The sequence below is a fragment of the Citrobacter sp. KTE151 genome (assembly GCF_000398845.1).
Taxonomy (GTDB): Bacteria; Pseudomonadota; Gammaproteobacteria; order Enterobacterales; family Enterobacteriaceae; genus Citrobacter; species Citrobacter braakii.
This window is the reverse complement of sequence record NZ_KB976065.1, coordinates 729,796-844,767: the sequence shown is the minus strand read 5'-3', so window position 1 is coordinate 844,767 and position 114,972 is coordinate 729,796. Positions and strand designations below refer to the sequence as shown.

Annotated in this window: 114 protein-coding genes, 2 tRNA genes, 1 other RNA gene and 1 pseudogene (1 of these 118 only partly in view); 62 read left to right on the top strand and 56 right to left on the bottom strand. The window is 52.3% G+C overall.

What is annotated here, in order from left to right:
- The 4 genes from WC7_RS04680 to mtgA all read left to right on the top strand — a co-directional run.
- Positions 1-564: the 3' portion of a tRNA modification radical SAM protein MnmL/YtqA gene (locus WC7_RS04680; protein WP_049040958.1), read on the top strand. Its footprint begins 366 nt before the window's first position; 564 of the gene's 930 nt are visible here — the last part of the coding sequence; its start codon lies off the left edge, out of view; the stop codon is at positions 562-564.
- 167 nt (positions 565-731) lie between these two features.
- Positions 732-3,068, top strand: coding sequence for an aerobic respiration two-component sensor histidine kinase ArcB (arcB, locus tag WC7_RS04685; RefSeq protein WP_016154693.1), 2,337 nt, complete (start codon positions 732-734; stop codon positions 3,066-3,068).
- Positions 3,069-3,297: 229 nt separating this feature from the next.
- A complete protein-coding gene (gene elbB, locus WC7_RS04690; protein ID WP_016154692.1) occupies positions 3,298-3,951 on the top strand; it encodes an isoprenoid biosynthesis glyoxalase ElbB in 654 nt (217 codons plus the stop codon).
- Positions 3,948-4,667, top strand: coding sequence for a monofunctional biosynthetic peptidoglycan transglycosylase (gene mtgA / locus WC7_RS04695; RefSeq protein ID WP_016154691.1), 720 nt, complete (start codon positions 3,948-3,950; stop codon positions 4,665-4,667). Before elbB ends, mtgA begins: the two co-directional genes overlap by 4 nt.
- A gap of 86 nt (positions 4,668-4,753) precedes the next feature.
- On the opposite strand, the gene npr is transcribed toward mtgA, so the two are convergent.
- The 11 genes from npr to WC7_RS04750 all read right to left on the bottom strand — a co-directional run bounded on the left by npr (position 4,754) and on the right by WC7_RS04750 (position 12,673).
- Positions 4,754-5,026 carry a PTS phosphocarrier protein NPr gene (npr, locus tag WC7_RS04700; protein ID WP_003828770.1) on the bottom strand — a complete coding sequence of 91 codons (273 nt, stop codon included), beginning with the start codon at positions 5,024-5,026 and terminating at the stop codon, positions 4,754-4,756.
- The gene (rapZ, locus tag WC7_RS04705) at positions 5,023-5,877 is read right to left on the bottom strand and encodes an RNase adapter RapZ (protein ID WP_003025085.1); all 855 of its coding nucleotides are present in this window, start codon (positions 5,875-5,877) and stop codon (positions 5,023-5,025) included. The genes npr and rapZ overlap by 4 nt, the downstream gene beginning before the upstream one ends.
- A 45-nt stretch (positions 5,878-5,922) precedes the next feature.
- The gene (gene ptsN / locus WC7_RS04710; RefSeq protein WP_016154690.1) at positions 5,923-6,414 is read right to left on the bottom strand and encodes a PTS IIA-like nitrogen regulatory protein PtsN; all 492 of its coding nucleotides are present in this window, start codon (positions 6,412-6,414) and stop codon (positions 5,923-5,925) included.
- Between the two features lie 83 nt (positions 6,415-6,497).
- Positions 6,498-6,785 (bottom strand): ribosome hibernation promoting factor, encoded by a 288-nt coding sequence (hpf, locus tag WC7_RS04715; RefSeq protein ID WP_003025078.1) that lies wholly within the window; start codon positions 6,783-6,785, stop codon positions 6,498-6,500.
- A 22-nt stretch (positions 6,786-6,807) separates the two neighbouring features.
- The gene (gene rpoN / locus WC7_RS04720; RefSeq protein ID WP_016154689.1) at positions 6,808-8,241 is read right to left on the bottom strand and encodes an RNA polymerase factor sigma-54; all 1,434 of its coding nucleotides are present in this window, start codon (positions 8,239-8,241) and stop codon (positions 6,808-6,810) included.
- 46 nt (positions 8,242-8,287) lie between these two features.
- On the bottom strand, positions 8,288-9,013 hold the full coding sequence (lptB, locus tag WC7_RS04725) for an LPS export ABC transporter ATP-binding protein (protein WP_003025073.1): 726 nt from the start codon (positions 9,011-9,013) through the stop codon (positions 8,288-8,290).
- 6 nt (positions 9,014-9,019) lie between these two features.
- Positions 9,020-9,568, bottom strand: a complete 549-nt coding sequence (gene lptA, locus WC7_RS04730; RefSeq protein WP_016154688.1) for a lipopolysaccharide ABC transporter substrate-binding protein LptA — start codon at positions 9,566-9,568, stop codon at positions 9,020-9,022.
- Entirely contained in the window at positions 9,537-10,112 is a 576-nt protein-coding gene (gene lptC / locus WC7_RS04735) for an LPS export ABC transporter periplasmic protein LptC (RefSeq protein WP_016154687.1), read from the bottom strand. The genes lptA and lptC overlap by 32 nt, the downstream gene beginning before the upstream one ends.
- Positions 10,109-10,675, bottom strand: coding sequence for a 3-deoxy-manno-octulosonate-8-phosphatase KdsC (gene kdsC / locus WC7_RS04740; RefSeq protein WP_016154686.1), 567 nt, complete (start codon positions 10,673-10,675; stop codon positions 10,109-10,111). Before kdsC ends, lptC begins: the two co-directional genes overlap by 4 nt.
- Before the next feature lie 20 nt (positions 10,676-10,695).
- A complete protein-coding gene (kdsD, locus tag WC7_RS04745) occupies positions 10,696-11,682 on the bottom strand; it encodes an arabinose-5-phosphate isomerase KdsD (RefSeq protein WP_016154685.1) in 987 nt (328 codons plus the stop codon).
- Between the two features lie 13 nt (positions 11,683-11,695).
- Positions 11,696-12,673: a calcium/sodium antiporter gene (locus WC7_RS04750; RefSeq protein WP_016154684.1), complete on the bottom strand. Its 978-nt coding sequence runs from the start codon at positions 12,671-12,673 to the stop codon at positions 11,696-11,698.
- Positions 12,674-12,887: 214 nt separating this feature from the next.
- On the opposite strand from WC7_RS04750, the gene mlaF reads away from it, so the two are divergent.
- The 7 genes from mlaF (at position 12,888) to murA (ending at position 17,736) form a co-directional block, all read left to right on the top strand.
- Positions 12,888-13,700 (top strand): phospholipid ABC transporter ATP-binding protein MlaF, encoded by an 813-nt coding sequence (gene mlaF, locus WC7_RS04755; RefSeq protein ID WP_016154683.1) that lies wholly within the window; start codon positions 12,888-12,890, stop codon positions 13,698-13,700.
- 7 nt (positions 13,701-13,707) lie between these two features.
- A complete protein-coding gene (mlaE, locus tag WC7_RS04760; RefSeq protein WP_003025053.1) occupies positions 13,708-14,490 on the top strand; it encodes a lipid asymmetry maintenance ABC transporter permease subunit MlaE in 783 nt (260 codons plus the stop codon).
- 4 nt (positions 14,491-14,494) lie between these two features.
- Positions 14,495-15,052: an outer membrane lipid asymmetry maintenance protein MlaD gene (mlaD, locus tag WC7_RS04765; RefSeq protein WP_016154682.1), complete on the top strand. Its 558-nt coding sequence runs from the start codon at positions 14,495-14,497 to the stop codon at positions 15,050-15,052.
- 18 nt (positions 15,053-15,070) lie between these two features.
- A complete protein-coding gene (gene mlaC / locus WC7_RS04770) occupies positions 15,071-15,706 on the top strand; it encodes a phospholipid-binding protein MlaC (protein ID WP_016154681.1) in 636 nt (211 codons plus the stop codon).
- Positions 15,706-15,999: a lipid asymmetry maintenance protein MlaB gene (mlaB, locus tag WC7_RS04775; protein ID WP_016154680.1), complete on the top strand. Its 294-nt coding sequence runs from the start codon at positions 15,706-15,708 to the stop codon at positions 15,997-15,999. Before mlaC ends, mlaB begins: the two co-directional genes overlap by 1 nt.
- A 169-nt stretch (positions 16,000-16,168) precedes the next feature.
- Positions 16,169-16,423, top strand: coding sequence for a BolA family iron metabolism protein IbaG (ibaG, locus tag WC7_RS04780; RefSeq protein ID WP_003025040.1), 255 nt, complete (start codon positions 16,169-16,171; stop codon positions 16,421-16,423).
- Positions 16,424-16,476: 53 nt separating this feature from the next.
- Positions 16,477-17,736 carry a UDP-N-acetylglucosamine 1-carboxyvinyltransferase gene (murA, locus tag WC7_RS04785; protein ID WP_003839949.1) on the top strand — a complete coding sequence of 420 codons (1,260 nt, stop codon included), beginning with the start codon at positions 16,477-16,479 and terminating at the stop codon, positions 17,734-17,736.
- 59 nt (positions 17,737-17,795) lie between these two features.
- On the opposite strand, the gene sfsB is transcribed toward murA, so the two are convergent.
- Entirely contained in the window at positions 17,796-18,080 is a 285-nt protein-coding gene (gene sfsB / locus WC7_RS04790) for a DNA-binding transcriptional regulator SfsB (RefSeq protein WP_016154679.1), read from the bottom strand.
- 221 nt (positions 18,081-18,301) lie between these two features.
- Positions 18,302-19,273 carry an octaprenyl diphosphate synthase gene (gene ispB / locus WC7_RS04795; protein WP_019077785.1) on the bottom strand — a complete coding sequence of 324 codons (972 nt, stop codon included), beginning with the start codon at positions 19,271-19,273 and terminating at the stop codon, positions 18,302-18,304.
- A 257-nt stretch (positions 19,274-19,530) separates the two neighbouring features.
- On the opposite strand from ispB, the gene rplU reads away from it, so the two are divergent.
- From rplU to cgtA, 4 genes are all read left to right on the top strand, one after another.
- On the top strand, positions 19,531-19,842 hold the full coding sequence (rplU, locus tag WC7_RS04800) for a 50S ribosomal protein L21 (RefSeq protein ID WP_003025032.1): 312 nt from the start codon (positions 19,531-19,533) through the stop codon (positions 19,840-19,842).
- 19 nt (positions 19,843-19,861) lie between these two features.
- Positions 19,862-20,119, top strand: a complete 258-nt coding sequence (gene rpmA / locus WC7_RS04805; protein WP_003025030.1) for a 50S ribosomal protein L27 — start codon at positions 19,862-19,864, stop codon at positions 20,117-20,119.
- A 127-nt stretch (positions 20,120-20,246) separates the two neighbouring features.
- Positions 20,247-21,212 carry a DMT family transporter gene (locus WC7_RS04810; RefSeq protein WP_016154677.1) on the top strand — a complete coding sequence of 322 codons (966 nt, stop codon included), beginning with the start codon at positions 20,247-20,249 and terminating at the stop codon, positions 21,210-21,212.
- A 15-nt stretch (positions 21,213-21,227) separates the two neighbouring features.
- The gene (gene cgtA, locus WC7_RS04815; protein WP_016154676.1) at positions 21,228-22,400 is read left to right on the top strand and encodes an Obg family GTPase CgtA; all 1,173 of its coding nucleotides are present in this window, start codon (positions 21,228-21,230) and stop codon (positions 22,398-22,400) included.
- Between the two features lie 95 nt (positions 22,401-22,495).
- Here the strand turns inward: cgtA and dacB are convergent, their stop codons facing one another.
- Positions 22,496-23,929 carry a serine-type D-Ala-D-Ala carboxypeptidase gene (dacB, locus tag WC7_RS04820; protein WP_016154675.1) on the bottom strand — a complete coding sequence of 478 codons (1,434 nt, stop codon included), beginning with the start codon at positions 23,927-23,929 and terminating at the stop codon, positions 22,496-22,498.
- A 248-nt stretch (positions 23,930-24,177) separates the two neighbouring features.
- Between dacB and greA the strand changes: the two genes are divergently transcribed.
- The gene (gene greA, locus WC7_RS04825; RefSeq protein ID WP_016154674.1) at positions 24,178-24,654 is read left to right on the top strand and encodes a transcription elongation factor GreA; all 477 of its coding nucleotides are present in this window, start codon (positions 24,178-24,180) and stop codon (positions 24,652-24,654) included.
- A 153-nt stretch (positions 24,655-24,807) separates the two neighbouring features.
- Here the strand turns inward: greA and yhbY are convergent, their stop codons facing one another.
- Entirely contained in the window at positions 24,808-25,101 is a 294-nt protein-coding gene (yhbY, locus tag WC7_RS04830) for a ribosome assembly RNA-binding protein YhbY (RefSeq protein ID WP_003025016.1), read from the bottom strand.
- A 125-nt stretch (positions 25,102-25,226) separates the two neighbouring features.
- Between yhbY and rlmE the strand changes: the two genes are divergently transcribed.
- The 4 genes from rlmE to glmM all read left to right on the top strand — a co-directional run bounded on the left by rlmE (position 25,227) and on the right by glmM (position 30,167).
- Positions 25,227-25,856: a 23S rRNA (uridine(2552)-2'-O)-methyltransferase RlmE gene (gene rlmE / locus WC7_RS04835; protein ID WP_003025015.1), complete on the top strand. Its 630-nt coding sequence runs from the start codon at positions 25,227-25,229 to the stop codon at positions 25,854-25,856.
- Positions 25,857-25,955: 99 nt separating this feature from the next.
- Positions 25,956-27,890, top strand: a complete 1,935-nt coding sequence (gene ftsH / locus WC7_RS04840) for an ATP-dependent zinc metalloprotease FtsH (protein ID WP_019077783.1) — start codon at positions 25,956-25,958, stop codon at positions 27,888-27,890.
- 98 nt (positions 27,891-27,988) lie between these two features.
- Entirely contained in the window at positions 27,989-28,837 is an 849-nt protein-coding gene (gene folP / locus WC7_RS04845) for a dihydropteroate synthase (protein WP_016154672.1), read from the top strand.
- Complete coding sequence (gene glmM / locus WC7_RS04850) at positions 28,830-30,167, top strand: phosphoglucosamine mutase (RefSeq protein ID WP_016154671.1); 1,338 nt, start codon at positions 28,830-28,832, stop codon at positions 30,165-30,167. Before folP ends, glmM begins: the two co-directional genes overlap by 8 nt.
- Before the next feature lie 45 nt (positions 30,168-30,212).
- Here the strand turns inward: glmM and dcuC are convergent, their stop codons facing one another.
- Positions 30,213-31,679 (bottom strand): C4-dicarboxylate transporter DcuC, encoded by a 1,467-nt coding sequence (dcuC, locus tag WC7_RS04855; RefSeq protein WP_016154670.1) that lies wholly within the window; start codon positions 31,677-31,679, stop codon positions 30,213-30,215.
- A gap of 10 nt (positions 31,680-31,689) precedes the next feature.
- The gene (gene iadA / locus WC7_RS04860; protein WP_016154669.1) at positions 31,690-32,823 is read right to left on the bottom strand and encodes a beta-aspartyl-peptidase; all 1,134 of its coding nucleotides are present in this window, start codon (positions 32,821-32,823) and stop codon (positions 31,690-31,692) included.
- A 148-nt stretch (positions 32,824-32,971) separates the two neighbouring features.
- On the opposite strand from iadA, the gene WC7_RS04865 reads away from it, so the two are divergent.
- The 3 genes from WC7_RS04865 to WC7_RS04875 all read left to right on the top strand — a co-directional run bounded on the left by WC7_RS04865 (position 32,972) and on the right by WC7_RS04875 (position 34,461).
- Positions 32,972-33,865: a LysR family transcriptional regulator gene (locus WC7_RS04865; RefSeq protein WP_016154668.1), complete on the top strand. Its 894-nt coding sequence runs from the start codon at positions 32,972-32,974 to the stop codon at positions 33,863-33,865.
- Positions 33,866-34,032: 167 nt separating this feature from the next.
- Positions 34,033-34,365 carry a preprotein translocase subunit SecG gene (gene secG, locus WC7_RS04870; RefSeq protein WP_003025000.1) on the top strand — a complete coding sequence of 111 codons (333 nt, stop codon included), beginning with the start codon at positions 34,033-34,035 and terminating at the stop codon, positions 34,363-34,365.
- A 9-nt stretch (positions 34,366-34,374) separates the two neighbouring features.
- Positions 34,375-34,461 (top strand) — tRNA-Leu (locus tag WC7_RS04875).
- Between the two features lie 203 nt (positions 34,462-34,664).
- Here the strand turns inward: WC7_RS04875 and argG are convergent.
- Entirely contained in the window at positions 34,665-36,008 is a 1,344-nt protein-coding gene (gene argG / locus WC7_RS04880) for an argininosuccinate synthase (protein WP_003024998.1), read from the bottom strand.
- 334 nt (positions 36,009-36,342) lie between these two features.
- On the opposite strand from argG, the gene WC7_RS04885 reads away from it, so the two are divergent.
- From WC7_RS04885 to mtr, 12 genes are all read left to right on the top strand, one after another.
- A tRNA-Met gene (locus WC7_RS04885) sits at positions 36,343-36,419 on the top strand.
- Between the two features lie 207 nt (positions 36,420-36,626).
- Positions 36,627-37,079, top strand: a complete 453-nt coding sequence (rimP, locus tag WC7_RS04890) for a ribosome maturation factor RimP (RefSeq protein ID WP_003024996.1) — start codon at positions 36,627-36,629, stop codon at positions 37,077-37,079.
- A gap of 28 nt (positions 37,080-37,107) precedes the next feature.
- Positions 37,108-38,595 carry a transcription termination factor NusA gene (nusA, locus tag WC7_RS04895; protein ID WP_003024992.1) on the top strand — a complete coding sequence of 496 codons (1,488 nt, stop codon included), beginning with the start codon at positions 37,108-37,110 and terminating at the stop codon, positions 38,593-38,595.
- A 24-nt stretch (positions 38,596-38,619) separates the two neighbouring features.
- Positions 38,620-41,310 (top strand): translation initiation factor IF-2, encoded by a 2,691-nt coding sequence (gene infB, locus WC7_RS04900; protein ID WP_016154667.1) that lies wholly within the window; start codon positions 38,620-38,622, stop codon positions 41,308-41,310.
- Positions 41,311-41,530: 220 nt separating this feature from the next.
- Positions 41,531-41,935, top strand: a complete 405-nt coding sequence (gene rbfA / locus WC7_RS04905; protein WP_003024988.1) for a 30S ribosome-binding factor RbfA — start codon at positions 41,531-41,533, stop codon at positions 41,933-41,935.
- Positions 41,935-42,879: a tRNA pseudouridine(55) synthase TruB gene (truB, locus tag WC7_RS04910; RefSeq protein WP_016154666.1), complete on the top strand. Its 945-nt coding sequence runs from the start codon at positions 41,935-41,937 to the stop codon at positions 42,877-42,879. The genes rbfA and truB overlap by 1 nt, the downstream gene beginning before the upstream one ends.
- 272 nt (positions 42,880-43,151) lie before the next feature.
- Positions 43,152-43,421 (top strand): 30S ribosomal protein S15, encoded by a 270-nt coding sequence (gene rpsO / locus WC7_RS04915; RefSeq protein ID WP_000059465.1) that lies wholly within the window; start codon positions 43,152-43,154, stop codon positions 43,419-43,421.
- Between the two features lie 246 nt (positions 43,422-43,667).
- Complete coding sequence (pnp, locus tag WC7_RS04920; RefSeq protein WP_008785911.1) at positions 43,668-45,800, top strand: polyribonucleotide nucleotidyltransferase; 2,133 nt, start codon at positions 43,668-43,670, stop codon at positions 45,798-45,800.
- 109 nt (positions 45,801-45,909) lie between these two features.
- A complete protein-coding gene (gene nlpI / locus WC7_RS04925; protein ID WP_003024982.1) occupies positions 45,910-46,794 on the top strand; it encodes a lipoprotein NlpI in 885 nt (294 codons plus the stop codon).
- 106 nt (positions 46,795-46,900) lie between these two features.
- A complete protein-coding gene (yrbN, locus tag WC7_RS26855; protein ID WP_010723222.1) occupies positions 46,901-46,981 on the top strand; it encodes a protein YrbN in 81 nt (26 codons plus the stop codon).
- Positions 46,974-48,905 (top strand): DEAD/DEAH family ATP-dependent RNA helicase, encoded by a 1,932-nt coding sequence (locus tag WC7_RS04930; RefSeq protein WP_016154665.1) that lies wholly within the window; start codon positions 46,974-46,976, stop codon positions 48,903-48,905. Before yrbN ends, WC7_RS04930 begins: the two co-directional genes overlap by 8 nt.
- 153 nt (positions 48,906-49,058) lie before the next feature.
- The gene (gene mtr, locus WC7_RS04935; RefSeq protein WP_016154664.1) at positions 49,059-50,303 is read left to right on the top strand and encodes a tryptophan permease; all 1,245 of its coding nucleotides are present in this window, start codon (positions 49,059-49,061) and stop codon (positions 50,301-50,303) included.
- Between the two features lie 89 nt (positions 50,304-50,392).
- On the opposite strand, the gene WC7_RS04940 is transcribed toward mtr, so the two are convergent.
- The 3 genes from WC7_RS04940 to WC7_RS04950 all read right to left on the bottom strand — a co-directional run bounded on the left by WC7_RS04940 (position 50,393) and on the right by WC7_RS04950 (position 53,363).
- The gene (locus WC7_RS04940; RefSeq protein WP_016154663.1) at positions 50,393-51,400 is read right to left on the bottom strand and encodes a luciferase-like monooxygenase; all 1,008 of its coding nucleotides are present in this window, start codon (positions 51,398-51,400) and stop codon (positions 50,393-50,395) included.
- Between the two features lie 80 nt (positions 51,401-51,480).
- Positions 51,481-52,359, bottom strand: coding sequence for a U32 family peptidase (locus WC7_RS04945; protein ID WP_016154662.1), 879 nt, complete (start codon positions 52,357-52,359; stop codon positions 51,481-51,483).
- 8 nt (positions 52,360-52,367) lie between these two features.
- A complete protein-coding gene (locus WC7_RS04950; protein ID WP_016154661.1) occupies positions 52,368-53,363 on the bottom strand; it encodes a ubiquinone anaerobic biosynthesis protein UbiU in 996 nt (331 codons plus the stop codon).
- A gap of 219 nt (positions 53,364-53,582) precedes the next feature.
- On the opposite strand from WC7_RS04950, the gene WC7_RS04955 reads away from it, so the two are divergent.
- Together WC7_RS04955 and WC7_RS04960 are read left to right on the top strand one after the other, a co-directional pair.
- Entirely contained in the window at positions 53,583-54,107 is a 525-nt protein-coding gene (locus WC7_RS04955) for a ubiquinone anaerobic biosynthesis accessory factor UbiT (RefSeq protein ID WP_016154660.1), read from the top strand.
- Positions 54,101-54,604, top strand: a complete 504-nt coding sequence (locus WC7_RS04960) for a GNAT family N-acetyltransferase (RefSeq protein WP_016154659.1) — start codon at positions 54,101-54,103, stop codon at positions 54,602-54,604. Before WC7_RS04955 ends, WC7_RS04960 begins: the two co-directional genes overlap by 7 nt.
- Here the strand turns inward: WC7_RS04960 and WC7_RS04965 are convergent.
- Positions 54,591-54,900: pseudogene (locus WC7_RS04965) on the bottom strand (GIY-YIG nuclease family protein). The gene WC7_RS04960 and the pseudogene WC7_RS04965 overlap by 14 nt on opposite strands.
- Before the next feature lie 43 nt (positions 54,901-54,943).
- Here WC7_RS04965 and WC7_RS04970 point away from each other — a divergent pair.
- Together WC7_RS04970 and WC7_RS04975 are read left to right on the top strand one after the other, a co-directional pair.
- A complete protein-coding gene (locus WC7_RS04970) occupies positions 54,944-55,372 on the top strand; it encodes a YhbP family protein (RefSeq protein ID WP_016154657.1) in 429 nt (142 codons plus the stop codon).
- A 37-nt stretch (positions 55,373-55,409) separates the two neighbouring features.
- On the top strand, positions 55,410-56,045 hold the full coding sequence (locus tag WC7_RS04975; protein ID WP_016154656.1) for an NAD(P)H-binding protein: 636 nt from the start codon (positions 55,410-55,412) through the stop codon (positions 56,043-56,045).
- Between the two features lie 49 nt (positions 56,046-56,094).
- Here WC7_RS04975 and dolP read toward each other — a convergent pair whose 3' ends face one another.
- The 4 genes from dolP to WC7_RS04995 are packed head-to-tail and all read right to left on the bottom strand — an operon-like array spanning position 56,095 to position 59,709.
- Positions 56,095-56,670: a division/outer membrane stress-associated lipid-binding lipoprotein gene (dolP, locus tag WC7_RS04980; protein ID WP_016154655.1), complete on the bottom strand. Its 576-nt coding sequence runs from the start codon at positions 56,668-56,670 to the stop codon at positions 56,095-56,097.
- 9 nt (positions 56,671-56,679) lie between these two features.
- Positions 56,680-57,270 carry a DnaA initiator-associating protein DiaA gene (gene diaA, locus WC7_RS04985; protein WP_003024948.1) on the bottom strand — a complete coding sequence of 197 codons (591 nt, stop codon included), beginning with the start codon at positions 57,268-57,270 and terminating at the stop codon, positions 56,680-56,682.
- Between the two features lie 34 nt (positions 57,271-57,304).
- Positions 57,305-57,700, bottom strand: coding sequence for a YraN family protein (locus WC7_RS04990; protein WP_016154654.1), 396 nt, complete (start codon positions 57,698-57,700; stop codon positions 57,305-57,307).
- Positions 57,658-59,709, bottom strand: a complete 2,052-nt coding sequence (locus tag WC7_RS04995; protein WP_016154653.1) for a penicillin-binding protein activator — start codon at positions 59,707-59,709, stop codon at positions 57,658-57,660. The genes WC7_RS04990 and WC7_RS04995 overlap by 43 nt, the downstream gene beginning before the upstream one ends.
- A gap of 63 nt (positions 59,710-59,772) precedes the next feature.
- Here WC7_RS04995 and rsmI point away from each other — a divergent pair, with 63 nt between their 5' ends.
- Together rsmI and WC7_RS05005 are read left to right on the top strand one after the other, a co-directional pair.
- The gene (gene rsmI / locus WC7_RS05000; protein WP_016154652.1) at positions 59,773-60,636 is read left to right on the top strand and encodes a 16S rRNA (cytidine(1402)-2'-O)-methyltransferase; all 864 of its coding nucleotides are present in this window, start codon (positions 59,773-59,775) and stop codon (positions 60,634-60,636) included.
- Positions 60,637-60,638: 2 nt separating this feature from the next.
- A complete protein-coding gene (locus WC7_RS05005; protein ID WP_016154651.1) occupies positions 60,639-61,640 on the top strand; it encodes a Fic family protein in 1,002 nt (333 codons plus the stop codon).
- Here WC7_RS05005 and WC7_RS05010 read toward each other — a convergent pair.
- From WC7_RS05010 to WC7_RS05060, 11 genes are all read right to left on the bottom strand, one after another.
- The gene (locus tag WC7_RS05010; RefSeq protein WP_016154650.1) at positions 61,637-62,410 is read right to left on the bottom strand and encodes a DeoR/GlpR family DNA-binding transcription regulator; all 774 of its coding nucleotides are present in this window, start codon (positions 62,408-62,410) and stop codon (positions 61,637-61,639) included. The two genes, WC7_RS05005 and WC7_RS05010, sit on opposite strands and share 4 nt — an antisense overlap.
- Before the next feature lie 111 nt (positions 62,411-62,521).
- A complete protein-coding gene (gene gatD / locus WC7_RS05015; protein WP_016154649.1) occupies positions 62,522-63,565 on the bottom strand; it encodes a galactitol-1-phosphate 5-dehydrogenase in 1,044 nt (347 codons plus the stop codon).
- A 44-nt stretch (positions 63,566-63,609) separates the two neighbouring features.
- Positions 63,610-64,983: a galactitol-specific PTS transporter subunit IIC gene (locus WC7_RS05020; RefSeq protein ID WP_016154648.1), complete on the bottom strand. Its 1,374-nt coding sequence runs from the start codon at positions 64,981-64,983 to the stop codon at positions 63,610-63,612.
- Between the two features lie 4 nt (positions 64,984-64,987).
- Positions 64,988-65,272 (bottom strand): PTS galactitol transporter subunit IIB, encoded by a 285-nt coding sequence (gatB, locus tag WC7_RS05025; RefSeq protein WP_003828616.1) that lies wholly within the window; start codon positions 65,270-65,272, stop codon positions 64,988-64,990.
- Positions 65,273-65,301: 29 nt separating this feature from the next.
- The gene (gene gatA, locus WC7_RS05030; protein WP_016154647.1) at positions 65,302-65,766 is read right to left on the bottom strand and encodes a PTS galactitol transporter subunit IIA; all 465 of its coding nucleotides are present in this window, start codon (positions 65,764-65,766) and stop codon (positions 65,302-65,304) included.
- A 14-nt stretch (positions 65,767-65,780) separates the two neighbouring features.
- Positions 65,781-67,052 (bottom strand): tagatose-bisphosphate aldolase subunit GatZ, encoded by a 1,272-nt coding sequence (gatZ, locus tag WC7_RS05035; RefSeq protein WP_016154646.1) that lies wholly within the window; start codon positions 67,050-67,052, stop codon positions 65,781-65,783.
- Between the two features lie 132 nt (positions 67,053-67,184).
- Positions 67,185-68,039: a tagatose bisphosphate family class II aldolase gene (locus WC7_RS05040; RefSeq protein ID WP_016154645.1), complete on the bottom strand. Its 855-nt coding sequence runs from the start codon at positions 68,037-68,039 to the stop codon at positions 67,185-67,187.
- Between the two features lie 196 nt (positions 68,040-68,235).
- Entirely contained in the window at positions 68,236-69,042 is an 807-nt protein-coding gene (locus WC7_RS05045) for an HPr family phosphocarrier protein (protein WP_016154643.1), read from the bottom strand.
- The gene (locus WC7_RS05050; RefSeq protein WP_016154642.1) at positions 69,029-70,459 is read right to left on the bottom strand and encodes a PTS fructose transporter subunit IIC; all 1,431 of its coding nucleotides are present in this window, start codon (positions 70,457-70,459) and stop codon (positions 69,029-69,031) included. The genes WC7_RS05045 and WC7_RS05050 overlap by 14 nt, the downstream gene beginning before the upstream one ends.
- 25 nt (positions 70,460-70,484) lie before the next feature.
- Positions 70,485-71,399, bottom strand: coding sequence for a 1-phosphofructokinase (pfkB, locus tag WC7_RS05055; RefSeq protein ID WP_016154641.1), 915 nt, complete (start codon positions 71,397-71,399; stop codon positions 70,485-70,487).
- A 10-nt stretch (positions 71,400-71,409) separates the two neighbouring features.
- Complete coding sequence (locus WC7_RS05060) at positions 71,410-72,264, bottom strand: tagatose bisphosphate family class II aldolase (RefSeq protein ID WP_016154640.1); 855 nt, start codon at positions 72,262-72,264, stop codon at positions 71,410-71,412.
- Positions 72,265-72,603: 339 nt separating this feature from the next.
- On the opposite strand from WC7_RS05060, the gene WC7_RS05065 reads away from it, so the two are divergent.
- Together WC7_RS05065 and WC7_RS05070 are read left to right on the top strand one after the other, a co-directional pair.
- On the top strand, positions 72,604-73,437 hold the full coding sequence (locus WC7_RS05065; protein WP_016154639.1) for a DeoR/GlpR family DNA-binding transcription regulator: 834 nt from the start codon (positions 72,604-72,606) through the stop codon (positions 73,435-73,437).
- 10 nt (positions 73,438-73,447) lie between these two features.
- Positions 73,448-74,386: a sugar kinase gene (locus WC7_RS05070; protein WP_016154638.1), complete on the top strand. Its 939-nt coding sequence runs from the start codon at positions 73,448-73,450 to the stop codon at positions 74,384-74,386.
- A 48-nt stretch (positions 74,387-74,434) separates the two neighbouring features.
- Here WC7_RS05070 and garD read toward each other — a convergent pair whose 3' ends face one another.
- Complete coding sequence (gene garD, locus WC7_RS05075; RefSeq protein WP_016154637.1) at positions 74,435-76,006, bottom strand: galactarate dehydratase; 1,572 nt, start codon at positions 76,004-76,006, stop codon at positions 74,435-74,437.
- A gap of 403 nt (positions 76,007-76,409) precedes the next feature.
- Here garD and garP point away from each other — a divergent pair, with 403 nt between their 5' ends.
- From garP to WC7_RS05140, 14 genes are all read left to right on the top strand, one after another.
- The gene (gene garP, locus WC7_RS05080; protein ID WP_016154636.1) at positions 76,410-77,744 is read left to right on the top strand and encodes a galactarate/glucarate/glycerate transporter GarP; all 1,335 of its coding nucleotides are present in this window, start codon (positions 76,410-76,412) and stop codon (positions 77,742-77,744) included.
- Positions 77,745-77,759: 15 nt separating this feature from the next.
- The gene (gene garL, locus WC7_RS05085) at positions 77,760-78,530 is read left to right on the top strand and encodes a 2-dehydro-3-deoxyglucarate aldolase (protein ID WP_005131731.1); all 771 of its coding nucleotides are present in this window, start codon (positions 77,760-77,762) and stop codon (positions 78,528-78,530) included.
- Positions 78,531-78,560: 30 nt separating this feature from the next.
- A complete protein-coding gene (garR, locus tag WC7_RS05090) occupies positions 78,561-79,451 on the top strand; it encodes a 2-hydroxy-3-oxopropionate reductase (RefSeq protein ID WP_016154635.1) in 891 nt (296 codons plus the stop codon).
- Between the two features lie 65 nt (positions 79,452-79,516).
- Positions 79,517-80,662, top strand: a complete 1,146-nt coding sequence (gene garK / locus WC7_RS05095) for a glycerate 2-kinase (RefSeq protein WP_032947182.1) — start codon at positions 79,517-79,519, stop codon at positions 80,660-80,662.
- Between the two features lie 32 nt (positions 80,663-80,694).
- An RNA gene (gene rnpB, locus WC7_RS24895) (RNase P RNA component class A) lies at positions 80,695-81,071 on the top strand.
- A gap of 990 nt (positions 81,072-82,061) precedes the next feature.
- Positions 82,062-83,000: a transcriptional regulator TdcA gene (tdcA, locus tag WC7_RS05100; RefSeq protein ID WP_003828596.1), complete on the top strand. Its 939-nt coding sequence runs from the start codon at positions 82,062-82,064 to the stop codon at positions 82,998-83,000.
- Positions 83,001-83,098: 98 nt separating this feature from the next.
- The gene (gene tdcB / locus WC7_RS05105) at positions 83,099-84,088 is read left to right on the top strand and encodes a bifunctional threonine ammonia-lyase/L-serine ammonia-lyase TdcB (RefSeq protein ID WP_003828594.1); all 990 of its coding nucleotides are present in this window, start codon (positions 83,099-83,101) and stop codon (positions 84,086-84,088) included.
- Between the two features lie 22 nt (positions 84,089-84,110).
- On the top strand, positions 84,111-85,442 hold the full coding sequence (gene tdcC / locus WC7_RS05110) for a threonine/serine transporter TdcC (RefSeq protein ID WP_016154633.1): 1,332 nt from the start codon (positions 84,111-84,113) through the stop codon (positions 85,440-85,442).
- 31 nt (positions 85,443-85,473) lie between these two features.
- A complete protein-coding gene (gene tdcD / locus WC7_RS05115; protein WP_016154632.1) occupies positions 85,474-86,682 on the top strand; it encodes a propionate kinase in 1,209 nt (402 codons plus the stop codon).
- A 28-nt stretch (positions 86,683-86,710) separates the two neighbouring features.
- Positions 86,711-89,005, top strand: a complete 2,295-nt coding sequence (gene pflB / locus WC7_RS05120; protein ID WP_016154631.1) for a formate C-acetyltransferase — start codon at positions 86,711-86,713, stop codon at positions 89,003-89,005.
- Between the two features lie 13 nt (positions 89,006-89,018).
- Complete coding sequence (locus tag WC7_RS05125; RefSeq protein ID WP_016154630.1) at positions 89,019-89,414, top strand: enamine/imine deaminase; 396 nt, start codon at positions 89,019-89,021, stop codon at positions 89,412-89,414.
- 87 nt (positions 89,415-89,501) lie between these two features.
- The gene (gene tdcG / locus WC7_RS05130; protein ID WP_016154629.1) at positions 89,502-90,866 is read left to right on the top strand and encodes an L-serine ammonia-lyase; all 1,365 of its coding nucleotides are present in this window, start codon (positions 89,502-89,504) and stop codon (positions 90,864-90,866) included.
- A 326-nt stretch (positions 90,867-91,192) separates the two neighbouring features.
- A complete protein-coding gene (locus tag WC7_RS05135; RefSeq protein ID WP_016154628.1) occupies positions 91,193-92,524 on the top strand; it encodes an SLC5/6 family protein in 1,332 nt (443 codons plus the stop codon).
- 24 nt (positions 92,525-92,548) lie between these two features.
- Complete coding sequence (locus WC7_RS05140) at positions 92,549-93,859, top strand: L-cysteine desulfidase family protein (RefSeq protein WP_016154627.1); 1,311 nt, start codon at positions 92,549-92,551, stop codon at positions 93,857-93,859.
- A 53-nt stretch (positions 93,860-93,912) separates the two neighbouring features.
- On the opposite strand, the gene WC7_RS26850 is transcribed toward WC7_RS05140, so the two are convergent.
- Positions 93,913-94,062: a hypothetical protein gene (locus tag WC7_RS26850; protein WP_016154626.1), complete on the bottom strand. Its 150-nt coding sequence runs from the start codon at positions 94,060-94,062 to the stop codon at positions 93,913-93,915.
- A 26-nt stretch (positions 94,063-94,088) separates the two neighbouring features.
- Positions 94,089-94,790 carry a pirin family protein gene (locus WC7_RS05145; RefSeq protein WP_016154625.1) on the bottom strand — a complete coding sequence of 234 codons (702 nt, stop codon included), beginning with the start codon at positions 94,788-94,790 and terminating at the stop codon, positions 94,089-94,091.
- Between the two features lie 104 nt (positions 94,791-94,894).
- On the opposite strand from WC7_RS05145, the gene yhaJ reads away from it, so the two are divergent.
- Positions 94,895-95,791, top strand: a complete 897-nt coding sequence (gene yhaJ / locus WC7_RS05150) for a DNA-binding transcriptional regulator YhaJ (RefSeq protein WP_016154624.1) — start codon at positions 94,895-94,897, stop codon at positions 95,789-95,791.
- Between the two features lie 64 nt (positions 95,792-95,855).
- On the opposite strand, the gene WC7_RS05155 is transcribed toward yhaJ, so the two are convergent.
- From WC7_RS05155 to WC7_RS05205, 11 genes are all read right to left on the bottom strand, one after another.
- Complete coding sequence (locus WC7_RS05155; RefSeq protein WP_016154623.1) at positions 95,856-96,221, bottom strand: DUF805 domain-containing protein; 366 nt, start codon at positions 96,219-96,221, stop codon at positions 95,856-95,858.
- 123 nt (positions 96,222-96,344) lie between these two features.
- Complete coding sequence (gene yqjG, locus WC7_RS05160; protein ID WP_016154622.1) at positions 96,345-97,331, bottom strand: glutathionyl-hydroquinone reductase YqjG; 987 nt, start codon at positions 97,329-97,331, stop codon at positions 96,345-96,347.
- Between the two features lie 71 nt (positions 97,332-97,402).
- Entirely contained in the window at positions 97,403-97,795 is a 393-nt protein-coding gene (locus WC7_RS05165) for a DoxX family protein (RefSeq protein ID WP_003024847.1), read from the bottom strand.
- 173 nt (positions 97,796-97,968) lie between these two features.
- Positions 97,969-98,268, bottom strand: coding sequence for a YqjK-like family protein (locus WC7_RS05170; RefSeq protein WP_003024845.1), 300 nt, complete (start codon positions 98,266-98,268; stop codon positions 97,969-97,971).
- Positions 98,268-98,663: a phage holin family protein gene (locus WC7_RS05175; protein ID WP_016154620.1), complete on the bottom strand. Its 396-nt coding sequence runs from the start codon at positions 98,661-98,663 to the stop codon at positions 98,268-98,270. Before WC7_RS05175 ends, WC7_RS05170 begins: the two co-directional genes overlap by 1 nt.
- Positions 98,664-98,665: 2 nt before the next feature.
- The gene (locus tag WC7_RS05180; protein WP_003024832.1) at positions 98,666-98,971 is read right to left on the bottom strand and encodes an ElaB/YgaM/YqjD family protein; all 306 of its coding nucleotides are present in this window, start codon (positions 98,969-98,971) and stop codon (positions 98,666-98,668) included.
- A 33-nt stretch (positions 98,972-99,004) separates the two neighbouring features.
- A complete protein-coding gene (locus WC7_RS05185; protein ID WP_016154619.1) occupies positions 99,005-99,373 on the bottom strand; it encodes a DUF1090 domain-containing protein in 369 nt (122 codons plus the stop codon).
- 147 nt (positions 99,374-99,520) lie between these two features.
- Positions 99,521-99,889 carry an EnvZ/OmpR regulon moderator MzrA gene (mzrA, locus tag WC7_RS05190; RefSeq protein ID WP_029139667.1) on the bottom strand — a complete coding sequence of 123 codons (369 nt, stop codon included), beginning with the start codon at positions 99,887-99,889 and terminating at the stop codon, positions 99,521-99,523.
- A gap of 18 nt (positions 99,890-99,907) precedes the next feature.
- On the bottom strand, positions 99,908-100,570 hold the full coding sequence (gene yqjA / locus WC7_RS05195) for a DedA family general envelope maintenance protein YqjA (protein ID WP_003024820.1): 663 nt from the start codon (positions 100,568-100,570) through the stop codon (positions 99,908-99,910).
- A 348-nt stretch (positions 100,571-100,918) separates the two neighbouring features.
- Positions 100,919-101,695 carry a transcriptional regulator ExuR gene (gene exuR, locus WC7_RS05200; RefSeq protein WP_016154617.1) on the bottom strand — a complete coding sequence of 259 codons (777 nt, stop codon included), beginning with the start codon at positions 101,693-101,695 and terminating at the stop codon, positions 100,919-100,921.
- A 134-nt stretch (positions 101,696-101,829) separates the two neighbouring features.
- Positions 101,830-103,131 carry an MFS transporter gene (locus tag WC7_RS05205; protein WP_016154616.1) on the bottom strand — a complete coding sequence of 434 codons (1,302 nt, stop codon included), beginning with the start codon at positions 103,129-103,131 and terminating at the stop codon, positions 101,830-101,832.
- A gap of 472 nt (positions 103,132-103,603) precedes the next feature.
- Here WC7_RS05205 and uxaC point away from each other — a divergent pair, with 472 nt between their 5' ends.
- The 3 genes from uxaC (at position 103,604) to WC7_RS05220 (ending at position 107,280) form a co-directional block, all read left to right on the top strand.
- Positions 103,604-105,016 carry a glucuronate isomerase gene (uxaC, locus tag WC7_RS05210; RefSeq protein WP_016154615.1) on the top strand — a complete coding sequence of 471 codons (1,413 nt, stop codon included), beginning with the start codon at positions 103,604-103,606 and terminating at the stop codon, positions 105,014-105,016.
- A gap of 15 nt (positions 105,017-105,031) precedes the next feature.
- Positions 105,032-106,519, top strand: a complete 1,488-nt coding sequence (locus tag WC7_RS05215; protein ID WP_016154614.1) for a UxaA family hydrolase — start codon at positions 105,032-105,034, stop codon at positions 106,517-106,519.
- Between the two features lie 206 nt (positions 106,520-106,725).
- Complete coding sequence (locus WC7_RS05220; RefSeq protein ID WP_016154613.1) at positions 106,726-107,280, top strand: YgjV family protein; 555 nt, start codon at positions 106,726-106,728, stop codon at positions 107,278-107,280.
- A gap of 14 nt (positions 107,281-107,294) precedes the next feature.
- Here WC7_RS05220 and sstT read toward each other — a convergent pair whose 3' ends face one another.
- From sstT to WC7_RS05240, 4 genes are all read right to left on the bottom strand, one after another.
- Positions 107,295-108,539: a serine/threonine transporter SstT gene (gene sstT / locus WC7_RS05225; RefSeq protein ID WP_016154612.1), complete on the bottom strand. Its 1,245-nt coding sequence runs from the start codon at positions 108,537-108,539 to the stop codon at positions 107,295-107,297.
- Positions 108,540-108,781: 242 nt separating this feature from the next.
- Positions 108,782-109,750, bottom strand: coding sequence for a TerC family protein (locus WC7_RS05230; RefSeq protein WP_016154611.1), 969 nt, complete (start codon positions 109,748-109,750; stop codon positions 108,782-108,784).
- Between the two features lie 271 nt (positions 109,751-110,021).
- The gene (locus tag WC7_RS05235) at positions 110,022-111,020 is read right to left on the bottom strand and encodes a Gfo/Idh/MocA family protein (RefSeq protein ID WP_016154610.1); all 999 of its coding nucleotides are present in this window, start codon (positions 111,018-111,020) and stop codon (positions 110,022-110,024) included.
- 72 nt (positions 111,021-111,092) lie between these two features.
- The gene (locus WC7_RS05240) at positions 111,093-111,593 is read right to left on the bottom strand and encodes a M48 metallopeptidase family protein (RefSeq protein ID WP_016154609.1); all 501 of its coding nucleotides are present in this window, start codon (positions 111,591-111,593) and stop codon (positions 111,093-111,095) included.
- Between the two features lie 83 nt (positions 111,594-111,676).
- Here WC7_RS05240 and rlmG point away from each other — a divergent pair, with 83 nt between their 5' ends.
- Entirely contained in the window at positions 111,677-112,813 is a 1,137-nt protein-coding gene (gene rlmG, locus WC7_RS05245) for a 23S rRNA (guanine(1835)-N(2))-methyltransferase RlmG (RefSeq protein ID WP_016154608.1), read from the top strand.
- 56 nt (positions 112,814-112,869) lie between these two features.
- Here rlmG and WC7_RS05250 read toward each other — a convergent pair whose 3' ends face one another.
- Entirely contained in the window at positions 112,870-114,888 is a 2,019-nt protein-coding gene (locus tag WC7_RS05250; protein ID WP_016154607.1) for an oxidoreductase, read from the bottom strand.
- Between the last annotated feature and the right edge of the window lie 84 nt (positions 114,889-114,972).

Genomic DNA, 114,972 nt, shown 5'->3' with positions numbered 1-114,972 from the left:
CCGGATGCGGTACTCGATCTGCTTTGTGAGTATAAAGACCTCGGCTATGAGGTATGGCTGGAGCTCGGTCTGCAAACCGCGCATGACAAAACTCTGCACCGGATTAACCGCGGCCATGATTTTGCCTGCTATCAGAACACTACGCGGCTGGCGCGCGAGCGCGGGCTGAAAGTGTGCTCACACCTGATTGTTGGCCTGCCGGGCGAAGGACAGGCAGACTGTCTGCAAACCATGGAACGAGTGGTGGAGACGGGCGTTGACGGTATTAAGCTGCATCCGCTGCATATTGTGAAAGGCAGTACGATGGCAAAGGCCTGGGAAGCCGGACGGCTGAACGGAATTGAACTGGACGACTACACGGTTACCGCCGGGGAGATGATCCGCCATACGCCGCCAGAGGTGATTTATCATCGAATCTCTGCCAGCGCGCGTCGCCCAATGCTGTTGGCTCCGCTATGGTGTGAAAACCGCTGGACCGGGATGGTCGAACTGGATCGCTATCTCAATGCTCATGGTGTTCAAGGCTCTGCGCTTGGCACTCCGTGGATTCAGCCGGGGAGCTAACCATCAGGCAATCTGCGCCTGCTTGCCTGATGACGCTACGCTTATCAGGCCCACGTTGAATCTCTCCTCGGCCATTTCACCGATAACCTCCGCATTTCTTGCACAATCTTCAACGTCACGCTGAGAATTGAGTATTATTGTGCCAAGTTGTCGTGAAGGAACCCTCTATGAAGCAAATCCGTATGCTGGCGCAATATTACGTCGACCTGATGATGAAATTGGGTCTGGTGCGCTTTTCGCTGTTATTGGCGCTGGCGCTGGTCGTGTTGGCGATTGTGGTGCAGATGGCTGTCACCATGGTGCTGCATGGCCAGGTAGAAAGCATTGATGTTATCCGCTCTATCTTTTTTGGTCTGTTAATTACCCCCTGGGCCGTCTATTTTCTGTCAGTGGTGGTGGAGCAACTGGAAGAGTCCCGGCAACGCTTGTCACGACTGGTACAAAAGCTGGAAGAGATGCGCGAGCGCGATCTCAAGCTCAATGTGCAGTTAAAAGATAATATTGCCCAGCTTAATCAGGAAATTGTTGAGCGCGAAAAAGCCGAAGCGGAGCGCCAGGATACGTTCGAGCAGTTGAAGGTTGAAATCAAAGAGCGCGAAGAAGCGCAGATTCAGCTTGAGCAGCAGTCTTCCTTTTTACGCTCTTTCCTTGATGCCTCGCCGGATCTGGTTTTTTATCGTAATGAAGATAAAGAATTTTCCGGCTGTAACCGTGCCATGGAACTGCTGACCGGCAAGAGCGAAAAGCAGTTGGTGAATTTAAAACCGGCTGATGTTTACTCCCCTGAGGCGGCAGAAAAGGTCATTGAAACCGACGAGAAGGTGTTCCGTCATAACGTCTCGCTCACCTACGAACAGTGGCTGGACTATCCGGACGGGCGCAAAGCCTGCTTTGAAATTCGCAAAGTGCCTTACTATGACCGCGTAGGTAAGCGGCATGGTCTGATGGGCTTTGGGCGCGATATTACCGAGCGTAAGCGTTATCAGGACGCGTTAGAGCGCGCCAGCCGCGATAAGACCACCTTCATTTCTACCATCAGCCACGAACTGCGCACCCCGCTTAACGGCATTGTCGGCTTAAGCCGGATCCTGCTGGATACGGATCTGACCGCTGAGCAGGAAAAATACCTGAAAACAATCCACGTCTCTGCCGTGACGCTGGGGAATATTTTCAACGATATTATTGACATGGATAAGATGGAGCGACGTAAAGTTCAGCTCGATAACCAGCCGATCGATTTCACCAGCTTTATGGCGGATCTGGAAAACCTCTCTGGCCTGCAGGCGCAGCAAAAAGGGCTGCGTTTTGTGCTCGAGCCGACGTTACCACTGCCGCATAAGGTCATTACCGACGGCACGCGTTTGCGCCAGATTCTGTGGAATCTGATCAGCAACGCCGTGAAGTTTACCCAGCAGGGGCAGGTAACCGTGCGGGCGCGCTATGACCAGGGGAATATACTGCATTTCGAGGTTGAAGATTCCGGGATCGGTATTCCGCAGGATGAGCAAGATAAAATCTTCGCCATGTATTATCAGGTGAAGGACAGCAATGGCGGCAAACCGGCAACGGGAACCGGGATTGGACTGGCCGTATCGAAGCGTCTGGCGAAAAACATGGGCGGTGATATTACGGTCTCCAGCCAGGCTGGCAAAGGCTCCATCTTTACGCTGACCGTGCATGCGCCTGCGGTAGCGGAAGAGATTGAAGACGCCTTTGAAGACGACGACATGCCGCTGCCAGCCCTGAATGTGCTGCTGGTGGAAGATATCGAACTGAACGTTATTGTCGCGCGTTCAGTGCTGGAAAAACTGGGCAACAGCGTGGATGTCGCCATGACCGGGAAAGCCGCGCTGGAAATGTTCACGCCGGGCGAATATGACCTGGTGCTGCTGGATATTCAGCTACCGGATATGACCGGTCTGGATATCTCGCGCGAGCTGACGCAAAAATACGCCCGTGAGGACCTGCCGCCGCTGGTTGCGCTTACCGCCAACGTTCTGAAAGATAAAAAAGAGTATCTGGACGCGGGAATGGACGACGTGCTGAGTAAGCCGCTGTCGGTTCCGGCGTTAACCGCCATGATCAAAAAATACTGGGATACCCGAAACAAAGAGGAGAGCACTGTGACATCTGAAGAGAGCAGTAAATCGCAAGCGCTGTTAGATATTCCTATGTTGGAACAATACCTCGAGCTGGTGGGACCGAAGTTAATAACCGACGGACTGGCGGTGTTTGAGAAGATGATGCCGGGATATTTGAGCGTGCTGGAGTCCAATCTGACCGCACGGGATAAAAAAGGCGTTGTTGAGGAAGGCCATAAAATTAAAGGCGCGGCAGGTTCAGTGGGGCTGCGCCACCTGCAACAGTTAGGTCAGCAAATCCAATCGCCAGACCTTCCAGCCTGGGAAGATAATGTTGCTGAATGGATTGAAGAGATGAAGCAGGAGTGGCAGCACGACGTGGCGGTATTGAAGGCCTGGGTGGCGAGCGTGGAAAAAAAATGACCCCGGCTTGACCGGGGTGCGCGAATACTGCGCCAACACCAGGGAAATCGTGGCTGCGCCGTAAATTATTATCATTGTTTACAAGGGCGCAGCCCTAATTTTCAGGCCGCACGCAGTTAAGATAGCAAATCTTAAATAATTTGTTACATGAATCAGTTAAATGTGTGAAGCGTAGCATTTAAATCATAATAACTAATATGTTTCAGCCAGTTGAGAAAGGAGTATCACGATGAAAAAAGTGGGTGTAGTGCTCAGCGGATGCGGCGTGTATGACGGCGCAGAGATCCATGAAACTGTTCTCACGCTTCTGGCGATTGCCCGCAACGGCGCTCAGGCCGTCTGTTTCGCACCGGATAAACAACAAGCGGATGTGATTAATCATCTGACCGGCGAGCCGATGCAGGAAACGCGTAATGTGCTGATTGAAGCCGCCCGTATAACACGCGGTGATATTCGCCCACTTGCTCAGGCAGTCTCAACGGAACTGGATGCGTTGATCGTGCCAGGCGGGTTTGGCGCGGCCAAAAATCTGAGCAATTTTGCCAGCCAGGGCAGTGAGTGCCGGGTTGATAGCGACTTAGCTGCGCTGGCGGTGGCTATGCATCAGGCGGGTAAGCCGCTGGGATTTATGTGCATTGCGCCTGCCATGTTACCTAAAATTTTTGACTTTCCGCTGCGTCTGACCATCGGTACTGATATTGATACGGCAGAGGTGCTGGAAGAGATGGGCGCAGAACATGTGCCTTGTCCGGTTGATGACATTGTCGTTGATGAAGACAACAAAATCGTCACCACTCCCGCCTATATGCTGGCGCAGGACATCGCTCAGGCCGCGAGTGGTATCGATAAACTGGTATCACGTGTGCTGGTGCTGGCTGAATGAGAAAAGGAGTTACCGCCTTTCTGCGACGTATCTTTCTGCGGGCGGTCGTTGTCCTCGCCGTATTCTGGGGCGGGGGCATCGCACTTTTCAGCGTGATGCCAGTCCCTTTCTCTGCCGTGATGGTCGAGCGGCAACTGAGCGCATGGCTGTCCGGTGATTTCGGTTATGTGGCGCACTCAGACTGGGTGAGCATGGATGAGATCTCACCGTGGATGGGACTGGCGGTGATCGCCGCGGAGGACCAGAAGTTTCCCGAGCACTGGGGATTCGATGTTTCCGCCATAGAGAAAGCGCTGGCGCACAACGAACGTAATGAAAACCGTATTCGCGGGGCGTCGACGTTATCGCAACAGACGGCAAAAAACCTCTTTCTGTGGGATGGACGTAGCTGGGTGCGTAAAGGTCTTGAAGCCGGGCTGACGCTGGGTATGGAAACCGTCTGGAGCAAGAAGCGTATTCTGACCGTTTACCTGAATATTGCTGAGTTTGGTGATGGGGTTTTCGGCGTGGAGGCAGCGGCGCAGCGCTATTTCCATAAGCCAGCCAGTCGGCTGAGTCTGTCTGAAGCGGCCTTGCTGGCGGCGGTATTACCCAATCCTTTGCGTTTTAAAGCGAATGCGCCTTCTGGTTATGTACGTAGCCGTCAGGCGTGGATTATGCGCCAAATGCGCCAGCTAGGCGGTGGGTCGTTTATGCGGGAAAATAAGCTGTATTAATGGGTTTATTGCCGTATACGGATCCGGCCTACGGGAGTGTGACGTTGCCGTGTAGGCCTGATGAGCGCAGCGCTTCAGGTACTCGGCTAATCTTCATCAAACCCTGAATTAAACAGGGCAATCACCGCTGCCAGGGCTTCCACTTCCTGTGGACCCGTGGCTTCAACTTCTATCTGACGCCCTTTGGCGGAATCCAGCATCAGCAGAGCGATAACACTGTTTGCCTCGGCTTCCGTTCCTTCATCATTACGCAGCAAAACTTCTGCTTCAAAACCCTGCATCAATTCAAACAGTTTCATGGCTGGGCGAGCATGCATACCCAGCTTATTCGTGATTTCAACAGTTTGCTTCACGGTCATGATTTACGTTTTTCCAGCGTACGATGGCGTGACTGTACGTTTTTACCGCGTGAGCGGAAGTAGTCTGCCAGCTGCTCTGCAATATACACCGAACGGTGTTTCCCGCCGGTACAGCCAATAGCTACGGTGAGGTAGCTGCGGTTGTTGGTCTCCAGCATGGGTAACCATAGCTCAAGATAGCTGCGAGTCTGGTAGATAAAATTGTGTACTTCTGTGTGCCTGTCAAGGAAGGCGGCAACGGGGCGGTCAAGGCCGGTCATCGGGCGCAGCTTCGGATCCCAGTGCGGGTTAGGCAGGAAGCGCACGTCAAAGACGTAATCCGCGTCAATTGGGATACCGTGTTTGAAACCAAAGGATTCGAATACCATCGTCAACTCGCGTTCACGCTTGCCCAGCAGGCGGGTACGCAACATTTCCGCCAGTTCGTGCACGGACATTTCGGAGGTATCCACGATCAGGTCAGCACGAGAGCGCAGCGGCTCCAGCAAATCGCTTTCCTTATCGATAGCGCTCTCCAGAGATAAGTTCTTGCTGGAAAGAGGATGCAGGCGACGCGTGTCGCTGTAGCGGCGAATCAGGGTGTTACGATCGGCGTCAAGGAACAGCAACTGTGGTGAGAAGCCTTCAGGCAGATTGTTCATTGCCTGCTCGAAAATCTCTGGGGACTCAGGCATGTTGCGCACATCAATGCTGACGGCCGCAGAAATCTGGCGATCGGCCAGAGTACGAGCCAGATCGGGCAACAGCACTACGGGAAGGTTATCCACGCAGTAAAAACCCATATCTTCCAGCGCTCGCAGGGCGACAGATTTTCCTGACCCCGAACGACCGCTGACGATCATCAGTACCATGTACTGTTTCTCCTCACAACGACAAAAAAGGATGCCATTGGGTTGTTATGCTTCATCCAGTCCACCTTCGGTGTCCGTGATGATTTGATACAACTCTTGGTCACTCTGTGCTGCGCGCAGGCGGCGGCAGATGGTTTTATCGGCCAGACGTTTAGCGACCAGCGACAACGTATGCAAATGCGTCTTGGTTTGGTCTGCCGGAACCAGCAGGGCGAAAAGCAGATCGACGGGTTGATTATCAATGGCGTCGAAAGCAATTGGCGTTTCAAGTTGCACAAACACGCCAACTGCGCGCATCGTGTCTTCTTCCAGCTTTCCGTGCGGGATAGCAATTCCATTACCGATGCCGGTACTGCCCATTTTTTCACGCGTCAGAATGGCTTCAAATACCACCTGAGAGGGCAAGCTGAGCTGTTTTGCCGCCAGTTCGCTGATGATTTCCAGCGCGCGTTTCTTGCTTTGGCAGTGAACGCCAGCGCGTGTACATTCCTGGTTAAGAACATTGCTCAGTTGTAGAGTCGTATCGTTATTTGTCATAATTTCACCTAAGCGCTAACTGTACAAATGGCCCGTTGTGCGACACAACAGGCCGTCCTGCACCCGCTAACTGCCCGGACAAGTTAGTGCTGTTTCAGTTTATCTTTATGTTTTGTTAACTGCCGAGCCAGTTTATCAATTAAACCGTCAATGGCGGCGTACATATCCTGACCTTCCGCGCTGGCATGAATTTCGCCACCGTTCACATGCAGTGTTGCGTCCGAGATATGTGTCACCTTCTCCACTTTCAACACAATATAGACCTGATTAATCCGGTCGAAATATTGTTCTAGCTTGGCGAATTTTGTATTAACAAAATCGCGTAAGGCTTCAGTGATTTCGACGTTGTTTCCAGTGATGTTGAGCTGCATAGTGTCTTCCTTATCGGTTGGGTCAGACCAGCTGTTTGCGCTGGTTCGACGGCGGAATGGATAAAGACTCTCGGTACTTCGCAACAGTGCGGCGTGCCACCATGATACCCTGTTCTGACAGCATAGAGGTTAACTTGCTGTCACTCAGCGGTTTCGCGGGGTTTTCCGCAGCAATTAATTTCTTCACCAGTGCACGTATAGCTGTGGATGAGGCTTCGCCTCCGCCTTCAGTGTTAACGTGACTGGAAAAGAAATACTTCAATTCAAAAATGCCGCGCGGACTGTGCAGATACTTTTGCGTGGTCACTCGGGAAATGGTCGATTCGTGCATCTCGACGGCCTGGGCGATATCCGCCAGCACCATCGGTTTCATAAACTCTTCGCCTTGATCAAAGAAGGCTTGCTGCTGTTCAACGATACAGCGACTGACGCGCAGCAGCGTATCATTGCGACTTTCCAGGCTTTTAATCAGCCACTTTGCATCCTGCAGATTGCTACGAATAAACTGGCTGTCAGCATCGTTGCGCGCGCTGTTGCACATGGCGGCGTAGTGCTGGTTAATCTGCAACCGTGGAATGCTGTCGCCGTTGAGTTCGACCACCCAGCGATCGTTATGCTTACGCACCAGTACATCCGGAATAACGTATTCTGGCTCCCCGGTCTGGATAGACTGCCCAGGTCTGGGGTCCAGGGACTGAATAAGATTGACGGCTTCTTTCAGCACATCTTCTTTCAGCCGGGTTACGCGCATCAGCGTGCGGAAGTCATGGTTGGCTAACAGATCGAGGTGATCGCTGATGATCAGGCGCGCTTCTTCCAGCCACGGCGTGGCTTTATCAAACTGTGAAAGTTGGATCAATAAGCAGTCGCGGAGATCTTTGGCCGCCACGCCCACGGGATCAAAACGCTGAATGCGTTTAAGCACGGCTTCGATTTCGTCCATGCCGACGTCGTCATCGCCCATGCTTTCGAGAATATCGTCCAGGGTTACGGTGAGATAACCGGTTTCGTCTACCGCATCAACAATGGATGTCGCAATTGCGCGATCGGTATCCGAGAACGGGGTCAGCTCCACTTGCCACATCAGGTAATCCTGCAGCGATTGCGTGGTCTCACCCTGATACACAGGCAGTTCGTCGTCGATGTAATCCCCGCTGGTGCCAGAAGGCGTACCGGCGGTGTAAATTTCATCCCAACTGGCGTCAAGCGGCAGCTCCTCTGGCATCTCTTTTTGTTCGAGAGCATCTGCGGTGTCGAGGGATTCGCTGTCCTGTTTTTCCTGGGTATCAATTTCGTCGTGAAGATCGGTTTGCTCGAGCAGTGGGTTACTTTCCAGCGCTTGCTGAAGTTCTTGCTGAAGTTCCAGCGTGGACAGCTGCAACAGACGGATAGCCTGTTGTAGCTGAGGCGTCATCGCCAGTTGTTGGCTAAGCCTGAGTTGCAAACCTTGCTTCATGTTCAGAGTTGTTCTCTCCTGCGGTGACGTGAAGTCTTCTACCCTATCAGAGTCTGAAGTCTTCCCCAAGGTATACGCGTTTAACGTGCTCATCCTGCAGTATTTCTGTTGGCGTGCCATGCGCGATCAGGTGGCCCTGACTCACGATGTAGGCGCGCTCACACACTGCCAGCGTTTCGCGAACGTTATGGTCGGTAATCAGCACCCCAAGCCCGCTGTCGCGCAGGTGTTCGATGATCCGTTTGATATCAATAACGGAAATCGGGTCAACACCGGCAAACGGTTCATCCAGCAGGATAAATTTCGGATTCGCGGCCAGTGCGCGGGCGATCTCCACGCGGCGTCGTTCACCACCGGAGAGCGACTGTCCCATGCTGTCACGCAGGTGTTCGATGTGGAACTCTTCCATCAGCTCGTTGGCGCGATCTTCCCGCTGCTCGCTGGTAAGATCGTCACGAATTTGCAGCACCGCCATCAGGTTATCAAACACGCTCAGGCGACGGAAAATAGACGCTTCCTGCGGCAAGTAGCCGATGCCGCGACGCGCGCGCGCATGCAGAGGCAGCAGGCTGATGTCTTCGTCATCAATGATAATGTTGCCCGCATCACGCGGAACAATGCCGACCACCATGTAAAAGGTCGTTGTCTTGCCCGCACCGTTAGGACCGAGCAGACCGACGATCTCCCCGGAGTTGACGGTCAGACTGACATCTTCCACCACACGGCGGCCCTTATAGGCTTTTGCAAGGTTCTTTGCAGTTAATGTTGCCATAACGAATCAGTTACCTTTTTTCTCTGCCGGAGCCTTGTTTTTGTCCTGCAACTGCGACGGTACCAGAACGGTGGTGACGCGTTTGCCTTTATCGCTGAAGGCCTGCATTTTCTGCTCTTTCACCAGATAGGTGATCTTATCGCCTGTGATGTTGCTATCGAGCTGTTCCAGGTAAGCCTTACCGGTGAGAACGACGAAGTCTTTCGCCAGTTCATAATGCATGTGTGAGGCGTGGCCTTTAACCGGTTTACCGTTGTCCTGCATCTGGTAAAAGGTTGCAGGATTACCGTAGCCATCAATGACTTCTTTACCGTCTTCACCGCCAGGGCGGGTCACGACGACTTTATCGGCGTTAATTTTGATGGTGCCCTGAGTCACAATCACGTTGCCAGTAAAGGTCACCACATTGCCTTGCATATCAAGGGACTGCTGGTCCGACTCAATGTGAATCGGCTGCTCGGTATCGCCGGTGACGGCGAATGCCGGGATGCTGGCGGCCAGAAGTGCGCTGGCAAGCACAAGATTAAGGCTGAGTTTGTTTGTTTTGGATTTCATATGAGGTTCTAACCTTTTCAATCAGCTCGGCGTTCTTGCTGCGTAAGTTGCCGCGCATCTTCAGTCCGCTGGAGTTAAATGTTGTGCCATATAACGTGACGAGATCATCGGAAGTGACGTCTTGTGTCACCAGGTTAATCTGTGCGTTATCGGTCGTAATTCTGCGTAGTTGAGAGTCGGGCACCAGGGCGTTGACCTCAACATGGCCGTACAGATATAGCATCCGATCGTTGGTCAATTTGGCTTTATCAGCCTTGATCGTCCAGGTCGGTACTTTATCCTTATCAAATGTGGTTAATACCGGTTGAGTAAACCACGAAACCGCTTGTTCCGAATAATATTCAACGTTTTGCGCGATCAAGTGATAGCTCAGTGCGCCTTCGGGACTATACACAACGGTATCAGTATGTTCGCTCTTATAGGTTGGCTCGTTGTTATTTACGACGACCTCAGCGGTGTCGTCTTTGTCTGCCAGATTAATACCAATCATCACAAGGACAGCCAGCGACAGTAGAATGATAACCCAACGTCTGGTTTTGCTCATATCGATTGCCCTTTGGCCTCGTCCAGTTTGCCCTGCGCCAGGAGTAATAAATCGCAGACTTCACGTACCGCGCCGCGTCCCCCATCGATGCGGGTGACATAATCGGCCCGCGGGATCAGCAAAGGATGAGCATCCGCCACCGCCACGCTTAATCCCACTTGTGCCATCACCGGCCAGTCGATCAGATCATCGCCAACGTACGCAACATTTTCAGGAGCGATCGCCAGTTTGCTAAGGAGATCGTTAAAGGCGACCAGTTTGTCTGACTGCCCCTGATACAAATGCGTGATCCCCAATGTGGCACAGCGATCTTCTACAAGTTTAGCCTTTCGTCCGGTAATAATGGCAACCTCGATACCGGAAGTGAGCGCACAGCGAATTCCGTAACCATCGCGGACGTTAAAAGCCTTCAGCTCTTCACCGTTGTTGCCCATATAAATCAGACCATCAGACAGTACGCCATCCACATCCAGGATCAGCAAACAGATGTTCTCTGCCCGGGTGATAACGTCTGTGCTGACGGGTCCATAACAGGTCGCAAGCGACGCACCTGCTTTACTCATTTTCTTTATCCTTGAGTTTCTTACACTACACCTGCACGCAGCAGATCATGCATATGTAACACACCAAGTAACCGGTCGCCATCAGCAACCATAACCGAGGTGATATGGCGGGACTGCATTAAGTTCAGGGCATCGACGGCAAGAATGCCCGGACGCACGCGAATGCCGCCAGGGGTCATCACATCGGCAATGCCTAACTGGCGAACATCAACGCCCATATCGAAGACGCGACGTAAATCGCCATCGGTGAAAATACCGTCAATCTTCATGTCATCATCGCAAATGACGGTCATGCCGAGATTTTTACGCGTGATCTCAAGTAAGGCGTCACGCAGGCTGGCGCTTTTAGTCACATGCGGGATCTCATCGCCCGTATGCATAATATCGTTAACGCGCAGTAAAAGCTTACGGCCTAGTGCGCCACCGGGATGAGATAACGCAAAATCTTCCGCGGTAAAGCCACGCGCTTTTAATAATGCTACGGCTAGCGCATCGCCCATCACCAGCGTTGCGGTCGTGCTGCTGGTCGGCGCCAGGCCTAACGGGCAAGCTTCCTTGGGCACTTTAACACACAGATGCACATCTGCCGCACGCGCCATGCTGCTTTCCGGACGACCGGTCATGCAGATAAGCGGTACATGAAGACGTTTTAACACCGGGATTAACGCCGCTATCTCATTGGATTCACCGGAGTTAGAGATGGCGATGACTACATCCTGCGGCGAGACCATGCCCAGATCGCCATGTGCGGCTTCGCCTGGATGCACGAAAAATGAGGGGGTGCCGGTGCTGGCAAATGTGGCCGCCATTTTCCGCCCGATATGTCCAGATTTCCCCATCCCCATCACTACAACTTTGCCCGGGCAACTGAATATTTTCTCGCAGGCGAGAGTAAAATTTTGGTTGATGTACTGATCAAGCTCTGCCAGGCCTTCACGTTCAATTGCCAGGACTTCCTTGCCTGCTTGCTGAAAGTCAAAACCCGGTTGCAACTCTAAGTGCGACATAATGCGTTTCCAGTTATCCAACGAGAAGTGGCGATAACCAATACAGCATCGCCAGCCATATGATAAAACCGCCGGTCAGCAGCGCACCCGCGCCGCGACCAATCTGGCGCGGACGTCGCCAGCAGAGTAGTGCAAAAATTACGCTCACCAGCAGCATGACGCTATAGTCACGGGTGAAGGCCATCGGATTGACTTCACCCGGCGTAATCAGCGCCGGCAGTCCGAGGACGATAACAATATTAAAAATGTTCGCACCGATGATGTTGCCGACGGCAATATCGTTTTCACCTTTACGCAGACCCGCAATTGCCGTTGCCAGCTCCGGCAGGCTGGTACCAATGGCGACAACCGTCAGCCCGATGGTGAGTTCGCTCATGGCGAAGTAGTTCGCCAGTACGGTTGCGTTATCTACCACCATACGCGTTGCCATTGGCATAATAATTAGCGCAATACCCAACCACAAAAATGCGACCGGTAACCCGCCTTCGCGCGGCAGTTCCGCGATCTGCTCGCGGGTCAGGCTGTCGTTACCTTGTCGCTCAGCCAGACGGGCGATTTTAACAATGAATAACAGCCATAGCACGGCCAGAAGCAGAAGAAAGAAACCATCGCTGCGACTCAATTGCCCGTCATACAGGACCGATGCGGCTAAGATGCTTACCAGCAACATTAGCGGTAATTCACGACGCAGAACATCAGAATGCACGGTAAAAGGATGAATCAGCGCCGACAGGCCTAAAATAAGCAGAATGTTGGTAATGTTAGAGCCGATGGCGGTACCGACGGCTAAATCAAGCTGCCCGTTCATCGATGCGGCAACGGAGACAATTATCTCGGGTAACGATGTACCAATGCTGACCACGGTCATCCCGATGATAATGGGGGGAATACCGAAGTTTCGACATAAAATGGATGCGGCAAATACCAGTCGGTCGGCACCGTAGACCACCAGAAGTAAACCAATTATTAACAGCGCCGTCGCTAAAAGCATCTAAAGTCCTTTCTTCAGGTATACTCGCCGGTCCACTTGAAGGATTTCTGGAAGCCGTCACGAATTCTTAATTTTGACTTTATGCAGCTAAAAAGTAAAACAAATGCCAGCTTTCGCTAACCAGGACAGGTAATAATCTGTAAATATGTTGGGTTCAGGGCTAAATTGAGCGCCAAGCTCTTCGATCAACGAGGCAATAGTAAAGGATGAATCAATGGGTCAGTCTGTGGCGAATCTAATCGATATGCGCGATGTCAGCTTTTCCCGAGGCGACCGCTGCATCTTTGATAATATTTCCCTGACGGTGCCGCGTGGTAAGGTGACGGCGATCATGGGGCCATCAGGCATCGGCAAAACGACGCTGTTGCGTCTGATCGGCGGACAAATTTCCCCCGATAAGGGCGAGATCCTGTTTGACGGCGAAAATGTCCCGGCCATGTCCCGTTCGCGTTTATTTACCGTGCGTAAGCGCATGAGCATGCTATTCCAGTCTGGTGCGCTGTTTACTGATATGAATGTGTTTGACAACGTTGCATACCCGTTGCGCGAGCATACAACGCTGCCTGCGCCGCTGCTGAAAAGCACGGTAATGATGAAGCTCGAGGCCGTTGGCCTGCGGGGCGCGGCAAAATTAATGCCTTCTGAATTATCTGGTGGGATGGCGCGTCGTGCTGCGTTAGCACGTGCTATCGCGCTGGAGCCAGACCTTATTATGTTTGATGAGCCGTTCGTCGGCCAGGATCCCATCACCATGGGCGTGCTGGTGAAGCTGATTTCTGAACTGAACAGCGCGCTGGGCGTCACCTGCGTGGTGGTTTCCCATGATGTGCCAGAAGTGCTGAGTATTGCGGATTACGCCTATATTATGGCGGACAAAAAAATAGTGGCCTACGGTAGTGCTCAGGCGCTGCAAGAAAATGCCGATCCGCGTGTGCGTCAGTTCCTCGATGGCATTGCCGATGGACCGGTTCCGTTCCGTTACCCGGCGGGCGACTACCACATCGATTTACTCAAAACAGGGAGTTAAGCCACCCATGTTGTTAAATGCGCTGGCATCACTCGGACATCGGGGAATAAAAACCCTCAGGACGTTCGGGCGAGCCGGATTAATGTTGTTCAATGCAGTTGTCGGCAAGCCGGAGTTTCGCAAACATGCGCCGCTGCTGATACGCCAGCTCTATAATGTCGGTGTCTTATCGATGCTGATCATTATTGTTTCTGGCGTGTTCATCGGCATGGTGCTGGGGTTGCAGGGATACCTGGTGCTGACGACCTACAGTGCGGAAACCAGCCTCGGTATGCTGGTGGCGCTGTCATTGCTACGTGAGCTGGGGCCGGTGGTTGCGGCGCTATTGTTTGCCGGGCGGGCCGGATCGGCCTTAACCGCAGAGATTGGCCTGATGCGGGCGACCGAGCAGCTTTCCAGCCTGGAAATGATGGCCGTCGATCCACTGCGCCGAGTGATCTCCCCGCGTTTTTGGGCCGGTGTCATTTCATTGCCGCTGCTGACGATTATATTTGTCGCGGTGGGGATCTGGGGTGGGTCGTTGGTTGGCGTAAGCTGGAAAGGTATTGATGCAGGCTTTTTCTGGTCGGCTATGCAAAATGCCGTCGACTGGCGTCTGGATCTGGTCAACTGCCTGATTAAGAGCGTGGTTTTTGCCATTACGGTCACCTGGATTGCATTGTTCAATGGTTATGATGCTATCCCGACCTCTGCCGGGATTAGCCGGGCAACGACACGCACCGTAGTGCACGCCTCTCTTGCCGTTCTGGGGCTGGATTTTGTGCTGACCGCACTGATGTTTGGGAATTGAGTTCATGCAAACGAAAAAAAATGAAATTTGGGTCGGGTTATTCCTGCTGGTTGCGCTGCTGGCCGCGCTGTTTGTCTGCCTAAAGGCGGCGAACGTCACCTCAATGCGTACTGAACCGACTTATACGATTTATGCGACCTTTGATAATATCGGCGGTCTGAGAGAGCGCTCTCCGGTGCGGATTGGCGGGGTCGTGGTAGGACGCGTATCGGACATCTCGTTAGATCAGAAAACGTACCTGCCGCGCGTGACGCTGGAAATTGAATCGCGTTTTAACCATATTCCTGACACCAGTTCTCTGAGCATCCGTACTTCCGGTCTGTTGGGCGAACAGTATCTGGCATTGAACGTAGGTTTTGAAGATCCTGAGCTGGGAACGTCTATCCTCAAAGATGGCGGTACGATTCAGGACACGAAATCTGCGATGGTGCTGGAAGATATGATTGGTCAGTTCCTTTACAACAGCAACAGTAAAGGTGATGACAATAAGAATTCTGGCGATGCGCCAGCCGCAACTGAAGGCAATAATGAAGCCACTACGCCTGCGGGCGCAACGAAATAATCTCAGGAGAATCGACGTATGTTTAAACGATTGATGATGGTGGCTATGCTGGTAATTGCTCCACTTAGCGCGGCAACCGCAGCGGACCAGACGAACCCGTACAAACTGATGGATGAGGCGGCGCAGAAGACGTTTGACCGTCTGAAGAACGAGCAACCTAAAATCCGTTCCAACCCGGATTACCTGCGTCAGGTGGTCGATCAGGAACTGCTGCCTTACGTGCAGGTTAAGTATGCAGGCGCACTGGTACTGGGCCGCTACTACAAAGATGCGACACCGGCTCAGCGTGACGCCTATTTCGCCGCATTCCGTGAATATCTGAAGCAGGCTTACGGTCAGGCGCTGGCGATGTACCACGGCCAGACCTATCAGATTGCCCCTGAGCAGCCGCTGGGTGATGCGACCATCGTGCCTATCCGCGTAACCATCATCGATCCAAACGGTCGTCCTCCGGTACGTCTGGATTTCCAGTGGCGTAAAAATTCCCAGACGGGTAACTGGCAGGCGTATGACATGATTGCTGAAGGCGTAAGTATGATCACCACCAAACAGAATGAGTGGAGCGACCTGCTGCGTACGAAAGGTATTGATGGCCTGACGGCACAGCTGAAATCTATTTCTCAGCAGAAAATCACGCTGGAAGAGAAAAAATAATGACGCAGTCACTCACCTGGATGCGTGAAGGCGACAAGCTGGTGCTGGTGGGAGAGCTGGATCAGGACGTGTTAAACCCATTATGGGATGCGCGAGTTGAGGCGATGAAAGGGGTATCCTGCATCGACCTGAACCAGATTTCCCGGGTGGATACCGGTGGTCTGGCATTACTGCTGCACCTGATTAATGAGGGCAAGCAGCAGGGGAACAGCGTTTCGCTCGCTGGCGTTAACGATAAAGTGTACACGCTGGCGCAGCTTTACAATTTGCCTGACGACGTTCTTCCGCGTTAATTTTTGTAAGCCGGATAAGGTCTTGTGCCGCCATCCGGCAACTCCTCTGCGGGGGATCTGCCACTAAAGCCTTGTCTGATTTATCAGCGGGGCTTTTTGCTTATTTATGACAGCGCCACTTTGCTCTAAGATGTTGGGCTGTTTTCACTATCTGACGAATGAAGAGCCCATGGAAAATAATGAAATTCAGAGCGTGCTGATGAATGCACTCTCCCTCCAGGAAGTCCACGTTTCTGGCGACGGCAGTCACTTTCAGGTTATTGCCGTGGGTGAGATGTTTGAAGGCATGAGCCGGGTCAAGAAACAGCAATCGGTCTATGGCCCGTTGATGGAGTACATTGCGGACAACCGCATTCATGCCGTGTCGATTAAGGCGTTTACTCCAGCGGAATGGGCGCGCGATCGCAAACTTAACGGTTTTTGAGCTACGGGTGATATGCCGGTAGCGAAGATAAATTCTTAACAGAGAACAGAATAATGGATAAATTTCGTGTTCAGGGGCCAACCAAGCTCCAGGGCGAAGTCACAATTTCAGGCGCTAAAAACGCCGCGCTGCCGATCCTGTTTGCGGCGCTGCTGGCTGAAGAACCTGTAGAGATCCAGAACGTCCCGAAACTGAAGGATGTTGACACCTCAATGAAGCTGCTGAGCCAGTTGGGGGCGAAAGTTGAGCGTAATGGTTCTGTGCACATTGATGCACGTGACGTGAACGTCTTCTGTGCGCCGTACGATCTGGTCAAAACCATGCGTGCATCCATCTGGGCGCTTGGGCCGCTGGTTGCCCGCTTTGGCCAGGGCCAGGTTTCACTGCCGGGCGGCTGCACCATCGGCGCGCGTCCGGTTGACCTGCACATTACCGGTCTGGAGCAGTTAGGCGCGACTATTAAGCTTGAAGAAGGCTATGTGAAAGCGTCCGTTGATGGCCGCCTGAAAGGCGCGCATATCGTCATGGACAAAGTGAGCGTCGGCGCGACGGTCACTATCATGTGCGCAGCAACGCTTGCCGAAGGCACTACCATCATCGAAAACGCCGCGCGTGAGCCGGAGATCGTGGATACCGCGAACTTCCTGATTGCGCTGGGCGCAAAAATCACAGGCCAGGGTACCGATCGTATTACTATCGAAGGCGTTGAGCGCCTCGGCGGCGGTGTGTATCGCGTTCTGCCTGACCGCATCGAAACCGGTACTTTCCTGGTCGCAGCGGCAATTTCTCGCGGCAAAATTATCTGCCGCAATGCACAACCTGACACGCTGGATGCCGTTCTGGCGAAGCTGCGTGATGCGGGAGCGGATATCGAAGTCGGTGACGACTGGATCAGCCTGGACATGCACGGTAAACGTCCGAAAGCGGTCAATGTGCGCACAGCGCCGCACCCGGCGTTCCCTACCGATATGCAGGCCCAGTTCACGTTGCTGAACCTGGTGGCAGAAGGGACGGGTTTCATCACGGAAACCGTGTTTGAGAACCGCTTTATGCACGTGCCTGAGCTGAGCCGTATGGGCGCTCACGCAGAAATCGAAAGCAATACCGTGATTTGCCACGGTGTGGAAACGCTCTCCGGCGCACAGGTTATGGCGACCGATCTGCGCGCATCTGCAAGCCTCGTGCTGGCAGGGTGTATTGCTGAAGGTACGACGGTAGTCGATCGTATTTATCACATCGATCGCGGCTATGAGCGCATCGAAGATAAACTGCGCGCGCTGGGCGCAAACATTGAGCGCGTGAAAGGCGAGTAATCGTCTACGTCTCTTGTAACCCCCAGTTCTGTGAACCGGGGGTTACTACTCATCAGTGTTCATTCAGGATTCTGTTTCTCTTTGCGTCCCCTCATCATCCGCGTTCTGTCGATAAATTCATGTGTTTTTGCATCGTGATAGCGTGACGGCCAAATCACCCACGGGTCGGTTCCCAACGATCGGGCGATAATCAACTCACCTTTTGGCCATGGGCGTGTTAACGCATTGGCCAGCGTTGATGAGCTTAATCCATTTTTACGTGATTCAGCGGCCATTGAGGTCCCTTTCTTGCGCAGTCCGGCGATGATATCGGCCGGATGCCAGTCAATCAGCTTGTTTTCCATAAACTCATCTCTCCTTTGGTTATCGACTTATGGTTCCACGATCGGTTGTGGAGACACTATAACGCCCGGAGAACTAATGTTCTAAAATGTTCATGTAAAGTGTGAGTATATTCAGAATATGCCAAATTTATGCGAAGGTTGCTGGAGAGGGGGACGTGTTTATTGGAATTTATAAAAGCATCCCGTGCAGGGCACGGGATGATGAAAGATGCCGCAGGGTATTAACGGTCGCGCTGTACGGCGATATGCGCCAGACCAATCAGCGCTTCTCTCCACGGCGTATCAGGCAGTACCTGCAGCGCAGCGATGGCCTTATCAGCCTCTTCTTCTGCACGTTGGCGAGTCCACTCCAGGGAACCACAGGCGTTCATCGCTTCCAGAACAGGTTCCAGAAGGTGACGGCCATTACCCTGCTCAATAGCCTGGCGGATCATTTGTGCTTGTTCAGGGGTGCCGTGGCGCATGGCATGCAGCAGCGGCAGCGTTGGTTTGCCCTCGTTGAGGTCATCACCGACGTTTTTACCCAGTTGCTCACCATCCGCGTTGTAATCCAGCAAATCGTCAATTAACTGGAAAGCGGTACCGAGATAACGGCCATAATCCTGCAACCCTTTCTCTTGTTCTTCGCTGCAACCAGCCAGAATGCCAGAGCATTGGGCAGCCGCTTCAAACAAACGCGCGGTCTTACTGTAGATAACGCGCATATAGTTTTCTTCAGTGATGTCCGGGTCGTTGACGTTCATCAACTGCAAGACTTCACCTTCGGCGATGACGTTGACCGCTTTCGACATGACTTCCAGCACTTTCAGCGAACCGAGGCTGGTCATCATCTGAAAAGCGCGGGTATAGATAAAATCGCCGACCAGCACGCTGGCCGCATTGCCAAACGCCGCATTCGCCGTGGCTTTTCCGCGGCGCATGTCGGACTCATCCACAACATCGTCGTGCAACAGGGTCGCGGTGTGGATAAACTCGATGAGGGCTGCAATCGTAACGTGCGCATTTTCCTGGTAGCCAACTGCACGCGCGGCGAGTACGGCGATCATTGGGCGAATGCGTTTTCCGCCGCCGCTAACGATGTAGTACCCCAGTTGATTGATCAGCTGCACGTCGGAATTGAGCTGTTCAAGGATTGTCGCATTGACCCCCGCCATATCTTGCGCGGTTAACTCATTGATTTTTTCTAAATTCATCGCAAAAGCCGGGCTTCTCGCCCCGATTACCTCACTGTATCGGAAGGTAACGTCGGGTTTAGGGTTATAAATATATGCTGATTGTACTGAAAAAACGCCATAGATAAACGTTACCGTACGTGTTGTGTTTTTTTTCTTCATGTATTGACGTAGCACTTGTCAAAGGCTCGCGTTTTGCGTAATATTCGCGCCCTATTGTGAATATTTATAGCGCACTCTGAATCATCAAAAAGGTGTGCGCGGAAGCGGAGTTTTTTATGTACGCGGTTTTCCAAAGTGGTGGTAAACAACACCGAGTAAGCGAAGGTCAGACCGTTCGCCTGGAAAAGCTGGACATCGCAACTGGCGAATCTGTTGAATTCGCAGAAGTTCTGATGATCGCAAACGGTGAAGAAGTCAAAATCGGCGTTCCTTTCGTTGATGGCGGCGTTATCAAAGCTGAAGTTGTTGCTCACGGTCGTGGCGAGAAAGTTAAAATTGTTAAGTTTCGTCGTCGTAAACACTACCGTAAGCAGCAGGGCCATCGTCAGTGGTTCACTGATGTAAAAATCACTGGCATCAGCGCTTAAGTTAAGGGGAGCAGATTAAATGGCACATAAAAAGGCTGGCGGCTCGACTCGTAACGGTCGCGATTCAGAAGCTAAACGTCTGGGCGTAAAACGCTTCGGCGGTGAAACAGTTCTGGCTGGTAGCATCATCGTTCGTCAACGTGGTACTAAATTCCACGCTGGTTCCAACGTTGGTTGCGGCAAAGACCACACTCTGTTTGCTAAAGCAGACGGTAAAGTGAAATTTGAAGTGAAAGGCCCGAAAAACCGTAAATTCATCAGCATCGTTGCTGAATAAGTTTTTCGCGTCCCGGTAACGGATAAAAGCCCCGCAACACGTTGCGGGGCTTTTTACATTCGACGGCCGGTAAATACGCTCGTCGCGCCGTGATAACCCGGAAACGAGCCCTTGCAGGGAATACGGCATGAAGCAGCAGGCAGGTATTGGTATTCTGTTAGCACTCACAACGGCAGTATGTTGGGGCGCTTTGCCAATAGCGATGAAGCAAGTGCTGGAGGTGATGGAGCCTCCTACCGTGGTGTTCTACCGTTTTTTAATGGCAAGCATTGGCCTTGGCGCTATTCTTGCGGTTAAAAAAAAGCTCCCTCCGTTGCGTATTTTTCGCAAAGCGCGTTGGCTGATCCTGTTGGCTATCGCTACCGGTGGGTTGTTCGGTAACTTCATTCTGTTTAGTTCATCCTTGCAATATTTGAGCCCAACGGCTTCGCAGGTTATCGGTCAGCTGTCACCGGTTGGTATGATGATTGCCAGCGTCTTTATCCTGAAAGAAAAGATGCGCGGTACGCAGGTGATTGGCGCCATTATGCTTCTGAGCGGTCTGGTTCTGTTTTTTAATACCAGTCTGATCGAAATTTTTACCCGACTCACCGATTACACCTGGGGCGTTATCTTTGGTGTTGGTGCGGCGATGGTCTGGGTGAGCTATGGGGTCGCGCAAAAGGTGTTATTGCGCCGCCTGGCATCACCGCAGATCCTGTTTTTACTGTACACTTTATGTACTATTGCGTTGTTGCCGTTGGCTAAACCCGGTGTCATCACGCAGCTCAGTGACTGGCAGCTGGCATGCCTTGTATTCTGCGGCCTGAATACGCTGGTAGGATACGGTGCTCTCGCGGAAGCGATGGCGCGTTGGCAGGCGGCACAGGTGAGCGCCATTATTACGCTCACTCCGCTGTTTACGTTGTTATTTTCAGATTTATTATCACTGGCCTGGCCCGATTTCTTCGCCAGACCGATGCTAAACCTATTAGGTTATCTCGGTGCGTTTATCGTGGTTGCGGGCGCGATGTATTCCGCCATTGGTCATCGAATTTGGGGCGGTTTACGTAAGCATGAAACGGTGGTTTCGCAGCCCCGCTCAGGCGAATGATTTACGGAGAGTAAAATGAAGTTTGTTGATGAAGCATCGATTCTGGTCGTTGCAGGTGATGGCGGTAATGGTTGCGTCAGCTTCCGCCGCGAAAAGTACATCCCAAAAGGCGGTCCGGACGGTGGAGACGGTGGTGACGGTGGTGACGTTTGGCTGGAAGCCGACGAAAACCTGAACACGCTGATCGATTACCGTTTTGAAAAATCATTCCGCGCGGAACGTGGACAGAATGGCGCGAGCCGTGATTGCACCGGCAAGCGTGGTAAAGATGTCACGATTAAAGTGCCTGTAGGTACGCGTGTAATCGATCAGGGCACGGGCGAAACCATGGGCGACATGACCAAACACGGTCAGCGTCTGATGGTCGCTAAAGGCGGCTGGCACGGTCTGGGCAACACCCGTTTCAAATCCTCGGTCAACCGTACTCCGCGTCAGAAAACGATGGGTACACCGGGCGATAAACGCGATCTGATGCTGGAGCTGATGCTGCTGGCGGACGTCGGGATGCTGGGCATGCCAAACGCCGGTAAATCGACGTTTATCCGTGCGGTGTCCGCGGCGAAGCCGAAAGTCGCTGACTATCCGTTCACCACTCTGGTTCCGAGCCTGGGTGTGGTGCGTATGGACAACGAAAAGAGCTTTGTGGTTGCCGACATTCCGGGTCTGATTGAAGGCGCGGCTGAAGGCGCAGGCTTGGGTATCCGCTTCCTGAAACACCTGGAACGCTGCCGCGTACTGCTACACCTCATTGATATCGATCCGATTGACGGTTCCGATCCGGTTGAAAATGCCCGTATCATTATTGGCGAGCTTGAAAAATACAGCCAGGATCTGGCGTCTAAACCGCGTTGGTTAGTGTTCAACAAAATTGATTTGCTGGACAAGGCTGAAGCGGAAGAGAAAGCGAAAGCGATCGCCGAAGCGTTAGGCTGGGAAGGTAAATATTACCTGATCTCCGCCGCCAGCCAGTTGGGCGTGAAGGATCTCTGCTGGGATGTGATGACCTTTATCATCGAGAACCCGATTGTTCAGGCTGAAGAAGCGAAACAGCCAGAGAAAGTCGAGTTCATGTGGGATGATTATCACCGCCAGCAGCTCGCTGAAGTCGAAGACGAAGCAGAAGATGACTGGGATGACGATTGGGACGAAGACGACGAAGAAGGCGTTGAGTTCATCTACAAGCGTTAATCACATTAAAAACCCCGGCCATGTTGCCGGGGTTTTGTTTCCAGGTTTCAGAAGGCCGGATTAGGTGCGTTAGCGCTGCCATCCGGCAAACATACTCAGTTATTCTGATAAATATCCTTGTATAACCGGCTCTCGAAGCGGACCAGTGGAATACGGCGATTACGCTGATCGGCTGGCTCTACCGCATAACCAGACAGATACTGCACAAATGCCATGCGCTGACCGCTTGCCGTGGTGATGAAGCCTGCAAGGTTATAGACCCCCTGCAGTGAGCCTGTCTTCGCCGATACTTTGCCATCTACGCCAGCCTGATGCAGACCCGCACGGTATTGCAAAGAGCCGTCATGGCCTGCCAGCGGGAGCATGGTGATAAAGTTCAGCTCGTTATCGCGCTGAGCGATATATTGCAGCACTTGCATCATGGTCGCCGGGGCAATCAGGTTATGGCGCGAGAGCCCAGAACCGTCGGCAATAATGGTGTTGCCGATATCAATACCCGCTTGCTGACGCAGAATCTGGCGTACGGCATCAGAACCTGCTCTCCAGGTGCCAGGCACGTTAAATCGTGCATGGCCAATCATACGGAAAACGGTATCAGCAATCATGTTGTCCGATTTTTTCAGCATAATCTTAAGCAGGTCGTGCAGCGGCGCCGACTGCTTACTGGCTACCACGGTCCCCGGCTCGTTGACCAGCGTCTGGCGCAGCAGAGTCCCGCTGTAAGTGATACCGGCTTGTTTTAGCTCATCTTTGATAATCGCCCCGGCATAGCTGGCGCCGTCCTGAATAGCGAATGCCAGCGGCAGCGGATCGGCTCGTTGGGGCAGGCATCCGGTCAACGTAAAGCGGTTGAGATCGCCTGGAACCACGTCCAGTTCACAATATTGCGCTTCGGCAGAGCCACGAGCGAGAGTACGCACTTGGCTGAACATGGTGACCGGGTAGTAAGATGCCACGCGGATAAAGGCGAGATCGTTAGGTTTTTGCGCGCTATAGAGTGAAACCGAGAAACAGTTACGATCGACAATAGCCGCCGCAGGCGGTGCGCTAAAACATTGCGTCATGTCGTTCCAGGGCCAGCCAGGCGCTTTATCATGGCTGGCGAAAATGGAGGTGTCGATCATGACATTTCCGGCAATTTGCGTCACGCCTGATTTTTTCAGGGTTGCCACCATATTGCGAATATCCTGACGTTTTAGCGTCGGATCGGCACCAAATCGCGCCACTAAGTCACCTTTCAAAACGCCGCCTTCCACGTTGCCTTTAGTCTCAAGCGTGGTGGTAAAACGAAAGTCTGGCCCGAGCTGAATCAATGCCGCCAGCGCGGTGATCACTTTCTGGGTACTGGCCGGCAGCGCCATCTGCTGGCTATGGTAATCAATAGCAGGAGCAGGTGCGCCAACCTTCTGTACCATAAGGGCGAGGTTGGCCCCGGCAGGGAGCTGATTGATATACTCGTCGACGTTCGCAGCCTGAACGCTGAACGCTATACTGGTAGTCAATCCAATGGTAAATCTGGAAAATCGCATAATCTCGCGCTAACAACCTGGAAACAGGCCGTCATACTACGGCGCAACGCCCCAAAAAGTAAACGATGACCCATAGGGAACTCCAGGGTAAAATGATCATCAAATAGAGAATTGTAGCTGACCTGGGACCCTGAGCCCCGGGTCGGTATTTTTTTGCTTCTGACTCTGGCATGGCGTATGCCAGAGTGGGCTTAGCAGCCGGGGTGAGAGCAGCCGCCCCCTACAGGAATGTTCAAGAGGTATAACAAATGCAAGCTATCCCAATGACCTTACGTGGTGCTGAAAAACTGCGCGAAGAGCTGGATTTTCTGAAATCGGTGCGCCGTCCTGAAATCATTGCCGCTATCGCAGATGCGCGCGAGCATGGCGACCTGAAAGAAAATGCAGAGTATCACGCGGCGCGCGAACAGCAGGGTTTCTGCGAAGGGCGCATTAAAGATATCGAAGCTAAACTGTCCAACGCGCAGGTTATCGACGTCACAAAAATGCCGAACAATGGTCGCGTAGTTTTCGGCGCGACGGTTACCGTGCTGAATCTCGATAACGACGAAGAGCAGACCTGGCGTATTGTCGGCGATGATGAAGCCGATTTTAAACAGAACCTGATTTCGGTGAACTCGCCTATTGCTCGTGGCCTGATCGGTAAAGAGCAGGATGACGTGGTGGTTATCAAAACGCCGGGCGGTGAAGTGGAATATGAAGTAACGAAGGTAGAATACCTGTAATTCGCATCTTGGTTAAGATGTTGATACATTGTAAAGAAAGGAAAAAGGCCGCATAGCGGCCTTTTATCAACGAAGAGAGCGTGGCATTTTGCTCTCCTGCTAGCGGAAAATCCCGCGTTTTACACAAACTTCGTGTGCAACTTTGGGATATTCTTAGCGTGGCAGCGAGATTTTACGTTCTTTAGTCGGGCGATACAGTACCAGCGTTTTACCGATGACCTGTACATTGCAGGCGCCGGTTTCGCGTACGATAGCTTCCACGATCAAGGTTTTAGTATCGCGATCTTCCGAGGCGATTTTCACCTTGATAAGTTCATGGTGCTCTAACGCTTGTTCAATCTCGGCCAGTACCCCTTCGGTCAAACCATTGTTGCCAAGCATAACTACAGGCTTGAGCGGATGTGCCAGACCTTTCAGGTGCTGTTTTTGTTTAGTACTCAGATTCATCGTATATTTTTGCTTACGTTGGGATTGAAAACGGGTCATTCTACCGCCATCTCCCATATATCGCCAAATAGCTGTGTAGAAATTTACACCATTGGTTACGATGAACTGCCCTTTGGGAATGTGAAATGACAGGTAAAAAGCGTTCTGCCAGCTCGAGTCGCTGGCTTCAGGAACACTTTAGCGATAAATATGTTCAGCAGGCGCAGAAAAAGGGGTTACGTTCCCGTGCCTGGTTTAAACTTGATGAAATACAGCAAAGTGACAAAATTTTTAAACCGGGGATGACGATTGTTGATCTCGGTGCTGCACCCGGTGGCTGGTCGCAATATGCGGTTACGCAGATCGGCAACACTGGCCGCATTATCGCTTGCGATCTTTTACCTATGGATCCAATCGTTGGTGTGGACTTCCTTCAGGGCGACTTTCGTGATGAATTAGTCCTGAAAGCGTTACTTGAGCGCGTAGGTGACAGTAAAGTACAAGTTGTCATGTCTGATATGGCGCCAAATATGTGTGGAACACCGGCGGTGGATATTCCCCGGGCCATGTATCTGGTAGAGCTGGCGCTTGGAATGGCTCGTGATGTATTAGCGCCAGGTGGTAGTTTTGTAGTGAAGGTGTTCCAGGGCGAAGGCTTCGATGAGTATCTAAGAGAGATTCGCTCCCTGTTTACGAAGGTCAAAGTTCGTAAGCCGGACTCTTCTCGCGCCCGTTCGCGTGAAGTGTATATTGTAGCGACCGGGCGTAAACCATAACCGGTAGATTTCAAACGAAAGTTTGAAAGAAACTGGATATAGAGTATCCTGACGCTGTTTTTAACACAGTTGTAATATGAGGTTAATCCCTTGAGTGACATGGCGAAAAACCTAATTCTCTGGCTGGTCATTGCCGTTGTGCTGATGTCAGTATTCCAGAGCTTTGGGCCCAGCGAGTCTAATGGCCGTAAGGTTGATTACTCTACCTTCCTGCAAGAGGTCAATCAGGACCAGGTTCGTGAAGCGAAGATCAACGGACGTGAGATTAACGTTACCAAGAAAGATAGTAACCGTTACACGACCTACATTCCGGTTAACGATCCGAAGCTGCTTGATAACCTGCTGACCAAAAACGTCAAGGTTGTTGGTGAACCGCCTGAAGAGCCGAGCCTGCTGGCTTCTATCTTCATTTCCTGGTTCCCAATGCTGCTGCTGATTGGTGTCTGGATCTTCTTCATGCGTCAAATGCAGGGCGGTGGTGGCAAAGGTGCCATGTCGTTCGGTAAGAGCAAAGCGCGCATGCTGACGGAAGATCAGATCAAAACGACTTTTGCGGACGTTGCTGGTTGCGACGAAGCAAAAGAAGAAGTTGCTGAGCTGGTTGAGTATCTGCGCGAACCGAGCCGTTTCCAGAAGCTGGGCGGTAAAATCCCGAAAGGCGTCCTGATGGTCGGTCCTCCGGGTACGGGTAAAACCCTGCTGGCGAAAGCTATCGCAGGTGAAGCGAAGGTTCCTTTCTTCACCATTTCCGGTTCTGATTTCGTGGAAATGTTCGTGGGTGTCGGTGCATCTCGTGTGCGTGACATGTTCGAACAAGCCAAGAAAGCGGCACCGTGCATCATCTTCATCGATGAAATCGACGCCGTAGGCCGCCAGCGTGGTGCGGGTCTGGGCGGTGGTCACGATGAACGTGAGCAGACACTGAACCAGATGCTGGTTGAGATGGACGGCTTCGAAGGTAACGAAGGCATTATCGTTATCGCGGCAACTAACCGTCCGGACGTTCTTGACCCTGCGCTGCTGCGTCCAGGCCGTTTCGACCGTCAGGTTGTGGTTGGTCTGCCGGATGTCCGCGGTCGTGAACAGATCCTGAAAGTGCATATGCGTCGCGTACCGCTGTCTCCGGATATCGATGCGGCAATCATTGCACGTGGTACGCCTGGCTTCTCCGGTGCAGATCTCGCGAACCTGGTCAACGAAGCGGCGCTGTTTGCAGCTCGTGGCAACAAGCGTGTTGTATCGATGGTTGAATTCGAGAAAGCGAAAGACAAAATCATGATGGGTGCGGAACGTCGCTCCATGGTGATGACGGAAGCGCAGAAAGAATCTACCGCGTATCACGAAGCAGGCCACGCGATTATCGGTCGCCTGGTACCGGAACACGATCCGGTGCACAAAGTGACGATTATCCCGCGCGGTCGTGCGCTGGGTGTGACTTTCTTCCTGCCTGAAGGCGACGCTATCAGTGCCAGCCGTCAGAAACTGGAAAGTCAGATCTCCACGCTGTACGGCGGTCGTCTGGCCGAAGAGATCATCTACGGTGTTGAACATGTTTCTACCGGTGCGTCGAACGACATTAAAGTCGCGACTAACCTGGCGCGTAACATGGTTACTCAGTGGGGCTTCTCCGAGAAACTCGGTCCGTTGCTGTACGCTGAAGAAGAAGGCGAAGTGTTCCTGGGACGTTCTGTGGCGAAAGCTAAACATATGTCCGATGAAACGGCTCGTATTATCGATCAGGAAGTTAAACTGCTGATTGAGCGTAACTATGACCGTGCGCGTCGTCTGCTGAACGAAAACATGGACATTCTGCACTCGATGAAAGATGCGCTCATGAAATATGAGACCATCGATGCGCCGCAGATTGATGATCTGATGGCTCGCCGCGAGGTACGCCCGCCAGCGGGTTGGGAAGAACCGGGTTCTTCTAACAACAACTCTGGCAGCACCGGCAAGCCGAGCGCGCCGCGTCCGGTTGATGAACCGCGTGCGCCGGACTCTGGCACCATGTCAGAGCAACTGGGCGACAAATAAGTTATCGTTGATGATGACCGTGTTTTAATTTAAAACCCTGGGGCTTGCCCCGGGGTTTTTCTTATTTGTATATTCAAGATGTTATCAGGGATAAAACTATGAAACTCTTTGCTCAGGGGTCTTCACTGGATCTCAGCCATCCACACGTCATGGGGATTTTGAACGTCACGCCAGATTCCTTTTCCGATGGTGGTGCGCACAACTCTCTGGTTGAGGCGGTAAAACACGCAAACCTGATGATTAACGCTGGGGCGACTATCATTGATGTGGGTGGTGAATCCACGCGTCCAGGCGCGGCCGATGTGAGCGTGGAAGAAGAGTTGCAGCGAGTGATCCCGGTGGTGGAGGCGATTGCTCAACGTTTTGAAGTGTGGATTTCGGTCGATACTTCAAAAGCAGAAGTGATTCGCGAGTGCGCCAGAGTCGGCGCACATATCATTAATGACATTCGCTCACTCTCGGAGCCTGGGGCGCTGGAAGCCGCAGCAGAAACCGGATTACCGGTTTGTCTGATGCATATGCAGGGTCAGCCGAAAACCATGCAGGAAGCACCAAAGTACGAGGATGTTTTTGCTGATGTAAATCGTTACTTTGTTGAACAAATAGCACGCTGCGAGCGGGCTGGAATCACAAAAGATAAATTGTTGCTCGACCCCGGGTTCGGATTCGGTAAAAATCTCACTCACAACTACACATTACTGGCACGTTTGGCTGAGTTTCATCATTTTAATCTGCCATTGCTGGTTGGGATGTCACGAAAATCAATGGTTGGCCAGTTGCTGAATGTGGGGCCATCCGAACGCCTGAGCGGTAGCCTTGCGTGTGCGGTCATTGCCGCAATGCAAGGGGCGCATATCATTCGTGTCCATGACGTCAAAGAAACCGTAGAAGCGATGCGTGTGGTGGAAGCCACATTGTCTGCAAAGGAAAATAAACGCTATGAGTAATCGTAAATATTTTGGCACCGATGGCATCCGTGGTCGGGTAGGCGACGCCCCAATTACCCCTGACTTTGTGCTCAAACTGGGTTGGGCTGCAGGAAAAGTGCTGGCACGTCATGGTTCACGTAAAATTATTATCGGCAAAGATACGCGTATTTCTGGCTATATGCTGGAGTCCGCACTGGAAGCGGGTCTGGCTGCCGCCGGACTGTCGGCTTCTTTCACGGGCCCAATGCCAACACCCGCCATTGCGTATCTGACGCGCGCCTTCCGTGCTGAAGCCGGGATTGTTATCTCCGCTTCACACAACCCGTACTATGACAACGGGATTAAATTCTTCTCCATCGATGGGACCAAACTGCCGGATGCGGTTGAAGAAGCTATCGAAGCTGAAATGGAAAAAACGATCACCTGCGTGGACTCGGCTGACCTGGGTAAAGCTACCCGTATCGTTGATGCTGCCGGTCGTTATATCGAGTTTTGCAAAGGCACCTTCCCGAATGAATTGAGTCTGAGTGAGCTTAAAATTGTGGTGGATTGCGCTAATGGTGCGACGTACCACATTGCGCCAAATGTACTGCGTGAGCTGGGCGCAAACGTGATTGCTATTGGCTGTGAGCCAAACGGCGTTAACATCAATGAAGAAGTCGGTGCCACCGACGTCCGCGCCCTGCAGGCGCGCGTGATGGCGGAAAAAGCCGATCTGGGTATTGCGCTGGATGGTGACGGCGACCGCGTCATTATGGTTGACCACGAAGGCAATAAGGTCGATGGCGATCAGATCATGTACATCATTGCCCGTGAAGCCCTGCGTCAGGGGCAGCTGCGCGGTGGCGCGGTAGGCACGCTGATGAGCAATATGGGCCTCGAGCTGGCGCTGAAACAGTTGGGTATTCCGTTTGCCCGTGCGAAAGTCGGCGACCGCTATGTACTGGAAAAAATGCAGGAAAAAGGCTGGCGTATCGGTGCTGAAAACTCAGGCCATGTGATCCTGCTGGACAAAACCACCACCGGTGACGGTATTGTTGCAGGTCTGCAGGTACTGGCGGCGATGGTGCGCAACCATATGAGTTTGCACGACCTGTGCAGCGGCATGAAAATGTTCCCGCAACTGCTGGTTAACGTACGTTACACCGCAGGTAGCGGCGATCCGCTGGAACATGAAAACGTGAAAGCGGTGATGGCTGAAGTTGAAGCTGCACTGGGTAATCGCGGACGTGTTCTGCTGCGTAAGTCAGGTACAGAACCGTTAATTCGCGTGATGGTTGAAGGTGAAGATGAAGCGCAGGTGACTGAATTCGCTCACCGTATTGCCGATGCCGTCAAAGCGGTGTAATCACTAAAGACAGTGAAAACCGGAGTCTGGGACTCCGGTTTTTTTTTACTGTACGGGAAGTGACTGTTTATGTCGGCGCTGCCAGAAGTAACCACCGATCATTAATATTACAAGGACTGCCAGCCACGGCAGAACCGCCAGCAAATGCCCTGACCGGGCAAAGGTCAGCACAATCATCAGTAACCAACCGCCCAGCATCGGAATCGCGGTGCGCTTAACAATGTCCACAGGTGAGACGCCTGCAATTCCCGCGATAGCAATGATGACGCCGGCAATGGGGGATAACGTACGACCAATCCCCGCCGATATCTGGATAGGCAACATCATGACTGCGATGTCGCTACCGATATGACGGCTGATGTCCGGTACCATCGGGGCGAAGGAGAAAAACGCCGCATTTCCGGAGCCCATTAGCGCTGAAATTGCAAAGGTGATAAGGGTCATCAGCAGGATAATAGAGGCGGCGCTGAGGCCAAATTCACCGGAAAGCGACAGCAGCGCATCGACGGCGCCAATAGCTTTCAGTCCGGCTGAAAAGACTTCACCGGCGATAATCAGCGTGACGACGGTGGCAAAAACGCTGCCCATGCTGTCAAAGACTTTTTGTACGCCTGCCATCACCTCGCGCGCCTTACGATGACGGCAATACTCACAAACCAGGGTAATGGCGAGGCTTATCAGTACGGCGGTATCCAGCGTAATTTTGAGCGAACTGAATACTAAATCACTGCACACCAGCATCAACACCAGCGGCAGCATGGGCAGAAAAAGCCAGGCGATCGGTGCTTCAGTTTCATCGGTCGACGTTAATGTCTGCATCTGCTGAGCCACACCGTCACCGCTTTCCCGATGGTCGAAAAAGCGTTGCACAACAATATGTAACAGGGCGATGAAAAGAATAACGGGGACGACGATCGGCAACTGATCCTGCACGAAATAGTTCACCACCTCGATGCCTGCGGTTTTGGCGGCGAGAACCGAGTTGCCGGAACCTGGACCAAATTCAACCGCACAGGTACTGGCGATAACGGCGGCAACGGCAGCGCGGCTACAGCCAAGACGGGTCAGCAGCGGGTAGAGCGTCGCCATCAACAGCAGACCCAGCCCGGTGGCGCTGCTGATAAACAGCGACAGGAATTGACCCAGCAACAGCGCCAGTCCCAACAGCAGATACGGTGAGTTCAGGCGTTGCAAAGGGCGAGACGTCACCCGAACCAGCACCTGGCTTGCGCCAATGGCCGACATATATGTAGCGAAACCACCAATCAGCATAATTTGCAGCCCAAGGCCGCCGAGGCGCACGCTCAGGGTATCGCGAATAAACTCAAAGGCATCAAAGGGGCCGAATCCGGTGCTTTTTTTCACCAGGTCACTGAGCGTGGTCATCCCGCTAAAATGCGCGATAAGCAGCAGCACAATCCCGGTCAACAGCAACACTGACTGGGGGTGATATTTTTTGAGGATCAGACGTCCGGCAAAAATGATGGCAATTAGCGCCAGTAATAATGACATTCTTGCCCCCTTACTCGAAGTTGCCAGTAACCAGGCACTCGCCATCCCGCAGCAACGGCTTACCCGCAGCGAACAGATGGGCCAGCGAGAGGTCATCATTGAGTACACAGATATCGGCACGTTCCCCGGCGCAGAGCACGCCGCCGGAAATACCCAACGAGCGCGCAACGTTTGCCGTCAACATCGCGATCGCTTGTGGCACAGGGATCCCCACATCAATCAAGCGAGGAAGAAGATTAAGGTTACCTGCGACCGGTGCCGCGCTTAAGCCTTCCACAATACCCTGGGCGTTGAAGCGCGGAACGCTGCCATTACCATCAGAGCTGATCGTGATGCGATCGGCTGGAACCTGGGCTTCCAGAGCGTGGAGGATTGCCTGCTCCTGAGGCATAAAGCGACTACCGCCAGACGTAACGTCGATATGGCCGCCACGATGAGCGAACGCAATCGCCTGTTCGAACAAGGGCGCTGTTCTCGCAACATGGGTCGGTGAAATGTGGTGAATCGGAATGCCTGCATCACACAGCTCAATAAGCTGCGACATCCCTTCCGGCAGATTTCCAAGATGTACATGCAGTAACCCTTTTTTGCCTGCCAGCAGGGAAGCCACGCGGATATCGCTTACTATTCTCAGCAATTCCTGGAAAGAGGGGTAAGAACCACGGTGATCGGCGAGGGCGATTTTGACGCCAAGAATCGCTGGAATAAAGGTCATGTCATCGCGGATGGATCGCGTAATGGTTGGGCTGGGTACCGCGTAGGCTCCGGTATGCATAAATGCGCGTAATCCCTCAAGGTTGAGAGACTGCATTTTGGCGTAGAGGTCTTTGGGTGAACGAGAAATGGCATCGGTACCTAACACGCCGACAACCGTGGTAATACCTGCCTGAATCAGATCGCGTAGCTTGACGGCTGGCGTTCGGCTGGCAAATCCAGCCTCGCCACCGCCACCGGTAAGATGGACATGCTGATCGATTATGCCTGGGATAACCCATTTGCCATGACAATCGATGACCTCGTCGACACCATCAAACAGGGAAATATCTTTTTCTACCGCCACAATTCGGTCGGCATGAATGAGCAGGGAGCAGAGGCCTAAATCCTCGGGAGAAAAAACACGGGCATTGGTCAATAAAGTAAACATATCGGTCCTGTCAAACGTCGTGGGTGAGAGTCGGCAGGTGAAAAGGAATATTGTTGTTATGATGCCCACCATAAAGCCATTACTATAACTATGACTATTACCGATTTGGTATTGGAGGATGCGGTTATGGCATGGTGGAGAGTTCAACGTGGATTGTAAGTGGCTGGAAGATTTTCTGGCATTGAGTCAGCATGGAAACTACTCTCAGGCCGCGGCGCAGCGGCATATTACTCAACCCGCACTCAGTCGGCGTATAAAGGCGCTGGAAGAGGTGTTAGGGGTGCCGTTGTTTGACCGGACCACGACCCCCGTTACGCTGACACGCTATGGTGAACGCTTTGAACCCTATGCCCGGCACGTCCTCAGTACACTAACAGAGGCGCGCCACGAGCTATCGGCGATGACGCCAGCAACGGACAATACGCTGGTGATGGTTAGCCTGCATACGCTGTCGGTGAATATCCTGCCGGATATGATCAACTATCTGCGACAGAGCGAACCGCAGTTAAATTTTACGGTTAATGCCAGTATTCAGGGGATAGACAACCACTTTAACGCCTTGATAGATCGGCAAATCGATCTTCTGGTGACCTACGATTTACCATCTTCGCAGCCGGGGCTGGAGATTGCCGGAGGGTTAAAACGTTCACTATGGCGGTATGAGCGATTTATACCGGTTATTTCTGCGCAGTTGGCTAATGCGCTTAACGATCCGCATGTGCCGATCCCATGGCTATGCTATAGCGACTACACCTTTGTCAGACGCATTATTGAGCCAGCTGAACAACGCGTCCGCCCACGTCTGAAAAAAGTGTTTGAGAGTGGTTTAAGCGAAACGATACGAGAAATGGTGCTGCGGCATATGGGAATGGCATGGTTACCCGAATCGATGGTGGCGGAAGAGTTGGTGAACCAGCAAATTATTCACTGCTGGCCAGAAAACGCTGACCTGATTTGTGAAATCCCCGTTGTGGTATGGGCGAATCTTGACGATCAACGCGCCGTCATGCAGAGATGCTGGGAGAAGTTGCTGCGTTTTTGATTGATATGGCGATTTTTTCCGCAGTTGATACAATGCCAACAAATTGCCCTTGCGAAGGTTATTCGCTTTGGTTAGTATTCACACCCGCTTCAGTGGGAAACAGTAAACATTCCCGCTTTAATGGTCGAAGCATTGTACGCGGCAACTCCGCAAGGAACAGGTTGATTATGCACGAAGCTCTTTTAGTAGTTTTCCTTATTGTGGCAATTGGCCTGGTAGGCTTGATCATGCTGCAGCAAGGCAAAGGCGCTGATATGGGAGCCTCTTTTGGCGCAGGCGCTTCTGGTACTCTGTTTGGTTCAAGTGGTTCTGGTAACTTCATGACCCGCATGACAGCTGTATTGGGAACCTTGTTCTTCATCATCAGTCTGGTGCTGGGTAACATGAACAGCAATAAGACCAATAAAGGAAGTGAGTGGGAAAATCTGAGTGCACCGGCGAAAACCGAGCAAACTCAGCCAGCTGCTCCGGCTCAGCCGACCAGCGATATCCCACGCTAAGTATTCTGTACCGAGGTGGTGGAATTGGTAGACACGCTACCTTGAGGTGGTAGTGCCCTAACGGGCTTGTGGGTTCGAGTCCCATCCTCGGTACCAAATTCCAAAAAAAGACGCTGCAAAGCGTCTTTTTTTTCGTCTGTCATTTGTGGTAGTTCTGTAGGTCGGATAAGACATTTAGGACGCCATCCGACTATTACAATACCTGATGATGCCAGGCTTATCAGGCCTCAGGGTAACAGAACATCCCTATTTTCTGCGCATAAAAAAGGCCGCTTTCGCGGCCTGAAGATGATGAATATTTACTTCGCCTTGTTTTCCAGATTCTCAACCTGCGGCAGGCCGGTTGTGGAAGAGGCGGTCAGCAGGCCAGACTGCGCATAACCGAACAGCTTCTCGCGGGTATCAGTGATATCCAGATTACGCATGGTCAACTGACCGATACGATCATCCGGAGAGAATACTGAGTCGCCTTTTTCCATCGTCAGACGTTCTGGTTTGTAAGTCAGATTGTCAGACACGGTGTTGAGGATTGAGTAATCATTACCGCGACGCAGTTCCAGCGTCACTTCACCCGTAATCTGGCTGGCAACCCAACGCTGCAGACCGTCACGCAGCATCAGCGCCTGAGAGTCAAACCAGCGGCCCTGATACAACAGACGACCAAGCTGGCGACCGTGCGCGTGATACTGCTCGATGGTGTCTTCGTTGTGAATCCCGGTCAGCAGACGCTCATAGGCGATGTGCAGCAATGCCATCCCCGGAGCTTCGTAGATGCCCCGGCTTTTTGCTTCAATGATACGGTTTTCAATCTGATCGCTCATACCCAGACCGTGACGACCGCCGATGCGGTTGGCTTCCAGCATCATCTCAACGTCGTCGCTGAAGGTTTTACCGTTCAGCGCAACCGGATGACCCTGCTCAAAACGCACGGTGACTTCTTCTGCCGGGATCTTCACGCTCTCATCCCAGAATTTCACGCCCATAATCGGGTTGACGATTTTGACGCTGGAGTTCAGAAATTCGAGGTCTTTTGCTTCGTGGGTCGCCCCGAGCATATTGGAGTCCGTGGAGTACGCTTTCTCAACGGACATCTTGTAGTCAAAACCACAGGCAATCATAAATTCGGACATCTCATGGCGACCGCCGAGTTCATCGATAAAATCGGTATCCAGCCATGGTTTGTAAATCTGCAGTTCGGCGTTGGTCAGCAGACCGTAACGATAGAAACGTTCAATATCGTTACCTTTATAGGTGCTACCGTCACCCCAGATATTTACGCCATCTTCTTTCATGGCCGCAACCAGCATGGTGCCGGTGACAGCACGGCCCAGCGGAGTGGTATTGAAATAGGTCAGTCCGCCGGTGGTGTTGTGGAATGCACCGCACTGAATCGCAGCGATCCCTTCGGCAACCAGCTGCTTACGGCAATCTACCAGGCGAGCATTCTCAGCACCATATTCCATTGCACGGCGAGGAATGGCGTCATAGTCATCCTCATCCGGCTGGCCCAAATTCGCAGTATATGCATATGGGACAGCCCCTTTTTGTCGCATCCACAGCAGTGCTGCACTGGTGTCCAGGCCGCCGGAAAAAGCGATACCAATACGTTGACCTACCGGGAGATGCTTGAGAATCGTCGTCATAAAATAAAACCCTGCTTGATAGACTGGTGAAGAGGTCGGCTTATTATACTAATTGCATTTTTATGCAAAATAAGTGAGTTTTCATTTAATCATCTTTTCTGGATGACAGGAAGAGTTTAGTGATAATTTCGTTAAATAACGGCGCGGGTGACACATTTATCTGGTCGAATATTCGCTGGGCAGCATTCATTGATTTGCATAGTCGTAACAAGGTTGACATACCGCATAGTGAATCAATATACTGTGCGCAGATTTTACGTCCCGTCCTCGGTACCAAATCCCAGCAGTATTTGCATTTTTTACCCAAAACGAGTAAAATTTGCCACGTTTCAGGCGCGGGGTGGAGCAGCCTGGTAGCTCGTCGGGCTCATAACCCGAAGGTCGTCGGTTCAAATCCGGCCCCCGCAACCACTTTCCCTTAGAGTTCTTTTTCAAATATACTGTGAAGACTTAGGCCTTCGTAGCTGGATTTGAAAAAAATTCTTTCGGAAGGTTTTCCGAACCGCAGGTGCGGTTATAGGGTTCAGTTATATAAAGCCCCGATTTATCGGGGTTTTTTGTTATCTGACTACAGAATAACTGGGCTTTAGGCCCTTTTTTTATGTCTTGGGGGTGGGCTTGTCCACATTAGAGCAAAAATTAACAGAGATGATTACAGCGCCAGTTGAAGCCCTGGGCTACGAGTTGGTCGGCATCGAATTTATTCGTGGTCGCACATCCACACTGCGCATCTATATTGATAGTGAAGATGGCATCAATGTTGATGATTGTGCTGATGTGAGCCATCAGGTAAGCGCCGTGATGGATGTCGAAGACCCAATCACCGTTGCCTACAACCTGGAAGTCTCCTCTCCGGGTCTCGACCGTCCTCTGTTCACAGCTGAACACTACGTGCGTTTCCTGGGTGAAGAAGTGACGCTGGTTCTTCGTATGGCGGTACAAAACCGTCGTAAATGGCAGGGCGTTATCAAAGCGGTGGATGGTGAGATGATCACGGTCACAGTCGAAGGTAAAGATGAAGTGTTCGCGCTGAGTAATATCCAGAAGGCGAACCTGGTTCCCCACTTTTAACAGTCTGGATTGAGGTGAAAAGCCCGCGATGAACAAAGAAATTTTGGCTGTTGTTGAAGCCGTATCCAACGAAAAAGCGCTGCCACGCGAGAAAATTTTTGAAGCGCTGGAAAGTGCGCTGGCTACAGCAACAAAGAAAAAATATGAGCAAGAGATCGACGTTCGCGTAGAAATCGATCGTAAAAGCGGTGATTTCGATACCTTCCGTCGTTGGGTAATCGTAGAAGAAGTTACTCAGCCGACCAAAGAAATTACGCTGGAAGCGGCACGCTTCGAAGACGAAAGCCTGAACGTGGGCGAATATGTTGAAGATCAGATTGAATCTGTCACCTTTGACCGTATCACCACCCAGACCGCGAAACAGGTTATCGTACAGAAAGTACGTGAAGCCGAACGCGCAATGGTTGTCGATCAGTTCCGCGAACACGAAGGCGAAATCGTCACCGGTGTTGTGAAGAAAGTTAACCGCGACAACATTTCTCTGGATCTGGGCAGCAATGCTGAAGCCGTGATCCTGCGTGAAGACATGCTGCCGCGTGAAAACTTCCGCCCAGGTGACCGTATTCGTGGCGTTCTTTACTCTGTACGCCCGGAAGCGCGCGGTGCCCAGCTGTTCGTAACCCGTTCCAAACCGGAAATGCTGATAGAGCTGTTCCGCATTGAAGTGCCGGAAATTGGCGAAGAAGTGATCGAAATTAAAGCGGCTGCTCGCGATCCGGGCTCACGTGCGAAAATCGCCGTTAAGACCAACGACAAGCGTATTGATCCGGTCGGCGCCTGTGTGGGTATGCGCGGTGCGCGCGTTCAGGCGGTTTCTACCGAACTGGGCGGCGAGCGTATCGATATCGTCCTGTGGGATGATAACCCGGCGCAGTTCGTGATTAACGCAATGGCGCCAGCAGACGTCGCTTCTATCGTGGTGGATGAAGACAAACACACCATGGATATCGCGGTTGAAGCCGGTAACCTGGCTCAGGCGATTGGACGTAATGGTCAGAACGTCCGCCTGGCTTCACAACTGAGCGGTTGGGAACTCAACGTGATGACCGTTGATGACCTGCAGGCGAAGCATCAGGCTGAAGCACATGCAGCCATTGATACCTTCACCAAATATCTCGATATCGATGAAGATTTCGCGACAGTTCTGGTAGAAGAAGGTTTTGCGACGCTGGAAGAACTGGCCTACGTGCCAATGAAAGAGCTGCTGGAAATTGACGGCCTGGATGAACAGACCGTTGAAGCGCTGCGCGAGCGTGCTAAAAACGCACTGACCACTCTGGCACTGGCCCAGGAAGAAAGTCTCGGTGATAACAAACCGGCTGACGATCTGCTGAATCTGGAAGGATTGGATCGTGAGATGGCCTTCAAACTGGCTGCCCGTGGTGTTTGTACGCTGGAAGATCTCGCTGAACAGGGCATTGATGATCTGGCTGATATCGAAGGGTTGACCGACGAAAAAGCCGGTGAGCTGATTATGGCTGCCCGTAATATTTGCTGGTTCGGCGACGAAGCGTAATAAACTGTAGCAGGAAGGAACAGTATGACAGATGTAACCGTAAAAACGCTGGCTGCAGAGATACAGACCTCCGTGGATCGCCTGGTACAGCAATTTGCTGATGCAGGTATCCCGAAGTCTGCTGACGACTCTGTGTCCGCACAAGAGAAACAAACCTTACTGGCGCATCTGAACCGTGAAAACGGCTCAGCGCCCGATAAGTTGACATTGCAGCGTAAAACGCGCAGTACTCTCAATATTCCAGGTACCGGTGGAAAAAGCAAATCGGTACAAATCGAAGTCCGCAAGACACGCACCTTTGTGAAACGCGATCCGCAAGAGGCTGAACGCCTTGCCGCGGAAGAGCAGGCGCAGCGTGAAGCGGAAGAGCAAGCCCGTCGTGAGGCAGAAGAAGCTGCCAAACGCGAGGCGCAACAAAAAGCCGAACGTGAGGCCGCAGAACAAGCTAAGCGTGAAGCCGCTGATAAAGCGAAACGTGAAGCTGCGGAAAAAGACAAAGTGAGCAATCAACAGACCGACGATATGACTAAAACCGCCCAGGCCGAAAAAGCCCGCCGTGAAAATGAAGCCGCAGAACTGAAGCGTAAAGCGGAAGAAGAAGCACGTCGCAAGCTTGAAGAAGAAGCGCGCCGCGTAGCGGAAGAAGCTCGCCGTATGGCGGAAGAAAACGAGAAGAATGGTGTGAATAACGCTGAACCTGTTGAAGATACCAGCGATTATCACGTCACCACCTCTCAGCATGCTCGCCAGGCAGAAGACGAGAACGATCGTGAAGTAGAAGGCGGCCGTGGTCGTACTCGCAGCACGAAAGCAGCGCGTCCGGCGAAGAAAGGTAACAAACACGCTGAATCTAAAGCTGACCGTGAAGAAGCGCGTGCAGCGGTTCGCGGCGGTAAAGGCGGTAAGCAGCGTAAAGGTTCCGCTCTGCAGCAGGGCTTCCAGAAGCCGGCTCAGGCCGTTAACCGTGACGTTGTGATCGGCGAAACCATCACCGTTGGCGATCTGGCGAACAAGATGGCAGTCAAAGGTTCTCAGGTCATCAAAGCGATGATGAAGCTGGGTGCAATGGCGACCATTAACCAGGTCATCGACCAGGAAACCGCACAGCTGGTTGCCGAAGAGATGGGCCACAAAGTTATCCTGCGTCGTGAAAACGAGCTGGAAGAAGCAGTAATGAGCGACCGTGACACCGGCGCTGCGGCAGAACCGCGCGCACCGGTAGTGACCATCATGGGTCACGTTGACCACGGTAAAACGTCTCTGCTGGACTACATTCGCTCCACGAAAGTTGCCTCTGGCGAAGCGGGCGGCATTACTCAGCACATCGGTGCGTACCATGTTGAAACTGACAACGGTATGATCACCTTCCTGGATACCCCGGGTCACGCCGCGTTTACCTCCATGCGTGCTCGTGGTGCTCAGGCAACGGATATCGTTGTTCTGGTTGTTGCAGCAGATGACGGCGTGATGCCGCAGACTATCGAAGCTATCCAGCACGCGAAAGCGGCAGGTGTGCCGGTAGTGGTTGCAGTCAACAAAATCGATAAACCAGAAGCGGATCCAGATCGCGTTAAAAACGAACTGTCCCAGTACGGCATCATGCCGGAAGATTGGGGCGGCGAGAGCCAGTTCGTTCACGTTTCTGCGAAAGCGGGTACCGGTATCGACGAACTGCTGGATGCTATCCTGCTGCAGGCCGAAGTACTGGAACTGAAAGCTGTGCGTAAAGGTATGGCGAGCGGTGCGGTTATCGAATCCTTCCTGGATAAAGGTCGTGGTCCGGTTGCTACCGTGCTGGTACGTGAAGGTACGCTGAACAAAGGCGACATCGTACTGTGTGGTTTCGAATACGGCCGCGTTCGCGCGATGCGTAACGAACTGGGTCAGGAAGTACTGGAAGCGGGTCCGTCCATTCCGGTGGAAATCCTGGGTCTGTCCGGTGTTCCGGCTGCGGGTGACGAAGTTACCGTTGTTCGTGACGAGAAGAAAGCCCGTGAAGTTGCACTGTACCGTCAGGGCAAATTCCGTGAAGTTAAACTGGCTCGTCAGCAGAAATCTAAACTGGAGAACATGTTCGCCAACATGACCGAAGGCGAAGTTCACGAAGTGAACATCGTTCTGAAGGCCGATGTTCAGGGTTCTGTAGAAGCGATTTCCGACTCTTTACTGAAACTGTCTACCGACGAAGTAAAAGTGAAGATTATCGGTTCTGGCGTAGGTGGTATCACCGAAACCGACGCGACCCTGGCTGCGGCATCCAACGCGATTCTGGTTGGCTTCAACGTCCGTGCTGATGCCTCTGCACGTAAAGTTATCGAATCAGAAAGCCTGGATCTGCGTTACTACTCCGTCATCTATCATCTGATCGACGAAGTGAAAGCAGCGATGAGCGGCATGCTGTCTCCGGAACTGAAACAGCAGATCATTGGTTTGGCTGAAGTTCGTGATGTGTTCAAATCACCGAAATTCGGCGCTATCGCAGGCTGTATGGTTACCGAAGGCACGATTAAACGTCACAACCCAATCCGCGTACTGCGCGACAACGTGGTTATCTATGAAGGTGAGCTGGAATCCCTGCGCCGCTTCAAGGATGACGTCAACGAAGTCCGTAACGGCATGGAATGTGGTATCGGCGTTAAGAACTACAACGACGTTCGCGTTGGCGATATGATCGAAGTGTTCGAGATTATCGAGATCAAACGTACCATCGCATAATCTTCGTCGTCTTTTGGGCCGCAACTGCGTTGGCTGCGCTCGCTCACCCCGGTCACATAGTTATCTATGCTCCCGGGGATTTACGAGTTTGCCGCCTTGCTGCAACCCAAAATCCTTAGAAGATGATTAAGTGTAGGCTGGGGAAGCGAAGCGCCACCCGGCAAGAAATTTAAAAAGGGGCTTATGGCCCCTTTTTTGTCTTTATTCTGGAGAATTTATTATGGCGAAAGAATTTGGTCGCCCACAGCGTGTCGCGCAGGAGATGCAGAAAGAAATCGCACTCATCCTGCAACGCGAAATCAAAGACCCGCGTGTTGGTATGATGACCACCGTATCGGGTGTTGAGATGTCCCGAGACCTGGCATACGCTAAAGTGTTCGTGACTTTCCTCAACGATCAGGACGAAGCTGCCGTGAAAAACGGCATTAAGGCACTGCAGGAAGCCTCTGGTTTTATCCGCTCTCTGCTGGGTAAAGCAATGCGTCTGCGTATCGTGCCTGAGCTGACCTTCTTCTACGACAATTCGTTAGTTGAAGGGATGCGCATGTCCAACCTGGTGACCAGCGTGGTGAAACATGACGATGAGCGTCGTGTGAACCCAGCGGACGACAGCAAGGAGGACTGATGAGTCGTCCTCGTCGTCGTGGTCGCGACATTCACGGTGTTCTGCTGCTGGATAAGCCGCAGGGCATGTCCAGCAATGACGTACTGCAAAAAGTAAAGCGCATCTACAATGCCAACCGCGCGGGACATACCGGCGCGCTGGATCCGCTGGCGACAGGCATGCTGCCTATCTGCCTCGGTGAAGCGACTAAGTTTTCCCAGTATTTGCTGGATTCTGACAAACGCTATCGTGTGGTTGCCCGTCTGGGCCAGCGTACCGACACCTCCGATGCCGATGGGCAAATTGTGCAGGAGCGTCCGGTAACCTTCAGCGCAGAGCAGCTTGCCAGCGCGCTGGAGACTTTCCGCGGCGATATCGAGCAGATTCCGTCAATGTATTCGGCGCTGAAGTACCAGGGTAAAAAGCTGTACGAATATGCGCGTCAGGGCATTGAAGTGCCGCGTGAAGCGCGCCCGATTACCGTCTATGAGCTGCTGTTTATTCGCCACGAAGGTAACGAGCTGGAGCTGGAAGTTCACTGCTCCAAAGGCACTTATATTCGCACCATCGTTGACGATCTCGGTGAGAAGCTGGGCTGCGGCGCGCACGTAACGTATCTGCGTCGTCTGACGGTCAGCAAGTATCCGGTGGATCGTATGGTTACGCTGGAATATCTGCATGAGCTGGTTGAACAGGCCGAACAGCAGAACATTCCGGCGGCGCAGCTGCTGGATCCTTTGCTGATGCCAATGGACAGTCCTGCATCGGACTACCCTGTTGTTAATTTGCCTTTAACATCCTCGGTTTACTTTAAAAATGGTAACCCGGTACGGACGTCAGGTGCGCCGCTTGAAGGGCTGGTGCGCGTGACGGAAGGCGATGACGGCAAGTTTATCGGCATGGGGGAGATGGACGATGAAGGTCGTGTCGCCCCTCGTCGCCTGGTGGTTGAGTATCCTGCATAGCGCTCTCTGTCTTGCGATAAAAGGGCGCTGCGAGTAGAATACTGCCGCTTAACGTCGCGTAAATTGTTTAACAATCTGCGTGGCGTGTACACAAAATCATTCGAGCTGCATCAAGGCGGCAGGTCTGAGGATCCTCAGGAGCTTACTCAGGTAAGTGACCGAGGTGAGCGGACACAGCCAGCGCAGGGTCAGTTTGAAGAAGGCGTGTATACACTGGGATAGCTGAATTAGAGATCGGCATCCTTTCATTCTTAACACTTTGGAGTTTTAAAATGTCTCTAAGTACTGAAGCTACCGCTAAAATCGTTTCTGAGTTTGGTCGTGATGCAAACGACACCGGTTCTACCGATGTTCAGGTTGCTCTGTTGACTGCACAGATTAACCACCTGCAGGGCCACTTTGCAGAGCACAAAAAAGATCACCACAGCCGTCGTGGTCTGCTGCGCATGGTTTCTCAGCGTCGTAAACTGCTCGACTACCTGAAACGTAAAGATGTTGCACGTTACACCGCGCTGATCGAGCGTCTGGGTCTGCGTCGCTAATTCTTTCGAGTTTCAGAAAGAGGGGGCCTTCATGGCCCCTTTTTTCCAGCAGATGGCAGCAATTCGCTGGAAACTAATGTATTGTTGCTATGAATGATCTTCCGTTGCAGAGGTTCGCGCGGCTAATGAGAGGCTTTACTCATGCTTATGGGTTAGGGTTGTCATTAGTCGCGAGGATGCGCAGAAGATCGGGTATTAACGATGGCGCAAAAATGTGCCGTCAAAAAATAGAGAAAGGATATTAATTTGCTTAATCCGATCGTTCGTAAATTCCAGTACGGTCAGCATACCGTTACGCTGGAAACCGGCATGATGGCGCGTCAGGCGACTGCCGCTGTTATGGTTAGCATGGATGACACTGCGGTATTCGTTACCGTTGTTGGCCAGAAAAAAGCGAAACCAGGCCAGGACTTTTTCCCACTGACCGTTAACTATCAGGAGCGTACCTACGCTGCTGGCCGTATCCCGGGTAGCTTCTTCCGTCGTGAAGGCCGTCCGAGTGAAGGCGAAACTTTGATCGCGCGTCTGATTGACCGCCCGGTTCGCCCGCTGTTCCCGGAAGGCTTCGTTAACGAAGTTCAGGTTATCGCGACCGTTGTTTCCGTTAACCCGCAGGTTAACCCGGATATCGTGGCAATGATTGGTGCATCTGCTGCGCTGACTCTGTCTGGCATCCCATTCAACGGCCCGATCGGTGCTGCACGTGTTGGTTACATCAATGACCAGTACGTACTGAACCCGACTCAGGACGAACTGAAAGAAAGCAAGCTGGACCTGGTTGTTGCTGGTACTGAAGCTGCCGTACTGATGGTTGAATCCGAAGCTGAACTGCTGAGCGAAGACCAGATGCTGGGCGCTGTAGTATTCGGCCACGAACAGCAGCAGGTTGTTATTCAGGCTATCAACGAGCTGGCGAAAGAAGCTGGCAAACCGCGTTGGGACTGGCAGCCAGAAGCCGTCAACGAAGCGCTGAACGCACGCGTTGCAGCACTGGCAGAAGCTCGTCTGAGCGATGCTTACCGTATCACCGACAAACAAGAGCGTTACGCTCAGGTTGACGTGATCAAATCTGAAACCATCGCGACTCTGGTGGCTGAAGACGAAACCCTGGACGCTAACGAACTGGGTGAAATCCTGCACGCTATCGAGAAAAATGTTGTTCGCAGCCGCGTACTGGCAGGCGAGCCGCGTATCGATGGTCGTGAAAAAGACATGATCCGTGGTCTGGACGTGCGTACTGGCGTGCTGCCGCGTACCCACGGTTCCGCACTGTTCACCCGTGGTGAAACTCAGGCGCTGGTTACTGCGACCCTGGGCACCACTCGTGATGCGCAGAACCTTGACGAGCTGATGGGCGAGCGTACTGACAACTTCCTGTTCCACTACAACTTCCCTCCGTACTGCGTAGGTGAAACCGGTATGGTCGGTTCTCCGAAGCGTCGTGAGATTGGTCACGGTCGTCTGGCGAAGCGTGGCGTACTGGCAGTGATGCCGGAACTGGATAAATTCCCGTACACCGTACGTGTGGTTTCGGAAATCACCGAATCTAACGGTTCTTCTTCCATGGCTTCCGTATGTGGTGCCTCTCTGGCGCTGATGGACGCAGGCGTGCCGATCAAAGCTGCCGTTGCGGGTATCGCGATGGGTCTGGTGAAAGAAGGCGACAACTTTGTTGTTCTGTCTGACATCCTGGGCGACGAAGACCACCTGGGCGATATGGACTTCAAAGTGGCGGGTTCCCGCGACGGTATCTCTGCACTGCAGATGGATATCAAAATTGAAGGTATCACCAAAGAGATCATGCAGGTTGCTCTGAACCAGGCTAAAGGTGCGCGTCTGCACATCCTGGGTGTGATGGAACAAGCGATCAACGCACCGCGTGGTGACATTTCTCAGTTCGCTCCGCGTATCCACACCATCAAGATCAGCCCGGACAAGATCAAAGACGTTATCGGTAAAGGCGGTTCTGTTATCCGTGCTCTGACCGAAGAAACCGGCACCACCATTGAAATTGAAGATGATGGTACTGTGAAGATTGCTGCGACCGACGGCGAGAAAGCGAAATATGCTATCCGTCGTATCGAAGAGATCACCGCAGAGATCGAAGTAGGCCGTATCTACAATGGTAAAGTGACCCGTATCGTTGACTTTGGCGCATTCGTTGCCATTGGTGGCGGTAAAGAAGGTCTGGTACACATCTCTCAGATCGCTGACAAACGCGTTGAGAAAGTGACCGATTACCTGCAGATGGGCCAGGAAGTACCGGTCAAAGTTCTGGAAGTTGATCGCCAGGGCCGTGTACGTCTGAGCATTAAAGAAGCAACTGAGCAGTCTCAGCCTGCAGGCGAACCGGAAGCTCCGGCAAGCCAGGGCGAGTAAGGTTGCCATTGCCCTCCGTGAAAGCGGAGGGCTTTTAACCCGGCAGGACGCCTTGTTAGCAACCGGGGAACCTGGACGTTCATTCAATCGTTGTCTTCGGGAGTGGGAAATGAAGCCTTTTTTGCGCTGGTGTTTCGTTGCGACAGCACTCACGCTGGCTGGATGCAGTAATTCCGCCTGGCGTAAGAGTGAAGTCCTCGCAGTACCATTGCAACCGACTTTGCAGCAGGAAGTGATTCTGGCACGTATGGAACAAATTCTTGCCAGTCGGGCTTTAACCGATGACGAACGCGCACAGCTTTTATATGAGCGCGGAGTGTTGTATGATAGTCTCGGTCTGAGGGCACTGGCGCGAAATGATTTTTCACAAGCGCTGGCAATCCGACCAGATATGCCTGAAGTATTCAATTACTTAGGTATATATTTAACGCAGGCAGGCAATTTTGATGCTGCCTATGAAGCGTTTGATTCTGTACTTGAGCTTGATCCAACTTACAACTACGCGCACTTAAATCGCGGTATCGCATTGTATTACGGCGGTCGCGACAAGTTAGCGCAAGATGATCTGCTAGCGTTTTATCAAGACGATCCCAATGATCCTTTCCGTAGTCTGTGGCTTTATCTCGCCGAGCAGAAGCTCGATGAGAAGCAGGCTAAAGAAGCGTTAAAGCAACGCTTTGAGAAATCGGATAAAGAGCAATGGGGATGGAACATTGTCGAGTTCTACCTGGGCAACATTAGCGAAGCAACGCTGATGGAACGCCTAAAGGCGGACGCAACGGATAACACCTCGCTCGCTGAGCATCTCAGTGAAACCAACTTCTATTTAGGTAAGTACTACCTAAGTCTGGGGGATTTGGACAACGCTACGGCATTGTTCAAACTGGCGGTGGCTAACAACGTTCATAACTTTGTTGAGCACCGATACGCATTGTTGGAATTATCGCTCCTGGGCCAGGACCAAGATGACCTGGCAGAATCGGACCAGCAATAGCTGACGTACACATCAGCCCGTAATCTTTTTTGATTGCCATCACCTTCACGGGTGAGGGCGTTGTTGTTCGTTAATACACCTACTTTGAGCCGGTTCACACTTTTCAATGAAAATTGCAGATCAATTTCATGATGAGTTATGTAGACTGGCCGCCATTAATTTTGAGGCACACGTACTACATGGCTGAATTCGAAACCACTTTTGCAGATCTGGGCCTGAAGGCTCCTATCCTTGAAGCCCTTACCGATCTGGGTTACGAAAAACCATCTCCAATCCAGGCAGAGTGCATTCCGCATCTGCTGGGCGGCCGCGATGTTCTGGGTATGGCCCAGACGGGTAGCGGCAAAACTGCAGCGTTCTCTTTACCGCTGCTCAACAATCTTGATCCTGAGCTGAAGGCACCTCAGATTCTGGTGCTGGCACCGACCCGCGAACTGGCGGTTCAGGTTGCAGAAGCCATGACGGATTTTTCTAAACACATGCGCGGCGTGAACGTGGTTGCCCTGTACGGCGGCCAGCGTTATGACGTGCAATTACGTGCCCTGCGTCAGGGACCACAGATCGTTGTCGGTACGCCGGGCCGTCTGCTGGATCACCTGAAGCGCGGTACTCTGGACCTCTCCAAACTGAGCGGTCTGGTACTGGACGAAGCTGATGAAATGCTGCGTATGGGCTTCATCGAAGACGTTGAAACCATCATGGCGCAGATCCCGGAAGGTCATCAGACCGCTCTGTTCTCCGCGACTATGCCGGAAGCGATTCGTCGTATTACCCGCCGCTTTATGAAAGAGCCGCAGGAAGTACGCATTCAGTCCAGCGTAACTACCCGTCCTGACATCAGCCAGAGCTACTGGACCGTCTGGGGCATGCGTAAAAATGAAGCGCTGGTGCGTTTCCTGGAAGCAGAAGACTTTGATGCGGCGATTATCTTCGTTCGTACCAAAAATGCGACCCTGGAAGTGGCAGAAGCGCTGGAGCGTAGCGGTTATAGCAGCGCTGCACTGAACGGCGACATGAACCAGTCCCTGCGTGAGCAGACTCTGGAGCGTCTGAAAGATGGCCGTCTGGATATTCTGATTGCTACCGACGTTGCGGCCCGTGGCCTGGACGTTGAGCGTATCAGCCTGGTTGTTAACTACGACATCCCGATGGATTCCGAGTCTTACGTTCACCGTATCGGCCGTACTGGTCGTGCGGGCCGTGCGGGTCGCGCGCTGCTGTTCGTTGAGAACCGTGAGCGTCGTCTGCTGCGTAACATCGAACGCACCATGAAGCTGACTATTCCGGAAGTAGAACTGCCGAACGCAGACCTGCTGGGCAAACGCCGTCTGGAAAAATTCGCCGCTAAAGTACAGCAGCAGCTGGAAAGCAGCGATCTGGATCAGTACCGTGCTCTGCTGGCGAAAATGCAGCCGGAAGAAGAACTGGATATCGAAACGCTGGCAGCCGCACTGCTGAAAATGGCTCAGGGCGAACGTCCGCTGATCCTGCCGCCAGATGCGCCGATGCGTCCGAAACGCGAATTCCGCGACCGTGACGATCGTGGTCCGCGTGACCGCAACGATCGTGGCCCGCGTGGTGACCGTAATGACCGTGGTGGTGAAGACCGTCCGCGTCGTGAACGTCGTGACGTTGGCGATATGCAGCTGTACCGCATTGAAGTGGGCCGTGATGACGGTGTTGAAGTCCGTCATATCGTTGGTGCGATTGCTAACGAAGGCGATATCAGCAGCCGTTACATCGGTAACATCAAGCTGTTTGCTTCCCACTCAACCATCGAGCTGCCGAAAGGTATGCCGGGCGACGTGCTGCAGCACTTTACCCGTACTCGCATCCTGAACAAGCCGATGAACATGCAGCTGATTGGCGATGCAGTTCCGCACACCGGTGGTGAGCGTCGTGGCGGTGGCCGTTTCAGCGGTGAGCGTCGTGAAGGCGGTCGTGGCGAAGGTCGTGGTTTCAGCGGCGAGCGTCGTGAAGGCGGTCGTAGCGAAGGTCGTCGTTTCAGCGGCGAACGTCGTGAAGGCAACCGCGGTCCGCGTCGTGAAGATTCTTCTGCTCCGCGTCGTGATGATTCCGCTGGTCGTCGTCGTTTCGGTGGTGATGCGTAATCCATGCGAAATTACGGTTTAATACCGTAAAGTAAAATATACAGCCCCGATCTCAACAATCGGGGCTTTTTTTATTTCATTTGTACTCGTGTACTGGTACAGTGCAGCACATTGAAATGTAGTCACAATATAAATGACTGGAGAGATGGCTAAATGGCAACACTAACCACCACCCAAACGTCACCTTCGCTGCTTGGCGGCGTGGTGATCATCGGCGGCACCATTATTGGCGCGGGGATGTTTTCTCTGCCAGTGGTCATGTCCGGGGCGTGGTTCTTCTGGTCAATGGCGGCGCTGATCTTCACCTGGTTTTGTATGCTGCACTCCGGGCTGATGATCCTTGAAGCTAACCTCAATTACCGCATTGGTTCCAGCTTTGACACCATCACGAAAGATCTGCTGGGCAAAGGCTGGAACGTTGTGAACGGCATCTCGATTGCTTTCGTTCTCTATATCCTTACCTATGCGTATATCTCGGCGAGCGGTTCGATCCTGCATCACACCTTCTCGGAGATGTCGCTGAACGTTCCGGCGCGTGCGGCAGGTCTTGGTTTTGCGCTGCTGGTGGCGTTCGTGGTGTGGTTAAGCACCAAAGCGGTTAGCCGCATGACGGCGATTGTGCTGGGCGCGAAGGTGATTACTTTTTTCCTGACCTTCGGCAGTCTGCTGGGGCATGTTACGCCCACTACGCTGTTTAACGTGGCGCAGAGCAACGCTTCGTATACGCCGTACCTGCTGATGACGTTACCGTTCTGCCTGGCCTCATTCGGCTATCACGGCAACGTCCCGAGCCTGATGAAGTACTACGGCAAAGATCCGAAGACCATCGTTAAGTGCCTGGTGTACGGCACGCTGCTGGCGCTGGTGCTGTATACCGTATGGTTGCTGGGGACGATGGGTAACATCCCGCGTCCGGAATTTATCGGTATTGCGCAGCAGGGCGGTAACATTGATGTGCTGGTACAGGCGCTGAGCGGCGTGCTGAACAGCCGCAGTCTGGATCTGCTGCTGGTGGTGTTCTCCAACTTTGCGGTGGCGAGTTCATTCCTCGGGGTCACGCTCGGTCTGTTTGACTATTTGGCGGATCTGTTTGGCTTTGATGACTCGGCAATGGGACGTTTTAAAACGGCATTGCTGACGTTTGTCCCGCCGATTGTCGGTGGCCTGCTGTGGCCGAACGGTTTCCTGTACGCCATTGGCTATGCAGGGCTTGCCGCGACCATCTGGGCCGCCATTGTTCCGGCGCTGCTGGCCCGTAAATCCCGCGAGCGTTTCGGCAGCCCGAAATTCCGTGTCTGGGGCGGCAAGCCGATGATTGCGCTGATCCTGGTATTCGGTATCGGCAACGCGGTTATCCATATTCTGTCGAGCGTGAATTTGTTGCCTGTGTACCAGTAACCTTTTAGTGCCGGATGGCGGTTGCGCCTTATCCGGCCTATACGATCTCGTAGGCCCGGTAAGCCAAATGCCACCGGGCAAAACAACGATTACCCCACCAACTCTTCTTTCACCTGCATCGCCAGGTCAAACGAATGTAGCCGTGCCTGATGATCAAAAATCTGGCCGTTAACCATAATTTCATCGGCCTGGGTTTCACGCAAAATGGCGTCGAGACCGTGTCGCACTTTCGCTTTATCACCAACCAGCGACATGCTCAGAGCCTGTTGTACGCCGTACTGCTCGGAAGCGGACCACAGCTGATGCATATTCTCTACCGGTGGCGGTAGCTGGCCGGTTTCGCCACGACGCAGTTTCACAAACGCCTGCTGCATTGAGGTGAAAAGAAATTCGGCATCGCGGTTGCTGTCGGCGGCAATGATGTTGATGCACACCATCGCATACGGCTTTGCCAGCCGCGCTGAGGGCTTGAACTGGGTGCGATACAGATGCAGCGCCTGATGCAACATATCCGGAGCAAAGTGCGAGGCGAAGGCAAATGGCAGGCCGAGCTGGGCTGCCAGCTGTGCGCTGTACAGGCTGGAGCCTAATAACCAGACCGGGATCTGCTCGCCGTAGCCGGGAACCGGGCGTACATGAGGATTTGGATCGCGGGCGTCGAACCAGTCCACCAGTTCAGCTACGTCGCGCGGGAAGTTATCGATATCACCACTCATATGGCGGCGCAACGCGCGCATGGTCGGTTGGTCGCTACCCGGCGCGCGGCCAAGCCCGAGATCGATTCGTCCCGGATACAGCGTATTCAGGGTACCGAACTGCTCGGCGATCACCAGCGGCGAATGGTTGGGCAGCATAACGCCGCCAGAACCAAGATGCAGCGTGGTGGTATTGGCCGCCAGATAGCCAATCAGCACAGAGGTCGCCGCGCTGGCGATGCCGGTCATGTTGTGATGTTCTGCCAGCCAGTAGCGGTGGTAGCCGCGCTTTTCGGCCAGTCGAGCGAGATCAAGCGAGTGTGTGAAGGCCTCTTTTGCCGAAGATCCTTCAGGGATCGGCGCCAGATCCAGCACCGAGAACGGAATAGTTTTGTCAGTCATAACGGCTCACTTTGTTACCGGTTAATCTTTTAATACTGCATTAAAGATTAGCGAATGTTGTTAACAAAGTGAGCTATTAATCACGACTGTAGTTCAAGACCTGCCAGTCGCTTCCAGTAGCCGTTGCAGTCGCTGTGGGCAGCAAGCGGTAATGGGGCAGTGCCATTTTCATTGGCGCGGAAGGCATCGAGCATAGCGAACGTGTCGCTGCCTGAAGGGGACAGACGCACAATATCAACCAGACCCTGCATCGATGTCAGCTCGTTGCCGAGGTTGTAAACATAGCCGCTCATAGTCTGGATGCCGTTGAGGACAAAGACCTGCTGATTCTCCTGCGACAGCACATCGCGCCCATTCGGGTATTTGATGCAGCAGGTTTCACACTCGTCTTTTGGACGGTCTTCAGAGCGTGCGGTAAAGCAGCGGGCAGAGTACGCCAGCGGCAGATGCCCGTAGCTCAGTACCTCTACTTCAAACTGATTGCGAATACCCAGCTCTTCACACTGGTTAAGCAGATTGACCAGCCAGTCACGGGACAGTTCTACCGGCATACACCAGCGCACCATGCCCTGCCTGAGCAGCAAACGCAGGGTTACCGCGTTGTAGCAGTTGAGCGCATGCCCGGCGACAAACGGCAGCTTACGCTCGGCGCACATGTTTACCACGCCGAGATCGCTGGCTTCCAGCAGGAAGTCGCCGTTTTCGACATAGCGTTTCAGTTCTCCCAGCTCAGAGGAGGCCTGCACCAGCGCCAGCGTTGACAGCACCACCTGTTTACCGCTGCCAGCGAGCGATTTCGCCATATCGATCCAGTCGCCTACTTTGGTGGCGCGGCGTTTACTGCACACCGCTTCGCCAAGGTAGATAACGTCGGCCTGGCTGGTGGCGGCCTGCTGATAAAAATCTTCCAGCGTTTCTTTCGGCCAGTACCACAGCACCGGCCCTAAGGAATATTTCATTGCTTCTCTCACTGCCATTTACGGTGATACGCGCCAAGCGTGGTCTGCGTGCCTTCGGACATTGAACCGAGCGTTTCCATCCACGCGGCCTGTGGGGCGTAGTTTTGCGGGTCGGCCATACAGCGGTCGATCGCCTGGCGCCACACTTTCGCCACCTGGCTGACGTAGGCCGGGCTACGCTGACGCCCTTCGATTTTCACCGAGGCAATATTGGCCGCCAGCAGTTCTGGCAGCAGCTCCAGCGTATTCAGGCTGGTGGGTTCTTCCAGCGCATGATAGCGCTCGCCATCAACCAGATAGCGGCCTTTACACAGTGTCGGATAACCGGCGTTTTCTCCGTCCTGATAACGGTCGATCAGCACTTCATTAAGACGGGATTCCAGCCCTTGTTGGGTCTGCTGCCAGCGAACAAAACGGGCAGGGGAGCAGGCGCCAACCGTATTAGGAGACTCGCCCGTCAGATAGGATGAAAGATAGCAGCGGCCTTCCGCCATAATGCACAGACTGCCAAAGGCGAACACTTCCAGGGGAACTGGCGTGACGCGAGCGAGCTGCTTCACCTGGTGAATAGACAGTACGCGCGGCAGTACCACGCGGGCGACATCAAAGTTGCGATGATAGAAATTAATCGCCTCTTCATTGGTTGCAGATGCCTGAACAGAGACATGACGCTCAATATGCGGGTAGCGCTCTGCGGCATACTCAAGCATGGCGAGGTCGGCGAGGATCAGCGCATCCGCACCCAGTTGCGCCGCCATATCTACGGCACGTTGCCAGCGCGCGTAACCATCCGGATGCGCAAAGGTGTTAATCGCGATGTGCAGCTTACGGCGGTGCTGATGGACAAAACTCACCGCTTCCTGCAATTTTTTCTCGGTAAAATTAAGGCCGGCGAAATGACGGGCGTTGGTATCATCTTTCAGCCCGATGTAGACCGCATCAGCGCCGTTCTCAATGGCCGCCTTAAGCGCCGGGAGGTTTCCGGCAGGGCAGAGCAGCTCCATAATTTATCCTGAACGTTGCGCCGTAAAGGGCGCAGAAATGTTAACGAAGAGGGATTTTAGTTAACCTTGCTGAGACAATTTTTGATTTGAGGCAGTTAAAGTCGTATTGGTGATACCAATAAGAGGCAACAATTTCGTAGCGAATTGTTGATTTATGCCGCTATGTCGTTTATTTGATATGGCAAAATAGCAGGATAATTGAAACAGGGAGTAAAGCTCGTGTTGGATAAACTGCGTTCACGCTTAGTACATTTTGGTCCTTCTCTGATGAGTGTACCGGTTAAACTGACGCCCTTTGCGCTGAAGCGCCAGGTTCTGGAGCAGGTCCTGAGCTGGCAGTTTAGTCAGGCGCTGGCCGATGGGGAGCTGGAGTTTCTCGACGGTCGCTGGCTGAGCATTCATGTGCGTGACATTGGCCTTAAATGGTATACCTCTGTTGAGAACGATAAACTTATCGTCAGCCAGAATGCAGAGGCGGATGTGAGTTTTAGCGCGGATGCCAGCGATCTCCTGATGATCGCGGCGCGTAAGCAGGATCCGGATACGCTGTTCTTCCAGCGTCGCCTGGTGATTGAAGGTGATACAGAATTAGGGCTGTATGTTAAAAATCTGATGGACGCCATCGAACTGGATCAGATGCCTAAAGCGTTGCGCGTCATGCTGATGCAGTTGGCGGATTTTGTTGAGGCGGGAATGAAAACGTCGCCAGAAACCAAACAGACTTCGGTAGGTGAGCCATGCTGATTCGAGTTGAAATTCCCATTGATGCCCCAGGTATTGATGCATTGCTGCGTCGTTCATTTGAGAGCGATGCGGAAGCCAAATTAGTGCACGACCTGCGTGAAGACGGTTTCATAACGCTGGGTCTGGTTGCTACCGATGACGAAGGTCAGGTAGTGGGTTACGTCGCGTTCAGCCCTGTCGATGTCCAGGGCGAAGACCTGCAATGGGTCGGCATGGCGCCGCTCGCGGTGGATGAAAACTACCGTGGGCAGGGCCTGGCGCGTCAGCTGGTCTATGAAGGACTCGATTCCCTGAACGAGTTTGGTTACGCCGCGGTGGTTACGCTGGGCGATCCGGCGCTGTACAGCCGCTTTGGTTTTGAGCTGGCTGCCCATCATGACCTACGTTGCCGCTGGCCGGGCACCGAAAGCGCGTTCCAGGTTCATCGCCTGGCGGAAGATGCGCTGGAGGGTGTGACGGGCCTTGTGGAATACCACGACTACTTCAATCGTTTTTAAGCGCCGGGGGTTTGCAGGCTGCTCAGTAGTGCCTCAAGCCCTTCGCCTTCAACAAGGCGCTCTTTCTGCCGCTTTGTAAGCTGTTTGACGCGATATTCTAAGCGCAGGGCCAGCGAACGGTCGCCGACCTGAGCCGCAAATGCCAACGTGAGTTCCCCCTTTCCGCGCAGCGCCTTCGCGCCTTTCCCACTTTGATGCTGCTTATAGCGGCGCTGCACATCGGTGGTTATTCCGGTGTATAAGGCGTTGTCCGCAGTACGGATCAGGTACAGATACCAGGGTGTCATTGTCACCATCGACGTGATAATTTTCAGGCCTACAGTATAAAAGAGAACAGAAATGGAAACACTGACTGCGGTGACCCGCTGGCTGGCAAAGCAGCACGTCGTGACCTGGTGTGTACATCATGACGGTGAATTATGGTGCGCCAATGCGTTTTACCTGTTTGATGCGCAGAAGATGGTGTTTTATGTGCTGACCGAAGAGAAAACGCGCCATGCGCAGATGTCCGGGCCGCGCGCGGCGATTGCCGGCACGGTAAATGGTCAGCCCAAAACGGTCGCCCTGATTCGTGGCGTACAGTTTAAAGGGGAAATCCGGCGTCTTGAAGGGCAGGAGAGTGAAGCCGCGCGTAACGCCTACAACCGCCGTTTCCCGGTTGCCAGAATGCTGCCTGCGCCCGTATGGGAGATTCGACTGGATGAAGTCAAATTCACGGACAACACGCTGGGCTTTGGCAAAAAAATGCACTGGCAACGTGATCTATAGTTAATAGAGTGATTAAAGAGTCAGGGGAAGATTAGCGATGAGTCAGGTGTTAATAACAGGCGCAACGGGGCTGGTAGGCGGAAATTTGCTGCGTATGCTGCTCAATGAACCCCGGGTCAATGCCATCACGGCGCCGACACGTCGACCGCTGGCTGATACGGCTGGCGTCTATAATCCCTATGATCCGCAGCTAACCGATGCGCTGGCGCAGGTCACCGATCCGGTAGATATTGTCTTTTGTTGTCTGGGAACCACCCGGCGTGAAGCGGGTAGCAAAGAAGCGTTTATCCATGCTGACTATACTCTGGTGGTGGACACGGCCCTGACGGGGCGTCGGTTGGGCGCTCAGCATATGCTGGTGGTCAGTTCGATGGGGGCCAATGCCAATTCACCGTTTTTTTATAACCGGGTGAAAGGGGAAATGGAGCAGGCGCTGATCGCGCAAAATTGGCCGCGGCTGACGATTGTTCGGCCTTCAATGTTACTCGGAGAACGGGATAAACAGCGGGCGAATGAGAGGTTTTTAGCGCCGTTATTTCGGCTGCTGCCGGGGAACTGGAAGTCGATTGAGGCGCGTGATGTAGCCCGGGCTATGCTGGCGGAGGCACTGGCGCCTGGACATGAAGGCGTTTCGATCCTGACCTCTTCCGAACTGCGCGAAAGAGCCAAATAAAATGCCGGAGAGGACGCTCTGGCGTCCCCATCCGGCATTTGTAGCAGTCTTACTTAATAAACGTAAAAGCCGTCGTGACGCGTTTCACGCCGCTTACCCGGCTGGCGATGTCTGCCGCAGCCTTCGCTTCACGTTCAGTTACCAGACCCAACAGGAACACTTCCCCGTTTTCGGTGGTGACTTTCACGTTAGAGGATTTCACCTGATCGCTGGTCAGCAACTGGGAACGTACTTTAGTGGTTATCCAGGTATCGTTAGACGCATCGCCCAGGCCGATTGGCTTACCCTGACGGATCTCATTAAAGACCTCAGTAGTACCTTCTACGCCCATCGCAATCTGTTTTGCCCGCGCAGACAGTTCGCTATTTGGCGACTGACCGACCAGCAGCACTTTACCTTGATACGCGCTCACGTTGATACGCGCCTCTTTCTTGATCTGGGCATCTTTCGACAACGCGGTATTGACGCGTAATTCCAGGGTTCCGTCATCTACCTGGGTGCCTACACTGCGAGGATCCGTCGCGGCTTTGGTGCCGACAGCAGCAGTTCCGACAACGGCGGCAGCGACACAGCCTTGCAGTAGCAGGGCAGCGATAATCACAGCAAGCGGCGAAAATGCCTTCATGTGTACTCCTTAATCATCCTGGTGAGGGAAAAGCGTGTTATCGATGAGATCGCAAAGGCAGTTGACCGTCAGCATATGCATTTCCTGAACGCGGGCGCTGTGGTGTGAAGGGATACGGATTTCAACATCCTGCGGCCCCAGTAACCCGGCCAGCTCCCCTCCGTCATACCCGGTCAGTGCGACAATTGTCATGTCGCGTGTCACGGCGGCTTCAACGGCTTTTACGATATCGCGGCTATTACCACGCGTAGAGATTGCCAGCAGAACATCACCTGCATGTCCCAGCGCACGGACTTGTTTTGCATAAACTTCATCGTGCAGGCGATCGTTGGCAATCGCAGTTAAGACCACATTATCAGTATTTAGTGCAATCGCAGGTAAACTTGGGCGCTCTGTTTCAAAACGATTGATCATGCTGGCAGCAAAATGCTGTGCGTTGGCAGCGGACGTCCCATTACCACAACAGAGAATTTTGTTGCCATTGAGCAGGGACTGAACCAGCGTCATGGCTGCACGGGAGATCGCATCCGGAAGTGCTTCAGCCGCAGCTATCTGAGTTTGAATGCTTTCTGTAAAGCAGACTTTAATTCTATCTAACACGCTAATCCTTAAGAACCAGGCTCTGAATCTTCAACTATGAGCGGTCGTTGAACGCGTCCTTAAACCACTCAACATCATTTCCGGTGAAGGCTAACACATCGAACCGGCAATCCACAGTATCAAAACTTCCATTGTAGCGCGCAAGCCACAAGCGGGCAGTCTGTAATAATTTGTGTTGTTTGCTCCGGGTCACACTCGCCGCTGCACCGCCAAACTGGGCTGAGCGCCGATAGCGAACCTCAACAAATACGGTGGTGTTGCCTTCACGCATTATCAGGTCGATTTCGCCGCCACGCTCATGCACGTTGGCGGCGATAAAATGCAGTCCCTTGCTCTGCAGCCAGTCACGCGCGGTGGATTCCCACGCGTCACCGGTCTGTTTACTCGTTAACTGGCGGGGACGACTTGTCCTTGCTGGTATTTGAGCCATGATAACTTCCTGTTAATCACACAATCCTGCGTTGCGGTTAAGGCTCCGGTGTTGCCGTTAATTTCGAAACCCTGCACCTGACGCATCTGCGAGAAGTGGTTGGCAAGCGACCAGGCATCGACGCCCATCGCGTACATACGTGCCAGCGAGTAGTCGTTACGAACCGCGCCCAGCGCCTGCTGCATGAGAGGGGCGTTAGCGCCTGCCAGCATCGGAATTTCGCTGTACTGCAAGCCTTCCATCTCCAGACGGAAATCCGGGCCGGCAGTTCCCTGCGCGCTACGGGAGCTGGCGTACAGCGTGGCACCGCTCTGGCTACCGTTGCGCATGGCGATCATCGGCTTTATAAATGCAATTTCTTCCGGCGTTGCCAGAATATATACGGCATCAACACGACCGCTGCCGCCGGTGATTTGCGCATCGGTAGGTGCTGCCGGGATGGTCAGACCGCCAATCGTCACGCCAGGCTGCGCGGGTACAGAAGAGGCGACCGGGCTGCCCGTCAGGGAGATCCCCGAGCCGCCGTTGACGCCCATTTTCAGCTCAGCGGTGGAGCCGAACTTCTGCTGCAGCACCACGCCGCCACCCAGTTTTTGCCACTCCTGTGCAAAGGCGTTGGCAACGCGATCGCCTAACGAACTCCGCGGGATCAACAACAGCGGCGTCTGTTTTCCTTGAGCGCGAATGTGGCGTGCTGCGTCGCGCGCTTCATCTTCTGGCGACAGAGCGAAGTAGCAGACGTTCGGCAGGTTTTTCACCGACTCCGGCTGATTAAGCGCCAGGACGTTTAATGGCGTGTTGCTTTTCATCAGCTCTTCAACATTGTTCTTCAACAGTGGGCCAACCACGATGCTGGCGCCATCCTGCTGAACCTGAGTCAGGATCTGATTCAGTGGCTGTGATGACGTGTCGTAGATTTTCAGCTCCGCGGACGGATTCGCTGGTGCGCTGGCGGTTGTTGGCTGCGCAGGCGCTGTTGGCTGTGAGGCTGTAGCTTCTGGCTGTGCTGGCGTCTCGTTGGTCAGATCGCTTACTGACGCCTGAGCCGGGCTGGCAACACCGTCAGTCGTTTGCGGCTGTTCCGTGGTCGTCGCAGCCGCTGTATCCGCAGCAGGCGCGGCAACAGCAGGGTCCGCTACGGGTTGAGTACCCATATTTTTCGCAGCTTCAAAGCCTTGCTGAATAGTACGGCCAAATACAGCGGCCTGACCGTTCAGCGGTAGCAGCAGAGCAATTTTGCTGGTGGAAGCAGGTTTAAAGCTCTGCACGTTAACCAACTGCGTTGGCAACAGTTTTGCCCCCGGGTTTTGTGGATAACGTTTCTGCCAGTCAGCAATACCGGCTTTCATCATGTCTGGATCGTTACGGTTATCGAACCAGACGCGCTGGAGATCCAACCAGCCTTGCAGCACGTTTTCATCCGCATTGATGACCAGCGTCTGCGCTTGCTCCTGGGTCATGGATGACAGCGCCTGCCAGGTGGCATCCATGTTTTTCTGCTTAGCGTTCGCGGCCAGCAGCGGTTCCTGGGCGATCAGGGCGCGCAGTAAAGTCAGCGATGGACGACCCTGGTTGACGTCGATTTGCGCCTGCCAGTATCTCGCCTGCTGGTTTTGATCAAAATCGGCGGGGGTTAGCTTATCCAGCAGGGCCTGTGCGCCAGCGACATCTTTCTGCGCGAGCTTAATTTCGACGGCCAGCAGTGACTGCTCACGACGCTGGGTATCGCTTAGCTTCTGTGGTAGCTGTTTGAACAGCTCGAAAGCCTGCTGGCTCTTGCCTTCTTTCAGCAGTGCACGAATGGCGAGTAATTGCCAGTTGGTCTTGCTATCATCTGAGCTTTGCTGCATTTGTTGCAGATAAAAGCCGGAATCAGCCTGCGCAGTGCCCTGCATATGGGCTGCACTCTGGTCTGGCGCCTGGGTGCCACAGCCTGCGAAAATCAGTGCAGCCAGAATGACTGGTAGCGCGCGTGCGGCTTTCAAACGAGAAAATGTTGAGGGTACCATACTGTATCCAGTGATATTTTTTTACTCAATGCTCAATATTAAATCGGCAATACGGACGACACAATGAAACAACACGAATCGGCGGATAATTCTCAAGGCCAACTCTTTATTGTACCTACTCCTATAGGAAATTTGGCTGATATTACCCAACGAGCGCTCGAAGTTTTACAAGCCGTTGATTTGATTGCCGCTGAAGACACTCGTCATACAGGACTCTTGTTACAACACTTCGCGATTAACGCGCGTTTGTTCGCTTTACATGATCACAACGAGCAACAAAAGGCCGAAACGCTGGTGGCGAAGCTTAAAGAAGGGCAAAACATTGCGCTGGTTTCCGATGCCGGAACGCCGCTGATTAACGATCCTGGCTACCATCTGGTACGGACCTGTCGCGAAGCAGGGATCCGCGTTGTTCCCCTGCCAGGCCCTTGCGCGGCGATTGCTGCCCTGAGCGCTGCAGGTCTGCCTTCAGACCGCTTTTGCTATGAAGGTTTTCTGCCTGCCAAATCGAAAGGGCGTCGTGATGCGATGAAAGCCATTGAGGCTGAACCGCGTACGCTTATTTTTTATGAATCCACCCACCGTTTGCTGGATAGCCTGGAAGACATGGTTGCCGTCTGGGGCGAATCCCGCTACGTGGTGTTGGCGCGTGAGTTGACCAAAACCTGGGAAACTATTCACGGTGCGCCGGTCGGCGAACTGCTGGCGTGGGTCAAGGAAGATGAAAATCGTCGTAAAGGCGAAATGGTGCTGATTGTCGAAGGACACAAAGCGCAAGAAGACGACCTTCCGGCTGATGCGCTGCGTACGTTGGCCTTATTGCAGGCAGAGCTGCCGCTGAAAAAGGCCGCCGCACTGGCCGCTGAGATCCACGGCGTGAAGAAGAATGCGCTGTATAAGTACGCGCTGGAACAGCAGGGGGAGTAACAGTGAGCACCTACCAACCACCTTTCGTCATCACTCCATTGATCCTCAATCAAGTCATTGAAATTGGGGAGTTGATGGGAAATTGGGCGGCGATGGCTGGTAGGGCATCTCCTCTTTTGCGCAAAGAGAATCGTATTCGCACTATTCAGGCCTCTTTAGCGATTGAGCATAATTCGTTGACTACGGAACAAGTCACCGCTCTGATGGAGGGGAAACGTATTCTGGCTCCTGCTAAAGATATACAGGAAGTCAGAAATGCGATTCTGGCCTATGAAAAAATGTCAGAGTGGAAAAGTGAAAGACTCTCCGATCTTTTACAGGCACATCAAATCCTGATGATGGGGCTTGTCGATAACCCGGGTCAATTGCGATCCGGCAATGTCGGTGTTTACAGGGAGAAACAGCTTATCCATATGGCCCCACCGGCGTCACAAGTTCTTCGATTGATGAATGACCTACTGGGCTGGTTAAAAACGACAGAGCTCCACCCACTGATTGCTGGTGCTATTTTCCATTATGAATTTGAATTCATTCATCCTTTTGCCGACGGTAATGGACGGATGGGCCGGTTGTGGCAGACATTAATCCTCCGTGAGTGGCGATCGGAATTGGCGTGGTTACCAGTAGAGACACTGATCCACTACCAACAGGATCGTTACTACCTGGTGTTAGGGCTGTGCGATCGGCAAAGTAGCTGCACGCCATTTATAGAATTTATCCTTGAAAACATCATCTCTGCTTTGCAAGAGGGATTGGGGAAATCACCAGCCCTGTCGGAAGAAATGTCGGAAGAAATGTCGGAAGAAATGTCGCCTGATTTACTGGATATTGAAAAACGCATACTACAAATCTTGTCGAATCAGCCAGGCAGATCCGCCAAAAGTATCGCTGATGAGTGTGAAATCTCAGCCCGAACTGTAGAACGCTATCTGAAAGCGTTGCAGCTAAAAGGCAAACTGCAACGCGTTGGCGCGACGAAAGGGGGGCTATGGAGGGTAATTTAAACGACCAGCAGTTCAACCCCTGTTTGGGCCAGCGCTGATTTATCCTGTTTGCTGATACTGTCGTCGGTTATTACGCAGTTAATCTTCTCCATTGGAAGTACCTGATTAAAACCTCGTCGGTTAAATTTTGTTGCATCCAGTACGGCAATAACCTTATGTGCCGCAGCAGCCATCACGCTACTAATCGAATAGCCTTCGTTGAATGTCGTTATACCATTAGTGGCATCAATCCCGTCGGCGCCAACGAACATCAGGTCTGCGCTTATCCCTTGAAGGGAACGTTCAGCGATAGTGCCATGCATTGAATGAGTTTTGTGACGCACCGTGCCGCCGCAGACGACCAGCGTAATGTCTTTGTTTTCCGATAACGTAAACGCAGCGGGCAGGCTATTGGTAATAACTGTGATATTACTTTTTCGGTTTAGCGCCTCAGCGATCAGTAAGGTCGTGCTTCCGCTATCCAGAATCACGGTCATTCCTTCCTCGACCATTGCCGTTGCAGCCTGAGCGATCCGCTTTTTGGGATCGCTGGCAAGCTGATACCGATCTTCTAATAATACTTCCTGATTGTCACCTTCAGCCAGATGGCTTCCTGGTTTTGCCGCACCGCCATGAAAACGGGTGACCAGACCCTTCTCTTCTAATAACCGCAGGTCGGCGCGAATGGTTACTTCAGAAATACCAAAGGTATTCGAAAGATCCATTACCAGTACGCTACCTTGCGTATTAATCAGGTCGACAATTTTATTCCTTCTCTCAAATGAGTTCATATTGATTTGCCTGATAATTTGACTGCCACTAGTTTAATCGAAGGATTGCGAAAGGTGAACGCTAAATTTCGAAAGTAAATGTGAGCCAGCGCAGGTTGCTGGCTCGTTGGGTCAGGAGAGTTTGAGCAGAATTTTCCCCTGCATCGGCGCGCCATTGAGTGACTTGACTGCGCTGGCAAAGCTGTCGGCATCACCACTGTGGGCAATTAACGGCTCAAGCTGTAAGCGTTTCTCCGTGAGTAAACGGGCAGCGGTTTCCCACTCTTCTCCAGGCCATGGGCTGGAATAGTTCATCCAACTGCCAAGGATGGTTAACTCTTTACGCAATATTTGCCCAAAAACACCTGAAGCTAGCGCCAGATCGTGATGCAGCGTACCGACTAATGCCAGTTGAGCGCGAGGTCCGGCAATTTCGATCGACAGAGTAACAGTTTGTGGGGTTCCCGCAGTCTCCAGGATGAGTTGGTCAAATTGAATGTTCTCCAGACCGGAGTGGATCTCGGTCGCACTCATCTCCCGACTGTTAAACACATAGGTTGCCCCCAGTTCTTTTGCTAACGCCAGCTTCTGCGGGTTGATATCAATCGCCGTGATGCTTTTTGCGCCGAGTTCGCGAGCACATTGCATTGCCAGTAAACCGATAGTACCTGCACCAACGATGATCACGTTTTTGCCTTCGCATCCCTGAGCGAGGTGAAAAGCATGCAGGCCAACGGTAATGGGCTCAATGAATGCGCCATCATCAATCGGCATTTCTGAAGGCAGGCGGAACAGGTTGGCGCGTTTTACCACCACATATTCTGCATTGCCGCCTTCGCTGCGCGATCCGACAAACTGATATTGCTTACACAATGAGAAATATCCACGCTCGCACTGAGGACAGTGGAAGCAGGGGAGCAGCGGTACGCAGGCAACGGCATCTCCGGGTTGTAGATCGGTTACGCCCGCGCCGTAAGACTCAACATAGCCACTGAACTCATGCCCAAGTGTGATTGGATAATAGTGAGCGCCATGATTGAAGACTCGGGGAATATCTGAGCCGCAAAGCCCTGAACTGACCACCTTGACCAGTACATCTTCATCAGTTTGTAGTTGTGGTATGGGACGTTCTTCAACGCGTACGTCGCCCTCAGCGTGAATAACCACTGATTTCATAAGTGTCTCCAGAAAAGTGAAGGGGAGCAAATGCTCCCCAGAAATTAAGATGCGGTCTGGCTTTCTGTTATGGCTGCCGCTTTTTCAGCCGCCACGAAATTACGCGCCCGACGCCAGGTCAGCAGTACACCCAACAGGTAAATAGCACCGATAATGATGAAACCCACCACGTTCTGCCAGGTGAAGAGCTGGATTAGCAGCCAGGTGATTGGGGAACCGCCCTGGTCCATTGAAGCCACCATGCCACCAGCTTTCAATGCGCCCGCATTGGCGGCTAGCTGGGTATGTAAACCAATGGTTTGCGTGGCTATCCAAAGGGTGATACCCATGATGATGACGCCGGAGATCAGCGTGCGGAAAAGGTTTCCCTGATGAACGGCTACCGCCATGGCGACAAAGAAACCAATGGTCGCGAGATCGCCGAATGGCAGAACCTGGTTTCCTGGTACCAGAACGGCAATCAGAATGGTCAGCGGGATAAAGATAAGACTGGCGGAAACCACTGACGTATGGCCGAGCAGTAGCGCAGGATCCAGACCAATCAAGAACTCTTGGCCACCAAATTTTGCCTGCAGGCGCTTGCGAGCATGCTTTGCAATGGGAGTGAGTCCATCCATAATCGGTTTAATGACGCGCGGCATGAGCAACATAACGGCAGCTGTTTTCACCGCCAGTTGGAGCACAGCTTTAACGTCATACCCTGCCAGCATGCCGATCACTAACCCCATCACAAAACCGACGGTGACGGGTTCTCCGAAGGGGCCGAAGCGTTTTTGTACATCATCCGCACTGAAATGAATCCGGTTCAGACCTGGGATTTTTTCAATGATCGTATCAACCAGGACCGCTATCGGGCCCAGATATGCCGAGGAACCATGTGGAATGGCGATGCCTTCCAGGCCAAAAAAGTCGCGCGTGTCTTTGGCAAACCAGTCGCCCAGTTTGTAGACGAAGGCGGCATGAACAACCACACCGAGGATGCCCAACCAGTATGAACCGGTCGCCAGATGCAACATGGCGCCGGTAAACGTCATATGCCAGATATTCCAGATGTCGACATTCACCACACGGGTCATGCGGGTAACCAGCATCAGGATATTCACCCCAATGGCGACAGGAATCGCAATTAACGCAATTTGCGAAGCCCAGGTCATCGGTGATGAACCAGGCCAGCCGACATCGATGACGTGCAGGTTGATTTGAAACTGTTCTGCCATTGCTTTTGCGGCAGGTCCAATAGAGTCCAGCATCAGGCCGATTACCAGGCCGATGCCGACAAACCCAATCCCGATATGCAGACCAGATTTAAAACAATCCCCGAGCTTCATTCCCAGCAATTTTGAGAAGATGATGATCACTAACGGCAGCATAACCGTTGGACCTAAATCGAGGATATAACGCATTATTTCGCTAAACATGGCGTTACCCCACGAGGATGGTCAGGATTTTTTGCTGCAATGCTTCGATACCCACGCCAGAGACAAAAGGCATGCCGTGAACCACCGGGATATCGCCAAATGTACGGTCAACGCGAGCCGTGGTACAAATGAGGTCTGCGCCGTCCATATAGGTTTCGATTTCTGTTACACGACACTGAACCAGGTCGAGTTGAATATTGTTGGCTTCACAGAGTTCTTTTATTTCTTCCGCAGCCATTGTTGAAGTTGCTACAGCACCGCCACAGGCCACAATTACTTTACGTTTCATAGGGTATTCCTTTTATTATCAGTTTGTTATCAAATCTGAGCGCAGAGCTCAGACTCAAGGATTTTTTCCCGAAAGAGCATTGCCAGTTCTGCATCGGGCGCATTCAGTAATGCTTCAATGGTGTTCGGGTTTTGTAGCTCACTAAACAGACGACGCAGGAGCTTCAGTTGTGCCGTCGGGTTCTCAACGATTAAGGCGATAATTAAAGAGACGGCGATCTCTTCATCATCATCCGCTTGTTGAAAGTTGACCGGTGTATCCGGGCGAATCAGATAGATAGCAGGAGATTTAGCATGAACAGCTTCACAATGTGGAATCGCAACGGCATGACGTTCCAGCGCTATTCCAGTTGGAAAGGTTGCTTCACGCTCAATCAGGGCCTGCGGGTAGCTTTCGTGCACGACCCCTTTGGTCAGCATCTCCTCCCCAATATGTGTCAGCGCATGCTGACACGAGCTAAAGTTAATTCCTGTTCGGACAAAAAGTTGGCTCATATATTCTCCTGATTTCAGGCAAGTGCTGGTGCGCAACCAAAGCGATAGGCGCGCAGAACGTCCTGAATTTTGTCGATAATCAGATTGTGTGGCGTCGCGGTTAACGTTCCTTCAGACAGACGCTCAAATTGCACGGGCATAAATTGGCTAATTAGCCCCAGTGGTAAAGCGACGTCATTAAGATTGGTTATTAATTTCTCTACGCTTTGACGAATGCGGGGATGCGGCCAGTAGTAACGAATACGGTCGGAGAGACTGAAGTGAATATCAACCATCGCCTGACTCCAGGTTGGGCGATAGTATTTTTTCCAGTAGTCCGGTTCATTCAACATAACTTCGTCAATCACTTCCAATACCCGGCTTCTTTGCTCCGGAGATACCAGTTCATTTTCCATTTGCGCAAGGGCAAAAATAGCTTCACGCAGAGCGAAGGTGAGTGCTGGACCTACTTTCAAAATCGCATAGTGATCGCGTACCAGCGCACGGTATGCCTGGCGGGTTTGATAATCGGTAGAATGCGCTTCGTAGACCATTGGGGTCTCTTTGATCCAGGCGGAAAGCGCTTTTGCAGCTTGTGGCTGATAGTGAATAATTTGAGTGTGATCGAATTCGACGCCGGGCTGGACCACAATGGCGATTACGCGCGTTAACGCTTCTTCAAGCCCTAATGCACTGAAGGCAACCTGATGGGTTTCCAGTGTCCGGGCGGCATCTTCTTCACGTGTGACATGAACGCTACCGATGGTGGTGGCTTCTCCACCTGGTACGGGAACTTCTGTGCCAATCACGTAAGTCAGTTGGCGTTTCTGTTCTTCGGTTGCCGTTGATTCTGCTGCCTGGCAAAGTATGGCTGCTCGCTGAGCAACAACCATCGGGTCTAGCGGTGTCGGATCGTCAGCGCAGGACATTGAAGCATCAAGATGGATTTTGCTGAATCCTGCGGCGACGTAAGCTTTAATCAAGGCTACGGATTTCTCCATCGCTTCTGCCGCTACTTCATTTTGCCAGCAGTTAGGGCCGAGGTGATCGCCCCCCAGGATCAGTCTTTCTCGAGGGAAGCCAATTTCTTGTGCGATGCCATAGACAAAATCACGGAAATCGGCGGGTTTCATCCCAGTATAGCCACCAAACTGATTAACCTGATTAGACGTAGCTTCGATCAGAACTTTACTGTCCGTATTGAGATCAAAGCGTAATGCGGATTCAATGACCAACGGATGTGCTGAACAAACAGAACAAATACCTAAATGTTCACCTGCTTTATGACGAGAGATTATTTCTTTCACTTCTATCTCCGATATCTTTTGTTTATCTTCATAATATTTTTGGATTGAAGGCAAAGGGTAAAAGCAGCTTTCGTGATCCAGCTTTAAAACAGACCTTTGCCAGAATTCATACAATTCATATTAATCAATTGCTTATAGTTTTCCTTCGCAACCGCAGTCGGCAATGACTTTACGTACCACTTCTTTCATGGCGGCTTTTGCTGGCATCATGTAATGCCGTGGGTCATTCGCATTGGTATGTGTATTCAGATAGGTTTTGAGTGCGCCAGAAAAGGCGATTTTGAGTTCGGTAGCGACGTTGACTTTGCAGATCCCTAAAGAGATGGCGCGCTTAATATCATGTGCTGGCAGGCCGGAAGCGCCATGTAGAACCAGTGGAATATCAACGGACTGACGAATTTCTGTTAGCCGTTCAAAATCCAGTTTAGGTTCAGTGCTATACAGTCCATGAGCTGTGCCAATCGCGACCGCCAGTGAGTCGATACCGGTTTTTTCCACGAACTCCCGAGCCTGTTCTGGGTGGGTATAAAGCGCATCTTTTCCGTCCACGATTAGGTCATCTTCTTGTCCACCCAACCGTCCGAGCTCAGCTTCAACGCTAACGTCATAGCGGTGGCAGTAATCCGTTACGTGTTTAACTAACGCAATGTTGTCGACAAACGGCAGATGGGAACCATCGATCATGACGGAGCGAATACCTGTAGCGACTTTCTCTTCAATATCGGTGGCGCTTTCATGGTGATCGAGATGGATGGCGAGAGGATGGTTCCAGCATCTTGCCAGTTCACTGGCGATTGCAACGATATTACCGACACCGGCATAGCTAAAAGTGCCAGGCGTGCCGGCGACGATCAACGGAGAGCGTAGTTCGGCTGCTGTTTCCACGACAACCTGTAAGGTCTCCAGGTTGTGAATGTTAAACGCCGGTACGGCATAGCCTTCTCGCTGTGCCTTCTTCAGCATCATTTTGCTTGAGATGATAAACATACTTCCTCCGAAGTCTTTCGATTGCTTTCTTCGAAATAAAGTATAGGGTTTCGTAACGTTTTTTTGTGATTTCGATCTGATAAATGAAAGTTTCGAAAGAAAAGGGAGGGTTATGAAAGTTGGTTTGAAAGGCGATTTAGCATTAGGCATCAATCCGCGCCTGAAGAAACCAGACGCGGATAAGGTTAGTCAGACATTAATTAAACAAACGAGATAGCCAACTTCGTTTCTGGCGTGCTGCTTCAGGGGGTGGGGTGACGGGCACTGAGACCATCTCTCCTAATCCTTGTCCAATACGTTGCCCAATCTCATGTAGAGCCCGTTGGGCATCCGCACCTTGCGCAGTGAACCGTATGCGATGACCATTTTTTGCGCCTAACGAGACAACTTTCATCAGATTTTTACCATCTACAGGACCTGTGTTGTTATCAAGGTTTTCAATCGTGACGGCACAATCAAATTGCTTTATAAATTTGACCAGTACAGCACTCGGTCTGGCATGCAGGCCATGCGGGTTATGAATAACGAAGGTGGCCTGTTCACCTGCAATTCTTTCTTCTTGTGGGTTATTGTCAGTATCAGTGCCAGTTAAAATGGTTAAAACTTCGCAGGGTGTTTTCGCCTTTTGTAACGCTTGAGGGACGTTGTCATCACTTAATACGCGGGTCAATTGACGCAGAATCTCAAGATGTTCGTTTGAACGCGCTGCAATACCAGTGACCATATGTGCAATGTTGTCATCCCCCCATGCCACGCCCTGGCGAAAAATGATGACTTTCACGCCAGTATTCAGTACGGCGTGGCGAGTCTCAGGCGTGCCGTGAGGGATGGCAATACCGTTACCGAGGTAAGTGGAGATTTGAGCTTCACGATCCAGCATACCTTGCAGATACTCAGGTGTCGTATTCCCGGCTGCAACCAACTTCTCTGAGACCCGCTGGAGAGCAGTGGCTTTATCGATTTGCTCGTCACTGATGAAAATGTCCTGTTCACAAAGTTGCATTCTGACCCCCTGTCTGAATAGTGGTGTTGTCTGAACCGGCAGACAGTTTGCGATTTAGCCACAATCTCCACGATCCCAGCATAATGGCACCGCATGCGGATCCTGCAAGAATACACAGCACCCAAGCAATGGGTTTGCTGACTAATGGCAGGATCAGGAAACCGCCATGCGGGGCGGGTACCTGAATATGCAGGCTGTAGCTGAGAACGGCGGAGATACTTGACGCGATCATCATCATTGGGATTACACGTAGAGGATCTTTTGCAGCAAACGGGATCGCGCCTTCAGTGATGTGCGTACAGCCAAGAATGTAGTTCACCATCCCGGCAGCGCGTTCTTCTTCGCTAAAACCTCTTGGGAAGAAGGTGGTTGCCAGAGCGATCACCAGCGGAGGAGTTATACAGGCAGCGGAAACCCCCGCCATAAAGAAATCGTTTCCCTGGCCGAGCAGCAGCGTGCCGGTAACGTAGGCAGCTTTGTTGACTGGGCCACCAAAGTCGAACGAGCACATGGCACCGACGACAATTCCAAGCAGAATAGGATTGGCTTCCTGTAATGATGCAAGCCAGTTCATCATACCGTTGTTGATGGCGGCAACGGGTTGTCCGAGTAGCGACATCAGCACACCAATAGCCAGTACGCCAATCAGCGGCATGATGAAAATGGACTTCAGCCCTTCGTACTGACGAGGCAAACCGTCGAGCCGATTTTTTACCCACAGCATCAGATAACCAGCTGCAAACCCGGCAATGATGCCACCGAGAAACCCTGCGCCCGTTGCGTTAGCCAGCAAGCCGCCAACGAAGCCCGCCACCATTCCAGGCCTTCCGGATATAGAGTAAGCGATATACGCAGTAAAGACGGGAACCATGATTGAAAAAGCCTGCTGCCCAATCTTCATTAACATGGCTGCAATGGCATTATATTCCGGTGACTTAGGGTCGGCAGAATAAATTCCCCACAAGAAAGAAATAGCAATCAATATACCGCCGGCGACCACGAATGGCAGCATGTTCGAAACACCACTCATCAGGTGTTTATAAATCTGACGACCTAAAGACTCTTTTTCTGTGTTATTCTGCGAAATAGTTTGGGCTCCTTTTCGAATGGAGGTTTCGCCTTTGAGAATCTTGTTAATCAGTTCAACAGGATGGTGAATGGCTTCTTTTACCGGGACTTCAATAACGGGTAAGCCATTAAATCGATCGGGAGAAACATCTTTATCAGCCGCAATAATCACTCCCGCGATATCAATAAGATCAGTGGGCGTAATAACATTCTCAACGCCGCTAGCACCATTCGTTTCCACTTTTATTTCGACAGACATTTTCTTAGCTGCATGTTTTAAAGCTTCTTCAGCCATAAAAGTATGCGCGATACCGGTAGGGCAGCCGGTAACTGCAATGATCTTTTTCATAAGCAGACCTTTAATTTGTTTTTGTTTACAGCTTTCGGACATGGGTTTGAGAAAGTAATGTATCAATCGCTGCAAGTTGGCCCAGCCCGGCTGAACTTGCTACATCAGCACCCGTTGCGCTGGCAAGCGTCAGAGCATATTCGACTTCACCTGTGGGTAACCAATGGCTTAAGAATGCAGCAAGCGCAGCATCGCCTGCGCAGGCTGAACTCACCAGTTCAATAGTCGGTGCGGAGCAGAACCAGCTATCAATGCCGTTCGAGAAGTACATTCCTTTGGCTCCGAGCGTCAGTAAAACATTCTGCGCGCCGAGAGAGTGTAATTCTGCAAAGGCATTTTTTGCCTGAACATCATTGGTTACGGTTAACCCGAAAATGGCGTTTACCTCTTCGTCGTTTGGCTTGATTAATAATGGATTAAACTCCAGTAATTGACGCAACGATGGATGACTAATATCCAGTACAATCGCAATTTCTTTTTGCCGACAAATCTGCATAATTTCAGCATAAAAGTTACTTTCGATTCCCTGGGGCAAACTGCCACTGATAACTAAATATTCTGCATCAGATAGCCGTGATATTTCATTCAATACTTGCTGCTTACAGTCATCAGGAATATATGAACCAGGATTGACCAGTTTGTACTCCTGTTGACCATCATTAATAAAAATATTAATTCTTGTTGGTTCATTGACCCACGCAGGAAATACGCTAATTTTTTTCTTGCGTAACTCTTCCACAATATAACGGCCAGTAAAACCACCAAAAATGCCAAGTATATGTGCAGGTCGTTGAAAATGTTTTAATACCAGAGCGACGTTGACGCCTTTCCCATTTGGGCAATATTCCGTATGGCGCGTACGGTTAACAATGTCAGGCTGTAAAGGATCGCTAAAGATATTCATATCAATCGCGGTGTTGAGCGTTAACGTGTAGATCACCGGCATTCCCTCACAACTGTCCTTCACAACCGCAGACATGAATCACTTTGCGTACGACTGCTTTCATCGCCTGTTTTGCTGGCTGCATGTAGTGGCGCGGGTCGTTGGCTTTCGGGTTTTGTGCAAAGTACTGTTTTAGCGCATCAGAAAACGCGATTTTTAACTCTGTCGCGACATTAACTTTGCACACGCCCAGGCTAATAGCTTTGCGGATATCGTTTTCTGGCAGGCCGGAGGCACCGTGCAGCACAAGCGGGATATCGACCTGTGCGCGGATCTCTGCCAGGCGGTTAAAGTCGAGCTTGGGTTCTGCGGCGTACAGTCCATGTGCGGTGCCAATAGCGACGGCCAGAGAGTCAATACCGGTCCGCGCAACGAATTCACGCGCCTGTTGTGGGTTGGTGTACAGCGCATCTTTGCTGTCGACGATCAGATCGTCTTCCACGCCGCCCAGACGTCCCAGCTCTGCTTCTGCACTCGTATCGTAGCGATGGCAAAAATCGACCACTTTTTTCACTAGCACTACGTTTTCTTCGAATGGGAAGTGAGAGCCGTCGATCATCACGGAACGGATACCAGCCAGCACTTTGCTTTCAATATCGACCGTTGATTCATGATGATCGAGGTGAATTGCCAGAGGGAGATTGTGCTCGCGAGCCAGATCGCCTGCGATCGCCACGATATTTCCGGTCCCGGCATAGCTGAATGTTCCTGGCGTACCTGCCACGATCAACGGCGAGCGCATTTCTGCTGCGGTTTCGACAACGACCTGCAGGGTTTCCAGGTTATGGATATTAAAAGCTGGTACCGCGTAGCCATCGCGTTGCGCTTTCTGAAGCATATTTTTGCTGGAAATGATGAACATGGGTTTCTCTCTATAGTTTTCTTTCAAAGTTAAAGTTAATTTTGATATTACACCTTCATTTTGAAAGTAATCTAACGATCATTCATGGATCTTATTGTGATCATCTACACAAAACCGTATTAAAATTTATAAAATGAAAGTTATTTATTGACTGTTTGTTTTCTTTTGTAAGTTAATGAGGAAAAGCAGGATACTTCTAATTTATTGATATTACTGAAATGTTTTGAGTTTTTTGCATCTTCGTGAACGACGCGTAATTGACATCACTCAGAGGAAATTTAAAAATGAAAGTTAAAGCGCGGAAGAGACTTCCGACATGTCATATAAAAAGGGTACGTTGTGGCAAAACCATCTACCAGCCTGCTGAAGAGGCGTCTGGACATTGCCGAAATCGTTCGTAAGAACGGTGAAATCAAAGTGGACGACCTGGCAGAAATGTTAGCTGTTTCAGGAGTGACAATCCGTAATGATCTCAATTACCTGGAGCAGCAGGGTTACCTGAAAAGATCTTTTGGCGGGGCGATTTATACCGCACAGCCGGTTAGAGCATCTGTCACTCAGGATATGAGTCTGGTGCAGGAGTGGGACCGTAGCGCAGAGCTTGAGTTGGCTAAGCAGGTGGCTCGCCTGGTTGCTGATGAAGATTCGCTTTTTCTCGGTGCTGGAGTCGTTCCACGTAAAGCGCTCCCTTTTCTTGGCGAATCTCGTGAGCTGCGTCTGGCGTTCAACGATCTCGGCCATGTGGCTACTGCGCGTGATTATATTGACGGTGAGATTGTGTTACTGGGGGGGACTCTGGACCGTAGCGGACAGAGACTGGAAGGCGAAATTGCTATTCAATCGATCCAGCGTTTTCAGCCAACCTGTAGCGTAGTGATGATTGAGCACGTCGGCGAAGATGGCACTCTGAATGTAGCCAGCGAAAGCGCCGCGGGAATACTGGCGGAATCACTCAGGCTCAGCCTGCGATGCGTGGCGGTCATTGCGCAGCGTCCAGATTATGGTGAAGCAAGATATCCTGTCGGTAAGTTGAGCGCACTTAGTGCGGTGGTGACCCCGCAGATTGTTGCTGCCGAGTACCACTCGCGATTTATCGCCGTTGGGTTGACCAACAGCTATACCAACAATGAATGTCTGACCTGGATAAATCCCGCCCTGCATCCGGCAAGGTGAAGGACAACGCATGAAAATGACTATTGCGACACTTGGTGAATTACTCGTCGAATTTTTGGCGAAAAAAGAGAATCAGGGTTTTTCGTCTCCTGGCGAATTTTGGGGACCGTATCCCAGCGGGGCGCCAGCTATCTTTGCCGATCAGGTCGCTAAGCTGGGCTTTCAGTCTTTGCTGTTTAGTTGCGTTGGCAATGATGCCTTTGGGGAGATGAATATCGCCCGGCTGAGACGAGACGGTGTGAACGTTAAGGGTATTTCCGTTCTTCCTCATGCCACCACAGGCAGTGCGTTCGTTAGCTATCGTTCACAGGCACAGCGTGATTTTATCTTCAATTTACCTAACAGCGCCTGTGGGTTGCTGAGCGCTGAACATCTTGATGGAAAATTGCTTGGGCAATGTAACCACTTCCACATAATGGGATCTTCACTATTTTCTTTTCGACTGATTGATGCCGTGCGTAAAGCCATCAGCATTGTTAAAGAGAACGGAGGAACCATTTCGTTCGATCCGAACATTCGCAAAGAGATGCTGAATATTCGCGAGATGTCACAGGCTTTTGAATACATCCTGGATTACACCGATTTCTTCCTGCCAAGTGATGGTGAACTGGACTACTTTGGTTTGAGCAAATCACGCGATGAGCCGCAGATTGTCGAAAACCTGCTTGCTCGGGGAATTAAACATATTGTGATTAAACGCGGTCCTCGCGGTGCCTGCTATTATTCTACGCAGGAGCAGCATCACGTCACCGGCTATCCGGTTGACGTTGTCGATCCCACTGGTGCTGGTGATTGCTTTGGCGCAACATTTGTCAGCCTGTTTCTTGCAGGATACTCGATTCCGGATGCGCTGGCTCATGCCAATGCGGCAGGCTCGTTGGCGATATCGACGCGTGGGCCAATGGAAGGTACGTCAACATTAGCGCAGATCAAGGCGCTGATGGGGTGAAATACCAGATGATGATGACATCGTCTGGTATTTCACTGATTGGAATAATCAGGTCACTGGCGCCGGGTTAAACACCGCCAGTTGGTTATGCAGTCCCCATTGATCCGAGAAGGTTTTCTTACGCCCGCTGGCGACGTCGAGAATAAACTCGAACAGTTTCAGACCCACGTCTTCAATGGTTTCTTCCCCGGTGGCGATGGTGCCTGCGTTGATGTCCATCAGGTCAAACCAACGGTTGGCCAGCTCGGTTCGGGTCGCCATTTTTATCACTGGCACGGCCATCAGGCCGTACGGCGTACCGCGACCGGTGGTGAACACCTGCACGGTGATCCCGGAAGCGACCTGCTGCGTACCGCAGACAAAATCACTGGCGGGTGTAGCCGCGTAAATCAGGCCGCGTTTGGTTGGGCGTTGACCCGGCGACAAGACTTCGACAATCGCGCTCTTGCCAGACTTGGCAATAGAACCCAGCGCTTTTTCCACCACGTTTGCCAGACCGCCTTTCTTGTTGCCAGGAGAAGGGTTGGCGCTGCGATCCGTTTTGCCCATATCAAGGTAGTTATCGTACCAGGCCATCTCTTCGAGCAGGCGTTTACCTACTTCTTCGTTAATCGCACGTGGGGTCAGAAGATGGATGGCATCGCGCACTTCGGTAACCTCAGAGAACATTACGGTGGCGCCGCAGCGTACTAACAGGTCGGAGGCATAACCGACCGCCGGGTTGGCCGTCACGCCGGAAAACGCATCGCTGCCGCCGCACTGCATGCCGACCACCAGTTCTGACGCCGGGCAGGTCTCACGCTGGCGTTGATTGAGTTTTGCCAGATGGCGTTCGGCCACCTGCAAAATATCGGCAACCATCGATTGAAAGCCAACATGTTTTTCATCCTGCAGGCTGACGATGCTGGCGCTGTCGACCGGAATACTTTTCACGTCGTGCGTGCCTTCCAGCAGGCGCTCTGGCTGCAGTTTTTCGCAGCCGAGGCCAATGACCATCACTTCACCGCCAAAGTTCGGGTTTAGCGCAATATTGTGAATGGTACGAATCGGCACGATGGCGGCTGGGGCATTAATTGCCACGCCGCAGCCGTACAGATGATTGAGTCCGACCACGCCGTCAACGTTCGGGTATTTGGGCAGCAGATCGCGCTCAATGATTTTCACCACATAATCCACCACGCCCGCCACGCAGTGCACGCTGGTGGAAATACCGAGCAGATTCTTGGTGCCGACACTACCGTCCGCATTGCGATAACCTTCGAAGGTGTAACCCTCAAGAGGCGGCAGCGGCTCTGGCACTTTGGTTGCCAGCGGCAGCGTCTCCAGCGGCGGGGCCTTGGGTAGCTCAACCATTGATTCATCAATCCAACTGCCGCGTGGGATATCGCGAACGGCATAGCCTATCACTTCGCCATAACGCACGATTTCGCCGCGAACAGGAATATCCAGGAGCGCCACTTTATGTCCCTGAGGAATATGTTCAATGAGTTCCAGTCCGTCTGGAAAACGCGTCCCAGCTTTCAGACCATTGTCATTGACAATTATCGCCACATTATCTGTTTCGTGAACTTTAATATAAAACGCCGTTGGCGATTCTTGTCTGATTTCGATGTCGGCCATTGTCCAGTATTCTCCAACAAGGTGGTGATAATAGTGTGGATATTTATATTTTGAATCTAATTGTAAGTAATAAAGATTCGGTATCGTGAAATAAGAATGTCAGGAGTTTATCGCCAAGAATGTGATGATGATCACTTAAACTCAGCAAGGCCGCCCCACCAGGGGTAGCAATACGTAAATGTGTGCATTAGCGCCCATGCATGTGTGCATATGCCCAAAACATTATTTTAATAACGCATGTTTAATGAGCGCTTGCACAATGATTAACGTTGCGCTGCTGATTATACTAAATCACGGCTTCATAGCGTCTGATAAATTATTATGCGTTCTTATTATCAGTAATTTATCACCAGGAATATCTACCCAATAATAATAAAAATTTAATGTACCCGAGGTAATTAGAATGATTCTGGATACAGTTGTCGAGAAAAAGAAAGGCACGCACACCCGTTACTTAATATTGCTGATAATATTTATCGTTACAGCCGTTAACTATGCGGACCGTGCAACGCTGTCAATTGCCGGCACGGAAGTGGCGAAAGAGTTACAGCTCAGTGCCATCTCAATGGGGTACATTTTCTCCGCTTTCGGCTGGGCTTACCTGTTAATGCAAATCCCCGGTGGCTGGCTGCTGGATAAGTTCGGTTCAAAGAAAGTCTACACCTACAGCCTGTTCTTCTGGTCGCTGTTTACCTTCCTGCAGGGCTTTGTAGACATGTTCCCGCTGGCCTGGGCGGGTATTTCAATGTTCATCATGCGCTTTATGCTGGGCTTCTCGGAAGCGCCGTCCTTCCCGGCGAATGCCCGTATCGTGGCGGCCTGGTTCCCGACGAAAGAGCGCGGTACGGCGTCCGCAATTTTTAACTCAGCACAGTATTTCTCTCTGGCGCTGTTTTCGCCGCTGCTGGGCTGGCTGACCTTCGCCTGGGGCTGGGAACATGTCTTTACCGTGATGGGCGTGATTGGTTTTGTGCTCACCGGACTGTGGGTAAAGTTTATTCATAACCCAACCGATCACCCGCGTATGTCGCAAGAAGAGCTGAAGTTTATCTCTGAAAACGGCGCGGTCGTGGATATGGACCATAAAAAGCCGGGTGATGTGAAGTCAGGCGGTCCTAAATTGCATTATATCAATCAGTTGCTCACTAACCGTATGATGCTCGGCGTGTTCTTCGGACAGTATTTTATCAACACAATTACCTGGTTTTTCCTCACCTGGTTCCCGATTTACCTGGTACAGGAAAAAGGCATGTCGATCCTGAAAGTGGGCCTGGTGGCTTCGATTCCTGCGCTGTGCGGATTTGCCGGTGGCGTACTCGGCGGCGTGTTCTCTGATTATCTGATTAAACGTGGCTTCAGCATCACTCTGGCACGTAAGCTGCCGATTGTGCTCGGAATGCTGCTCGCCTCGACCATTATTCTGTGTAACTACACCGATAACACCACCCTGGTGGTGGCGCTGATGGCGCTGGCGTTCTTCGGTAAAGGCTTCGGGGCGCTGGGATGGCCGGTGATTTCCGATACTGCGCCGAAAGAGATTGTCGGTCTGTGCGGTGGGGTATTTAACGTATTTGGCAATGTGGCTTCCATCGTCACCCCGCTGGTGATTGGGTATCTGGTGAGCGAGCTGCACTCATTTAATGCTGCGCTGATGTTTGTAGGGTGCTCGGCGCTGATGGCAATGGTTTGCTACCTGTTTATTGTCGGTGACATTAAACGTATGGAATTGCAGAAATAAACAAAGGTGTAAGCGATGAATAACACGATTTTTCCGAATAAGTTTAAAGCGGCTCTCGCGGCGCAACAGATTCAGATTGGCTGCTGGTCTGCATTAGCCAGCCCAATCAGTACCGAAGTTTTAGGCCTGGCGGGTTTTGACTGGCTGGTGCTGGACGGCGAACACGCGCCGAACGACATATCGACGTTTATCCCGCAATTGATGGCGCTGAAAGGCAGCGCCAGCGCGCCGGTAGTGCGCGTACCGACCAACGAGCCGGTAATTATCAAACGCCTGCTGGATATCGGATTTTACAACTTCCTGATCCCGTTCGTGGAGACGGAGGAAGAGGCGGTGAACGCCGTGGCGTCGACCCGCTATCCGCCGGAAGGTATTCGCGGCGTGTCCGTATCCCATCGCGCCAATATGTTTGGCACCGTACCGGACTACTTTGCGCAGTCGAATAAGAACATCACCATCATCGTGCAGATCGAAAGTCAGCAGGGCGTTGATAACGTTGACGCAATCGCGGCGACAGAAGGCGTCGACGGGGTCTTCGTCGGCCCGAGCGATCTGGCTGCGGCGTTAGGCCACCTCGGCAATGCGTCACACCCTGATGTGCAGAAAGCTATTCAGCATATTTTTGCCCGCGCGAAAGCACACGGCAAACCAAGCGGCATTCTGGCCCCGGTAGAGGCGGATGCGCGTCGTTATCTGGAGTGGGGCGCGACGTTTGTTGCCGTTGGCAGCGATCTTGGCGTGTTCCGTTCAGCCACGCAAAAATTGGCTGATTCTTTTAAGAAATAACCCCCCTCGACAGTAGAGAGAGATAAAGACATGACAATGAAAGTTGGTTTTATTGGCCTCGGTATTATGGGTAAACCAATGAGTAAAAACCTCCTCAAGGCAGGTTACTCGCTGGTGGTTGCTGACCGTAACCCGGAATCCATTGCGGAAGTGATTGCCGCAGGCGCAGAAACCGCCGCCACGGCGAAAGATATTGCCGAGCAGTGCGATGTGATCATCACCATGCTGCCGAATTCTCCGCATGTGAAAGAAGTGGCGCTGGGAGAGGGCGGCATTATTGAAGGGGCGAAACCGGGGACAGTGCTGATCGACATGAGCTCCATCGCGCCGTTAGCCAGCCGTGAAATCAGCGACGCGCTGAAAGCGAAAGGCGTGGATATGCTGGACGCGCCGGTAAGCGGCGGCGAACCGAAAGCTATCGACGGTACTCTGTCGGTGATGGTTGGCGGTGATAAAGCGATTTTTGACAAATATTACGATCTGATGAAGGCGATGGCAGGTTCCGTGGTACATACCGGTGATATCGGCGCGGGTAACGTCACCAAGCTGGCGAATCAGGTGATTGTGGCGCTGAACATTGCGGCAATGTCCGAAGCGCTGACGCTGGCGACAAAAGCGGGCGTAAACCCGGATCTGGTGTATCAGGCGATCCGTGGTGGGCTGGCGGGAAGCACCGTACTGGATGCGAAAGCGCCGATGGTTATGGACAGAAACTTTAAGCCGGGTTTCCGTATCGACCTGCATATTAAAGATCTGGCGAACGCGCTGGATACCTCTCATGGCGTTGGCGCTCAGTTACCGCTGACTGCTGCAGTCATGGAGATGATGCAGGCGCTACGCGCTGATGGGCTGGGCACCGCCGATCATAGCGCACTCGCATGCTACTACGAAAAACTGGCGAAAGTGGAAGTCACTCGCTAACAAGAAGGGCGCGGATGCGCGCCCTGTATTTCTTGCCTTGCGCGGCACTGTCAGGCTACATAACTATGAAAATCGTAATTGCCCCAGACTCTTATAAAGAAAGCCTTTCTGCCACCGAGGTAGCTCAGGCAATAGAAAAAGGATTTCGGGAAATTTTCCCCGATGCGCAATATGTTTCTGTCCCGGTTGCCGATGGCGGTGAAGGAACGGTCGAAGCCATGATTGCCGCTACGCAGGGGAGTGAACATTCAGCGTGGGTGACAGGGCCGCTGGGCGAAAAAGTGAATGCCTGCTGGGGCATGTCTGGAGATGGTAAAACCGCGTTTATCGAAATGGCGGCAGCCAGCGGTCTGGCGTTAGTTCCTCCTGAAAAGCGTAACCCGTTAGTCACCACGTCGCGCGGCACCGGGGAGTTGATTTTGCAGGCGCTGGATAGCGGTGCGCAGAGCATTATTATTGGTATTGGCGGCAGTGCGACCAACGACGGCGGCGCGGGTATGGTGCAGGCTCTGGGGGCGAAACTCTGCGACGCCAACGGGACAGAGATTGGCAACGGTGGTGGAAGCCTGGAGAGTTTGAACACCATCGATATAACGGGCCTGGATCCGCGCTTAAAAACCTGCTCAATTCGCGTGGCCTGCGATGTGACCAATCCACTTACCGGCGATACTGGCGCTTCGCGCATTTTTGGCCCGCAGAAAGGGGCGACGGAAGAACGCATTATCGAACTGGACCGCAATCTGTCTCACTATGCCGACATCATTAAAAAATCGCTGCGGGTTGATGTGAAAAACGTTCCTGGCTCAGGTGCGGCAGGCGGAATGGGCGCCGCGTTAATGGCTTTTTTAGGTGCGGAGCTGCGCAGTGGTATTGAGATTGTGACCCAGGCGCTAAATCTGGAAGAGCATATTCATGACTGTACGCTGGTGGTGACCGGAGAAGGGCGGATTGACAGCCAGAGCATTCACGGCAAAGTGCCGGTGGGTGTGGCGAATGTCGCGAAGAAGTACCACAAGCCGGTAATTGGTATTGGCGGTAGCCTGACGCGCGATGTGGAGGTGGTGCATCAATATGGTATCGATGCGGTGTTTAGCGTATTAACCACCATCAGCACGCTGGAAGAGGCCTTTCGTGGGGCATTTGATAATATTTATCGCGCTTCAAGAAACATCGCCGCCACGTTGGCGATAGGAATGCGCAGTGCGGGGTGACAATGCCCCGCAAACCCTCTATACTGCGCGCCGAAGCTGACCAGACAGTCGCCGCTTCGTCGTCGTCCTCTTCGGGGGAGACGGGCGGAGGGGAGGAAAGTCCGGGCTCCATAGGGCAGGGTGCCAGGTAACGCCTGGGGGGGAAACCCACGACCAGTGCAACAGAGAGCAAACCGCCGATGGCCCACGCAAGTGGGATCAGGTAAGGGTGAAAGGGTGCGGTAAGAGCGCACCGCGCGGCTGGTAACAGTCCGTGGCACGGTAAACTCCACCCGGAGCAAGGCCAAATAGGGGTTCACAAGGTACGGCCCGTACTGAACCCGGGTAGGCTGCTTGAGCCAGTGAGCGATTGCTGGCCTAGATGAATGACTGTCCACGACAGAACCCGGCTTATCGGTCAGCTTCACCTCTTTATAAAACCCCGCTTCGGCGGGGTTTTTGCTTTGTAGGCAGACTGTCCACGACGCTATACTCAAAAGAACGCGGCTTATCGGTCAGCTTCACCTCTTTATAAAAACCCCGCTTCGGCGAGGTTTTTTGCTTTATAGGCAGACTGTCCACGACGCTATGCTCAAAAGAACGCGGCTTATCGGTCAACTTCACTCTTTATAAAAACCCCGCTTCGGCGAGGTTTTTTGCTTTATAGACCGGATAAGACGTTTACACTGCCATCCGGCAGACGTTTTTCCTGTCGTGTTGTAGTTGGTTCACCACGAATCTGGCCTTTATTTCCCATTCATTTCATCGTTATTTGACCTTTATTTACGCGCTAAACTTCTTTTATCTAAGGGAATGTCTTGCGGGATATTTCATTTTTTGTGATGACTAGCACAAAACGCTGCGCGATACGTTTTTATCGAGAATAATCGAACGCAATCGATCGCCATCACAAAATTACTGGCTGATAAATCGTACAAAACCACTGTTAATGTAATGTTGCATTTGATAGTGCTTTGTGTGTTTTGGTTTAAATATTAATAAATGCAATGTTTCTTTACAAACAAATAAGGCTAAAAAACGTGATGCATAACGTTATTTGACCACTATAAACGATAAAATATAATTATATTTGATAAGTTGCTTATTAAATTTAAGCACTGTTTTGCCTGGTAATTACTCTGTAATTGATTGAAATATAGCCTTTCGTGGTTTTAAGAAATAGCAGGAGAAATGGTGTTGTTATAGCCATAAAAAATCGTTATCCCCCCATCTTTTTTTGATTAAAGTCAGGATAAAGTGAGATCGATATTTCATATCTATATGATTATTAAGTGATTTCAATTTAAATAATAGTCTTACAAAATGTAAGTCAAGGGGATTTGTGAGTGGTAGCACATATCCTCGTTCGCTTAATTTGGTACACTTCCTGCCGTCAACAAAGTAATTAGCGCAGGTCGATATGAATACTATTACACTCCCTAAAACACAGCACTTAGTGGTCTTTCAGGAAGTCATTAGAAGCGGTTCTATCGGCTCAGCTGCAAAAGAATTAGGTTTAACTCAACCGGCTGTCAGCAAAATCATTAATGATGTAGAAGCTTATTTCGGTATTGAGTTAGTCGTACGCAAAAATACTGGTGTGACATTAACTCAGGCAGGTCAGGTTATGCTCTCATGGTCTGAATCTATTACCCGTGAAATGAAGAACATGGTTGATGAGATGAACAGCATGACGAGCAATGCGGTCGTTGATGTGTCGTTTGGCTTTCCTTCACTGATTGCCTTCACCATCATGTCCGGCATGATTAAAAAATTCAAAGAAGTGTTCCCGAAAGCGCAGGTTTCCATGTATGAAGCTCAGCTCTCCTCGTTCTTACCTGCGATTCGTGACGGGCGTCTGGACTTCGCGATCGGTACGCTGAGTGATGAGATGAAACTGCACGATCTGCATGTTGAACCGCTCTTTGAGTCAGACTTCATCCTGGTTGCCAGCAAGTCCCGAACATGCACCGGCATCACCTCGCTGAGCGCGTTGAAAAACGAACAGTGGGTGTTGCCACAAACGAATATGGGGTACTACAGTGAACTTCTAACCACGTTACAAAATAATGGCATCAGCAGTGAAAACATCGTTAAAACAGACTCCGTCGTTACGATTTATAATCTTGTTCTCAATGCTGATTTCTTAACAGTAATTCCCTGCGATATGACCACACCATTTGGCTCAAACCAGTTTATTACTATCCCGGTAGAAGAAACCTTACCCGTCGCGCGTTATGCCGCTGTATGGTCGAAAAATTATCGAATTAAAAAAGCAGCATCTATTTTGGTGGAATTAGCCAAAGAGTATTCATCATATAATTGTCGGAGACGAAGGCAATTAATTGAAATTGATTAAAGATTGAATTTTTTTTAACACAAAATCAACGCCATCTGTCTATTTCTGACAATGGTCACGGCTATCTATTTACTTTAATACCCTAGTAAGAGGTTCTAATGCACATTACATACGATCTCCCAGTTGCAATTGAAGATATCCTCGAAGCGAAAAAAAGACTGGCGGGGAAAATTTATAAAACGGGAATGCCTCGCTCTAACTATTTTAGTGAACGTTGCAAAGGGGAAATTTTCCTCAAGTTTGAAAATATGCAGCGTACCGGTTCATTTAAAATCCGTGGCGCGTTTAACAAGCTCAGTTCATTAACCGAAGCTGAAAGATGTAAGGGCGTGGTGGCTTGCTCTGCAGGTAACCATGCGCAAGGGGTTTCTCTCTCCTGCGCCATGCTTGGAATCGACGGCAAAGTGGTCATGCCGAAAGGCGCGCCGAAGTCTAAAGTTGCTGCAACCTGCGATTATTCCGCAGAGGTTGTGCTGCACGGCGACAACTTCAACGACACCATCGCTAAGGTTAGCGAGATTGTGGAAACTGAAGGCCGTATCTTTATTCCGCCATATGATGACCCGAAAGTAATTGCTGGTCAGGGCACTATTGGTCTGGAAATTCTGGAAGATCTGTACGATGTCGATAACGTGATTGTGCCAATTGGCGGTGGCGGACTGATTGCTGGTATTGCGGTGGCAATTAAATCTATTAACCCGACTATTAAAATTATTGGAGTACAGTCTGAAAATGTTCATGGCATGGCGGCTTCTTTCCACGCTGGAGAAATAACCACGCACCGAACGACCGGCACCCTGGCGGATGGTTGTGACGTTTCCCGCCCGGGTACTTTAACGTATGAAATTGTTCGTGAGTTGGTGGATGACATTGTCCTGGTCAGCGAAGATGAAATTCGCAACAGCATGGTGGCATTAATTCAGCGAAATAAAGTTGTGACTGAAGGTGCCGGCGCGCTGGCTTGCGCAGCATTATTAAGCGGGAAATTAGATAGCTATATCCAGAACAGAAAAACAGTCAGCATTATTTCTGGCGGTAATATCGACCTTTCTCGTGTATCTCAAATTACTGGTTTAGTTGACGCTTAATATACTTCGTTGAGGATAGGATATGAGTACTACTGATAGCATTGTATCCAGCCAGACAAAACAGTCGTCCTGGCGCAAATCGGACACCACCTGGACACTGGGTTTATTTGGTACAGCCATCGGCGCCGGGGTGCTGTTCTTCCCTATCCGCGCAGGTTTTGGCGGACTGATCCCCATTCTGATAATGCTGGTGTTAGCATACCCCATCGCCTTCTATTGCCACCGTGCGCTGGCACGCCTGTGTCTTTCCGGTTCTAACCCTTCCGGTAACATCACAGAAACGGTTGAAGAGCACTTTGGTAAAACAGGCGGCGTGGTTATCACGTTCCTCTACTTCTTTGCGATTTGTCCGCTGCTGTGGATTTATGGCGTCACCATTACCAACACCTTTATGACCTTTTGGGAAAACCAGTTGCAGATGCCAGCGTTAAACCGTGGCTTCGTGGCACTGTTCCTGCTGCTGCTGATGGCATTCGTCATCTGGTTTGGTAAGGATCTGATGGTTAAAGTGATGAGCTACCTGGTATGGCCGTTTATTGCCAGCCTGGTGCTGATCTCTCTGTCTCTGATTCCTTACTGGAACTCTGCGGTTATCGATCAGGTTGATCTCAGCAATATCGCTCTGACTGGCCATGACGGCATCCTGGTTACCGTGTGGCTGGGTATTTCCATCATGGTGTTCTCTTTCAACTTCTCACCTATCGTTTCTTCCTTCGTGGTCTCTAAACGTGAAGAGTATGAGAAAGATTACGGTCGCGAATTTACCGAACAGAAATGTTCAAAAATCATCTCTCGCGCCAGTATGCTGATGGTTGCCGTGGTGATGTTCTTTGCCTTTAGCTGCCTGTTCACGCTCTCTCCGGCAAACATGGCGGATGCGAAAGCGCAGAACATTCCAGTACTGTCTTACCTGGCGAACCACTTCGCTTCACTGTCCGGTTCGAAGTCCACCTTCGCGACCGTTCTGGAGTACGGCGCTTCAATCATCGCACTGGTTGCTATCTTCAAATCTTTCTTCGGCCACTACCTGGGCACGCTGGAAGGTCTGAACGGTCTGGTGCTGAAGTTTGGTTACAAAGGCGATAAAACTAAGGTTTCCGCTGGCAAACTTAATACCATCAGCATGATCTTCATCATGGGCTCCACCTGGGTTGTGGCTTACGCCAACCCGAACATCCTGGACCTGATTGAAGCAATGGGCGCGCCGATTATTGCCTCTCTGCTCTGCCTGCTGCCGATGTATGCCATCCGTAAAGCGCCGTCACTGGCGAAATACCGTGGCCGTCTGGATAACGTGTTTGTTACCGTGATTGGTCTGCTGACTATCCTGAACATTGTCTACAAACTGTTTTAATCCTTAAGCTCAGGATGAGCGGAGTAGTGAAATGAATGAGTTTCCGGTAGTACTGGTTATTAACTGTGGTTCGTCTTCCATTAAATTCTCAGTGCTGGATGCAGCGAACTGTGAAGTTTTAATGGCGGGAATCGCGGACGGTATTAACTCTGAAAATGCGTTCATAGCAATTAATGGAGGAGAGCCAGCTAAGCTGGCTCACCACAGCTACGAAGACGCATTAAAAGCAATCGCCGTTGAACTGGAAAAACGTAATTTAATGGACAGCGTGGCCTTAATTGGCCACCGCATTGCCCACGGTGGAAATATCTTTACCGAATCAGCAATTATTACTGACGACGTTATCGATAATATTCGCCGGGTATCGCCTTTAGCACCGTTACATAATTATGCGAACCTCAGTGGGATTGAATCCGCACAGCACCTTTTCCCAGGCGTGCAGCAGGTTGCGGTATTTGATACCAGCTTCCACCAGACGATGGCCCCTGAGGCCTATCTTTACGGTCTACCGTGGAAATATTTTGAGGAGTTAGGCGTTCGTCGTTATGGCTTCCACGGCACGTCGCACCGCTATGTATCTCAGCGAGCGCATGAGCTTCTTGAGCTGCAGAGTGATGACTCCGGTCTGGTTGTGGCTCACCTGGGGAACGGCGCGTCAATCTGCGCGGTGCGTAACGGGCAGAGCGTTGATACCTCAATGGGCATGACGCCGTTGGAAGGGTTGATGATGGGCACACGCAGCGGTGACGTCGATTTCGGCGCCATGGCGTGGATTGCCAGCGAAACCAACCAGACGCTGAGCGACCTTGAGCGCGTTGTGAATAAAGAGTCCGGTTTACTGGGTATTTCCGGTTTGTCCTCTGACTTACGTACGTTAGAAAAAGCCTGGCACGAGGGACATGAGCGTGCGCAGTTGGCGATTAAAACGTTTGTGCATCGTATCGCGCGCCATATCGCCGGACATGCCGCTTCGCTGCATCGTCTTGATGGGATTATTTTCACCGGTGGAATAGGTGAGAACTCGGTATTAATTCGTCGTCTGGTTATCGAGCATCTCGCCGTTTTAGGGGTGAATATCGACAGCGAGATGAATAGCCTGCCAAATTCCCATGGCGAAAGAATTATCTCTAATAAAGATGCTCGTGTTATTTGTGCGGTTATCCCCACAAATGAAGAGAAAATGATTGCGCGTGATGCCATTGCGTTAGGCAAAATTAATATACCAGTAGAATTTGCATAATTAATTTTCAGCAGAGAGATTATTTTTCATGAAGGTAAATATCGATACCAGCGATATGCTGTATGCCGAAGCCTGGAATGGCTTTAAAGGTACGGACTGGAAAGAAGAAATTAATGTCCGTGATTTTATTCAGCACAACTATACGCCTTATGAAGGGGATGAATCTTTCCTCGCCGAAGCAACGCCAGCGACCACTGCATTGTGGGAAAAAGTTATGGCGGGCATCCGTATTGAAAACTCGACGCACGCGCCGGTTGATTTCGATACCAATATTGCCACCACGATAACCGCACATGATGCGGGTTATATTGAACAAGAACTGGAAAAAATCGTCGGTCTGCAAACGGATAAGCCGCTCAAGCGCGCTCTGCATCCGTTTGGCGGCATCAACATGATCAAAAGCTCTTTTGATGCTTATGGTCGTGAGATGGATGCTGATTTTGAATACCAGTTTACTGAACTGCGTAAAACCCATAACCAGGGCGTATTCGACGCCTACTCTCCGGATATGCTGCGCTGCCGTAAATCCGGCGTGCTGACCGGTCTGCCGGATGGCTATGGCCGTGGTCGTATCATCGGCGACTATCGCCGCGTCGCGCTGTACGGTATCCGCTACCTGGTACGCGAGCGTGAACTGCAGTTTGCCGATCTCCAGTCGAACCTGGAGTGGGGCCAGAATCTTGAAGCCACGATTCGCCTGCGCGAAGAGCTGTCTGAGCACCGTCGCGCCCTGCTGCAGATGCAGGAAATGGCAGCGAAGTACGGCTGCGATATCTCCCGTCCGGCGCGTAATGCGCAGGAAGCGGTGCAGTGGGTTTACTTTGCTTACCTGGCTGCGGTGAAATCTCAGAACGGCGGCGCAATGTCGCTGGGCCGTACCGCATCGTTCCTCGACATCTACATTGAGCGCGATTTTAAAGCGGGAATCTTAAACGAGCAGCAGGCGCAGGAGCTGATCGACCACTTCATTATGAAGATCCGTATGGTGCGCTTCCTGCGCACGCCGGAATTCGACACCCTGTTCTCAGGCGACCCTATCTGGGCGACTGAAGTTATCGGCGGCATGGGGCTGGATGGCCGCACGCTGGTAACGAAAAACTCGTTCCGCTACCTGCATACGCTGCACACTATGGGACCGGCGCCTGAGCCGAACCTGACGGTGCTGTGGTCTGAAGCGCTGCCGATTGCCTTCAAAAAGTACGCCGCCCAGGTGTCTATCATCACCTCGTCTTTGCAGTATGAAAACGACGATTTGATGCGTGCCGACTTTGACAGCGATGACTATGCCATTGCCTGCTGCGTAAGCCCGATGGTTATCGGCAAACAAATGCAGTTCTTCGGTGCGCGTGCCAACCTCGCCAAAACGTTGCTGTACGCAATCAACGGCGGCGTGGATGAGAAGCTGAAAATTCAGGTTGGGCCGAAAACGGCACCGCTGATGGATGACGTGCTGGATTACGATACGGTGATGGAGAGCCTGGACCACTTTATGGACTGGCTGGCCGTGCAGTACATCAGCGCGCTGAACATCATCCACTATATGCACGACAAGTACAGCTATGAAGCTTCGCTGATGGCGCTGCACGATCGTGATGTCTATCGCACGATGGCTTGTGGTATGGCGGGTCTGTCCGTGGCGGCGGATTCTCTGTCGGCTATCAAATACGCCCGCGTGAAACCGATTCGTGATGAAAACGGTCTGGCTGTCGATTTCGAAATCGAAGGCGACTATCCGCAATACGGCAACAACGACGAGCGAGTAGACAGCATTGCCTGCGACCTGGTCGAACGCTTCATGAAGAAAATTAAGGTGTTGCCAACCTACCGTAACGCAGTGCCGACGCAGTCCATCCTGACCATCACCTCCAACGTGGTGTACGGACAGAAAACCGGTAACACACCGGACGGACGTCGCGCAGGTACGCCGTTTGCGCCAGGGGCTAATCCGATGCACGGCCGCGATCGTAAAGGCGCGGTTGCGTCGTTAACCTCGGTGGCCAAACTGCCGTTTACCTATGCCAAAGACGGTATCTCGTACACCTTCTCCATTGTGCCGGCTGCACTGGGCAAAGAAGATGGGGTGCGTAAAACCAACCTGGTTGGTCTGCTGGACGGTTACTTCCACCATGAAGCGCATGTGGAAGGGGGGCAGCATCTGAACGTTAACGTTATGAACCGTGAAATGTTGATGGATGCCATTGAGCACCCGGAAAACTATCCGAACCTGACGATCCGCGTGTCTGGCTATGCGGTGCGCTTCAACGCGTTGACCCGTGAACAGCAGCAGGATGTTATTTCACGTACTTTCACCCAGGCGCTCTGACGCCGGAGGGATTATGAGAAAAGTTATTGCAACCGAATGTGCGCCAGGGGCGATTGGGCCTTACGTACAGGGCGTGGACCTGGGCAGCATGGTGTTGACGTCAGGTCAAATCCCGGTGTGTCCACAGACCGGTGAAGTGGCAGAAAACGTGGCCGATCAGGCACGTCAAAGCCTGGAAAACGTGAAAGCGATCGTCGAGTCCGCAGGTTTGAAAGTGAGCGATATCGTGAAGACTACCGTTTTCGTATCCGACCTGAACGACTTCGCCACCATTAACCAGGTGTACCAGCAGTTCTTTGATGAGCATCAGGCTACCTACCCCACGCGCAGTTGCGTACAGGTCGCCCGCTTACCAAAGGATGTGAAGCTGGAGATTGAAGCCATCGCCGTACGTGGCGACACGCTGTAATCCCTTGCGGGGCGATCTCAGGATCGCCCCAATCCTTAATGAGTGTGAAACCTGGTCTTCACTGAACGGCAATCCGAGGGTGTGGATATGATTAGCGCATTCGATATTTTCAAGATTGGCATTGGACCTTCCAGCTCCCATACCGTGGGGCCAATGAACGCAGGTAAAAGCTTTATCGATCTGTTGGTCAGCAGCGGCGAACTCCCCAGAGCCACGCATATTGTGGTCGATCTTTACGGATCGCTTTCCCTGACCGGGAAAGGTCATGCGACAGATGTCGCGATCATGATGGGGCTGGCCGGTAACAGTCCGCAAAACGTTAATATTGACTCAATCGCTGGTTTTACTCAGGAAGTGGCCCGTACCGGACGTTTGCCGGTTGCTGAGGGCGCGCATGTTGTCGATTTCTCTCCAGATGAAAATATTCTCTTTCATACCGAAACCCTGCCACGCCATGAAAATGGCATGCGTATCACCGCGTGGAACGGCACCGAGAGGCTATTAAGCAAAACCTATTACTCCGTCGGCGGTGGTTTTATCATTGAAGAGGAGCAATTTGGGCAGGTGCATGATGTTGAAGCACACGTGCCCTACAATTTTCATTCCGCCAGCGAACTGCTGAAACTGTGCGAGCGCAATGGGCTGTCTGTTTCCGGCTTGATGATGCAAAACGAGCTGGCGATGCGCAGCAAAGAGGAAATCGATGCTGGCTTTGCCGCCATTTGGGACGTCATGCACGCCGGGATTGAGCGCGGCATGAACACCGAAGGCGTCCTGCCGGGGCCGCTTAACGTTCCGCGTCGCGCCGTGGCGTTACGTCGGTTGCTGGTTTCCAGCGACAATCTGTCCAGCGATCCGATGAACGTTATTGACTGGATCAACATGTTCGCGCTGGCCGTGAGCGAAGAAAACGCCGCCGGGTGCCGTGTTGTGACGGCGCCGACCAACGGTGCATGTGGGATTATTCCCGCCGTATTGGCCTATTACGACAAGTTCCGCCGTCCGGTGAATGCGAACTCCATTGCCCGCTATTTGCTGGCCGCGGGGGCGATAGGCGCGCTGTATAAGATGAACGCCTCTATTTCTGGTGCTGAGGTGGGCTGCCAGGGTGAGATTGGCGTAGCCTGTTCAATGGCGGCTGCCGGTCTGACAGAACTGCTGGGCGGTAGCCCGTCGCAGGTCTGTATCGCAGCGGAAATCGCCATGGAGCATAACCTGGGGCTGACCTGCGATCCGGTAGCCGGACAGGTGCAAATACCGTGCATTGAACGTAATGCGATCAACGCAGTAAAAGCCGTCAACGCCGCGCGCATGGCGCTACGTCGAACATCAGAACCACGCGTTTCGCTCGATAAAGTGATCGAGACCATGTATGAAACGGGTAAAGATATGAACGACAAATACCGTGAAACCTCACGCGGTGGGCTGGCAATTAAAGTGGTTTGTACCTGAGGTGAAAAGCCGTGCCTGGTAAGCGCAGCGCTATCCAGCAATAAATTAATCAATATGGCATGATAAAAAAAGGTGCACGTTAGTGCGCCTTTTTTGTTGTGATCTGCTTCAAATATAGAAAATCAATTCTTTATATGGAAATAAAAGAGAAAATATTTCTTAACTTTTAGAAATTACAGGGGTTTGTTTGTGAAGTTTTTCTCTGATCCTGCGCGTATGATTTCCTCATTACTCCAATAGCTCACCTGCACCGTAGTACTGCGTATCGCATTGAGGCAGTACGAAAAAAATATAAAAACCTCTACCTACACATTGAGCGGAAAATTATGGAAACGGCAACGAATAACAGCGTAATACTCGACGCATCTGCTCCGGCACGTCGGGCGGGAATGACCGAAAGTGAATGGCGTGAAGCCATTAAATTCGACAGCATGGACACCGGCTGGGTCATTATGAGTATCGGTATGGCAATTGGTGCGGGGATTGTTTTTCTTCCCGTCCAGGTGGGTTTGATGGGGCTGTGGGTGTTTTTGCTCTCCTCTATCATCGGCTACCCAGCCATGTATCTGTTCCAGCGTCTGTTTATTAATACGCTGGCTGAGTCCCCAGAGTGTAAAGACTACCCGAGCGTAATCAGCGGCTATCTGGGTAAGAACTGGGGCATCCTGTTAGGTGCGTTGTATTTTGTGATGCTGGCTATCTGGATGTTCGTCTATTCCACCGCCATCACCAACGATAGCGCCTCTTACCTGCATACTTTTGGTGTTACTGAAGGGTTACTGTCCGACAGCCCGTTCTATGGCCTGGTGCTGATTTGCATCCTGGTGGCTATCTCGTCCCGCGGGGAAAAACTGCTGTTTAAAATCTCCACCGGTATGGTACTGACCAAGCTACTGGTGGTGGCGGCGCTTGGCGTGTCGATGGTTGGGATGTGGCATTTATATAACGTAGGTTCACTGCCGCCGATGGCGCTGCTGATCAAAAACGCGATTATCACGCTGCCGTTTACCCTGACCTCGATTCTGTTTATTCAGACCTTAAGCCCGATGGTTATCTCCTATCGTTCTCGCAATAAATCCATTGAAGTGGCACGCCATAAAGCCCTGCGAGCCATGAATATTGCGTTCGGTATTCTGTTTGTGACCGTCTTTTTCTACGCCGTTTCCTTCACGCTGGCGATGGGCCATGACGAAGCGGTTAAAGCTTATGAGCAGAACATTTCCGCTCTGGCGATTGCCGCGCAGTTTATCAGCGGCGCGGGTGCTGGCTGGGTGAAAATCGTCAGCGTTATTCTGAACATCTTTGCCGTAATGACCGCTTTCTTCGGCGTTTACTTAGGGTTCCGTGAAGCCACTCAAGGGATCGTGATGAACGTGCTGCGCCGCAAAATGCCAGCCGAGAAAATCAATGAGACCCTGGTTCAGCGCGGCATTATGGTTTTCGCTATCCTGCTGGCGTGGGGAGCCATTGTGCTCAATGCGCCGGTACTGAGCTTCACTTCTATTTGTAGCCCTATCTTCGGCATGGTGGGATGTCTGATCCCGGCCTGGCTGGTCTACAAAGTTCCTGCACTGCACAAATACAAAGGCGCTTCCCTGTATCTGATTATTATCACGGGCCTGCTGCTGTGCGTTTCTCCGTTCCTGGCATTTTCCTGAGATATCTGAGCAAAGGTTGTTGTTATGTTTGAGACTACATTGAATCCATTATGGGATAGTTTTATCCGCGCGGTGCAGGAAGAAGTTAAGCCTGCGCTGGGCTGCACGGAACCTATCTCTCTGGCTCTGGCGGCAGCGGTCGCCTCCTCTGAGCTGGACGGCGCGGTTGAACGCATTGATGCGTGGGTCTCACCGAACCTGATGAAAAACGGCATGGGCGTTACCGTGCCGGGTACCGGAATGGTTGGGCTGCCTGTCGCGGCGGCACTGGGTGCGCTGGGGGGAAATGCCCACGCCGGTTTAGAGGTACTGAAAGACGCCTCGCCTCAAGCGATTGCCGATGCGAAAGCGATGCTTACCGCCGGGAAGGTCGCGGTGATGCTGCAGGAGCCATGCGAGGACATTCTCTTCTCCCGTGCGAAGGTTTATAGCGCTGAAGGATGGGCGTGCGTGACGATTGTTGGTGGTCATACCAACATTGTGCACATTGAGACCAATAAGGGCGTGGTGTTCACGACAGAACAGAACGCGCAGGAAGAGGAGCAGGAGTCACCGCTGGCGGTATTGTCCCACACGTCGCTGGAAGAGATTCTGGCGTTCGTGAACGCGGTACCGTTTGAGTCAATCCGCTTTATTCTCGATGCGGCGAAACTGAACGGTGCGCTGTCCCAGGAAGGGCTGCGCGGTAACTGGGGCTTGCACATCGGAACCACGCTTGAGAAGCAGTGCGCGCGTGGCCTGCTGGCGAACGATCTCTCCACCTCTATTCTGATCCGCACCAGTGCGGCATCGGATGCGCGAATGGGCGGGGCGACGCTTCCGGCAATGAGCAACTCGGGCTCCGGTAATCAGGGGATTACCGCGACCGTTCCGGTAATGGTGGTGGCTGAGCACTTTGGTGCGGATGAAGAGAAACTGGCGCGTGCGCTGATGTTGTCTCACCTGAGCGCTATCTACATCCATCATCAGCTTCCGCGTTTGTCTGCACTGTGTGCGGCAACCACGGCGGCGATGGGCGCCGCGGCGGGGATGGCGTGGATTGTTGATGGTCGCTACAACACCATCGCGATGGCAATCAGCAGCATGATTGGCGACGTGAGCGGAATGATTTGCGATGGCGCCTCAAACAGCTGCGCGATGAAAGTTTCAACCAGCGCATCTGCGGCGTGGAAAGCGGTGCTGATGGCGCTGGATGATACCGCTGTGACCGGCAATGAAGGGATTGTGGCGCACAACGTGGAGCAATCGATCACGAACCTGTGTGCGCTGGCGTGTCGCTCGATGCAGGAAACCGACAAGCAGATCATTGAGATTATGGCCAGTAAGGCACATTAATCTGCAGGCCGGGTAAGGCGGAATCGCCCCCGGCATAACTCTAAGCCGCCTTTTCAGGCGGCTTCTTCGTCTTCCAGCCGTAACTCGGCATCCGCCACAATCGCTTCCAGCTCTGTCAGCATTTCTTCATAGCCGAAGGTCACAGTATCCTGTTTTTTCGGCTCAACCTGCGGCTGGCGTTTTTTTGGTGATTTCTTGCTCAATAGTCGTACTCCATTGTTTTCCCTGACTATACGGGCAAATCTATCAGCAAAGCGCGCAGCGCGGTATCGGCGACTAACGTTATGTTAGTTTCGTCACGAATAAATGCGCCATCGCCGCAGGTGAGCGCTTCCTTTTCGGCGCCAGATGTCACCGCATGGAATCTGCCGTGGATCGACTGTAAGTAAGCCCGCGGCCCATGTAACTGAAAACTCAGCGATTCACCTTGTTGCAGTTCAACGTGGTGCACCCATACCTGTTGACGCAGATGCAGGCTACCTTGTTCTCCATCCGGCGAGGCGAGCAACTGATGCTTACCGGCACTCAGCGTGGCTTTCTGTACGCAGGCGTTTTCGCGCTGCGGGCAGGCATCCAGCCAGAGCTGCATTCGGGTTAACGGTTTATCTTTGCTGACATTGTGTTCGCTGTAGCTAATTCCCGGCTGTGTGGCGAGCAGTAAAACTTCTCCTGCCTTGGCCTGGATATGGTTCCCTTCACTGTCGCGATACTCCGCTTCCCCTTCGAGGATCAGATTGACGATATCTACCTTCGGATAGGTACGTGGCTGGAAAGAGGCTCCCGGTGCCAGAACTTCCTGGTTCAGAACACGCAGCGAGGCATAACCCAGCAGTTTAGGATCAAAATAGTGTCCAAAGGAGAAGGTATAACGGGCCTGCAGCCAGCCGTAGTCTGCTTGCCCGCATTGTTTGGCTGTACGGGTAGTAATCATAGTTCTTGACCTCTCTTTACTTCCTTTTATGTTAAATGGCTAGACGCTGCATTGTTAGCCAGATATTCTGCCCGGTATGTTCAAATTTCCTGAATGAGAACGAGATGGCCAAAGAAAGGGCTTTAACGCTTGAGGCGTTACGCGTCATGGACGCAATAGACCGGCGTGGCAGCTTTGCCGCCGCAGCGGACGAACTGGGGCGCGTTCCTTCCGCGCTCAGCTATACCATGCAGAAGCTGGAGGAAGAGCTGGACGTCGTGCTGTTCGACCGTTCAGGTCATCGCACAAAATTCACCAACGTCGGGCGTATGCTGCTGGAACGTGGGCGTGTACTGCTGGAAGCTGCAGATAAGCTGACCACCGATGCCGAAGCGCTGGCTCGCGGTTGGGAAACGCATCTGACCATCGTCACCGAAGCGCTGGTGCCGACGGCGGCGTTTTTCCCGCTGATCGACAGACTTGCCGGGAAGGCCAATACCCAGCTTTCCGTTATTACCGAAGTTCTGGCCGGGGCGTGGGAGCGTCTGGAGCAGGGGCGGGCGGATATCGTGATTGCGCCGGATATGCATTTTCGCTCATCTTCGGAAATCAACTCGCGCAAGCTGTACTCGTTGATGAACGTATATGTGGCGGCCCCGGATCATCCAATTCATCAGGAACCGGAACCGTTATCGGAAGTCACCCGCGTGAAGTACCGTGGAATCGCGGTGGCGGACACGGCCCGCGAACGTCCGGTGCTGACGGTTCAACTGCTGGATAAACAGCCGCGTCTGACGGTGAGTTCGATAGAAGATAAACGCCAGGCGCTGTTGGCCGGCCTTGGCGTGGCGACGATGCCATACCCGCTGGTGGAAGAGGACATTGCGGCGGGTCGGTTGCGTGTGGTTAGCCCGGAATCGACAAGCGAAATTGATATTATTATGGCCTGGCGTCGAGACAGCATGGGCGAAGCGAAATCCTGGTGTTTGCGGGAAATTCCCAAGCTGTTTGCGGGTAAATAGCAGGGCTGTTACGCCGGATGCGGTGCAAATGCACCTTATCCGGCCGACAAGATGGTGTATTACATCAGGACAGTTGTTTGGGGTCAGCGCCGAAGCGGTTGCTCCCCTGAGTCCCGTTTTGACAGTTGAAAATGATGATTACCAACCAGCCTACAATCGGGATCAGCAGCACCAGTAGCCACCAGGCTGAGCGGTCGGTGTCATGTAAACGCCGGAACTGCACCGCCCACCACGGGATAAAGACCAGAACCCCATAAATCGTCGTTAATATGCCTTCCCCTCCGGCGCGTTCCCAGCCAAGCATTCTGTCCAGAATGCCCAGCACGAACGTAAAGATGATGTTGACCAGCACAAACATCCAGTATTCTTTACGACGCGCGCGGCCCCCAAAACCAAAGTAGTTCTTTAATACGTTTAAATACCAATCCATTTTTGCCTCGTTCTGTATTCAATTACTTGTTTTTAAAGCAATCAAATTAAGAATAGCCGTGAATGGAATACTGGTAAATATTTGCAGTATTAATTATTTGGCCCCAAAGGGGACCTGTGTCAATCAGGCAAAACGGTCATCACGCCCGTGGGGTTCGTTGAGGTCCTGCCACGGTCCGACAGAAATAATGCCGGTCGGGTTAATGGTTTTGTGGCTACGGAAGTAGTGATTGCGGATGTGATCAAAATTAACGGTCTCCGCAATGCCTGGCATCTGGTAGATATCGCGCAGGAAACCGTACAGGTTCAGATAGTCGCTAATCCGGTGTTTGTCGCACTTGAAGTGCGTCACATACACAGGATCAAAGCGCACCAGCGTGGTCCACAGGCGAATATCGGCCTCTGTTAACTGGTCCCCGGTCAGGTAGCGATGTTGCCCAAGGATCTGCTCCAGTCGCGCCAGAGATTGAAAGACTTTTTCTACGGCGTCGTCGTAGGCTTCCTGACTGGTGGCAAATCCGGCTTTATAAACGCCGTTATTGACGTTGTCATAAATCCAGCCGTTCAGCTCGTCGATTTTAGTTTGTAGAGCGGGTGGATAGTAATCCCCGGCTTTCGCGCCCAGCGCATCAAACGCAGTGTTAAACATACGGATGATATCTGCAGATTCGTTGCTGACAATGGTGTGGTTCTTTTTGTCCCACAACACCGGAACGGTCACCCGACCGCTGTAGTGCGGATCGGCGTGTAAATAGAGTTGATAAAGAAATTCGTGCTGATACAGGGTATCGCCGGTTGCCGCCGGGAAGTTATCGTCAAAGGTCCAGCCGTTTTCCAGCATCAGCGGATGCACAACGGAAACGGAAATAAACGGTTCCAGCCCTTTGAGTTTACGCAAGATCAGCGTGCGATGCGCCCACGGACAGGCCAGAGAAACGTAGAGATGATAGCGGTCTTTTTCGGCGGCGAAACCCCCTTCGCCCGTTGGACCCGGTGCGCCATCCGCGGTGAGCCAGTTACGGAAAGCTGATGCAGAGCGTTGAAATTTTCCCCCGGTTGATTTGGTGTCATACCAGGTGTCATGCCATACGCCGTCAATGAGTTGTCCCATGTTTTCGCCTCCTCAGATAGCAAAAGCGAGGAGATGTCTCCTCGCTTTTTGATGCGTTTAGTATAGCTCGCTTACCATTTTTTATTCAGTACACGGTCGATGCTGAATGCGCCCGGACCGGTGATAGCCAGCAGCAGGAAGCCGCCTGCGATGGTCAGGTTTTTCATAAACATCAGAGAGTTCACACCTTCCGCAAAGTTGCTGTGGAAGAGGAACGCCGTCAGCAGCGTGAAGCCCGCGGTGAATAGTGCGGTAGTACGGGTCAGGAAACCAAACAGGATGGCCAGACCGCCGCCAAACTCAAGCAGGATAACCAGCGGTAACATAAATCCTGGGACGCCCATGGCTTCCATGTACTGTTGGGTACCCGCATATCCGGTGATTTTTCCCCAACCTGCGGTAATAAACAGGATTGGCATCAGAATGCGCGCTACCAGTACACCAACATCTTCTAATTTCTTCATCATACTCTCCAGGAAACCACTCAGGCGGCTTATTGTGTTTTTTTGTGCAACGACGTCGCAGAGTGCGTCGTTGCTGTCGATGGAGAGAATCATAAACGCGGCTAATGACAATTGTTAGCAAGGAAAACTGTCAGAAATTTTCAAAAAATTTGAGGTTAGGGGGGGAGAGGTGATTAGCCGCGCAGTTGCTGTTGTCTGATGGTCGATTTAACCAGACGCCAGATGCTCCACACGCTGAAGCCGCGTTTAGCCCAGCGTACCAGCAGATTCGGGTTACGAATGGTGCGAACCGCCATAATACTGCTTCCGACCAACACCCAGCCACGCAGGTTCAGCAGCGTCTTCCAGCCACGATCGTAAACTTCGGTGGCTTCAAGCCAGTCGCGGCGAGTGGCAGACAGATCCAGCCGTTGCTGCTGGATCTGTCCAAGCAGTTGCGCCTTACGTTGTTGACGTTCGACTTTACTGCTCATTATGCATCATCCTCCAGGGCCTGCCTGTCGTTAGCGAGTTCATTGCGCGTATGGCGTAGCAGCGTTGTTTTACGCGCTTTACTCAGCGTCCATAGCCCGCCGATAAGCGCTAAAAGCAACAGCACAACGGTGGTGGCAATCATGGCGTTAAGGCGATACTGCGGGTCTATGGCCCAGATGATAAGCACCATCAGGCTCATCAGACCAAACGCCACGAACAGCATGGTCAGCCCAAGCATCAGCAGGATCTGGATGAGATTGGCTTTTTCCTCTTCCAGCTCAACGACGGCCAGCCGCAGCCGCGTCTCTACGATCTCAACGAGAATCGTCAGGATCCGCTGTCCAATACCCAGTACGCCTTTGCCTGGACCTTGTGCGTGTTGAGAGTCTGCCATTATTAACGGCGCGACAGCAGTACACCAAGCACCACACCGACTGCTGCGCCAATGCCGACGCCTGTCCATGGGTTTTCGCGTACGTAGTTATCGGCTTTTGCCGCTGCCTCACGGGTCTGTTTAGCAATCACATCGCTGGTTTCGCTCAGACGATGGCGGCTCTCGCGTAACGCATGTTCGGCTTTGCTGCGAATTTTACTCATCTCTTCCTTCGACTTATCGCCAGAGGAGCTAAGTACTTCTTCAAGCGTATCCGCAAGAGATTTCAGCTCAGCGCGCAGGTTTTCCGTAGCATTATCTTTCGACATAGTTTTCTCCAGTTGAGTGGCTAGTTACCGTACTTAGTAATCGCGTGTCTCGAGTTCTTTCAGCTCTTGCTGAGCTTCAGCAAGCTTATGTTCGCGCTTGGCTATCTTATCCGCATCGCCTTTTTGCTTCGCCTCGGCCAAATCACGTTGACGCTCGGCTATCTCATTTTTCTGCTCGGCGATTTTTTTCTGATGGTCGGCGCGCAGTTTGCTGTCAGTACAATTTGCCCGAACTTCGCTCAGCGCTTTGTTCAGACCATTGATGCGGTTTTGATTGTTGTGCTTTTCGGCATAGCTTATCTCCCGCTGAATATCCTGTTCTTTTTCCTGACAGAGGGTGGAGGCGTAACTGCCGGCACTGAGAGCGAAAAGACTAATTGCTAAAGCGATGCGGTATTTCATTCTTGAACCTTCCATTGTGATTCGACCTTGTGGCTTTGGCCGATGCTCCAGAATAATAAAGCAATGGGTCATAAACCCAGTTTATTAATCATAGGCGCTAAATGATGAAATCACCAAAGTGAGTGATCTAATTCAGATTCCTGGAGATTAACCAAAACGGTGCGGGGTATCACGTAAGCGGGATAACCACTGTACCGCCTGATTATCATCATCCTGCTGAGCAATAACGAAACCGTGCGGTAACGTTCGGTCCAGCACGACCTTTGCGGCTGCGCTTTGCGCGCTGGAATCAAAGGTGATCAGCAGCGCGTCATTTTGCGGAGTAATGCTTTTAAAGCGAATGCCGTTGGCGTCCAGGTGATGCCAGATAGAGAAGCCATCAGGCATGGTGGCTCCCTGGTTTACAGCACGAATGGCAAGCGTTGACTCCTGCTGGCGGATGACCGACCAGGTCAGGAGCAGCGCGCCGATAAACAGCATAAAAGTAGTCGTCCAGGCCAGTCGTCGGAGTGTTATGCATGATTTCAGCATAATTTACCCTCGGTTCCCGTATTTCTTTTTCCAAAGCACAACCAGTGAACCTGCCAGACCAAACACCAGTAACACCACGGGAAGCAGCATCAGACAAGACATCAGCTGATCTTCATATTTGAGAAACACTGGTGTTTTGCCCAGCAGATAGCCAAGCGTTGTGAGAATCAGAACCCAAAGCAGTCCGCTCATCCAGTTAAAGAACTGAAAGCGCGCATTGTTCAGACCGGACAATCCTGCGATGGTCGGCAGTAATGTTCTGACAAACGCGATAAAGCGACCGACCAGCAGGGCAGACAAGCCATGCTTATGGAACAGATGATGTGCGCGCTGATGGTAGTGCGCGGGTAGATGAGACAGCCAGTTTTGAACGGTGCGGGTATTTCCCAGCCATCTCCCCTGGATATAGCTGAGCCAGCAACCCAGGCTGGCCGCGGTGGTGAGCAGCAGTACCGTTTGCGGAAAACCCATCGCGCCTTTAGCGATAAGTACGCCGACCAGTACCAGTAGACTGTCGCCAGGTAAAAAGGCTGCTGGCAGCAGTCCATTTTCCAGAAACAAAATGGTAAACAGTACGAAATAGAGCATGCCAATCATGGAGGGATTGGCCAGCGTTTCAAAATCCTGAGCCCATAAAGCATTCAATAATTGAGTCAGTAGTTCCATTCAATATTCCTGGAGAATCGGTTGTCGTCATGCCGGTATTCTGGAGTTTGTAACGCCGCAATTTTATTGGTGTTTTTTACATGGATTGCGGTCTGACACAAATTCACGGCCTGAACTATTCCCTGTAAAGTTGTGAAGTAAGCAAGCTCTCAAACACAAAAATTCAAATAACAACTAATTGTAACAAAGGTCAACGTAGTCCGTTATAGAAATTACGGGTGTTGTCCTGTGATTTTGCTTATCGCAATGGAGGGAGGCGAGAGGATTTACACAGGCTGACACTTTATACCTAATGCTTACCAAGCGTCAGAAACAGGCGCTTTGTCGCGCCTGCATCGTTAAGATTGTTTATTTTGCGCCGTTAGCTGCCGTATCGAGATGAACGACGGGATTATCGGTAAAAAGATAACGGTCTGCGTTGAATTCAAAATCATCGCTGGTTTCGTTAAACAGCATCTGCTTTGTGTTCTCAAGATGCTGCCACATCGCCAGTTTGGCGGCGTGTGGATCTTTGCGAATCAGCGCCCGCAGGATCTGGTCATGGTCGTCGCACCAGTTATCTACCGTACGCAGGTCGATGTGGTCGTGCAGCTTCTTCCAGTAGGGGTTGTGAATACGCTGAGTCCACATTTTTTCAACAATCGCGGCCAGGGCAGAGTTCTGTGTTGCCAGCGCGACCTGCACATGGAACAGGAGATCCCACTCGGAGTCACGAAAGCTTTTTTCGTTACGCGACTTCTCCTGAATTTCCATCAGTTTCATGATGTCCTGTTTGGTCACCTGGGTGGCGGCAAACTCGGCAATGTTGCTTTCTATGAGCTGGCGAGCCTGGAGCAGCTCAAACGGACCGTAGCTGGCGAACTCCAGACTTTCATCTGGCGCGACATAGTGTTTGGGTTGGTTTGAAATGACGTGGATCCCCGATCCTTTACGCACTTCAACATAGCCCTCAACCTCGAGCATGATAATCGCTTCACGAACCACGGTGCGGCTGACATTTTTTTCATCGGCGATAAAGCGCTCGGCGGGGAGTTTGTCACCCACCAGGTAGACACCCTGCTCAATGCGTTCTTTCAGATCAGCGGCAAGTTGTTGGTACAAACGTCGTGGTTCGGTGATTTCCATATGCGCTCCAGGCATGATACGGCAGACTCTATTTGTTATACCACTTTTGCGATTACGGCTCCACTCGCGGCGATAAAAAAGCCGCCAGATGACTGGCGGCTTAGCATTACATAACCTTGTTAAATCGTGTCTGGTTAACTTTGCGCAGCGGGATCGCCAGTTTGCGAAGCTGACTCTACCTCGCTGGCCGATTTGTTCTGCAATACCGTCCAGATGACTAACGCGCCGAGCAGGTCGAATACCGCCAGTACGGCGAACAGCGGGCTGAAGCCGATGGTGTCAGCCAGCGCGCCAACGACCAGCGCAAACAGCGTACTTGCAAGCCAGGCGGACATACCGGTCAGACCGTTCGCGGTTGCCACTTCATTACGACCAAATACGTCAGAAGAGAGCGTGATCAGCGCACCGGACAGCGCCTGGTGAGCAAAGCCGCCGACGCACAGCAGGGCGATAGCAATGTACGGGCTGGTGAACAGACCGATCATCCCTGGGCCAATCATCAGCAATGCGCCCATGGTGACGACCATTTTACGGGAAACGATCAGGTTAACGCCGAACCAGCGCTGGAACAGCGGCGGTAAGTAACCCCCTACGATACAGCCCAGGTCAGCAAACAGCATCGGCATCCAGGCAAACATCGCAATCTCTTTAAGGTTAAAGCCGTAGACTTTAAACATGAACAGCGGGATCCAGGCGTTGAAGGTACCCCAGGCCGGCTCTGCCAGGAAACGCGGCAGCGCGATGCCCCAGAACTGGCGGTTACGCAGGATCTGACCGAGAGACATTTTCTTGGCGGTGCTGTTTTTATGCTGTGATTCCTGACCATTCAGAATGTAATCACGTTCTTCATCAGACAGTTTTTTCTGGTCGCGTGGGTGTTTGTAAAATACCAACCAGCACATGGCCCAAATGAAGCTCAGGGCACCAGAAATAATGAAGGCCATCTGCCAGCTGTGCATGACGATAGCCCAGACGACCAGCGGCGGAGCAATCATCGCGCCGATAGAGGAACCGACGTTAAAGTAACCCACGGCGATTGAACGTTCTTTTGCCGGGAACCATTCAGAGCTGGCTTTCAGACCCGCAGGGATCATCGCAGCTTCAGCGGCACCGACTGCACCTCGCGCCAGCGCCAGTCCACCCCAGCTACCAGCCAGTGCGGTCGCGCCACAGAAGACGGCCCACAGAACGGCGAACATCGCGTAACCAATTTTTGTGCCGAGCACATCGAGCACATAGCCGGCAACGGGTTGCATTACGGTGTAAGCAGCAGAATACGCTGCGATGATATAGGAATACTGTTGGGTGGAGATGTGTAACTCTTCCATCAGAGTTGGCGCAGCTGCCGCCACAGTGTTACGTGTCAGGTAACCCAGCACGGTGCCAAGCGTCACCAGTGCGATCATGTACCAACGTAACCCTTTAATTTTACGCATGTAAAACCTCATCGTTTTGTTATGTCCGCGAACGAGCGGTCATCTTCCAGTTCAGGGAGGAGGATGTTCTTTTACGAGGGGGTAACCGAAAAAAAGCCGGTACTCCCCGAACTCTGCCATGTCAATATTTGTGCTAATTCGGTTTCCGTACCGGTTAATCCGATGGTGATACATCGGTAATTTGCATTCCGTCGGCTTATGTATCGCGACGGCAAAAAGATAACTTGTCATACAGCTTTAAAAGGTGAGTGCCATCACAAAAGTGTGAATCTTCGTGTGGTCATTATTTCGATTCAGCAAAGCCAGTGCTGGTGCGGCTTGGCGCGAGGTTTACCTCTTTGAGAGTAATTTTTTTGTCGCCATTTGTTGATCTAACTCACGAAAATATCTTCAGAGTATGGAAATTGGTGTGATAACTTTGTCAACATCAAAACATAAGCAATCTGACGCACTCGCTGAGAGGAAGACGATAATGACCCCGTTTATGACTGAAAATTTCCTGTTGGACACCGAATTTGCCCGCCGTCTGTATCATGATTACGCCAAAGACCAGCCAATCTTCGACTACCACTGCCATTTGCCACCGCAACAAATCGCGGAAAACTACCGTTTTAATAACCTGTATGACATCTGGCTGAAGGGTGACCACTACAAGTGGCGTGCGATGCGTACTAACGGCGTCGCTGAGCGCCTGTGTACCGGCAATGCGTCCGATCGCGAGAAGTTTGACGCCTGGGCCGCCACGGTTCCGCACACAATCGGTAACCCGCTGTACCATTGGACCCACCTCGAATTACGTCGCCCGTTTGGTATTACAGGTAAGCTGCTGTCTCCGGCAACGGCTGACGAAATCTGGAACCAGTGCAATGAACTGCTGGCGCAGGACAAATTCTCCGCACGCGGCATCATGCAGCAGATGAACGTGAAAATGGTCGGTACCACCGATGACCCGATCGACTCTCTGGAGCATCACGCGGCCGTTGCTAAAGACGGAAGCTTTGATGTGAAAGTGCTGCCGAGCTGGCGTCCGGATAAAGCCTTTAACATTGAGCTGGCGACCTTTAATGACTATATGGCGAAGCTCGGTGAGGTGTCTGACACGGATATCCGCCGCTTCAGCGACCTGCAAGCTGCGCTGACCAAACGTCTGGATCACTTTGCGGCTCACGGCTGTAAAGTCTCTGACCACGCGCTGGACGTGGTGCTGTTTGCTGAATCTAACGAATCTGAACTGGATAGCATTCTGGCACGCCGCCTGGCGGGTGAAACGCTGAGCGAGCATGAAGTTGCCCAGTTTAAAACCGCGGTGCTGGTGTTCCTCGGTGCGGAATACGCGCGTCGTGAATGGGTACAGCAGTACCACATCGGCGCGCTGCGTAATAACAACCTGCGTCAGTTCAAACTGTTGGGCGCAGATGTCGGCTTCGACTCCATCAACGATCGCCCGATGGCCGAAGAGCTGTCCAAACTGCTGAGCAAGCAGAACGAACAGAACCTGCTGCCGAAAACCATTCTCTACTGCCTGAACCCGCGCGATAACGAAGTGCTGGGCACCATGATCGGCAACTTCCAGGGCGAAGGTATGCCGGGCAAGATGCAGTTCGGTTCCGGCTGGTGGTTCAACGATCAGAAAGACGGTATGGAACGTCAGATGACGCAACTGGCCCAGCTCGGTCTGCTGAGCCGTTTCGTCGGCATGCTGACCGATAGCCGTAGCTTCCTTTCATATACGCGCCATGAATACTTCCGTCGCATCCTGTGCCAGATGATTGGCCGTTGGGTTGCTGCAGGTGAAGCGCCGGCAGATATCCAGCTGTTGGGTGAAATGGTCAGAAATATTTGCTTCAACAATGCGCGTGATTATTTCGGCATTGAACTGAACTAAGGCCTGGGTGAAGGTATGCAATACATCAAGATCCATACGCTGGATAACGTCGCGGTAGCGCTCGCTGATTTGGCTGAAGGAACCGAAGTCACCGTTGATGGGCAAGCGGTAATCCTGCGCCAAGCGGTTTCTCGTGGCCATAAATTCGCTTTATGTGATATTGCGCAAGGCGAAAACGTCATTAAATACGGTTTGCCAATCGGTCATACGTTGGTGGACGTGGCGGCGGGTGAGCATATTCATGCTCACAACACGCGCACGAATCTGAGCGACCTGGATACGTATAGCTACCACCCTGATTTTCAGGCAGAGCTTGTTCAACCCGCCGATCGCGATGTACAGATCTACCGTCGCGCCAACGGCGAGGTCGGCGTGCGCAATGAACTGTGGATCCTGCCGACGGTCGGCTGCGTCAACGCCATGGCGCGTCAGATGCAGACCCGCTTTCTGAAAGAGACCAACGACGCCGAGGGTATCGACGGCGTGCATCTTTTCAGTCACACCTACGGCTGTTCGCAACTGGGTGACGACCACATCAACACCCGTACCATGCTGCAAAATATGGTGCGCCACCCGAATGCGGGTGCGGTGCTGGTGGTCGGCCTGGGCTGTGAAAACAACCAGGTTGATGCCTTCCGCGAAACTTTAGGTGAGTACGATCCTGAGCGTGTTCACTTTATGGTCTGCCAACATCAGGAAGACGAAGTGGAAGCGGGGATTGAACATCTCCATCAATTGTACAACGTGATGCGTAACGATAAGCGTGAGCCGGGTAAGCTGGGCGAGCTGAAGTTTGGTCTGGAATGCGGCGGCTCTGACGGCCTGTCCGGTATTACCGCCAACCCGATGCTGGGGCGTTTTTCCGACTACGTGATTGCCAACGGCGGCACCACCGTGCTGACTGAAGTACCGGAAATGTTCGGTGCCGAGCAGCTGCTGATGGACCACTGCCGTGACGAAGAAACCTTCGGCAAGCTGGTGACCATGGTCAATGACTTTAAGCAGTACTTCATTGCTCACGACCAGCCGATTTACGAGAATCCATCGCCGGGCAACAAAGCGGGCGGGATCACCACGCTGGAAGATAAATCTCTGGGCTGCACGCAAAAAGCGGGCTCCAGCCAGGTGGTGGACGTACTGCGCTACGGCGAACGCCTGAAGACACACGGCCTGAACTTACTGAGCGCGCCGGGTAACGATGCGGTTGCTACCAGTGCCCTCGCGGGCGCGGGCTGTCATATGGTGCTGTTCAGCACCGGCCGCGGTACGCCGTACGGCGGTTTTGTGCCGACGGTGAAAATTGCGACCAACAGCGAGTTGGCGGCCAAGAAAAAACACTGGATCGATTTTGACGCCGGACAGCTGATCCACGGTAAAGCGATGCCTCAGCTGCTGAGCGAGTTTGTCGATACGATCGTTGAGTTCGCCAATGGCAAGCAAACCTGCAACGAGCGCAACGATTTCCGGGAACTGGCTATTTTCAAAAGCGGCGTAACATTGTAATTACCCTTCATCTTTCGCGTGACAGCCGCGTTGGCTGCGTCCATTCACCCCGGTCACTTACTCCAGTAAGCTCCCGGGGATGTCTGAACTTACCGCCTTGCGGTAGCACGAAATCTTTTGGGTAATCGAAATGGAGTGGATTTTAAAAACGGCGTTTCATAATATGGAGCGCCGTTTGTTTTTGCGTTTCCTCACAAGGATCTCCCATGACCGCGTATTGGCTGGCCCAGGGCGTAGGTGTCATCGCCTTTTTGATCGGCATTACCACCTTTTTCAATCGAGATGAGCGCCGTTTCCGGCTGCAACTTGCCGTCTACAGCGCCACCATTGGCGTGCATTTTTTTCTGATGGGCGCCTGGCCTGCGGGAATGAGTGCAGAGCTAAACACCATCCGCACACTCGTCTCGATGCATACCCGCAAACTATGGGTAATGACCGTTTTTATTATCCTCACCCTGGTTCTCGGGCTGGCGAAATTACAGCATGCGATGGAGCTGTTGCCGATTATTGGCACGCTGGCCAGCACCTGGGCGCTGTTTCGCTGCCAGGGGCTGACCGTGCGCTGCGTAATGTGGTGCGCAACCGCCTGTTGGGTTATCCATAATTTCTGGTTGGGATCGATTGGTGGGACGATGATCGAAGGTAGTTTTCTGGTGATGAACGGCCTGAACATTATTCGCTTCCGGCGGATGCAAAAACGCGGAATTGATCCATTCAAAATTGAAAAAAGCGTACAAGAAGAGAACCCCTCCGTCCGGTGACAGAGGGGCAGAGATTAGCCGCGCAGGGCGTTATTTGCCAGACGTTCGTCTTCAGCCTGGCAGGCCGCAGCGGTAAACAGGACGTCTGTAGAAGAGTTCAGCGCCGTTTCACAGGAATCCTGCAATACGCCGATGATAAAGCCAACGGCAACGACCTGCATGGCGATGTCATTCGGGATACCGAACATATTACATGCCAGTGGGATCAGCAGCAGAGAACCGCCCGCCACGCCCGATGCGCCGCAGGCGCACAGCGAAGCCACCACGCTCAGTAACAGCGCCGTCGGTAAATCGACCGGAATACCCAACGTATTTACCGCCGCCAGCGTCAACACGGTAATGGTGATCGCCGCGCCAGCCATATTGATGGTAGCTCCCAGCGGGATAGACACCGAATAGGTATCACGATCCAGGTTCAGCTTCTCACACAGCGCCATATTCACCGGAATGTTTGCCGCGGAGCTGCGGGTAAAGAAGGCGTACACGCCGCTTTCACGCAGACAGGCCAGCACTAACGGATATGGGTTGCGGCGAATTTTCCAGAATACCAGCAGCGGGTTGACCACCAACGCTACCAGCAGCATACAGCCTACCAGCACGGTCAGCAGATGTGCGTAGCCCCAAAGCGTGGCGAAACCGGTGGTTGCCAGCGTGGAGGAGACCAGGCCGAAGATACCGATCGGCGCGAAACGAATCACCAGCTTCACCATAAAGGTAACAGCGTTGGACATATCGTTGACCAGATTTTTGGTCGTTTCATTACCGTGACGCAGCGCAAAGCCCAGACCGACGGCCCAAACCAGGATGCCGATGTAGTTGGCGTTAAGCAGTGCATCAATTGGGTTAGAAACCATGCTCATTAGCAGGCCACGCATCACTTCAATAATGCCGGACGGCGGTACGATATCGCTGGCGCTGCTGGAAAGATGCAGTGTCGATGGGAAGGCGAAGCTGAAGACAACGGCCGCTAACGCTGCGGAAAATGTTCCGAGCAGGTAGAGGAACAGGATTGGGCGGATATTGGTTTTTTGCCCGTGCTGGTGGTTGGCGATAGAAGCCATTACCAGCATCAGAACCAGAATTGGTGCGACGGCTTTTAACGCGCCGACGAACAGAGTACCCAGTAAACCAACGGCTTCTGCCGCAGGTTTTGACACCAGTGCCAGTAAAATCCCCAGAACCAAACCGATCAAAATTTGTTTAACCAGGCTCCCTTGCGCCAGGCGCGAGAATAGCCCCGATGAACGTTGCGTAGTCATGTAGTAATCCTTTCATTGTGTTGTTGCCCTGCCTTTGTGCGTTCTGTAGACGCATCTTTCAGGATGAGGCAAATGTTTGCATGGCTGAGTATAAGGAAAGAACAGGGTTCTGGAAGCGAAATATCCTGGATTTCGCGTTGAGATCATATTTTATAACTTTGAGTTAACATTATTTTGACATGATAAACAAAAAGCCCGACGCACGCAGTGTGCTGTCGGGCTTTTCAGCTAGCAGATGAAACTTACTGTATTTGTTGCTTTTTATCGTGCTGGTGGTTGACCCAGGCGTTCACAATCAGCGTCACAAACAGAATGCCAAATACCACGCCTAACGAGATAGCGATCGGGATATGGTAGAAATCGACGATCAGCATCTTAATACCGATAAACACCAGAATGACCGACAAACCGTACTTCAGCATGGAGAAACGCTCCGCCACGCCCGCTAGCAGGAAGTACATTGCGCGCAGACCTAAAATAGCAAACAGGTTTGAGGTCAACACGATGAACGGGTCGGTAGTGACGGCAAAGATTGCCGGAATACTGTCGACGGCGAAAATGACGTCGCTCAGCTCAACCAGAATCAACACCAGCATCAGCGGCGTAACAAACAGCAGGCCGTTTTTACGCACGAAGAATTTTTCATCTTCGATGGTATCGGTCATGCGCAAATGACCGCGCAGCCAGCGTACTAACGGTCTGTCGCCAATACCGGAAGCATCTTCTTTCGCCAGCGCCATCTTCACGCCGGTAAACAGCAGGAATGCACCGAACACGTACAACAGCCACTCAAATTGGGTGATAAGCCAACTGCCGGCGAAGATCATGATCGTACGCAGAACAATGGCTCCCAGCACGCCATACACCAGTACCCGACGCTGCAACGCAGGCGGTACGGAGAAGTAGCTGAACAGCATCAACCAGACAAAGACGTTATCTACTGCCAGCGATTTTTCGATCAAATAGCCGGTAAGGAACGCCAGCGCCTGTGGGTCGGCAACGGCGCGGCCCTGGGTTTGTGCCAGGTACCACCAGAAGACGGCGTTAAACAGTAACGACAGCGTTACCCAAACGATTGACCAGGCCGCAGCCTGCTTCATCGACATCGTATGCGCGCCACGACGACCCTGCAACAGCAGGTCGATGGCCAGCATAATTACCACCACGACAGCGAAGCCACCCCATAACAACGGTGTGCCGACAGTATTCATTGTATTTCCCCATGCATAAAAAAAACGGCCAACGCCGAATGACGTTAGCCGCTGCTTTTTATGCATAGACCTTGCCATTCGGCAAGGTCTCACTTACAACAACAAAGGAATACGATGGCGTATTCCTTTGTTATCGCCCGGCGACCGGATGTGGTTTTTCACACATCGTAATGACGATCAACCGACAACGAAGTTACTCCCCTTTGCGGGTTACAAAATATTACAGGCCATGCATTCAGTCAATGGCCTGCAACATTCGTTTTACATACCTTTACGCAGTCAGCGATGTTACCGCTTCATCTGCCGGGAAAATCACGCCGGTCTGGCGGCGAATCTCTGTTTGCAGTTTGGCGGTGATACGGCTGACGGCCAGTGCGGGGTGATCCACTTCGCCGGATTCAACCAAATGAGCAAAAGCCTCTGCCTCATACAGCATAGTATTGATGTGCTGAGGCGTCGTCAGATCCTGGGTTTTCCCCCCGCGAGGAACGAAGCACACTTTCTGACACTCGGAGATATGCTCGATCACCAGCGATCCCTGCTCGCCCTGAATTTCACTGGCTAACACCGAGTCGCTTACTTTTGAGTGCTGGAGTGTGACGCTGAAATCACCGTAATTCATCACCACCACGCCGTGGGCATCTACGCCGCTTTCCAGCAGACTGGCGCTGGCCTGAACGCTTTGCGGTTCACCCCACAGCGCAACCGCTGAGGCCAGGCAGTAAAAACCGATATCCATGATCGAGCCATTTGAGAACGCCGGATTAAACGTGTTCGGATTTTCACCGTCCAGATAGCGCTGGTAACGCGAGGAGTACTGGCAGTAATTAATAAACGCTTTCCTGATTCTTCCGACTTTGGGTAGAGATTGCTGCAACAGCAGGAAGTTAGGCAAGCTGGCGGTCTTAAACGCTTCAAACAGCACGACCTGATTTTCGCGCGCGCAGGCGATAGCGGCTTCGGCTTGCGCCAGGTTTGAGGCCAGCGGCTTTTCGCAAATAACATGCTTTTTGTGCCGCAAAAAAAGCTCGGTCTGCGGGAAGTGCAGGGAGTTTGGACTGGCGATGTAGACGGCGTCGATCGCCTCGCTTTGCGCCATCGCTTCCAGTGAGGTAAACAGATGCTCGACGGGGTAATCGTTGGCGAAGGTCTGCGCCTGTTCAAGGCTCCGGGAATAGACCGCGGTTAACTTATATTTGCCGGTTTCATGGGCGGCATCGACAAACTGGCGGGTGATCCAGTTTGTGCCAATTACTGCGAAACGTATCATAATGGCCTTCAGGCTGCGAAAAGGGATCCTTTCGTCAATTTAGCATGCTCTGAAGACAAAGCCAGTGCGCGACTACGCAGTTTGCTTTAACGATTGTTGCGTTAACCACAGGCGGGTATCGAACTCCAGTTGATGATACTGAGGCTCCATATGACAGCACAGCTGGTAAAACGCTTTGTCGTGCTCTTTTTCTTTCAGATGCGCCAGTTCATGAACGACGATCATGCGTAAAAAAGGTTCAGGGGCATTGCGAAACACGGTGGCAACGCGGATCTCCGCTTTGGCTTTTAGCTTACCGCCCTGCACGCGAGATACGGCGGTATGCAGCCCCAGCGCATTCTTCAGAACGTGTATCTTGCTGTCATACATGACTTTATTCAGCGGCGGGGCATTACGCAGGAACTGATTTTTCAGGTCCTGAGTATATTGCCAGAGCGCTTTGTCGGTCGCGAAATCATGCGTCCCCGGATAGCGCTTCTCCAGCACTGCGCCCAGACGCTGTTCAGCAATCAGCGTTCTCACCTGAGAAAGCAAATGTTCCGGGTAGCCCTGGAGATAAGTTAGTTGGTTCATCTTTGCCCATGCCAATCATAAAAAGTGTATACTCACGCACCCTTTTCAGGGATACGCCGAAATTTTACCATTCAGGAGGGCCGATGAGCCACATAGACAACGGTTTCCGTTCGCTGTCACTTAAACGTTTCCCGGAAACGGATGACGTTAACCCGCTGCTGGCGTGGGAAGCGGCAGATGAATATCTGCTGCAACAGCTGGACGATACCGAGATTAGCGGCCCGGTGCTAATCCTGAATGATACCTTTGGCGCGCTGGGCTGTGCGCTGGCGCAACATTCGCCGTACAGCATTGGCGATTCTTATCTCAGCGAACTTGCCACACGCGAGAACCTGCGTCATAACGATATTGCCGAGTCGAGCGTCAAGTTCCTCGACAGTACGGCTGACTACCCGCAGGCGCCGGGCGTGGTGCTGATTAAGCTGCCAAAAACCATGGCGCTGCTGGAGCAGCAACTGCGCGCACTGCGCGAAGTGGTAACGCCGCAAACGCGTATCATCGCCGGGGCAAAAGCGCGTGATGTGCATACCTCGACGCTGGAGCTGTTTGAAAAAGTATTGGGTCCAACCACCACGACGCTGGCGTGGAAAAAAGCCCGTTTAATCAACTGTACGTTCAGCAAACCTGAGCTGGCCGCTGCCTCGCAAACGCTAAGCTGGAAGCTGGAAGGTACCGAATGGACTATCCATAACCACGCCAACGTCTTCTCCCGTACCGGACTGGATATCGGCGCGCGCTTTTTTATCGAGCATCTGCCGGAAAACCTCGAAGCGGAGATTGTTGACCTCGGCTGTGGTAACGGCGTCATCGGTATGACGCTGCTGGCGAAGAACCCGGAAGCCAGCGTGGTATTTGTTGATGAATCGCCGATGGCGGTGGCTTCAAGCCGCTTGAACGTGGAAAGTAACATGCCTGAAGCGCTGGATCGCTGTGAGTTTATGATCAACAACGCGCTGTCGGGCGTCGAACCGTTCCGCTTTAACGCCGTGCTGTGTAACCCACCGTTCCACCAGAAGCACGCGCTGACGGATAACATTGCCTGGGAGATGTTCCACCACGCTCGCCGCTGCCTGAAAATCAACGGTGAGCTGTACATTGTGGCTAACCGTCACCTTGACTACTTCCACAAGCTGAAAAAGATTTTCGGCAACTGCGTGACCATCGCCACCAATAATAAATTCGTGGTGCTAAAAGCGGTCAAAACCGGTCGCCGCCGCTAATCGTGTGTGCCGGATGGCGGCGTGACCGCCTTATCCGGCCTACGAAATACATACTGTTAAATTTCCAGCGCCAGCGTCGTCCCTTGGGCAATAGCGCGCCGGGCATCCAGCTCCATCGCCACATCGCAGCCGCCGATCAGATGTACCGTTTTACCTGCTGCGTGGAGTGGATCAACCAGTTCACGGCGCGGCTCTTGTCCGGCGCAAATCACCACGTTATCCACGTTAAAGATCAACGGTTCACCGTTCAACACGACGTGTAACCCATCATCATCAATTTTCTGATAGCTAACTGCCGGGATCATTTTCACGCCGCGTGAGAGCAGGGTGGCGCGATGGATCCAGCCCGTCGTTTTCCCTAAACCTTGTCCCGGTTTGCTGGCTTTGCGCTGCAACATCACTATCTGGCGCGGGCTGCGGGATAAGTGCGGGCCTTCCAGGCGTAAGCCGCCAGGCTGTTGCAGGCTGGTGTCGATCCCCCATTCCACGCAGAATTCCGCAATGTTTTGGCTGGTGGGCTCACCGGGCTGGCTCAAATACATGGCGGTATCAAAACCGATCCCGCCGCAGCCAACGATCGCTACGCGTTTGCCCACCGGCATTTTATCGCGCAGGACGTCGAGATAGCTCAGCACTTTAGGATGCGCGATCCCCTCGATCGGTGGCATACGTGGCTCGATCCCGCTGGCGAGGATCACTTCATCGAAGGGGTACAGATCGCGTGCGCTGACAAAGTGATTCAGCTTCAGCGACACGCCAGTCACATCGATCATCCGGCGGTAGTAGCGCAGGGTTTCATAAAATTCTTCTTTGCCGGGGATCTGCTTAGCGATATTAAACTGTCCGCCAATCTCGCTATGCGCGTCAAACAACGTCACGTGATGACCGCGTGCGGCGGCATTTATGGCGAAGGCGAGGCCTGCAGGACCTGCTCCGACAACCGCCAGATTTTTCGGCACAGTGGCGGCAACGATCGGCATTTTGGTCTCATGGCAGGCGCGCGGATTCACCAGGCAAGAGGTGACTTTGCCGACGAAGATCTGATCCAGGCAGGCCTGGTTACAGCCGATACAGGTATTGATCTCATCCGCTCGTCCGGTTTGCGCTTTTGACAGCAGTTCGGCATCGGCGAGGAACGGACGGGCCATCGACACCATATCGGCATCGCCACGGGCCAGAATGTCATCGGCGACTTGAGGATCGTTAATGCGGTTGGTGGTGACCAGTGGGATCGTCACATGCCCTTTCAGCTTTCGTGTCACCCAACTAAACGCACCGCGCGGCACCGGGGTGGCAATAGTGGGAATACGCGCCTCATGCCAGCCAATACCGGTGTTAATAATGGTCGCCCCTGCGGCTTCTATCGCCTGCGCCAGTTGGACGGTTTCGTCGAAGGTTCCGCCGTTTTCCACCAGATCGAGCATCGACAGGCGGAAGATAATAATAAAGTCATTACCGGCACGCTGGCGTACCGCGCGCACCACTTCCACGGCAAAACGCATGCGGTTGGCATACTCGCCGCCCCATTCGTCATTGCGCTGATTGGTGCGCAGAGTCAGGAATTCGTTGATGAGATAGCCTTCCGAGCCCATCACTTCGACGCCATCATAGCCTGCTTCCCGCGCCAGTTGAGCGCAGTGGGCAAAATCTTCAATCAACTGCAGCACCTCATCGTGCGTCAGCTCATGCGGCGTAAAGCGGTTGATTGGCGCCTGAATGGCAGAAGGTGCCACCAGATGCGGCTGGTAGCTGTAACGCCCGGTATGCAGGATTTGCAGGGCGATTTTGCCGCCTTCGTCATGCACGGCGTCGGTAATGACGCGATGATGTGCAAGCTGGCTGGTGTCGTTCAGCATCGCGCCGCCTTCCATCCCCACGCCGGAAAGCGCAGGCGCAATACCTCCGCTCACAATTAACGCTACGCCGTGACGGGCGCGTTCGGCGTAGAACGCGGCCAGCCGTTCTGCACCGTCGGGATACTCCTCCAGCCCGGTATGCATTGAACCCATCAGCACGCGGTTTTTAAGCGTGGTGAAGCCTAAATCGAGCGGGGCGAACAGCGACGGATAGCTCATAAAGGTGTCCAGTATGTAAAATTATTGTTATGTGGTCGGATGAGTTAATAATTTAGCCGTCGCCGCGTAAAAGGGAAAAGGGGA

Bases quoted from the DNA above. Each gene is read 5' to 3' on its own strand.
- murA (WP_003839949.1), top strand. From the start codon at position 16,477: ATGGATAAATTTCGTGTTCAGGGGCCAACCAAGCTCCAGGGCGAAGTC.
- gatB (WP_003828616.1), bottom strand. From the start codon at position 65,272: ATGAAACGTAAAGTAATTGTGGCCTGTGGCGGTGCTGTAGCAACTTCA.
- WC7_RS04975 (WP_016154656.1), top strand. From the start codon at position 55,410: ATGAGTCAGGTGTTAATAACAGGCGCAACGGGGCTGGTAGGCGGAAAT.
- WC7_RS05070 (WP_016154638.1), top strand. From the start codon at position 73,448: ATGAAAATGACTATTGCGACACTTGGTGAATTACTCGTCGAATTTTTG.
- WC7_RS04810 (WP_016154677.1), top strand. From the start codon at position 20,247: ATGAAGCAGCAGGCAGGTATTGGTATTCTGTTAGCACTCACAACGGCA.
- WC7_RS05010 (WP_016154650.1), bottom strand. From the start codon at position 62,410: ATGAACTCATTTGAGAGAAGGAATAAAATTGTCGACCTGATTAATACG.
- mlaC (WP_016154681.1), top strand. From the start codon at position 15,071: ATGTTTAAACGATTGATGATGGTGGCTATGCTGGTAATTGCTCCACTT.
- WC7_RS05155 (WP_016154623.1), bottom strand. From the start codon at position 96,221: ATGGATTGGTATTTAAACGTATTAAAGAACTACTTTGGTTTTGGGGGC.
- gatD (WP_016154649.1), bottom strand. From the start codon at position 63,565: ATGAAATCAGTGGTTATTCACGCTGAGGGCGACGTACGCGTTGAAGAA.
- truB (WP_016154666.1), top strand. From the start codon at position 41,935: ATGAGTCGTCCTCGTCGTCGTGGTCGCGACATTCACGGTGTTCTGCTG.
- argG (WP_003024998.1), bottom strand. From the start codon at position 36,008: ATGACGACGATTCTCAAGCATCTCCCGGTAGGTCAACGTATTGGTATC.
- WC7_RS05215 (WP_016154614.1), top strand. From the start codon at position 105,032: ATGCAATACATCAAGATCCATACGCTGGATAACGTCGCGGTAGCGCTC.
- lptB (WP_003025073.1), bottom strand. From the start codon at position 9,013: ATGGCAACATTAACTGCAAAGAACCTTGCAAAAGCCTATAAGGGCCGC.
- WC7_RS05145 (WP_016154625.1), bottom strand. From the start codon at position 94,790: ATGATTACTACCCGTACAGCCAAACAATGCGGGCAAGCAGACTACGGC.
- mlaB (WP_016154680.1), top strand. From the start codon at position 15,706: ATGACGCAGTCACTCACCTGGATGCGTGAAGGCGACAAGCTGGTGCTG.
- rpmA (WP_003025030.1), top strand. From the start codon at position 19,862: ATGGCACATAAAAAGGCTGGCGGCTCGACTCGTAACGGTCGCGATTCA.
- tdcD (WP_016154632.1), top strand. From the start codon at position 85,474: ATGAATGAGTTTCCGGTAGTACTGGTTATTAACTGTGGTTCGTCTTCC.
- dolP (WP_016154655.1), bottom strand. From the start codon at position 56,670: ATGAAGGCATTTTCGCCGCTTGCTGTGATTATCGCTGCCCTGCTACTG.
- yqjA (WP_003024820.1), bottom strand. From the start codon at position 100,570: ATGGAACTACTGACTCAATTATTGAATGCTTTATGGGCTCAGGATTTT.
- hpf (WP_003025078.1), bottom strand. From the start codon at position 6,785: ATGCAGCTCAACATCACTGGAAACAACGTCGAAATCACTGAAGCCTTA.
- mtr (WP_016154664.1), top strand. From the start codon at position 49,059: ATGGCAACACTAACCACCACCCAAACGTCACCTTCGCTGCTTGGCGGC.
- mtgA (WP_016154691.1), top strand. From the start codon at position 3,948: ATGAGAAAAGGAGTTACCGCCTTTCTGCGACGTATCTTTCTGCGGGCG.
- yrbN (WP_010723222.1), top strand. From the start codon at position 46,901: ATGAAAATTGCAGATCAATTTCATGATGAGTTATGTAGACTGGCCGCC.
- ftsH (WP_019077783.1), top strand. From the start codon at position 25,956: ATGGCGAAAAACCTAATTCTCTGGCTGGTCATTGCCGTTGTGCTGATG.
- rplU (WP_003025032.1), top strand. From the start codon at position 19,531: ATGTACGCGGTTTTCCAAAGTGGTGGTAAACAACACCGAGTAAGCGAA.
- sstT (WP_016154612.1), bottom strand. From the start codon at position 108,539: ATGACTACGCAACGTTCATCGGGGCTATTCTCGCGCCTGGCGCAAGGG.
- WC7_RS04750 (WP_016154684.1), bottom strand. From the start codon at position 12,673: ATGCTTTTAGCGACGGCGCTGTTAATAATTGGTTTACTTCTGGTGGTC.
- garP (WP_016154636.1), top strand. From the start codon at position 76,410: ATGATTCTGGATACAGTTGTCGAGAAAAAGAAAGGCACGCACACCCGT.
- garL (WP_005131731.1), top strand. From the start codon at position 77,760: ATGAATAACACGATTTTTCCGAATAAGTTTAAAGCGGCTCTCGCGGCG.
- ibaG (WP_003025040.1), top strand. From the start codon at position 16,169: ATGGAAAATAATGAAATTCAGAGCGTGCTGATGAATGCACTCTCCCTC.
- dacB (WP_016154675.1), bottom strand. From the start codon at position 23,929: ATGCGATTTTCCAGATTTACCATTGGATTGACTACCAGTATAGCGTTC.
- rbfA (WP_003024988.1), top strand. From the start codon at position 41,531: ATGGCGAAAGAATTTGGTCGCCCACAGCGTGTCGCGCAGGAGATGCAG.
- WC7_RS05140 (WP_016154627.1), top strand. From the start codon at position 92,549: ATGTTTGAGACTACATTGAATCCATTATGGGATAGTTTTATCCGCGCG.
- WC7_RS05170 (WP_003024845.1), bottom strand. From the start codon at position 98,268: ATGAGCAGTAAAGTCGAACGTCAACAACGTAAGGCGCAACTGCTTGGA.
- WC7_RS05230 (WP_016154611.1), bottom strand. From the start codon at position 109,750: ATGAATACTGTCGGCACACCGTTGTTATGGGGTGGCTTCGCTGTCGTG.
- folP (WP_016154672.1), top strand. From the start codon at position 27,989: ATGAAACTCTTTGCTCAGGGGTCTTCACTGGATCTCAGCCATCCACAC.
- WC7_RS04950 (WP_016154661.1), bottom strand. From the start codon at position 53,363: ATGGAGCTGCTCTGCCCTGCCGGAAACCTCCCGGCGCTTAAGGCGGCC.
- rpsO (WP_000059465.1), top strand. From the start codon at position 43,152: ATGTCTCTAAGTACTGAAGCTACCGCTAAAATCGTTTCTGAGTTTGGT.
- mlaE (WP_003025053.1), top strand. From the start codon at position 13,708: ATGTTGTTAAATGCGCTGGCATCACTCGGACATCGGGGAATAAAAACC.
- ptsN (WP_016154690.1), bottom strand. From the start codon at position 6,414: ATGACAAATAACGATACGACTCTACAACTGAGCAATGTTCTTAACCAG.
- WC7_RS05045 (WP_016154643.1), bottom strand. From the start codon at position 69,042: ATGCAACTTTGTGAACAGGACATTTTCATCAGTGACGAGCAAATCGAT.
- WC7_RS05180 (WP_003024832.1), bottom strand. From the start codon at position 98,971: ATGTCGAAAGATAATGCTACGGAAAACCTGCGCGCTGAGCTGAAATCT.
- garD (WP_016154637.1), bottom strand. From the start codon at position 76,006: ATGGCCGACATCGAAATCAGACAAGAATCGCCAACGGCGTTTTATATT.
- WC7_RS05220 (WP_016154613.1), top strand. From the start codon at position 106,726: ATGACCGCGTATTGGCTGGCCCAGGGCGTAGGTGTCATCGCCTTTTTG.
- WC7_RS05175 (WP_016154620.1), bottom strand. From the start codon at position 98,663: ATGGCAGACTCTCAACACGCACAAGGTCCAGGCAAAGGCGTACTGGGT.
- WC7_RS05205 (WP_016154616.1), bottom strand. From the start codon at position 103,131: ATGCGTAAAATTAAAGGGTTACGTTGGTACATGATCGCACTGGTGACG.
- WC7_RS05060 (WP_016154640.1), bottom strand. From the start codon at position 72,264: ATGTTCATCATTTCCAGCAAAAATATGCTTCAGAAAGCGCAACGCGAT.
- yhbY (WP_003025016.1), bottom strand. From the start codon at position 25,101: ATGAATCTGAGTACTAAACAAAAACAGCACCTGAAAGGTCTGGCACAT.
- npr (WP_003828770.1), bottom strand. From the start codon at position 5,026: ATGACCGTGAAGCAAACTGTTGAAATCACGAATAAGCTGGGTATGCAT.
- lptA (WP_016154688.1), bottom strand. From the start codon at position 9,568: ATGAAATCCAAAACAAACAAACTCAGCCTTAATCTTGTGCTTGCCAGC.
- iadA (WP_016154669.1), bottom strand. From the start codon at position 32,823: ATGTTTACTTTATTGACCAATGCCCGTGTTTTTTCTCCCGAGGATTTA.
- yhaJ (WP_016154624.1), top strand. From the start codon at position 94,895: ATGGCCAAAGAAAGGGCTTTAACGCTTGAGGCGTTACGCGTCATGGAC.
- rlmG (WP_016154608.1), top strand. From the start codon at position 111,677: ATGAGCCACATAGACAACGGTTTCCGTTCGCTGTCACTTAAACGTTTC.
- ispB (WP_019077785.1), bottom strand. From the start codon at position 19,273: ATGAATTTAGAAAAAATCAATGAGTTAACCGCGCAAGATATGGCGGGG.
- exuR (WP_016154617.1), bottom strand. From the start codon at position 101,695: ATGGAAATCACCGAACCACGACGTTTGTACCAACAACTTGCCGCTGAT.
- kdsC (WP_016154686.1), bottom strand. From the start codon at position 10,675: ATGAGTAAAGCAGGTGCGTCGCTTGCGACCTGTTATGGACCCGTCAGC.
- tdcC (WP_016154633.1), top strand. From the start codon at position 84,111: ATGAGTACTACTGATAGCATTGTATCCAGCCAGACAAAACAGTCGTCC.
- WC7_RS05235 (WP_016154610.1), bottom strand. From the start codon at position 111,020: ATGATACGTTTCGCAGTAATTGGCACAAACTGGATCACCCGCCAGTTT.
- WC7_RS05020 (WP_016154648.1), bottom strand. From the start codon at position 64,983: ATGTTTAGCGAAATAATGCGTTATATCCTCGATTTAGGTCCAACGGTT.
- mlaF (WP_016154683.1), top strand. From the start codon at position 12,888: ATGGGTCAGTCTGTGGCGAATCTAATCGATATGCGCGATGTCAGCTTT.
- rapZ (WP_003025085.1), bottom strand. From the start codon at position 5,877: ATGGTACTGATGATCGTCAGCGGTCGTTCGGGGTCAGGAAAATCTGTC.
- garR (WP_016154635.1), top strand. From the start codon at position 78,561: ATGACAATGAAAGTTGGTTTTATTGGCCTCGGTATTATGGGTAAACCA.
- WC7_RS05050 (WP_016154642.1), bottom strand. From the start codon at position 70,459: ATGAAAAAGATCATTGCAGTTACCGGCTGCCCTACCGGTATCGCGCAT.
- dcuC (WP_016154670.1), bottom strand. From the start codon at position 31,679: ATGTCATTATTACTGGCGCTAATTGCCATCATTTTTGCCGGACGTCTG.
- yqjG (WP_016154622.1), bottom strand. From the start codon at position 97,331: ATGGGACAACTCATTGACGGCGTATGGCATGACACCTGGTATGACACC.
- WC7_RS04970 (WP_016154657.1), top strand. From the start codon at position 54,944: ATGGAAACACTGACTGCGGTGACCCGCTGGCTGGCAAAGCAGCACGTC.
- rlmE (WP_003025015.1), top strand. From the start codon at position 25,227: ATGACAGGTAAAAAGCGTTCTGCCAGCTCGAGTCGCTGGCTTCAGGAA.
- nlpI (WP_003024982.1), top strand. From the start codon at position 45,910: ATGAAGCCTTTTTTGCGCTGGTGTTTCGTTGCGACAGCACTCACGCTG.
- arcB (WP_016154693.1), top strand. From the start codon at position 732: ATGAAGCAAATCCGTATGCTGGCGCAATATTACGTCGACCTGATGATG.
- garK (WP_032947182.1), top strand. From the start codon at position 79,517: ATGAAAATCGTAATTGCCCCAGACTCTTATAAAGAAAGCCTTTCTGCC.
- mlaD (WP_016154682.1), top strand. From the start codon at position 14,495: ATGCAAACGAAAAAAAATGAAATTTGGGTCGGGTTATTCCTGCTGGTT.
- glmM (WP_016154671.1), top strand. From the start codon at position 28,830: ATGAGTAATCGTAAATATTTTGGCACCGATGGCATCCGTGGTCGGGTA.
- WC7_RS05240 (WP_016154609.1), bottom strand. From the start codon at position 111,593: ATGAACCAACTAACTTATCTCCAGGGCTACCCGGAACATTTGCTTTCT.
- lptC (WP_016154687.1), bottom strand. From the start codon at position 10,112: ATGAGCAAAACCAGACGTTGGGTTATCATTCTACTGTCGCTGGCTGTC.
- WC7_RS05125 (WP_016154630.1), top strand. From the start codon at position 89,019: ATGAGAAAAGTTATTGCAACCGAATGTGCGCCAGGGGCGATTGGGCCT.
- WC7_RS05165 (WP_003024847.1), bottom strand. From the start codon at position 97,795: ATGAAGAAATTAGAAGATGTTGGTGTACTGGTAGCGCGCATTCTGATG.
- WC7_RS05040 (WP_016154645.1), bottom strand. From the start codon at position 68,039: ATGTTTATCATCTCAAGCAAAATGATGCTGAAGAAGGCACAGCGAGAA.
- tdcB (WP_003828594.1), top strand. From the start codon at position 83,099: ATGCACATTACATACGATCTCCCAGTTGCAATTGAAGATATCCTCGAA.
- cgtA (WP_016154676.1), top strand. From the start codon at position 21,228: ATGAAGTTTGTTGATGAAGCATCGATTCTGGTCGTTGCAGGTGATGGC.
- infB (WP_016154667.1), top strand. From the start codon at position 38,620: ATGACAGATGTAACCGTAAAAACGCTGGCTGCAGAGATACAGACCTCC.
- rsmI (WP_016154652.1), top strand. From the start codon at position 59,773: ATGAAACAACACGAATCGGCGGATAATTCTCAAGGCCAACTCTTTATT.
- WC7_RS04930 (WP_016154665.1), top strand. From the start codon at position 46,974: ATGGCTGAATTCGAAACCACTTTTGCAGATCTGGGCCTGAAGGCTCCT.
- rpoN (WP_016154689.1), bottom strand. From the start codon at position 8,241: ATGAAGCAAGGTTTGCAACTCAGGCTTAGCCAACAACTGGCGATGACG.
- nusA (WP_003024992.1), top strand. From the start codon at position 37,108: ATGAACAAAGAAATTTTGGCTGTTGTTGAAGCCGTATCCAACGAAAAA.
- tdcA (WP_003828596.1), top strand. From the start codon at position 82,062: ATGAATACTATTACACTCCCTAAAACACAGCACTTAGTGGTCTTTCAG.
- uxaC (WP_016154615.1), top strand. From the start codon at position 103,604: ATGACCCCGTTTATGACTGAAAATTTCCTGTTGGACACCGAATTTGCC.
- WC7_RS05250 (WP_016154607.1), bottom strand. From the start codon at position 114,888: ATGAGCTATCCGTCGCTGTTCGCCCCGCTCGATTTAGGCTTCACCACG.
- WC7_RS05135 (WP_016154628.1), top strand. From the start codon at position 91,193: ATGGAAACGGCAACGAATAACAGCGTAATACTCGACGCATCTGCTCCG.
- WC7_RS04945 (WP_016154662.1), bottom strand. From the start codon at position 52,359: ATGAAATATTCCTTAGGGCCGGTGCTGTGGTACTGGCCGAAAGAAACG.
- secG (WP_003025000.1), top strand. From the start codon at position 34,033: ATGCACGAAGCTCTTTTAGTAGTTTTCCTTATTGTGGCAATTGGCCTG.
- kdsD (WP_016154685.1), bottom strand. From the start codon at position 11,682: ATGTCGCACTTAGAGTTGCAACCGGGTTTTGACTTTCAGCAAGCAGGC.
- WC7_RS04995 (WP_016154653.1), bottom strand. From the start codon at position 59,709: ATGGTACCCTCAACATTTTCTCGTTTGAAAGCCGCACGCGCGCTACCA.
- sfsB (WP_016154679.1), bottom strand. From the start codon at position 18,080: ATGGAAAACAAGCTGATTGACTGGCATCCGGCCGATATCATCGCCGGA.
- WC7_RS04960 (WP_016154659.1), top strand. From the start codon at position 54,101: ATGCTGATTCGAGTTGAAATTCCCATTGATGCCCCAGGTATTGATGCA.
- pflB (WP_016154631.1), top strand. From the start codon at position 86,711: ATGAAGGTAAATATCGATACCAGCGATATGCTGTATGCCGAAGCCTGG.
- elbB (WP_016154692.1), top strand. From the start codon at position 3,298: ATGAAAAAAGTGGGTGTAGTGCTCAGCGGATGCGGCGTGTATGACGGC.
- gatA (WP_016154647.1), bottom strand. From the start codon at position 65,766: ATGAGCCAACTTTTTGTCCGAACAGGAATTAACTTTAGCTCGTGTCAG.
- WC7_RS04940 (WP_016154663.1), bottom strand. From the start codon at position 51,400: ATGACTGACAAAACTATTCCGTTCTCGGTGCTGGATCTGGCGCCGATC.
- greA (WP_016154674.1), top strand. From the start codon at position 24,178: ATGCAAGCTATCCCAATGACCTTACGTGGTGCTGAAAAACTGCGCGAA.
- WC7_RS04990 (WP_016154654.1), bottom strand. From the start codon at position 57,700: ATGGCTCAAATACCAGCAAGGACAAGTCGTCCCCGCCAGTTAACGAGT.
- WC7_RS05185 (WP_016154619.1), bottom strand. From the start codon at position 99,373: ATGAAATACCGCATCGCTTTAGCAATTAGTCTTTTCGCTCTCAGTGCC.
- tdcG (WP_016154629.1), top strand. From the start codon at position 89,502: ATGATTAGCGCATTCGATATTTTCAAGATTGGCATTGGACCTTCCAGC.